Origin of the sequence: Sphingomonas liriopis (genome assembly GCF_024211255.1) — a bacterium.
GTDB classification, from domain to species: Bacteria; Pseudomonadota; Alphaproteobacteria; order Sphingomonadales; family Sphingomonadaceae; genus Sphingomonas; species Sphingomonas liriopis.
Window position 1 is genome coordinate 1 of the sequence record NZ_JAMLDY010000006.1, and the last position, 110,446, is coordinate 110,446.

Consider the following 110,446-nt stretch of genomic DNA (forward strand, 5'->3'; position numbering starts at 1 on the left):
AGGCGCCGGCAAAAATCACAAACAAGCCCTCACCGCCTGCGCACGGAAACTCCTCATCTACGCCAACACCGTCCTCGCCAGACAAGCCGAATGGATGCCCGCATCATAATGGTTGCTGAGCCTGTCGAAGGGCCTGAGTCTCATCTGTGCTTCGACAGTGAACAGGTGAAACATCCTCCGGATGTTTCAGCCGAGCCCGGGGGGCTCGGCGACCTGTTCACCAGCACGAACGGGTGGGGGACGATCGAACGGTCAATACAAAAAAGGGCGCGGGAGAAAGCCTCCCGCGCCCTTTCGTTCGGTTCACGACCGGCGGATCACTCCGCGGCGGCGGTGCCCTTGGGGGCACGCGTGTCGCGGCGCTCGGCGATACGCGCCGACTTGCCGGTGCGACCACGCAGATAGTACAGCTTCGCGCGACGCACGGCGCCCTTGCGGACGACGTCGATCGAATCGATGTTCGGCGAGTACAGCGGGAAGACGCGCTCAACGCCCTCGCCGAAGCTGATCTTGCGCACGGTGAACGACGAACCCATGCCCTTGTTCGACCGCGCGATGCACACGCCTTCGTAGTTCTGGACGCGGGTGCGCTCGCCTTCGACGACCTTCACGCCGACCTTCAGCGTATCGCCGGGGCGGAATTCGGGGATCGCGCGCTTGGCGGTCAGCTTTTCGATCTGCTCGGCTTCGAGCTGCTGGATGATGTTCATGACGTCGTATCCTTCGTTCGCCGCGCGCCAGAGGGAGAACAGACCCGAGCGCCCTCGTGACGCTCCCACAGGTCCGGCCTCCGTAGCCGTGTGTCGGTCTCGGACTGGTGTTGCCGCCAGGCCGCGATCCTCGCATGATCCCCCGATCGCAGCACTTCGGGGATCGTGCGCCCTTCCCATTCATATGGTCGGGTATATTGCGGATATTCGAGCAGCCCCGTTTCGAAGCTCTCGTCCACACCGCTTGAAGCCGCGCCCATTACGCCGGGCAGCAGCCGAATGCAAGCATCGAGCAGCACCAGCGCCCCCATCTCGCCGCCCGACAGGATATAGTCGCCGATCGACACTTCCTCGATCCGGCGGCCTTCGAAGATGCGTTCGTCGAACCCCTCGAACCGGCCGCACAGCACGACGACCCCGGGGCCGGCGGCGAGTTCGCGCACGCGCGCCTGTGAGAGCGGCCGACCGCGCGGTGTCATCGCGAGGATCGGGCGATCGTCGGCGACGCTGTCGACCGCCGCGGCGAGCACGTCGGCACGCAGCACCATCCCCGCGCCGCCGCCCGCGGGCGTGTCGTCGACCGAGCGGTGCCTGTCGGTGGCGAAGTCGCGGATCTGAACCGGCTCGCAAGCCCACCCCCCTTCCCGCAGCGCCCGCCCGGCGAGCGACACGCCGAGCGGGCCGGGGAACATCTCCGGGTAGAGCGTCAGGATCGTCGCGGTGAAGGTCCCGGTCATGCAGCGATCGTCCAGTTTTCCACGCGCAGGCCGGGAATGTCGGCGAAATGGCGGGTGTTGCCGGTCACGACGGCGAGACGGCGCGACAAAGCATGCGCGGCGATCAGTCGATCGAAGCCGCCGCGACGGAATGGCAATCCCGCATAGGCCAGCGCCGCCTTATAGTCGAAGTCCAGCACCGGCACCTCGGATACGAACAGTCGCAGCCGATCGGGCAGCGGTGCCTTGCCGTTCTCCGTTCCCAACGCGACCTCGGCCAAAGCGATCGCCGACGTCACCACGTCGCCTTCGTCGCACGCCGCCAGTCGGTGCAGCAGCGGTTCGCTGGCCCCGGACAATGCCAGGATGATGACGTTCGAATCGAGCAGGTACTTCATCGATCGCTGTCGTCGCGCGGCGCGAACAGGCGATCCTCGTCGGGAATCGGTGTCAGGTCCGGGAGCGTACCCCAGAATCGTGCGACATCGATCTTGCGCTTCGGTTTGTCGGGCAGGTCGAACGAGACGTGGGCATCATCCTCGATCTCCAACTCGATCTCGCTACCGGCCTGCAGCCCGAGGCTCGCCGGCAAGCGCAGGGCCATCGAATTGCCCGATTTGAAGACCTTGACGGACACCCGTTTGCGCTCGCGCGATTTCAGCCATGGCATCGAGCCATAAGCGTGATCGATGGCCTGAACCCGTTCATCCTGCGTCATGTCAGGCTTTGCCATGGCGAACCTCCGTATATACTTCTGCGTATATACATGCATGGCGTGATGCCGACAAGGGAACCGCAGCGGGCGTTCCGGCGTCCGGCGTGACTATGGACGATTGCATCATCATCGGCGCGGGGCCGGCGGGGCTGACCGCGGCGATCTATCTGGCGCGCTTTCACCTGTCGATCCGGCTGTTCGACAGCGGGTCGAGCCGCGCGGCGATGATCCCGCTCACCCGCAACCATGCGGGCTATCCCGAGGGGGTGGCGGGCAAAGAGCTGCTCCGCCTGATGCTGACGCAGGCCGAAACATACGGCGCGCATCGCGAGGAAAGGCGGGTCACCGCGATCCAGCCCGATGGCGAAAACTTTCGCGTCATCACCGATGACGGCGACTATCATGCCCGCACCGTCCTGCTCGCGACCGGGGTGGTGAACCACCGGCCCAACATCCTGCCCGAGGTGCACGATCCGGCGCTGGAACGCGGGTTGCTGCGCTATTGCCCGATCTGCGACGGCTATGAGGTGACCGACAAGCGCGTCGGCGTGATCGGTACCGGCGATCATGGCATGCGCGAGGCGCTGTTCCTGCGCGGCTATACGCGCGACGTCACGCTGATCGCGCCGGAGGCGGAGCATATGCTCGACGACGCCTGTGCGGCGAAGCTGGACGAGGCGGGGATCGTGCGGGTCGACGGGCCGTGCGGCGGCTGGGGAATCGAAGGCGACCGGCTGGCGCTCGATACCGCGCATGGGCGGATGGCGTTCGACAGCGTCTATCCGGCGCTGGGATCGCGCATCCGGTCGCGGCTGGCGGTGGCGGCGGGTGCGCGGGCCAATGACGAAGGCTGTCTTGAGGTGGACGACCACCAGCGTACCAGCATTCCCGGATTGTTCGCCGCGGGCGACGTTGTGAAGGGGCTCGACCAGATCAGCCATGCGATGGGCGAGGCCGGGGTGGCGGCGACGACGATCCGCAATCTGTTGAGCGAGCGGCAGCCGATCCGGCGATGAGGTGCATGGATTCGCGCGGAGGCGCGGAGGACGCAGAGGTGTTGCGGCGAGCTTCGAAGCAATCGCCACGAAACCTCCGTTCGTGCTGAGCCTGTCGAAGTACGATGAGTCTCACCTGCCCTTCGACAGGCTCAGGGCGAACGGTGGAAGGTGTGAGAGCTTAAGGCCTCATCGCCATCACTCGACGAAGTCGGCGTTCACCACCAATTGTACACCATCCCAGCCGAGAACGGCGTCGATGTTCATCGGGATCATGAAGCGCTTGCCGTCGGGGCGCTCGATCTCGAGCACGTCGCCGGCGCCGAAATTCTCGATCAGGACGACCGTGCCGAGCGGTTCGCCATCGCTAGACACCGCCGGCAGGCCCAGCAGGTCGGCATGATAATATTCGCCGTCCGCCAAGGGCGGCAGCGCCGAGCGCGGCACGGTGAGTTCCGTACCCCGCAATGCTTCCGCCGCATTGCGGTCGGCGATCTCGGCGAAGCGGACGATCAGGCCGTTGTTGCCGGCCTGCGCCGACTTCAGCGTCAGCGCGCCTTGGTTGAAGCTCTTGTAGCTGCCGAAATCCTCGGCGAAGACCTTCAGCCGCACCTGGCCGTTGACGCCGTGCGCGCCGATCACCACCGCCAGCGTGACGTTGCCGTCAGCCCGGCGATCCGTCGGTTCCTGTGGGGGCATCGTCGTCCCCTTCCGCGGGATCGGTGTTGGAGACGCCTTCGTTGGTGGCGTCGGGAGTGGCCGCGTCCGTGACGTCGTCATCGGGCGCGGTGCGGGGATCGGGTATGGTGGCCATGATGCGTCAACTCCCTCGTGCAGAGGGGGGACAACGCACCATGGCCCATTCCGATGCTTACGCCTCGGTCGTCTCTTCGGCGGTTTCGGCGGCCGGAGCCTCCTCTGCGGCGGGTGCAGCGGCGGCGGCGGCGGCGGCCTCTTCCTGCGCCTTCAGCTTCTCGGCACGCTCTTCGGCGCGCTCGGTCGCCTTTTCGCCCGGCTTGCCCTTGTTCGGGTTCGAACGGGCAGCGCGCTCGCGCACGCCGGCCTGATCGAGGAAGCGAGCGACGCGGTCGGTCGGCTGCGCGCCGTTGCCGAGCCAGTACTTGGCGCGCTCGGCGTCGAGCACGACGCGGTTCTCGGCATCCTTGGCGAGCAGCGGATTGTAGTTGCCGATCTTCTCGATGAACTTGCCGTCGCGGGGGCTGCGCGCGTCGGCGACGACGATGCGGTAGTAGGGACGCTTCTTGGAGCCACCGCGCGACAGGCGAATGCTGAGTGCCATTGTGTTTTCCTTGCCTTCTGAGTTCGTCACCCCAGCGAAGGCTGGGGTCTTTGGGTTGGTGTTTCGCTCCCTCTCCGAAAGATCCCAGCGTTCGCTGGGATGACGGATTGGGTGTCGGGCTATTTCTTCTTGAGAAGATTTTCGAAGCCGGGGGGCAGCTTGGGCATGCCGTCCTGACCGCCGCCTAGACCGGGCAGGCCCTTGGGCAATCCGCCGCCGGCCTTTTCCATCATGTCGCCGAGGCCGGCACCGCCGAGCGCGTTGCCGAGGCCTCCCATGCCGCCCTTGCCGAGCATCGCCATCATGCCCTTCAGCCCGCCCATCTTCTTGATCTTCTTCATCGCGGTCGACATTTCCTGATGCATCTTCAGGACCTTGTTGACCTCCTGCACCGTCGTGCCGGAGCCCTTGGCGATGCGGATCTTGCGCTTGGCGTTGATGAGTTCGGGCTTGGCGCGCTCTTTCAGCGTCATCGAGCCGATCATCGCCTCCATATGGATGAGCATCTTGTCGCCGCCGGCGGTGGCGAGCGCCCCTTGCGCCTTCTTCATCCCCGGCATCATGCCGGCGAGCGCGCCGAGGCCGCCCATGCGGCGCATCTGCTGGAGCTGGCCGCGCAGGTCGTTCATGTCGAACTGACCCTTGGCGAGCCGCGCGGTCATCCGCTCGGCGTCTTCCGCTTGAATCGATTCGGCGGCACGCTCGACGAGGCTGACGACATCGCCCATGCCGAGAATGCGGCCGGCGACGCGCGACGGGTGGAAGGCTTCGAGCGCGTCGAGCTTTTCGCCGGTGCCGGCGAATTTGATCGGCTTGCCGGTGACCGCGCGCATCGACAGCGCAGCGCCACCACGCGCGTCGCCGTCCATGCGGGTGAGCACGACGCCGGTCAGCGGCACCTGTTCGGAGAAATTCTGCGCGACGTTGACCGCGTCCTGACCGGTCAGCGAATCGACGACCAGCAGGATTTCCTGCGGCACCGCGATGTCGGCGACCGCCTTCATCTCGTCCATCAACGCCTGGTCGACGTGCAGGCGACCCGCGGTGTCGAGCATCAGGACGTCATAGCCCTGCAGCTTCGCGGCCTGCAGTGCGCGGCGGGCGATGTCGACCGGCTGCTGGCCCGGCACGATCGGCAGCGTCGCCACCTCGATCTGCGTGCCCAGCGTCGCCAGCTGTTCCTGCGCATTGGGGCGATTGACGTCGAGCGACGCCATCAGCACCTTCTTGCGGTCGCGACCCGACAGGCGCTTGGCGATCTTGGCGGTCGTCGTCGTCTTGCCCGAACCCTGCAGGCCGACCATCATCACGACCGCGGGCGGCGTGACCGACAGTTCGAGCTCCGACGCGTCGGCGCCCAGCATCTCGACCAGCGCATCGTTGACGATCTTGACGACCTGCTGCCCCGGCGTGACCGAGCGCAGGACGTTCTGGCCGACCGCCTGTTCGGTGACCTTGTCGACGAAGCTGCGCGCGACGGGCAGCGCGACGTCGGCCTCGAGCAGCGCGACGCGCACTTCGCGCATCGCGGTTCGCACGTCGGCCTCGGTCAGCGCGCCACGGCCACGCAGGCGGTCGAATACCCCGCCAAGCCGGTCGCTCAGACTGTCGAACATCGCCTCGAAACCCTCATCATACCGCGCAACGCAAAAGACGCCGGCGGGCGAAACCTCGCCGGCCAGCGCACCCGTAGGCGCTTCATCGATCGCATTCCGTGGAGGAACGTGTGGGGCCTGTAGGGGAAAGCGGCGCGGGACGCAAGGTTGGCTCTACCCCCGGTTTCGTCATCCCCGCGGAGGCGGGGATCCATAATCACTGGGGTTGCGGATGGAGCCGCACGGTCAGCCAGTATGGATTCCCGCCTTCGCGGGAATGACGAACGGAAGATGTTGGCGCAGGCAAACCTCTTCCCACTCCGGTCGTCACCCCGGACTTGTTCCGGGGTCACTCCGCGGCGAGGCGAACGGCAAGACCCTCGGGCGATACGCCTGCCGCCCGGTGGACCCCGGAACAAGTCCGGGGTGACGGAGGATGGGGGGCGGGCGCGTCGTGCGATTACCAACCAGCATCCGGTTGCGCGAGATACGCTTGCTCCGCCTTGGTCGACTCCCGGCCCAGCGCCGCATTGCGGCTGGGGAAACGCCCGTATTTCACGATCACGTCGCGATGATCGCGCGCGAAGGCGATGTTCTCCGCGATCCCCAACGCCTCGAACTTCGCCACCGACAGGTCCTGTTCCGCCAGGTCCTCCGCATGCATCAGCGGCATGTAGAGAAAGACGCGGCGTTCGGGCGGGTAATGCGACTCCCAACCCTGCCCGATCGCCGTGTGGGTCAGCTCGCGCGCGAGGCCATCCGCCGCGAACGCCTCCGCCGATCCACGATGCAGGTTGCGCGAGAATTGGTCGAGCAGGATGATCGCCGCCAGCAGCGTATCGGGATCGTCGCGCCATCCCTCCGCCCGCGCGCGCAGCACGCCGTCGCGCATCGCGCCGAACCGCTCGGCGATCGTCCGGTCGAGGGCGTCGTCCTTGGCGAATTGCTGTTCGCTCGTCAGTCCGAACCAGAAGTCGAGCACCGTGGCAGCCATGTCATGGACTTGACCGCCTTCGTTGACTAAATCGCCCGCCATGTCTGCTCCCGCGCCAGAGGTGATCTCCCTCGGCTGCCGCCTCAACATCGCCGAGAGCGAAACGATCCGGACGCTCATCGCCGGGCGGGATACCGTGGTCGTCAACTCCTGCGCGGTGACCAATGCCGCGGTCAAGGCGACGCGGGTGGCGATCCGTCGCGCCCGCCGCGCGCGGCCCGGCGCCGAGCTGGTCGTCACCGGCTGTGCGGCGCAGCTCGACCCGCAGGGTTTCGCGGCGATGCCGGAAGTCGACCGGGTGATCGGCAATGGCGAGAAACTGCTGCCCGCGGCGTGGGACAGCCTCGCGCCCGTCGTGGTCGGCGATATCATGCAGTTGCGCGAAACGGCGCCGCATCTCGCCGCGAGCTTCACCGGCCATGCCCGCGCGTTCGTCGAGGTGCAGAACGGCTGCGATCATCGCTGCACCTTTTGCGCGATTCCCTTCGGACGCGGCCCCAGCCGGTCGGTGCCGGCGGGCGCAGTGGTCGAGCGGATCGCCGGACTGGTCGATGCGGGCCATGCGGAGGTGGTGCTGACCGGGGTCGACCTGACCAGTTACGGCCACGACCTGCCCGGCGCGCCGACGCTGGGGATGCTGGTCGAGCGCATCCTGCGGCATGTGCCGAAGCTGGCGCGGCTGCGGCTGTCGTCGCTCGATTCGATCGAGATCGACGAACGCCTGTTCGAGCTCGTCACCGGCGAGGCGCGGGTGATGCCGCATCTCCATCTGTCCTTCCAGGCGGGCAACGACCTGATCCTCAAGCGGATGAAGCGGCGGCACAGCCGCGCGCAGGCGGTGGCGACGGTGGCGCGGCTGAAAGCGGCCCGGCCGGAGATCGCGATCGGTGCGGACCTGATCGCCGGTTTCCCGACCGAGGATGCGGGCATGTTCGCCGAGACGCTGGCGCTGATCGACGATGCCGATATCGTCCACGGCCATATCTTTCCCTATTCGCCGCGTGCCGGCACGCCGGCGGCGCGGATGCCGCAGGTCGATGCGGGCGCGATCCGGGCGCGCGCCGAGCGGTTGCGCGACGCGGCGGCGCGGCGCAAGGCGGCATGGCTGGCGGCGCAGGTGGGATCGGTGCAGCAGGTGCTGCTCGAGCGGCCGGGCGACCGCGGCCATGCGGGGAATTTCGCGGAGGTGCGGCTTACCCCCACCCCCGTTCGGGCTGAGCCTGTCGAAGCCCCGCTCTCCTCAGGCGCGGCGCTTGCGGATAGCAGCCCTTCGACAGTGAGCGGGTGGAACGTCCCCCGGACGTTCCAGTCGAGGCCGGGGGCCTCGACGACCCGCTCACCAGGGCGAACGGAAAATGAGATGGCTCGCACCGGAGACGTCGTCGCCGTCCGCATCACCCACGCCACCGACACCCACCTTCTAGGTACGATGATATGAGCACCACCCCGACCTGGCACGAGCGGCTGCTCGGCGGCTTCAGGAAGACCTCCGACCGGCTGGTCGGCAACCTCGCCGGCCTCGGCGGCGCGCGGCTCGACGAGGCGACGCTCGACGAGGTCGAGGAGGCGCTGATCGCCAGCGACCTCGGCCCCGATACCGCCGGCAAGATCCGCACGCGCCTCGCCGAGGGGACGTTCGAGCGCAACATGGAGGAGCTCGGCATCCGCCTCGTCGTCGCCGAGGAGGTGGAGAAGGCACTCGAACGCGTCGCGACGCCGCTGGAAGTGACCGCGTTTCCGCGGCCGCAGGTGATCCTCGTCATCGGCGTCAACGGATCGGGCAAGACGACGACGATCGCAAAGCTCGCGCATCTGCTGATGGAACAGGATTACGGCGTGATGCTCGCGGCGGGCGACACGTTCCGCGCCGCGGCGATCGGCCAGTTGCGCACCTGGGCGGATCGCGTCGGCGTGCCGATCGTCACCGGGCCGGAGGGCGGCGATGCCGCAGGCGTCGTCTGGGATGCCGTGAAGAAGGCGACCGAGACGGGCATCGACGTGCTGATCGTCGACACCGCGGGCCGCCTGCAGAACAAGCGCGAGCTGATGGACGAGCTCGCCAAGATCCGCCGCGTGCTCGGACGGATCAACCCGGCGAGCCCGCACGACGTCGTGCTCGTCCTCGATGCGACGACGGGACAGAACGCGCTCTCGCAGATCGAGGTGTTCAAGGAGGTCGCCGGGGTGACGGGCCTGGTGATGACCAAGCTCGACGGCACCGCGCGCGGCGGCGTGCTGGTCGCGGCAGCGGAGAAATACGGGCTGCCGATCCATGCGATCGGGGTGGGCGAAGGGATGACCGACCTGCGCCCGTTCGATGCCAACGAGGTGGCGCGGATCATTGCGGGCGTGGATCAGGGGGGACGGAAGTGACCTCGATCCAATCCTTCCGTCACCCCGGACGTGTTCCGGGGTCCACCGTTCCGCACATCCAAACGGCCGTGAAGCTTGCGGATGAGTGGACCCCGGAACACGTCCGGGGTGACGAAGTATGTGGGGAGACGGCGGCATGACCGAGCAGCAATCCCCCGGGCTGCGGATGGGCGTCGAATACGGCCCGCTGCTCGTCTTCTTCGCGGTCAATTTCCTGTTTCCCGCGAGCCTTGCGATGCAGCTGGTCGCATCGGGCACCGGCTTCCTCTCCGACCTCGACCGCGCCGGCGCGCTGGTGATCGCCAAGGTGATCGTCGCGACCACCGCCTTCGTCATCGCCACCATCGTCGCGATGGTCGTGTCGAAGACGAAGCTTGGCGCGATCTCGCCGATGCTGTGGATTTCGGGTGGGTTCGTCGTCGTGTTCGGCGGGCTGACCGTCTGGTTCCACGACCCCAAGTTCATCCAGATGAAGCCGAGCTTCGTCTACGGCATGTTCGCCGCGGTGCTGGCGTTCGGATTGGTAACTGGCCGGCCGCTGCTGCAGGGGCTGCTCGGCAGCGCCTATCCGGGGCTCGATGCCGAGGGGTGGCGCAAGCTGACGCGCAACTGGGCGCTGTTCTTCGTCGGCATGGCCGCGCTCAACGAGGCGGTGTGGCGGACGACCGACTGGGATTTCTGGGTCGGGTTCAAGCTGTGGGGGGCGATCCCGCTGACGCTGCTGTTCGCGTTCGCGAATATCCCGATGCTGCTGCGGCACGGGTTGAAGACGGAGGATGACCCGCAGGCAGGCATTCCGCCGGAGTGAGCATAACCCCTCTCCCACCGGGAGAGGGGTCGAGCAGCGTAGCTGCGAGGGGGTGAGGGTGACCGCGACGCACAAGCCACCCTCACCCCCTTCCGCGCCCTGCGGGCGCTCCCTCCCTCTCCCACCGGGAGAGGGAAATAGGGGTTACGCCGCGTCGAAGCGCTTGCCGGCTTCGTCCCAGTTCACCACGTCCCACCATGCCTTGAGATAGCCCGGCCGGTCGTTCTTGTAGGTCAGGTAGTAAGCGTGTTCCCACACGTCGTTGCCGAGGATCGGCGTGCCCTTGTCCTTGGCGTCGTCCATCAGCGGATTGTCCTGATTGGGCGTCGAGGTGACCTTGAGCGCGCCGCTCGAATCCTTGATGACCCAGGCCCAGCCCGACCCGAACTGGCCCGCACCCTTGGTGTTGAAGTCTTCCTTCAGCTTGTCGAGCCCACCGTAGGCGTCGATCGCGTCCTTGAGGGCGCCGGACGGCTGGGTCGAACCCTTCGGCCCCATGATCTTCCAGAAGAAGTCGTGGTTCCAGAACCCACCGCCATTGTTGCGCACCAGCGGCGGCAATGACGAGATGCGGCTGAGGATGTCCTCGATCGACAGGCCTTCCAGGCTCGGATCGGCGGCGACGCCCTCGTTGAGCTTGGCGGTATAGGCGGCGTGATGCTTGTCGTGGTGGAAGGTCATCGTTTCCTTGGAGATGACCGGCTCCAGCGCGTCATAATCGTACGGCAGCGGCGGCAGTTCGAATGCCATGGGAAAGGCTCCTCTTGGATAGGGACGATGTCGTCCCCGCGTTAACGCCGGACGTCGCCTAACGCTCCCATCCCGTTACGCAAGCGTCATGACCCCTGCGCGTTGATGAGATCGTGGCGGCGCAGCGCATGGCGCAGCTGGTCGTAGCTCAACCCCAGCGCCTCCGCGGTCGAACGCTGGTTGAAGCGGTGCTCGGCGAGCGCGCGCGCCAGCAGCTCGCGCTCGAAGCGCGCGACGCGCGACTTGAAGTCCGACGGGCCGGTGTCGCAGGCGACGACCGGGCTGTCCTCGCTCTCGACCGGCGCGGGCGCGGGCTGGTCGGCGGGTGCCTTGCTCGGGCCCCCGCCCGGGCCGCCGGTGGGGCGGTACGGCGAGGCGAAGGGGTCGATCTCGATCCCGTCGACCGGCCCGCCGCCCTCCCAGCGATAGACCGCGCGTTCGACGACGTTGCGCAGCTCGCGGACGTTGCCGGGCCAGCGGTGGGTCAGCAGCTGGTCGAGCGCGCGCGGGCCGAAGCCGGGCCAGCGTTCCCAGCCGATCTCCGACGCCATCCGCCGCCCGAAATGGTCGGCGAGCACCGCGATGTCGCCCGATCGCGCGCGCAACGGCGGCAGCGTCACCACTTCGAACGAGAGCCGGTCGAGCAGATCGGCGCGAAACTCGTGCGCGTCGACCTTGTCGGGCAGATGCTCGTTGGTCGCCGCGACGATGCGGACGTCGACGCGCAACGGTCGCGACGAGCCGATCCGCGTCACCTCGCCATATTCGACCGCGCGCAGCAGCCGGTCCTGCGCCGCCATCGACAGCGTGCCGAGTTCGTCGAGGAACAGGGTACCGCCGTCCGCCTCCTCGAACCGCCCGGTGCGCGCCTTGGTCGCGCCGGTGAAGGCGCCCGCCTCATGCCCGAACAATTCCGCCTCGATCAGCGACTCGGGCAGCGCCGCGCAGTTCATGATGACCAGCGGCTGGTCCCAGCGCGGGGAGAGGCGATGGAGGCGCTCGGCGACGAGCTCCTTGCCCGTGCCGCGTTCGCCGATGACCAGCACCGGCCGGTCGAGCGCGGCGGCGCGGCTGGCGCGTTCCAGCGCATCCAGAAAGGCCCCCGATTGGCCGATGACCTGTGTCGTCCGCTGCATCGCCAACTTGTGGCGTAAAATACCAACGTTACGCAAGCGTTCATCCGTGGTTCATAGGAATAATACACCTAGAAAGCGCGGAAAACCGCCGTTTTCGCAATTGGCACGGCCCCTGCAATGCACCCGGCATACCGCCAGCACGGCGGCCCAAGTTTCAAAAGTTTCAGGAGGTTACCATGTTCCATTCCGAGATCGGTCGTAAGCTTGCCGCCATCGTCTGCACCGTCCTGTTCAGCGCGACCTGCGTCGCCGGCGCAGTAGGTCCGGCGACCGGCAGCCACCAGACCGTCGAGAAGGCCGCCCGCCTTTCGGCGTAAGCGGTCCCAAACCGGGGCGGGTCGTTTCCCTCGCTCCGCCCCGGCCATGTTTCCAGGAGCACACACCACGATGGGCATCTTCTCCCGCACCCGCGACATCGTCGCCGCCAACTTCGCCGACCTGCTCGAAAAGGCGGAAGACCCGGCGAAGATGATCCGCATGATTATCCTCGAGATGGAGGAGACGCTGGTCGAGGTCCGCGCCAGCGCGGCGCGCACGATCGCCGACCAGAAGGAAATGCGCCGCCACATCAACAAGCTCGATCAGCTGCAGGCGAACTGGATGGAAAAGGCGGAGCTGGCGCTGAGCAAGAACCGTGAGGACCTTGCCAAGGCGGCGCTCGGCGAGAAGCAGAAGGCCGCCGACATGGCCGAGCAGCTGATGATCGAGGTGAAGGTGCTCGACGACGCGCTGCGCGCCTCCGAAGAGGATATCGCCAAGCTCCAGAAGAAGCTGAGCGAAGCCCGCGCCAAGCAGTCGAACGTCCAGACCCGGCTGGAAAGCGCCAACAACCGCTACCGCCTGCGCGAGATGTATGCGGGGCCGAAGACGCACGAGGCGTTCAGCCGCTTCGACGTCCTCGAACGCCGCGTCGACGATGCCGAGGGCCGCGCCGAGGCGCTGGGTCTGGGCGTGCCCAAGACGCTGGAGGAAGAGATCGCCGAGCTGCGCCAGGGCGACAAGGTCGATGCCGAGCTCGCCGCGCTGAAGGCGCGCCTGAGCGGCAACGCGGACAAGGAGGGTTGAGATGAACACCGTCCTGGTTTGCCTGACGCTCTTCGTCGGCCTGCCCTGGGTCATCCTCCACTATGTCACCAAGTGGAAGCAGGCGCCCAAGATCACCGACGAGGACGAGAAGCTGCTCGACGAGATGTTCAATCTCGCCCGCCGGCTCGAGGATCGCCTCAACACCGTCGAGCGGATCGTCGCCGCCGACAACCCCGACTTCAAGCCGAGCCTGACCGCTCAGCAGCCGCAATATCAGATCGATCGGAGGAACTGAGATGTCCGCCCGCACCCAATTCTACCTCGACAAGCCGAACGGCAAATGGGCCGGCGTGTGTTCGGGGATCGCCGATTACACCGGCTTCGACATCACGTTGGTCCGCGTCGCCATGGTCGTGCTGACCATCGCCACCTCGGGCTGGGTGCTGATCGGCTACCTCGCCGCCGCATGGCTGGCGCCCAAGAAGCCGAGCGGCCTCTACGAAACGCAGGAGGACGCCAAGTTCTGGCAGGGCGTGCGCTCGAACCCCAAGCGCTCGACCACCGAAGTCCGCAGCAAGCTGCGCGATATCGACCGCCGGCTCGCCGACATGGAGCTGCACTATACCAGTCGCAACAACCGGCTGGCCGAGGAAATCGACAGCCTGCGCTGAGACGGGCTTGACCGAAAGGGAAGAAGACGATGTCGGACCTTGCGCTGATGATCCCGATTACCGCGATTGCGATCGGGCCGGTGACCTGGATCGCGAACAACTGGTTACGCACCAAGCATGGCTATCCGCCGCTGGACTACCGCAGCCGCCGGCGCCGCGGCGCGGAGGCCGAAACGGACCTCGAGGCGGAGCGCAAGATCATGCTGCTCACCAACGAGAACGACAAGCTGACCGGGCAGGTCGGCCGCCTGGAGGAACGCATCGCCGTCCTCGAACGCATCGCCACCGATCCCGCCGAGCGCACCGCCCGCGAGATCGAGGCGCTGCGCGACCGCTAGAAGGAGCCCCCGCCATGGGACCCGATCACGTTTTTTTCATGTTCCTCGGCGCCGCGATCACGCTGGCCATCCAGTGGTACGGCCGTCGCAAGGTGCGCCAGGCGATCATCGCTCCCGATCTGGAGGCGCGCCAGAACATCGACCTGCTCGATGCCGAGAATGCCCGCCGTATCGGCCAGATCGACCGGCTGCAGGAGCGGCTGGCGACGGTCGAGAGCATCGTGACCGACCGCTCGCATCGGCTGGGCCATGAAATCGAACAGCTGCGTGTCGGCTAGAAGGAACGATCGATGAACGGCTTTACGATCTTCATGCTCGCCTTCGTCGTCATCGGCCTGCCGGTGATCCTCGGCATCGGCAGCGAGATGTTCAGGCGCTGGCTCAAGCACAAGGAAACGATGGCGAGCGCGCTCAATGCGCAGACGGCGGAGAAGGCGGCGCAATATGCCGCCCATACCGAACGGCTGGAGGAGCGCGTCCGCGTGCTCGAACGCATCGTCACCGACCGCGGCGTCGACCTGGCGCGCGAGATCGAGGACCTGCGCGATCCCCGCCCCGCCGCGCGCCTGCCGATCAACTGATCCCGAATACGAGGATTCGCACCCATGAACCCCGCAGAGATGATCGTCGCGATCGTGGCGCTGGTGATGATCGGTGGCGTGCTGCGCGCCCGCTTCGCCGCCCACGCCCGCAGCGACATGGCCGCACCGCCGGCGAGCGACGATACCCACCGCCTCGCCTACGAAGTGCAGCTGCTGAAGGAGCGCATCCAGGTGCTGGAGCGCGTCATCACCGACAATCGCAGTACCACCGATCTCAGTCATGAGATCGAACGGCTGCGCGACCGCTAGAAAGGAGGCGGACCATGTACGACCCCAACGTCTATCTGACCGTGTCGCTCTCGTCGCTGGCCGGCCTCGCGATGGTCACCACCGCCGGCCTGTCGGGCTGGCGCAGCTGGCTGGCGCTCAAGCACCAGCAGCTCGACGTCGCCCAGGACGCCGTCCCGCCGATGCCGTCCGCCGGATCGCGGATCGAGATCGCCGACCTGAAGGAGCGGATCAAGAAGCTCGAGGCGATCGCGGCGGGTGTCGATTTGTGATCCGCCCTTCCCTTCCGTCATCCCGGCGAACGCCGGGATGATGAAGGGGTGGAGTGGCGGGCGCCCCCCAGTGTCCCCTGCGTGGGATGACGAACCGGCAGGACGGCCAACACCGATTGCCCCCGCCCCGCCCCGCCTGTACCGCGGCGGCCATGACCAGCATCGCCGACGTCCGCGACGAATATCTTTTCTTGGAAGGCTTTGACCGCATCGAGCTTTTGATCGATCAGGGAAAGGCTCTTGAGCCCATGCCCGATGCGCTGAAGACCGATACGACGCTTGTAAAAGGGTGTACGGCCGAGGTTTGGACGTATCCCACGCGGAATGCTGACGGCACGCTTCACTTTCTAGCAGATTCGAAGTCTGGAGTTGTGAAAGGCATCATCGCTTTGGTCTTAATGACGGTACAGGACAAACAGCCAGCCGACATTTTGAACGTTGATGTTGAGGAGGAACTTAGGCCTTTCGAGGTCAGTAAGCACCTCTCATCAAAACGAACCTCCGGCATCCCCAACATGATCGCGCTGATCCGCGAGACGGCGCTGCGCTACGCCTGAATACCCCACCGTTCGTCATCCCCGCGCAGGCGGGGATCCATAATCACGAAGGGTTCTGAGCCTCACTGAGGTTAGCCAGTATGGATCCCCGCCTGCGCGGGGATGACGGAATGGCGGCAGGGATACCACGCATCATACCATAGCCCGCCACCCAAACCGTTCGCACTGAGCCTGTCGAAGTGCCTGAATCTCAGGATGCGTCGACAGGCCCCGCCCCACCGGATCGCTCCTGCTCCAGCCGCGCCGCCAGTTCCACCACATCCGCTCCGCGCGGTACCACCAGCCACGTCCCCGGCGCGCGGCCGTCGATCATCGCCACCGCATCGCGCGGGCACAGCCCCAGGCACCGCGTCTCGACCACGCCGAGCGTCGCCTTGCGGCCCTTCTTCAGCCCCATGATCTTGCGCAGCATCCTGGCGAGCGGGGCCCGCCCCTTCTTGCCGAAGCCGCCGTCCAGTTTCTTCGAACATTTGCCGCAGACCAGCACCGCGCCGGTCCAGGCGCTGGGGACCCGCTTCAGCTGGGGCGCCACTCGCGCCGCTCCTCCGCCGATCGCAGCACCTCGTAGGCCGCCTGCACCGTCTGGAAACGCACCGCGGCGTCGGCATCGCCGGGCCGCACGTCGGGATGATTGGCCTTGGCGAGGCGCCGCCACGCGGTCTTCACCGCCTCGAAATCGGCGTCGCCCTCCAGCCCCAGCGCTTCCAGCGCCCGCATCTCGTCGCGCGAGCGGCTGCCGTCGCCGGGGCCGCCCCAGGCGTAATGACCGGCATTGGCATAGCCCGATGCGGTGCGACTCTCCGATGCCTCGCGGCTCGCCGCTTCTTCGGCGGACAGGCCCTCGAAATAATTCCAGCCGCGATTGTATTCGGCGGCGTGCGTTTCGCAGAAATACCAGCGGTCGGGGCTGTTGGGCGATTTGGGCGCGGGACAATTGCCCGGCGCCTCGCAGCCGTGGCGGTCGCACAGCCGCACCGTCGTCGCCTCGCGGCTCGAGCCGTAGCCGCGCCAGCGGGGAAACCCCCAGTCGTTCGTTCGGGACGTGCTGCGCGCCATGGCGGCTCACATAAGCCCTTGGACGGGCGGCGCAACCGCAGCGAATGTCAGAGGGTCTGTAAGCCGGGTTCTGTCCACTCCCCTTGCGGGAAGATGGGCGACCATTCCTCTACGACGACGCTTGCGCGCCGCCTCCAGCAACCAACCCGGACGACGAGCTGAAACGAAGCCCATGGGGTTCCTCAAAAAGTAATACTTTTTGGGGCGGCCCCTCTGCCGTCCCTATTCGGTCTTGCTCCCGGTGGGGTTTGCCGTGCCGCCCCCGTTACCGGGCGCGCGGTGCGCTCTTACCGCACCCTTTCACCATGGCGTCGCCGAAGCGGTCGCCGTCTGCTCTCTGTGGCACTGTCCCTGGGGTCGCCCCCGCCGGGCGTTACCCGGCACCGTCGTTTCGCGGAGCCCGGACTTTCCTCGCGCGCCCGAAGGTGCCCGCGGCCGCCCGACCCTCTGACGTTCCCGCCCTAGCGCGCGAAAGCGCGCTAGGGAAGCGGCGCACGCTGCTCTACCGCAGCGTTCAGCACATATCATTCATCCCCCTGCGGTTTGGGAAGCAATAGCGCGAGCAGGATCATGCGGCATTCGGCGTCGATCTCGCCGTCGATCAGTTCGGGGCGGAAGCGGCGCTGGAACGCCATGATCGCCGCCATCGCGTTGCCGACGTCATAGCCGAAACGTTCGAGCGCGAGCAGGAAGCCGCCTTGCGTCCACATCGGGTCCATCAGCCCGCGCGTCGGCCGCGGCAGCGCGAGGCGCAGCCGGGCGAGGCGCGACCAGGGGAACAGCTCGCCGGGGTCGCGCTTGCGGGTCGGCGCGATGTCCGAATGGCCGACGACGTTGCCGCGTGTGATGCCGTAACGCTCCTTGATCGCGGCGACCAGCGGCAGCAGCGCGTCGATCTGTTCGTCGGCGAACGGGCGATAGCCGAATTCGTGACCCGGGTTGACGATCTCGATCCCGACGCTCGCCGAATTGACGTCGGTCACCCCGCGCCAGTGCGACTTGCCCGCGTGCCAGGCGCGCTTGTCCTCCGCCACCAGGCGACAGATCGTGCCGTCCTCCTCGACCAGATAGTGCGACGACACCTTCGCCGCGGGATCGCGCAGCCGCGCCAGCGCGGACGGGCCGTCCTGCATGCCGGTATAGTGAAGCACGATCATGCTGATCGGCAGCGTCCGCTCGTCGAAGTTCGGCGAGGGCGTGTCGAGGATGGTCATACCGCCACGTTAGCCCAGCGCGCGCCGCGACGTAAGGGGCGTCAGGCGACCCGGCGCTGGACCGCGGGCACCGCGACGCGATCGTAGAATCCGCGCAAGGTGCGGCTCGGCTCGAACAGGCGGGTCTGGCCGATCACCGTCTCGCCGGCGCCGAGCACCAGCGTGCCGCCCGGCCGGATCGCGGTCGCGAACCGCTCGAACACCTCCGCCTTCGCCTCGGTCGACAGATAGAGCAGGACGTTGCGGCACAGGACGAGGTCGAACGCGCCGGCGGGCGGGCGATCGGACACGAGGTTCTGCCGGCGCACGGCGACCGATCGCGTCAGCTCGGGCTTCGCCACCCAGTCGTCGCCATCGGCGTCGAACCAGCGCATCATCCGCCGGATCGGCAGGCCGCGCTGGATCTCGAACTGGTTGAAGCGCCCGGCGCGGGTGCGGGCGACCGCGGCGTCGGACACGTCGGTCGCGACGATCTCCGGCATCGTGCCGCCGGTGTCGACGCGCTCGGCGAACAGTATGGCGAGCGACAGCGGCTCCTGCCCGGTCGAACAGCCCGCGCACCAGATGCGCGGCCGCCGCCCCGCCGCCTCGACGCCCGCCACCGCCTCGACCACCAGGTCGAAGATCGGCGCGTCGCGGAAGAACGAGGTTTCCTGGTTGAGCAGCGCATCGACGATCTGGTCGCCGATCCGCGGATCGTTGCCGTCGAGCAGCAGCGTGACGAGCTGGTCGAGCGTATCGAGGCCATGCGTGCGCAGCAGCGGCTTCAGCGCGGTATCGATCCGCCACGAACGATAGCTGGCGATCCGCTGGCCGGTGCGTGCCTCGAGCAGCGCGCTGAACACGTTGAGCGCGACCTGCGAGACGGGAAGGGGCGCGGCGCTCACGGGCGGCGCCGTGCCGCGGCGAGCATGCCGATCGTGTCGGGTGGCAGGATCGCATCGGCGACGCCCGCGTCGGCGACCGCGCCGGGCATGCCCCAGATCACCGAGCTCGCCTGATCCTGTACCACCACGCATCCCCCCGCCTGATGCACCTGCCGCGCGCCGTCGACGCCGTCGCGGCCCATGCCGCTCAATACGATCGCCAGCATCCGCGATCCGAACACGCCGGCCATCGACGCGAACATCGGATCGACCGATGGCATGCAGCCGCTCTGGCTGGGTTCGCTGTTCAGCCGGATCGCCGCCGATCCGTCGGCCAGCGCGACGCAGCGGATATGCGCGTCGCCGGGGGCGACGAGGATGCGGCCGGGGCGCAGCCGCAGCCGGTCGGTCGCCACCTCGCACGGCCGGCCGGCGAGGACCGCGAGCTGCGCGGCGAAATAGGGCATGAACGATGCCGGCAGATGCTGGGTGATGAGGATCGGCAGGCGGAATTCGGGCGGGATCGCGCGCAACAGCTGGCTGAGCGCGTGGATGCCACCGGTCGAGGCGCCGATCGCGACGACGTCATATTCGTCGGTGACCGCCATCGGCACCGGCGCGGCGGCGGATGCGCTGGCGATGCCGGCGATCCGCGCAGGGTTGGCGAGGCGATCGAGCTTGTCGACCAGCGCGTCGCTGAACAGCGTCATCCGCTCGCCCGCGGCGGGTTTCAACAGCGTATCGGCGGCGCCCAATGTCAGCGCCTGGACGGTGACCGACGCGCCCGCGGTGGCGGAGCCCGAGACGATCAGGATCGCCGCCCCCTGCCCCGCGGCGATCAGATCGGGCAGCGCAGTGATGCCGTCGACGCCGGGCAGCTGGACGTCGAGCAGGATGAAGGCGACCGATTCGCGCGCCAGGAACGCCAGCGCCGCATCCACCGTGCTGACGCTGGCGGCGACGACATAGCGTTTTGTGCCCGCGACGATCCGCTCGATCACCGCGCGCGCGACCACCGAATCATCGACGATCAGGATGCGCGACGATGCCGGGTCGTTGGCCTCGGCCTCGACGGCAGGTTGCAGGGCGGGCGCCACGATCCGGCCTTTCCGTGCGGCTCAGGCCATGCCGACGATCTGGAGCTTCGATTCCAGCGTGTCGCGGTCGAACGGCTTCATGACATATTCGTCGGCCCCCGCCTCGATCGCGGCACGGATATAGGCCATGCCGTTCTCGGTCGTGCAGAACACCACCTTGGGCCGCGACGGGATCGCCGATTCGCGCAACGCGCGCAGGAAATCCATTCCGCTCATCACCGGCATGTTCCAGTCGAGCAGGATCACGTCGGGCGCCGATACCAGGCACGCCTCCAGCGCCTCGCGCCCATCGCACGCCTCGGTGACGGTGAAGTCCAGCGTCTCCAGGATGTGGCGGGCGACCTTTCGGATCACCTTCGAATCATCGACAACCAGGCAGGTCTTCATGAATGGGCCTCTATACGTGCGGTGATCGCTGGTGCGGGGGTATGACAGCGAACGGTAAGCGGCGCGTTAAGCCGCCAAGGCGTATTGCGGCACCAGCGCCGCGAGATCGACGACCAGCAAAGGTTCGCCATCGCGTTCGATCAGGCCGATGCCGACCCGGCCCCAGCCGTGGTCGAGCGCAAGGCCCGACGACAGCGGCTGGCGTTCGTACAGCGCGACATCCTCCAGCGCGTCGACGAGGATCGCATAGTCATGCCCGTCGATGCGGGTGATGACCGCGCGCCGCACGCTATCGGGGGTGGGGTCCAGACCCAGCGCGGTGCCGGTGTCGATCACCGTCACCACCCGGCTGCGCAGCGCGACCAGCCCGCGCACCCCGGCCTCGGTCCGCGGCACCGCCACGATCTCGGCGATGTCGACCACCGATCCGACCTGCGTCGTGTCGATAGCGACGCCGCGCCCGGCGATCTGCGCGATCAGGAACAGGTCCATCAGCGGCCTCCCACGGCATGCGCCAGCGCGTCGAGCAGCGCGGCGCGATCGTAGCGATAGATGCTGGTCGCCTGTGCCGACGGCGCAGCGACCTCGCGACGCAGCCGCACGACGTTGCGTGCCGCCTGCGGCGCGACCGGCGCATCGTCCATGACCAGCACGACGTCGGCCGGCCCGTCGCGCGGCGCCTGCGTGACGCAGCGATAGCCCGAGGCGTCGAGCATCGGGCGCAGGAACGTCTCCATCCAGCCGCTGCCGTCGGTCTGCAGCCAGCACAACCGCTCGGGCGGGCGCGGCGCGATCTCGCCGGCGAACAGCGCGTGGACGTCGAGCAGCTCGACCTGTTCGCCGCCGATCATCGCGACGCCGGCGATCGGCCCGCTGCCGCGCGCGGGCGCGATCTCGGTCGGCAGATGGACGATCTCGATCGGTTCGTGGATCGCATAGGCGATATCGCTGACCCCGTCGGTCAGGCGCAGCACCGGCACCTCCAGCCGCTCGCCGATCGGCGCGACGGTGTGGAGCGGCACCAGCGCACCGCCGATGGCGAGGCGCAGCTGCCCCGCGGTCATGCGGATGGCATCGGTCGAAACGGGCTCGACGCGGTCGATCGCCGCCAGCGGCATCACCCGACGCTGGCCGTCCAGATCCTCGAACAACAGCGCCGGCACGGCAGCGACGCGTTCCTCGGCGGCGCCCTCGTCCTCGGCGGCGAGCGCGCGCTGGAAGCGCAGCCCCGCCATCGCCGCGATCCCCGATCCGTCGAGCAGCAGCATCGGCAACCCCGAATCGGGCAGCGTCTGGCCGGCGTACACCCCGGTCGCCATCACCACCGGTGCGGCGGGCTTCACCACCAGTTCCTCGGTATCGATGACGCGGTCGATCGCGAGCGCGTAATCGCCGTCGCGGGTCGAGACGATCGCCAGCGTCTGCCCGCCGCCGCCTCCCTCGCTCTCGCTCTCGACGATGCCGAGCAGCCGCGCGAGCGACACCAGCGGCAGCCGCCGGCCGCGCACCGTCGCCACCTCGGCATCGCCGACCGTGTCGATCCGCACCGCCTCGCCGCGCACGCGCAGGATCTCGTCGACCGACTGGCGCGCGATCGCGAAGCGCTGGTCGCCGACGCCGACGACGATCGTCGACATGATCGACAGCGTCAGCGGCACGTAGATGACGATCGTCAGCCCCTTGCCGGGCTGGCTGGCGAGGTGGACGCGCCCGCCGATATGTTCGATGTTCGATCGCACCACGTCCATGCCGACGCCGCGGCCCGAAATGGCGGTCACCGTATCGCGGCTCGACAGGCCGGGGTGAAAGATCAGGTCGAGCTTCGCCGCGGCGTCCATCGCCGCCAGCTGCGCCGGGGTGAACAGCTTCTGCGCCTTCGCCTTCTCGACCAGCCGGTCGACGTCGATGCCGCGGCCGTCGTCGGCGATCTCGATCAGGATCTGGTTGCCCGACTGGCGCGCCAACACCGCCAGCCGGCCCGCCTCGCGCTTGCCCGCCGCCTTGCGGTCGGCGGGCGATTCGATGCCGTGATCGACCGCGTTGCGGATGATGTGGACCAAGGGATCGCGCATCAGCTCGATCATCTCGCGGTCCAGCTCGACGTCGGCGCCGTCGATGCCCAGCACCACCTGCTTGCCGAGCTCGCCCGCGGTATCACGCACCATCCGCGGCAGCGCGGAAAACAGCGCGTCGATCTTCTGCATCCGCGTGCGCGTGACGGTATCGCGCATCTCGGCGACGGTCAGCGACAGGCGCTCCAGCGCCGCCTCGACCAGCGGATCGACGGTCTCGTCGCGCAGGCGGCGGGCGAGCTCGTTGCGCGCCAGCACCATCTCCGACATGCCGCTCATCATCCGGTCGAGCAGGTCGACGTTGAGGCGTACCGAGCGGCTGTTGGCGCGGTGGACGTTGGCGGCCTGCGCCGGCGCGACGGGCTGCGCATCCTCGTCGAGCGCGGCGATCAGCAGGTCCTCGCTCGAATCGTCCAGCGCCGCGCCCGAATCGATCGCCTCGACCAGTTCGCCGATGCGATCGACGATCCCGAGCACGGCGTTGACCAGCGCGGTATCGGGCACGCGCTTGCCGTCGCGCACCGCGGCGAGCACGTCCTCGGCGGCATGGCTCAATCGCGCCAGCCGCGGCAGGTCGAGGAAGCCGCAGCTTCCCTTGACGGTATGGACGAAGCGGAAGATCGCATCCAGCCGCGCGCGGTCGGCGGGATCAGCTTCCCACGCGACGATCTCCCCCGACAGCGATTCCAGCGTCTCGCGGGTCTCGGCAATGAATTCCTGCAACAGGTCGTCCATGGGCCCCCGGCACGTTACGCGCCGGGTCTTGGCCGATCAGGGGTTAAGACGGCGTTTACTGGGACGGGGGTCGGGGTTGGGCTCGGCGAACCGCCCCACTTCCTGCGTCACCCCGGACTTGTTCCGGGGTCCACTCCGCGGCGAGGCGGACGGACTGTAACGAGAACGATACGCCCGCGGACCGGTGGCCCCCGGAACAAGTCCGGGGTGACAAAGGGTGGATGGCACCCTAGCCCGCGTTGAATACCGCGCCGAAGATCATCACGTTGTCCGCCGGTTCGCTGATCTGCACCGCGCCGCCCGCCTGCCCGGCGAGGGTATGAACCAGATAGGCCGCCGCCGCGCGCGGGGTGACGCCGCCGTCGCCCTCGCCGTTTACCAGCGTCGTACGCAATTCGGGGTCGAGGATGATCCGCGGCCCCTCGATCTTGACGACGATCTCCAGCTGGCCGCCATTCTCCTCGCCGCCGACGTCGAGTGTGCCGCCGCGGACCAGCGCCTCGCTGGCGATCAGCGCCAGGTTGAGCATCACCTTCAACGCCGTCTTGGGCAGCGTATCGGCCTCGACCCACCAGTTGAAGGTGGTGCGCTTGTTGTCGGCGAGCAGCCCCTCGATCGCGGTCTTCGCCTCGCGACTGTCGACCTGTTCGCCGAACCCGCCGGCGGCTCCGAAGGCGAGGCGGAAGAACTTGAGCTTGTTCGCCGAGGCACGCGCGCTCTCGCTCAGCAGCTGGAAGACGCGCGCGCGCATCTCCGGCTCGTTCTCGTCGCCGAGCAGTTCGAGCCCGTTGTTGAGCGCGCCGACCGGCGACAGGAGGTCATGGCACAGCCGCGAACACAGCAGGCTGGCGAAATCGACCGGGCTGACGGACATTCAAATCCCCTGAAATACCTGCAATGATGTGGCGGAGGCCGATCGCGCGTGCAAGAGAGTAGGCTTTGCCATCCTCTATTCCGTCGTCACCCCGGACTTGTTCCGGGGTCCATTTATCCCCGCGCGCATCGGCCTCTGGCTAGGCGGCACCGTGGACCCCGGAACAAGTCCGGGGTGACGAGGCATTTTGTAGCAGCGTTCGGTTTATGTCACCAATAGGGATACCGCCTCGAACCGCCCCTCAACTGCGCCATCCGCCACCGCACGCCACGCGCGGACCTCGCCCCCGGCGGCGATCAACCACAGCGAACCATCGGGCACGGCACTCGCCGCATCGCACGACGACGGCACCGCGATCCCGGTGGGGTGCGAATGATAATGGCCGACGATCGGCGGGCCTCCCGCCCGGATGGCGCGATGCGCCGCGAGCAGCGCGACGGGGTCGATCTCGAACCGGCGCACAGGCTCGGCTGCGACGTTGCGACATGGCTGAACGGCGCTGATCGCCCCATCCTCGCCGAACAGCAACCCGCACACCTCCGCGTCCGGCGACGCCGCCGCTGCGCGCAGGATTTGTCCGAGGAGGTCGCTTGCAATCATCACCATCGTGCCCACATCGCTACGACATGGACCGGGGGGTTTCCATCCTAGACGCGACGATCGCGACCACGGCCGACGGCTGGCGGCTCGATCGTGCGCTCGCCGATGCGGTGCCGACGCTGTCGCGCGAACGGCTGAAGGTGCTGATCGCCAGCGGTGCGGTGACCCGCGACGGGCAGATGGTCCGCGACGCCGCGAAGAAGGCGGCGGCGGGCGACCGTTTTGCCGTCGCGGTGCCGGTCCCGACGCTACCGCACAACGAGGCACAGGATATCCCGCTCGTCATCGCCTACGAGGACGAGCATCTGATCGTCATCGACAAGCCGGCGGGGCTTGTCGTCCATCCGGCGGCGGGCAATCTCGACGGGACATTGGTCAACGCGCTACTGCATCATTGCCAGGGCTCGCTATCGGGGATCGGCGGCGTCGCGCGGCCGGGGATCGTCCACCGCATCGACAAGGACACGAGCGGCCTGATGGTCGCCGCCAAGACCGATCGCGCGCACGAAGGGCTCGCGCGCCAGTTTCACGACCACAGCATCGACCGCCGTTATCGTGCGATCGTCGGCGGCGTGCCGCGCCCGGCGGAGGGCAAGGTCGACGCTCCCCTCGCCCGCTCGGCGACCAACCGCAAGAAGATCGCCATCGTCCAGGGCGGCAAGCGCGCGGTGACGCATTTCCGCACGATGGAGGTGCTGCGCGAGGCCGCGCTGGTCGAATGCCGACTGGAGACGGGACGGACACATCAGGTGCGCGTGCATATGGCATCGATCGGCCACGCCTTGCTGGGCGACCCGGTCTATGGTAGAACAAAGAGTGGCCACAAGGCGCTGCTCGAAACCCTGGGTTTCCGCCGTCAGGCCTTGCATGCGGCGCATCTGGGGTTCATCCATCCGGTGAAAAGCACCGCTTTGGCGTTCGAAAGCCCGATGCCTGCCGATATGCAGGAACTGTTCACCGAGCTTCACGTATAGGTTCGAGCCGTTCGTCGCCGCAGCGCGGCACGGATGCCTCCAAGAAAGGGAGTTCAGATCATGGCAGCCCGCAGCAACGTCCCGGCGACGATTCCTGCCCTCGGCGGGGAGCAGAGCCTCAACCGCTACCTGTCCGAGATCAAGAAATTCCCCATTCTGGCGCCCGAGCAGGAATTCATGCTCGCCAAGCGCTTCCAGGAGCATGGTGATACCGATGCGGCAGCGCAGCTCGTTACCTCGCACCTGCGGCTCGTCGCCAAGATCGCGATGGGCTATCGCGGCTACGGCCTGCCGACGTCGGAGCTGATCTCCGAGGGCAACATCGGCCTGATGCAGGGCGTGAAGAAGTTCGAGCCCGATCGCGGCTTCCGTCTCGCCACCTATGCGATGTGGTGGATCCGCGCGTCGATCCAGGAGTACATCCTGCGCTCGTGGAGCCTCGTGAAGATGGGCACCACCGCGGCGCAGAAGAAGCTGTTCTTCAACCTGCGCCGGATGAAGTCGAAGCTCGACGCGTTCGAGGACGGCGATCTCAAGCCCGAGCATATCACCAAGATCGCCACCGACCTCGGTGTCGCCGAGAGCGACGTGGTCAGCATGAACCGCCGCATGGCGATGGGCGGCGACACGTCGCTCAACGTCTCGATGCGCGAGGATGGCGAGGGCCAGTGGCAGGACTGGTTGCAGGACGATGCGCCGTTGCAGGACAGCGTCGTCGCCGAGGCGCAGGAGGCGGACGTCCGCCATGGCATGCTCGTGTCGGCGATGGACGACCTCAACGACCGCGAGAAGCATATTCTGACCGAACGGCGGCTGACAGACGACCCGAAGACGCTGGAAGAGCTGTCGCAGGTGTACGGCGTGTCGCGCGAGCGCGTGCGGCAGATCGAGGTGCGCGCGTTCGAGAAGCTGCAGAAGGCGATGATGCGCATCGCTGGCGAAAAGCGGCTGCTCGCGGCGGCGTAAGATGGTCGGCACCGTCGTCATCGGCGGCGGTGCGGCCGGCATCGCCGCGGCGCGGCGGTTGTATGACGCCGGCGAGGACGTGCTGCTGGTCGAGGCGGGGGATCGCCTCGGCGGGCGGGCGCGGAGTGTGTCTTTACACGGGCTGCCCCATGCCGGCCGTCACCCCGGACTTGTTCCGGGGTCCACTTTTCCGCAGGCGGAGTCGAAAGAGGCTCAGGCGATGCGCTCGCCGCCCGGTGGACCCCGGAACGAGTCCGGGGTGACGGAGTATGTTGGGCGGGCCGCGTCCGCCACCGCCGCCGCCGCCGCAGCCACCCCAGTTCCTGCCCCTGCCCCTGCCCCCGCCACCCCAGCTTTCGCTGGGGTGACGGACGGTGGGTGGAATGGCGGCAGCGCCACCGTCGACCTCGGCTGCGGCTGGCTCCACTCCGCCCGGCACAACCCATGGACCGCCATCGCCGAACACGCCGGCTTCGCAATCGACAAATCCTCCCCCAATTGGGGCGTGCAATGGCGCAATCTCGGCTTCCCGCCGGACGAGCAACAAGCGTTCCGCGCCGCCTACGACCGGTTTGAAACCGCCGCCCACGCCGCACTCGACGGCCCCGACCGCCCGCTGTCCGCCTTCGTCCTCGAAAGCGACCCATGGCGCCCGATGATCGACGCGATCTCGGGCTACGCCAACGGCGCGCCGCTGGATCGCGTGTCGCTGCACGACTGGGCAGCGTATGAAGACGCTGCGACGGAGGACAATTGGGCGCTGCCCGCCGGTTACGGCACGCTGGTCGTCCATCATGCCGGCGACGTCCCCGTCCGCCTGAACACCCCCGTCACCCGCATCGACCACGGCGGCCGTACGATCCGTCTCGAGACACCCGCCGGGACTATCGAAGCGGACCACGTCGTCCTCGCCATCCCGACCACCGCCTATGACGCGATCCGCTTCGATCCGCCGCTGCCGGCCAAGCACGACGCCGCCGCCGCGCTGCCGCTCGGGCTCGCCGACAAGGTGTTCCTCGCGGTCGATTCGCCGGAATGGCCGGCACACGCGCATCTCACCGGCAAGCCGCACAGCGCCTGCACCGCCAGCCATCGCCTGTCGCCGTTCGGCCTGCCGATCGTCGAGAGCTTCTTCGGCGGCGCGTGCGCGGAAGCCATGGCGGACGAAGCCGCCGCGACCGCCTTCGCGATCGACGAACTCGTCGGCCTGCTCGGCAGCGACTGGCGCCGCCGTCTCACCCCGCTCGGCGCCACGCACTGGCGCGCGGTGCCGCATATCCACGGCAGCTACAGCCACGCCCGCGTCGGCCATGCCGGCGCCCGCGCGATCCTCGCAGCCCCCGTCGACGACCGCCTGTTCTTCGCCGGCGAGGCCTGCTCGGCCCGCGATTTCTCCACCGCGCACGGCGCCTACGAAACCGGCATCACGGCGGCGGAGGCGATCCTGGGCTTGAAGGCGGCGGCCCCCGCCCCGTAAGAGGCGGCGATGTTCCGTTTCGCCCGTATCCTGGCCAAGGCCGCGCTGATCTTCGTCGTCGTCACCGTGGCGTGGGTCGGCCTCTATCGCTTCGTGCCGGTGCCGTTCACCTGGACGATGGCGGGCGACCTCTTGGGTGGCCGCAGCGTCACCAAGCAGTGGATGCCGCTGTCCGAGATGGACCCCGACATGCCGCGCGCGGCGATCGCCGGCGAGGACGCGCGTTTCTGCGAGCATCACGGCTTCGACTGGAAGGGGATCGCCAGCGCCGCCTATAGCAACGCGCGCGGCAAGCGGCTGCGCGGCGGCTCGACGATAAGCCAGCAGACCGCCAAGAACGTCTTCCTCTTTCAGCGCGGCGGCTATGTCCGCAAGGCGTTCGAGGCCTATTTCACCGTCCTGATCGAGACGCTGTGGGGCAAACGGCGGATCATGGAGGTCTATCTCAACGTCGCCGAGACGGGGATCGGGACCTATGGCGCGGATGCGGCGGCGATCCGCTATTTCAACCACGACGCCAGCCGCCTGTCGCCGACCGAGGCGGGCCGGATCGCGGCGGTGCTGCCGCTGCCCAAGAAGCGGGCGGCGACCGACCCGCATGGGTTCGTGCGGCGGCACGGCAACGCGCTGGCGCGCTACGTGGGTATGGTGCGGCGCGGCGGGCTGGATACCTGCCTGAAGTGATCGCGCGGACAGGCGACGCCACCTTTCCTCCGTCATTGCGAGCGTCGCGAAGCAATCAAGAGCCGGACCAGGACGCCCTAGATTGCTTCGCTACGCTAGCAATGACGGATTGGGAGGCAGGGCTGCCTCACCTCCCCCGTTCGCCCTGGTGAGCAGATCGTCGAGGCCCCCGGCCTCGACTGAAACGTTCGGGGGACGTTTCACCTGCTCACTGTCGAAGGGCATTGAGTCTCACCGTACTTCGACAGGCTCAGCACGAACGGTGGGGTGAGTTAGCGTTGGCGCCCAATCGCCCGCGCATAGGCGTCCACATCGACGTTGCCGCCCGACAGGATCACCAGCAGCCCCGGCTCTACCGCAACCTTGCCCGCGAGCACCGCCGCCAGCGCCACCGCGCCGCCGGGCTCCACCACCAGCCGTAGATGCTCCGCCGCCCAGCGCTGCGCCGCGGCCGTCTCCGCCTCGCTCACCGCCACGCCCGTGGCGTCACGCCGCGACAGCACGTCGAAGGTCAGCGGCGACACCCGCTGCGTCTGCAACGCGTCGCAGGCAGTCGGTGGCGGATTGTCGCCGACGGGCTCGATCCACGACGCCTCCAGCGACCGGCGCATGTCGTCCCAGCCCTCCGGCTCGACGACGGTGATCGCGGCGTCCTTCAGTCCCAGCGCGATCCCTGCGGCAAGGCCTCCGCCCCCGCACGGCACCACCACGCGCGCGACCGCGCCCAGACCGACCGCCGCCATCTGCGCCTCCGCCTCGATCCCCGCGCTTCCCTGCCCCTCGATCACCCAGGGATCGTCGAAGCTCGGCACCAGCGTCGCACCACGCGCCTCGGCGAGGCGGGCGGCAATCCCCTCGCGGCTTTCGGTCGCGCGGTCGTAGCGAACCACCTCCGCCCCCAGCGCCAACGTCCCCTCCAGCTTCGCTCTAGGAGCATCGCCGGGCATCACGATCGTCGCCGGCATGCCGAGCCGCTTCGCCGCCCAGGCGATTCCCTGCGCATGGTTGCCCGACGAGAAAGCGACCACCCCGCGCGCCCGCGCCGCATCGTCCAATGCGGTCAGCCGATGCCACGCGCCGCGGATCTTGAACGCGCCGATCGGCTGCAGCGATTCCGCCTTGAACGCGACCGGCATCCCCTTGATCTCGTGGACGTAAAGCGGCGTCGGCGGCAGGATGCGGGCGATCTTTTCGGCGGCGTCGCGGACCCCCGCACGTGTCGGCTGTCGCAGAATCGTCACTTTTCGTCCTTTCGTGGTCCAAGCCACTTTACATGAGGGTTCGACGACCATAGATCGCGCCTCCGCTGCCCCATGGGACTTCCAACCGCAAGGCAGCTTTTGTCACCGTATGCCGTAAGGCAATTGGAGGTCCCTTGAATTGGCCAAGCACGATAGCGCGCTGGGGCTAGCGCCCCTCTCGACCGCCCGTTCCGCTCACACCGGCGCAGGCATCGACATCGCCAGGAGCAAGCCGGTCGATCCGGTCACGCTCGTTCGCCCGCACGCCGCCGCGCGCGCGGCCCGGTTCTTCGTCGAGAAATTCCCGGGTCGTTCGATGTATGCGGTGAAGGCGAACCCGTCCCCCAATCTGCTGCAGATCCTGTGGGACAATGGCATCACGCATTACGATACCGCCTCGATCGCCGAAGTGCGCCTGGTCAAGGCGACGCTGCCGAATGCCACCTGCTGCTTCATGCACCCGGTCAAGTCGGAAGAGGCGATCGCCGAGGCGTATGACGTTCACGGCGTGCGCACCTTCTCGCTCGACAGCATGGAAGAGCTCCACAAGATCGTCCGTGCCACCCGTGGTGCGAGCGACCTGACGCTCTGCGTCCGGCTGCGCGTGTCGTCGGAATATGCCAAGCTGAGCCTCGGTTCGAAGTTCGGCGTCGGCCCCGGCGAGACGAAGGAGCTGCTGATGGCGACCCGCCAAGTGGCGGACGCGCTCGGCATCTGCTTCCACGTCGGCAGCCAGACGATGTCGCCCGACGCGTACACCAACGCGATGGAGCGCGTTCGCGCGGCGATCGTCGAGGCGGCGGTGACCGTGGACGTCATCGACGTCGGTGGCGGCTTCCCGTCGAGCTATCCCGGCATGACCCCGCCGCCGCTGGAGCGTTTCTTCGAGACGATCCACCGCGCGTTCGAGAGCCTGCCGGTCAGCTATTCGGCCGAATTGTGGGCCGAACCGGGCCGGTCGCTGTGCGCCGAATATGCCTCGGTCGTGGTGCGCGTCGAGCGGCGCCGCGGCAACGAGCTGTACATCAACGACGGCGCCTATGGCACGCTGTTCGATGCGGCGCATATCGGCTGGAAATATCCGGTGCAGCTGCTCCGCCAGCCCGACAGCGACGCACGCGACATGGACTTCGCCTTCTGGGGTCCGACCTGCGACGACCTCGATTACATGGCCGGCCCGTTCCCGCTGCCCGCGGACACGAACACCGGCGATTATTTCGAGATCGGTATGCTCGGCGCCTATGGCTCGGCGATGCGCACCGGCTTCAACGGCTTCGGCACCGGCGACACCGTCGTCGTCACCGACGAACCGATGCTGTCGGTCTATATCGAGGACCTGTCCGTCGCAGCACAGCGGACGACCAACGTCGTCAAGCTGTAACGTCCACCTGTCACTTTATCGTCATCCCAGCGAAAGCTGGGATCTCAAGCCGCATGAGATCCCAGCTTTCGCTGGGATGACGGCTTATTGCTTGAGGTTTTGCTTTTCATGACCGACACCCTCACCAAGACCGCCGGCGCCAACGCGCCGATCAACGACACCCGCAAGGCGGAGCTGCTGTCGAAGCAGGTCAAGCATATCGATATCACCAGCTTCGACGCGCGCCCGATCATCGATGCGATGGCGGACATGAGCTTCACCAGCCGCGACCTCGGCCGTGCGACCAACATCTATAACCAGATGCTGGCCGACAAGGACTGCTCGATCTTCCTCGTCATCGCCGGGTCGACCTCGGCGGGCGGCTGCATGGACCTGTATGCCGAGCTGGTGCGCAACAACATGGTCGACGGCATCGTCGCGACCGGCGCCACGATCGTCGACATGGATTTCTTCGAAGGCCTCGGCCACAAGCATTTCCAGGCGCTGGAAATTCCCGACGACGACACGCTGCGCTCGCTCTACATCGACCGCATCTACGACACGTACATCGACGAGGAAGCGCTCCAGAACGTCGACCACACGATCTTCGAGATCGCCGAAAGCCTCGAGCCGCGCGCCTATTCGAGCCGCGAGTTCATCCGCGAGATGGGCAAGTATCTCGTCGAGCACGGCAAGAAGGACAACAGCCTGGTCAAGCTCGCCTACGAGCATGACGTGCCGATCTTCTGCCCGGCGTTCGTCGACAGCTCGGCGGGCTTCGGCCTCGTCAAGCATCAGGTCGATGCCGCCAAGGCCGGCCGGCCCTACCTGATGATCGACGCGGTCGCCGACTTCCGCGAACTGACGCAGATCAAGATCGAGGCGGGCGTCACCGGTCTGCTGATGATCGGCGGCGGCGTGCCGAAGAACTTCATCCAGGACACCGTCGTCTGCGCCGAGATCCTCGGCCACGACGACGTGCAGGTCCACAAGTACGCGGTACAGATCACCGTCGCCGACGTCCGCGACGGCGCCTGCTCGTCCTCGACGCTGCAGGAAGCGGCGAGCTGGGGCAAGGTCAACACCGGTATCGAGCAGATGGTCTTCGCCGAAGCCGGCTCGGTGATGCCGCTGCTGGCATCCGACGCCTATCACCGCGGCCTGTGGAAGGACCGCCCGGTCCACCGCTGGGGCACGCTGTTCGACAAGTAAGTCGGCCTATCGCCTGACGAGAAACGGCGCCGCGGTCCCATTCGGGGCGCCGTTTTCGTTTCACCAAACGACGCCTACCTCCCGTTCGCCCTGGTGGACAGGTCGTCGAGGCCCCCGGCCTCGACTGGAACGTCCGGGGGACGTTCCACCTGTCCACTGTCGAAGCGCAGTTCTCCACACGCAATACCGTGCTTGCGGAAGCCAGTGCTTCGACAGGCTCAGCACGAACGGAGCCGGGCGTGCGTTACGCCTCAGCCTCCGCCCGCGCCTTCCGCGCGAAATCGTTGAGCTGCTGCATCGTCTCGGCGAACTTGCCGTCGCGCTCGGCGTTGCGGAACCCCCGCACGCGCTCGACCAGAATTTCGTCCGGCGTCGGCTGGGCGGCGAACAGGCGCATCACCTCGTCCGCGAAGTCGTCGAGCGGCTGGTACATCGATCGCTTCTCCTGCCCCGGCGTCAGCGTCGTCTGTACGCCCGGCGGCGCCAGTTCGATCACCTCGACCTTGCCCTGCAGCGCATCGCGCAACGACAGCGTGTAGCTGTGAATCGCCGCCTTGGTCGCGCAATAGGTCGGCGCATCGACCAGCGGCACGAACGCCAGCCCCGAGGTGACGTTGACGATGACCGCGTCGGGCTGCGCGGTCAGGTGATCGATCAGCGCGTTGGTCACCCGGATCGGGCCGAGCACGTTGGTGACGATCGTCGCCTCCGCATCCGACAGATCGCGGCGCGACGTCAGTGTCTCGAAACGCATGATCCCGGCGTTGTTGAAGAGGACGTTGAGCCCCGGATGCGCCGCGATCACGCGCGCGGCGAAATCCTCGACGTCCGCGGCGTTCTCGACGTCGAGCGTCATCGCATGAATGTTCGCCCGCCCCTCGGCGACCTTATCCAGCGCCTCCTGCCGCCGCCCGGCGACGATCACGGTATTGCCGGCATCGTGCAGGCGGTGCGCCAGCGCTGCGCCGATGCCGGAACCACCGCCGGTCATCAGAATGGTATTGCCGCTCGGCTTCATCGCATCGTTCCTTGGTCGTGAAGGCTCCCATGTATGGCGGCCGTCGCCGGATGAAAGGTTGCGAAGGCGCAGGCTTTACGGCAGCCTCCGCCGCCGAAGGGGAACAGCGACATGCACAGTGAAATCCTGCGGCCGATGGTCGTGCTCATCGCCTGGACGCTCGTCATGCTCGTCTGGATGCTGGCGACCCGGCTGCCGGCGATGAAGGCGGCGGGTGCCGACCTCGGCAAGCTCGTGGGGTCGAAGGCGTCGGATGCCGACCGGGCGCTGCCACCGGAGGTGCAGTGGAAGGCGCACAATTACAACCATTTGATGGAGCAGCCGACGCTGTTCTACGCGGTGTGCACCGTGATCGCGCTGACCGGCACCGGCGATGGCGTCAACGCCGCCTTTGCCTGGGTCTATGTGGCCCTGCGCATCGCACATTCGCTGGTGCAGGCGACGGTGAACAAGGTAGGGCCCCGCTTAATGCTGTTCCTCGCCTCCACCGTCATGCTTGCCGGGCTGACTCTCCACGCCTCGATGGCGGTCTTCTGATGGCCAAGGGAGAGGGCTTCGAACGCCACCGCCAGCCGTGGACGCAGGACGAGATCCAGAAGCTCCACACGCTCGCCAAGAAGGGCATGGCACTGAAGGCGATCGCCAAGGCGCTGACCCGCAGCGAAGAATCGACCAAGGATCGCGCCAAGGCCGACGGCCTGTCGATCGCCAAACTGCGCTGACTTAACAATCCCCCGTTCGTGCTGAGCCTGTCGAAGCACGGTGAGCCTCAGGCCCTTCGACAGTGGACAGGTGGAACGTCCCCCGGACGTTCCAGTCGAGGCCGGGGGCCTCGACGACCTGTCCACCAGGGCGAACGGGGAGAGTTGGCGAGCGTGAAGTGTCGCGCCCTAGACCGGCGCCGCCAGCGCGACGAAGGCGCCGGCGCGCGATCGCAGGCGGGCCGTCGATCCGGCGAGCGCGGCCGACACCGCCTCCAGTTCCGCCGCATCCGCGCCGAGCGCCACCGACTGGTCGTCGATCGCCCGCGCGCGGTCCTCGATCGCGGCGCCTGCCTCGACCGATTGCTCGACATGCGTCGCGATCCGCCGCGTCGTGCGGGTCTGCGCGGCGACCGCGATGTCGATCGATTGGCCGGTGTCGGCGATCCGCCGCATCGCGGCGTCGAGCAGGCGATGGCCGCCGACCACCTCCTCGAGCAGATGGTGCATCTCGGCGACGCGCACGGCGATGTCCCTGGCGGCGGTGCCGGTCTGCTGCGCCAGCGTCTTCACTTCGCTGGCGACGACCGTAAAGCCGCGCCCCGCCTCGCCGACCCGCGCCGCCTCGATCCCCGCGTTGAGCGCGAGCAGGTTGGTCTGCCCGGCGATGCGCTGGATCAGCCGCAGCATGTCATCGACCGCGGCGGCGCTGGCGACCAGCTCGCCGGCAAGCAGCGCGACATCCGCGGTGAAGGCCTGCCCCGCCGCATCGATCCGCGCCGCTCGCGCGCCGCGCACGTCGATCTCGCGGATCACGCCCACGGGCCGCATCTCGTCATCGACGATGGCGAGCAGGCGCAGGTCGTGGCGTTCGCGGAACCGGTCGATCGCCGCCGCCAGCGACGCGGTGTGCGGCAGGCACCGCCCCTTGCCGACGATCGACGGTGCGATCGACAAGGACGCATGGCGAAGCAGGTCGAGCGCGAAGGGCATGACGCGTGGGCTACCTGCCGACGGTAAACGGCGGGTTAGGGTTTGGTGACACGCCGATGACAGCGCCGGTTTTTGGTTCAGCCGAACAGGCGCCGGGCGCTGCGTTCGAGCATCAGCAGCTGCCACAGCGTCCGGCCATGATCGACACGCCCGCCGCGATGCTCCTCGACCAGCCGGCCGACGGTCGCCATGTCGAGCCAGCCGCTGTCGCCGAGCAGCCGCGACCGGGTCAGCGCCTCCGCCTCGTGTCCCAGCGCGCCGCGGAACCAGGCGCTGATCGGCGTCACGAACCCCATCTTGGGCCGGTACAATGTATCGCGCGGCAGATAGCGTTCGAGGCTGCGCTTCATCAGCCATTTGCCCGTCCCGCCGCGCAGTCGCATCGCCGCCGGCAGGGTCGCGGCGAATTCGACCAGCCGATGGTCGAGCAGTGGCTCACGCACCTCCAGCCCCACCGCCATGCTGGTGCGATCGACCTTGGTCAGGATATCGCCGGGCAGCCAGATCTTGATGTCGGCATATTGCGCGCGATCGATCGCGTCGCGCGCCGGCGCGTCGCGCATCGCGGCGATATAGCGATCCTCGGCGCGATGCCCCGCCAGCGCCCGCCGCGCCTCCCCGCTCAGCAATCGCGCGCGGAGTTCGGGCGACGTCACGCCCACCGCGCGGGCATAGGCCTCGTCGCCATCGCTTCCTAGCGCGAGCAGCGTCGCCTTCGCCCGCAATGGCCGCGGCGCCCAATCCGCCTTGGGATACCAGCGCCCGAGCGTCCCGAAGGTCGCCGCGCGCCAGCGATCGGGCAACAGCCCGCGCACGCGCTCTTCCGCGGCGTGGAATTTGTAGCGGCGATAGCCCGCCAGCGCCTCGTCGGCGCCATCGCCCGACAGCGCCACCGTCACCCGCTGCCGCGCCAATGCCGCGACCTGATAGGTCGCCAGCGCGCTGCCATCCCCGAACGGCTCGTCGAAATGATGGACCAGCGTGTCGATCAGCGAAAAATCGTCCGGCCGCACCACCTGCGCGTGATGGTCGGTGGCGAACCGCTGCGCGACCGCGGCGGCATGGGCCCGCTCGTCATGCCCCGCCTCGTCGAAGCCGATCGTGCAGGTGCGAACCGCGGCCTTGCTCGCCTCCGCCATCAGCGCGACGACCGCGGAGCTGTCGACCCCGCCCGACAGGAAGGCGCCGAGCGGCACGTCGGCGACCATCCGGCTGCGCACCCCGTCGCGCATCCGCGCGAGCAGTTCCTCGCCCAACGCTTTGGCCGATCCGCTGGCACGGTCGGCGAAGCTGACGTCCCACCATTGCCGCGGCCGCGGCACGCCCTGCCAGCGCTGCACCTGCAGGAAATGCCCGGCGGGCAATTTGCGCACCCCCGCGACCAGGCAGGCATCGTCGGGGACGTAGCCGAGGGCGAGGAAATCCTCGACCGCGGTCACGTCCGGCACCCGCCGCAGCAGCGGATGCGCGAGCAGGCCCTTCAGTTCGGAGGCGAAGGCGAGGCTGCCGTCGGACAGCTCGACATAATGGAGCGGCTTCACCCCCATCCGGTCGCGCGCAAGGAACAGCGTGCCGGTATCGGCATCGTGCAGGCCGAAGGCGAACATGCCGTTCAACCGGTCGAGCATCGCCGGCCCCCAGGCGCGCCAGCCGTGCAGCAACACCTCGGTATCGCCGCCGGTGACGAAGCGCGCGCCCTTCAGCTCGAGCTCGCCGCGCAGCTCGGCGAAATTGTAGATTTCGCCGTTGTAGGTGACGGTCAGCGCGCCGGCCTGCATCGGCTGCGGCGAGCCGGCGAGGTCGATGATCGACAGCCGGCGATGGCCGAGGCCGACGCCGGGCGCGGTCCATATCCCCTCGCCGTCCGGGCCGCGATGCGCCTGTACCGCGATCATCGCGGCGATCCGGGCGGGATCGACCGGCTTGGGGGTTCCGGGATGGAATATCCCTGCGATGCCGCACATCAGCGGATGCCGGCGACGGCGTCACCCACGGCGGCGATCGGCCCGAGCGCCGCGGCGAAGGCGGCGACGTCGGCGCGCGCGTCGCGACCGGGCACGACCTCCGCCGACAGATGGATCGCCACCGCGCGCTGCGTGCCACCGAGCAGCTTCGCCTTCATCGTCTCGATCTTCACCACGCGCTCGTCCGCCGTTACCGTATCGCCGACGACGTACCATGTCGCGACGACGCGCTCCACCGGGCGCCGGTCGTATCCGGGCGCGGTCATGCGCAGCGCCGATCCGCCCGCGATCGGGGGGAGGTCGGCGATCCGCACCCAGCGGTCCTCCTCGCGGATCACGCCGGTACCGAACGCGCCGATCTTGTGGCCTTCGCCCTGGCTCGCGAACACGGCGATGGCGAGATCGACCGCCGCGCCGCCGCGGGCATAGCGCCCGAACAGCGCATGGTCGGCGCCGGGATAATAAGGCTGCCACGGGCCGGTGCGGCTGAGCGGCGCGCGGGCCCAGCCCGCGACTTGCGGCAGCGCGATTCGGGCGGGCAGCGGCGTCGCACGCTGCGCGATGGCGACACTCCATACCGGCCAGAGGCCGGCGGTGGCGATCGTAAGCAGCACCGCCATCGGCAGTCCCATGCGCCCGCGCGTCACCGCGGGCAGCGCCGCGGGATCGAACGCCGGCGCATCGGGCGCGCGGTCGAACCAGCGCCAGCCGATCCCCAGCACCGCCGCCATCACCAGCCCGAAGAACACCCAGCCATAGACGATATGGTCGAACCCCGTCGCCGCCTCGACGCTGGTCAGGTTCGCGGCATAGATGGTGGCGAAGGCGCGCAAGCCATTGGCGATCACCGGCACGACCAGCGCCGCGACCATGAACCACGCCCGCCGGACCCGCGATACGAAGCAGACGTTGGCCACCAGCACGCCGAACGCCAGCATCGCGATGACGAACTTCGCGCCCGAACACGCCTCCGCCACCTCGAAATAATAGCGGCCGGCATGGATCAGCACGCCGTTCGATTCGGCCGGCACGCCGAAGAGGTGGAGCAGCGGCATGACGATCCGCACCGTCAGCGCCTGCAGCGGCGGTTCCAGTTCCTCACCGAACGGCACCAGGAACAGCGCGTAGCCAAGCGGGAACAGCAGCCCGCGCGCCACCTGCGCGCCGAGCAGGGTCACGACGGCCCCCTGCACCATCAGCACGAGACCCAATTGCCGCGCGAAGGTCACCGACCCGGCATCGCCCATCAGCCACCCGGCGCCGCCGAGCGCGACGAGCAGCAGGCCGGGCCACCACGCGACCGGCGTCAGCGCGGCCAGCTCCCGCCGGCGCTGCCACACCAGCCAGCCGATCACCGGCGCGATGAACAGGCAATGCCCGAAGGTCGTGCTCGTCCACCAGATCGTCACCAGCCGGATCAGATCGACGCGGAAGATCAGCAGGATGACCGCGACCGCCAGCCCCAGCGCGACGCCATGCCGCCGCCACGCGCCCGCGGGCCGGACGAGTTCGGACGGCAAGACCGCGACGCTCACGCCGCCAGCCCCAGCAGCGCATCGAGCGGGGCCAGCCGCGCCTCCCAATCGTACCGCGCCAGCACCCGCTTGCGCGCCTGCGCACCGAGCGTTGCCGCCGCCTCCGGATCGTCGAGCAGCGCCGTGATCTGCGCGGCATGATCGTCCGCCTTGCCGGCGACGCGCAGCGTCCCGCCGTGGTCGATCCCCTCCGCCGCCGCGACCGACGCCACCACCGGCCGCGCCATCGCCATCGCCTCGAGCACCTTGTTCTGGATCCCGCGCGCCAGCCGCAGCGGCGCAACGCATACGTCCGCGGCAGCGAGCCACGGCCGCACGTCATGAACCGCGCCGGTGACGACGACGTCGTCACCCGCCAGCGCCTGCACCGCCGCGGTCGGCGCGCGCCCGACGATGGCGAAGCCTGCGGTGGGATGGGCGGCCTGCACGAGCGGCAGGACCTCGCGCACGAACCACGTCACCGCCTCGACGTTCGGCCGGTAATCCATCTGCCCGGTGAAGACGATCAGTGGCGAAGCACGCCCTCCGCTCACATCTCCCGTCACCCCGGACGTGTTCCGGGGTCCACTCTGCGACGAGGCGAAAGGCACGTTACTCGAAGCCATGCGCCCGTGGCCCGGTGGACCCCGGAACACGTCCGGGGTGACGGACGGAATGTGGCAAGCCGGATCGAACACCGCCGCATCGATCCCGTTCTCCACCGCCTCGATCCGCCCCGTCGCGCCGCCGTCACGAAACAGCGCCGCCTCCGCCTCACTCACAAACACGCTCGCCCGCACGCCTGCCGCCACGTCCCGTTCGAACGCGCCGAGCAACCGCGCCTCGCGCCGCATCATCCAGCGCAGCGGCCATGCCCCCTGCCCGGCGAACCCGGCGAACTTCGCCGAATCCACGTCGACGAAATCCATCACCGCCGGCACGCCATCGGGCAGATATTGCGCCATCTGCCCGGAAAAACAGTAGACCACGTCCGCCCGCACCCGCGCCGCCGCTGCCCGCAGTTCGGCGGAGGCAAAGGCGGTCAGCGACACCGGCCGCCCCGTTGTTAGCGCCTGGATCGCCGCCAGCGGCTGCGACTTGCTCCGCCGCACGATCGCGACGCTCGCCAGTTGTTCGGCCAGTTCCGCCGGCACGTCGAAATCCGCCTCCTGCTCGCCGAACGCGACCAGATGCACCCGCGCGCGTTGGCTCAGATAGCGCAGGACATGATAGCTGCGGATCTTGTCTCCCCGATCGGGGGGGAACGGCGCACGATGCGCGAGGAACAGCAGATCCATCAGCCGAGGCCGCGCGAGATCCACGGCCCCAGCAGGTTGGCGACCGGCAGCGGCAGCTTCTGCCACGTCGCGACCATCGCCGCATATTTCGGGTTGAGCGGATTGACCTCGCGGGTCTCGCCCTCGCTGCGCTTGGCATAGCTGCGCGGCACCGGCGTGAAGCCCCAGTTCTTCTTGAACGCCGCCGCACCGGTACCGGTCTTCGACCGCCCGAAATCGAAGCGCACACAGCCGCGCCCGCGCGCATGGTTCATCAGCGCGAAGTACATCCGGTCGTTGGCGCGCAGGCCCCGCGCCGCTGCGGTCCCGCCGCCCCAATAAGGATAGACCGTCCCCTGGAAATACAGGCTCAGCACGCTCGCCACCGCATGGCCTTCATGCCGCACGGTCAGCACGTCGGTGTCCATCGCGCCCGCGACGCTGCGAAACAACTTGGCCGGAAACACCGGCGTGCCGAGGTTGCGCACCGATTCGGCGTAAACGCGGTAATGCTCCGGCAGCAACGCTTCGCCGCCAGTCACCACCTCCAGATCGAAGCCGAGCGCGCGCCGCACCTCGGCACGCTGCTTGCGCGGGATGGCGAGCATTTCGCCCTCCTCGGTCGCCGCCAGATCGCGCACGAAGCCGAGGTAGGACGTCTCGTCCGTCTCCCACCCGGTCGGCGCCGGGCCGCCGCGCAGCTCGACGCCGGGGCACCCCAGCCGCTGCGCCAGCTCCCACGCCCCCGCCGCCAGCGCATCGACGCCGCCGCCCAGCACGCCGCCATCGACGCCGAAGCCGGTCGATACCAAAGCCTTGCCGAACAGCGGCGAGCGCATCTCGGTCAGCGGCAGCACGCCGCCGATGCCGCCATCGGCGCGGTTCGCGACCAGATAGCGCGCCCGCTGCCCGCAACCGCGCTCGACCGCGCGGCTCCACGCGGTCAGATGAAACGGTGTCGCCCCCGGACAATTGCGCACGAAGGCATCGATCGCCCCGCTCTCGCGTACATCGGCGAGGTCCGCCTCGCGCACGCCGAGCGGCATCTCCAGCAGCGGCATCGTCACGCCATCACCGCCGCTTCGCGGGCCACGACTGCGTCGACCCGCCCCCAGTCGTGCCGCGCGATCAGCCCGCGCAGCTTGCCCGCCATCGCGCCCAGCCGGCTGTAATGCCGCACCCGCGACCGCAGCGGCGCATTCGCGACGCGCGGCTGGCCGGGATCGATCTCCCAGGGGTGGAAATAGAAGATGCCGGCATGCCCCTCGCCATTGACCTGCCGCACCGCGTAATCGGAGAGCGCCGCGGGCAGCATGCGGAAGAAGCCGCCGCCCGTCGCCAGATGCCGCCCCGCGACCTTCGCCACCGTCACCGGCAGCTCGATCAGGCCTGAATCCTTCAGCGGCCGAAACGCATAGCGCGGCGCATCATGCCAGCCATAATGGTCGTGGCGCACCGGCGCGACGCTCGACGAATAGGCATAGCCCGCCTCGGCGAGTTCATGGAACGCCCACAGGTTGCGCGTGTCGATCGAGAAGCTCGGCGCGCGATAGCCGGTGACCGCCTGCCCGCTCGCATCCTCCAGTGCCACGCGGGCGCGGGCGAGGTCGGCGCGGAACGCGGCGCGGTCCATCGTGAAGACGCGCTGGTGGTCCCAGCCGTGGCTCGCGATCTCATGCCCGGCGTCCGCGATCCGCCGGATCAGCCGCGGGTGCCGCTCCGCCACCCAGCCCAACGAGAAGAACGTCGCCACGACCCCGCTCTCGGCGAACAGGTCAAGCACTGCGCCGGTGTTGCCCTCGACCCGGCTGGGAATCGAATCCCAATCGTCCTTGGCGATCGTGCGTTCGAACGCGCCGACCTGAAACCATTCCTCGACATCGACCGACAGGCCGTTGAGCACGGGGCTACGCGGCATGGTCCCAGGCCGCCGGAGCGCGGATCGGCACATGATCCTGATTGAACTCGGCGACGCCCGCAACCACCGCGGAGGCTGCCGCCGCCGCCTCGCCGCGATCCGCCTCGACCCAGTCGACCAGCAGCGTCAGTACGCGCCGCAGCGCTTCCTCCTGCTCCGCCACCCGCGCCTCGAGCGCGACGATGCGGTCGTCTTCGGGCGGCGATGCGGCGGGCTCGTCGGGCAGCGGGTCGAGCCATTGCGTGGTGCGCGGGACGAAGCGGCGCACCGACGTTTCGTCGGGTTCGTCTGTTGCGTTAGCCACGTCCTCGATCCGTTCGTGCTGCGCTTGTCGAAGCACATCGGGACTCGCCTGCCCTTCGACAGGCTCAGGGCGAACGGTGGGGGCGGGTTCGGGTTCGGGTTCAGCTTCGGCTTCGGCTTCGGCTTCGGGCTGCGGCTCGGGCACCACCGCCGCCGCCGGCGCGTCCACCGCCAGCATCGGCAGATCGGCATGCAGGTCACGCAGCACGCCGCGCACGACGCGGCCGTCGATCAGCTCCAGCCCCTCGATCGCCGCCGCCAGCATCACCCGGCCGGCAAGCTGGTTGAGCCGCCGCGGCACGCCGCCCGACCCCTGATACAGCGCTTCGAACGCATCCTCAGCGAAATCCGGCCGCCCCTGCCAGTCGACCACCGACAGGCGGTGCGCGATATAATCGGCCACCTCGTGCGGCTCCATCGGGTCGAGATGATGGATGGCGATGACGCGCTGGCGGAGTTGCTCGAGCCGGTCGGAGCCATGCAGCCGCTCGCGGAACTCGGGCTGCCCGAGCAGCAGGATCTGCAGCAGCGCATGGCCGCCGGCCTGGAAGTTGGACAGCATGCGCAGCTCTTCGAGCGCATCGACGGGCAACGCCTGCGCCTCGTCGACGATGAGCAGCGTCCGCCGTCCCGACCGCGCTACCGCGTGCAAGCCCCGCTCGATCGCGGTCAGCAGCTGCGCCTTGGCGAGCCCCGCCGGATCGACGCCCAGCCCGGTCGCGACGATGCGCAACAGATCGTCCGCCGGAATCGCGGTCGACACGACCGTGATGACGTTGAGCGCCGCGCTGTCGAGCATGCCGGTCAGATGCCCGACCAGCGTCGTCTTGCCCGCGCCGATGTCGCCGGTGACGACGACGAAGCCCTCGCCCTGCGCCAGGCCATAGCCGAGGTACGCCATCGCCTTGCGATGCGTCGCCGTCTCGTACCAGAAGCGCGCGTCCGGCGTCAGCTGGAAGGGCCGCCCGGAGAGGCCAAAATGGTCTTCGTACATGTCCGACCCCTTAGAACGAATAGCGGGCGGCAAGGATCGCCTGCGCCGACCAGCTGGTATCCACATCGCCGGTATCGAACGCGTAAACGCCCGCGCTGGCCGAGGTGGTGACCCGCCCGAAGCTGTGGCCGTAGCTCGCGGTGCCGCCATAGGACCATACGCCCGCTGCCTGCGCCACGCCCGATTCGTAGTAATTGACGAAGGCGTTGAGATCGACCGTCGACGCCGGCGTCAGCGTGCGGTTCCAGAACAGCTGGCCATAGGCGCTCTGATCCTCGATCCCGTACAGCGTCACGCCCGGCACGGTGTCGCGGTTGAACAGCTTGCGGTTGGCATAGCCGATGCCGCCGCCATAGCTCGACCGCCCGCGGGTGATCGACAGCACCGCGTCCGCCCCACGCGCACGATAGCTGGCGGTCGAGATCGACTGGAACACGTCGTTGAGGCAGCCGCCCGGCGTCGATCCGCTGGTCGAGAAGACGCAGCCGTTGAACTGCTGCGTGAAGGCATCACGCGCCGCGATGAAGCTGGTCGGCAATTGCGACAGGCCGGTGCGCAGCTGCCGGCCGAAGGTCGTCACGCTGTCGTACACGTCCGCGGAGAAGCCGACATGCTCCGACGCCTGATAGGTGACCAGCCCGGTATAGCTGACCGTGCCGTAGCGCTTGCCGACATGCGCCTCGGCCGACACGCGCCGGTTGGGCCGCCACACCACGCCCGCGTCGTAATAGACGCCGTCGGTGCGATAGGCGATCTGCCGCGGCGAGGCCTCGTCGGTGACGAAACGGCCGTCGCCGTCGACCACCGGCGCGCCCGCCGCGGTCAGCAGCGCCGAGCGGCTGCTCGTCTCGACGCGTTCGTAGCCGACGCCTGCGGTGAGCGCGACGTTGGCGGAGACCGGCGCCAGCACGTCGCCGCGCGCACGCCACGCCTCGTAGCGCCCGTCGAGCTGGCCCGCATCCTCGCGCTCCCAGCCACCGCTCGCGGTCAGGCCGACGGGCAGCACCTGCCCCGGCTGCACGCCGAGGCTGAGCCCCGCGACCTGCCCGAACGAATCGTCGTAATAGTCGAGCCGCGGCTGCCCCGCCGCGACCCCGGTGAAGCTGGGCGTCTGGACCTTGGTATAGCCCGCCTGATAGCTCGCCGCGACCGCGACCGGCCCGGCATGCGTCGCATAGCTGGGGCCGCCATAGACCGCATAGACCTGGCTGATGTTGTCGACGTTGCCGACCAGCACGCCCGGCGCCGCGCCGCGGATATCGGAACGGGTCCGCGTCGCGATCCCGCCCGCCTCCAGCATCAGCCCGCGCGCGACCTGCGCAGAGACACGGGCGAGGCCGGTGTGGATATCCGAATCGCCGATATCGTCGTCCCACGCGATGCGGCGCTCGTAGCGATACGACAACTGGCCGTTGACCCGCGCGCTGCTCGCCGCGACGTCGATGCCGACCGCGACGTTGGAATAGGTCAGCACGTCGCCGCTGTTGAGATCGGCGTCGAGCACCTGCCCCAGTTCGATATAGGGCGTGGCGGTCAGCCGCCGGCTTTGCGCCTGCGCGGCGGTGCCGGCGGCGAGCGCGCCGAGCGCGACGCCGATGGAAAGAACCCGGATCACTTGCCTGCCTCCTGGCCGTAATAGGTGCCGTAGCGGTGCCCACCGGGCACGAACGAGACGGCGTTGAGTACCAGCGCGATCTCGTCGCACCCGTCGAGCCGCTGCACCGCCTCGCGCAATTCGCTTTCCGGCGTATGGTCCGCGCGCACGATCAGCATCACCTGCCCGACCAGCATCGCCAGCACCGCGGCGGGCGAGGCGGCGAGCGCGGGCGGCGAATCGAAGATCACGATGCGGCGCGGATTGGCCTCGAGCAGCCGCGCCAGCACCACGCGGGTGCGCGCGGACGCCAGCAATTCGGTATCGGTCGCGGTCTTGGTGCCCGCGGGCAGGATCGACAGGCCGCCGACGTCGGTGCGGATCACCAGACTTTCGACATCGATCCGGCTGTCGGCGAGCGCGTCGAGCAGCCCCGGCTGTTCGGCGAGGCCCAGCTGCACCAGCACGTCGGGCTTGGCGAAATCGGCATCGACCAGCAGCACCTCGGTATCGCGCTCGGCGGCGAGCGACAGCGCGAGGTTGACCGCGCAAAAGGTCTTGCCGTCGCCCGGCCGCGCCGAACACACCAAGGCGGTACGTGCCTTGTCGCGCTGCCCGGTCTGCGCGACACGCTCGCGGGTGATGAGCAGCTGGCGCTTGATGAGCCGGAACTCCTCGGCGAGCGGCCCAACGGGCGCACCCGGCACGATCATCCCCGCTTCGGCCAGCATGCCGCGGTCGATGCCGGCGATATCGGTCAGCTCGGGCGTGTCGTAGAAAGACTGTGGCAGCTCCTGCCCCACCGGCGCACGCAATTCGGGCGGGATGGCGAGGAAGGTGGGATCCGCTTCCGGCGCCGCGGCGATCCAGTCGTCCTCGACGACGGGCGAAGGTGCGGGTGCGGGTGCAGGGATCGGCGCGACCGCGATCGGCCGCGGCGCGGCGACGGCCGGCTCGGGCAGGTCGGGCACGGGCGCGCGCTGGCGCAGCGCCGCGCTGAAATCATAGGCCTGTGCCGCACGCTCGAGCAGCGAGTCGCGGCGGATGGGTTTGTGCATCATATCGTCCTCACCCGCGCTCACGCCGCCATGCCGCGCTGGAGCACCTCGACGCCGAGCAGCAGCACGTATGCCGCCGCCAGCCCCGCGGTGCCGCCCAGGAACAGCTTCAGTCGCTTGGCGCGGGTGTCGGCCTGCAGCCGCGTCACCACTTCGCCGATCGATCCGATCACCGGCATGCCGGTCGCCTTCTCCAGCCGCGGACCCGTCGCGAAGGTCGCGCGCAGCTGCCCCATCGCGAACGCCGCACCGACGCCGGCGCCCAGCCCCACGATCAGCACGCCGGTCAGCAGCAGCATCCGGTTGGGTGCGGTCGGCGCGCGCGGCGTCGTCGGCGGATCGATGACCGAGAATTTGACGTTGTCGGTCTGTGTCTGCGCCTGGCCCCGCAGCGCGATCTGCTGGCGCTGGGTCAGCAGCTGGTCGTACTGGTCCTTCAGCACCTGATAGTCGCGGTCGATCTGCCCCTGTTCGGCGGCGACCTCGGGATCGCCCGACAATTTGGCGTTCAGCTGGTCGAGATCGCCCTGCAGCTGCGCCTTGCGCATGCGCAGCGCGGCGACCGCGGATTGCTTGTCGGCGATCATCGATTGCAGCGACAGATACAGCGGGTTGGGCGTGCCGGCGGTGCCGCCGCCCAGCGGCTCGCCGCGCGCCGCGCCCTGCGCCGCGCTCAGCTGGCGCTTCAGCGCGATGACGTCGGGATGCTGGTCGGTATAGCCGCGCGCGCGCGCATCGGCGAGTTGGCCCTGAATGGCGTTCAACGCGGCGCGCGCAGGCCCCGCCGCCATGCCACCCATGCCGGGGATCGTCGCCGGCGTGCCGGCCATCTGGCCCTGCACCGCGGCAAGGCTCGACTGCGCGGCGGCGAGGTCGCCGTCGACCTGCGCCATCTGGCTGCGCGACGCGCCGATACGGTCGCTGACCGTGCCGGTGCCGGGCAGCGAGCCGAGATAGCGCGTCTGGAAATCGGAACGCTTGGCGTCGGCGTCGGCGAGTCGCTTCTGCAACTGCTCCAGATTCTTGTCGAGGAAGTCGAGGCTCTGGCTGGTCTGGTTGCGATCGCGACCCAGGTTCTGTTCGACGAAGATGTCGATCAATTTCTGCGTGATCGACCGCGCCAGCTTCGGCGAAGCCGCGGTGGTCGTGATCTGGAACAGATTGTCCTGCTGGCTTTCCACCTTGATCGCGGTGGCGAGGCCGGCGACGCGATCGGCGATGTCGCGATCGCTCGATACCGTCTGGGCAAGGTCGGTGCCGCGGACGACCTTTTCCAGGTTTACCGCGCTGACCAAGGTCTGGCGGATCGTATCGACGTCCTTCTGCTGGGTCTGCGCGGGCGCGTCCATCGACGCGGGCAGGATCGACTGCATCTGCACGAACACGCGCGCCTTCGATTCGTACTTGCTCGGCATCTGGCTCACCACGAACCAGCCGAGCACGCACACGCCCCAGGCGACGGCCAGCGCCAGCCAGCGCCGCGTCCAGATCGCGTGCAGCGCGAGCCGCGCCTCGTCGTAGATGCCGTTCATGCGTTCGGTCGCTCGCTAGACAAAGATACGCCCAGCCCCAGCCGTTCGTGCTGAGCTTGTCGAAGCACAATGAGACTCAGGCCCTTCGACAGGCTCAGGGCGAACGGGAGGTGATTGGACGGGATCACGCTCGTGTTCCTCAGAACATCGATTCGGGGATGATGATGACGTCGCCGGGCTGCAGGCTGACGTTGGCGCTCGAATCGCCCTTCTTCAGCAGATCGGCGATCTGCAGCTTGTACTCGTGCTGCTCACCCGTATCGCGATCGTGGCGGACCAGCTTCGCCTTGTTGCCCGCGGCATACTGATTGAGCCCGCCGACCGCGATCATCGCGTCGAGCAGCGTCATGTTGGCGCGATAGGCGATCGAGGCGGGCTTTTCGGTCGCGCCGATGATCCGCACCTGCTGGCTGTAGGTGCCGGAAAAATTCTCGACGATCACCGACACGCGCGGATCGGTGACGTACTGGCTCAGCGCCTTCTTGATGTCGGCCGCCAGGATCGACGGTGTCTTTCCGACCGCGGGCATGTCGTTGATGAGCGGGGTGGTGATGCGGCCGTCGGGGCGCACCTGCACCTTCGCGGTCAGCTCCGGATTGCGCCAGACGAAGACGTTCAGCTGGTCGAGCGGGCCGATGACATATTCCTCGCCCGGCTGTTCCTTCGACGCGACATAGGATGCGGGTGGCAATTCGGCGCGGCCACCACCGCTCGAACAGCCGCCGAGCGCCGACGCGGCGGCGCCGATGGCGAGCAGGACACGGACGGAAACACCGGAACGCATTGAGTCTTCTCCTGGCCGCCCATCACGCCGGGCGCAGTACGGGCTTCCAGACGGCTATGGCCCGGGAGAGGTGAAGATAGCGTTAGGAACGTATCGGCCGGATCGACGGCGCCCCCTCGCCGCGGGCCTCGCGGGACGCTAGGCTCGGCGCATGATCCGCGCTGTCCCGCTCGTCGCCCTCGTCGCCGCTCCGGCCCTCGCCCAGTCGGCACCGCCGCTGACCGACGTGCAGATCGCCGCGATTACCTCCGCCACGCAGGCCGAACGCATCGCCCCCGGCCAGACCGAAACGGCGCGCCGCCACACCGGCCCGATCACGCTCGTCGTGCGCGAAAAGGGCATCGGTCGCGCTCGCCTGCTGCGCATCGACGGCCGCGTGACCGCGCCACCCTCGACCACCCGCCCGCTCTGCGGCGCCGCCGTCACCGCCGGCGCCTGCAAACCCGGCGAGGCGACGACGGGGCTGGAGATCACCTGGCATCTCGGCCCGTTACCCGCCGGGACAACGGTGTCGGTGCAGGACAGTTCGGCAAACCTGCCGGCACAGACGCTGACCGCCGAAATCACGATCGGCTGATCGAAACGGCCTGTGAAAAGGCTTGCCCCAACCGCGGATACACCGTCACCCCGGACTTGTTCCGGGGTCCACGCGTCCCCGAATCGCGACGTCTAGGCTCGCGGGACGGTGGATGCCGGAACGAGTCCGGCATGACGGAGGGGACGTGCCCCTACCCTGCCACCACCTCCAACGCCGGCGGATGCCCCAGAAACCCCGCAGGGCTCGCCGAAGCGCCATACGCCCCCGCCAGAAACACCGCGATCACATCCCCCACCTCCGCCGGCGGCAACCCCACCCGGTCCCCCAACCGGTCGAGCGGCGTACACAAGGGCCCCACCACCGACACCGTCTCGCGCCCCTCGCCCGTCACGTCGCGCGCCAGCGCCAGCGGATAATTCCGCCGCACTACCGTCCCGAAATTCCCCGATGCCGCCAGCTGATGGTTGAGCCCGCCATCGGTCACGAGGAACGTCTCCCCCTGGCTCTCCTTGCGATCGACGACGCGCGTCAGATAGACACCCGCCTCCGCGACCAGCCACCGCCCCAGCTCGATTGCGAACCGCGCCTCCCGCAAGACCGCCGGCCGCTGCGCCAACGCCTCCCCCAGCGCCGCCCCCACCCGCTCGACGTCGAGGCTGGCGTCGCCGGCGAAATAGGGCACGCCGAACCCGCCCCCCAGATTGACCAGCGGCGGCGCCTCCCCCGCCTCGTCCGCCAGCCGCGCGGCAAGCGCCAGCGTCGCCGCCTGCGTCTCGACGATCGCGCCGGCGTCGAGCGCCTGGCTGCCGGCATAGATATGGAACCCCCGCCAGTCCGCTCCGTCCGCGACGACCCGCCGTACCAGCGCCGCCGCGCGCGCCGCATCGACCCCGAACGGCGACGGCCGCCCGCCCATCTTCATCCCCGACCCGCGCAGTTCGACATCGGGATTGACCCGCACCGCCAGCCGCGGCGCGACGCCCAGCTCCTCGCCCAGCCGCAACGCGCGCTCCGCCTCGCCCTCCGATTCGACGTTGAGCGTCGCGCCGCTGCGGATCGCGCCGATCAGCTCGCCATCGCGCTTGCCCGGCCCGGCAAAGCTGATCGCGCCCGCCGGCTTCACCGCCAGCGCCTTCTCCAGCTCGCCCCCCGACGCGACATCGAGCCCGTCGACCAGCGGCGCGATCCGCTCGAGCAGCGTCGGCAGCGGATTGGCCTTGATCGCATAATGCAGATCGACATCGGGAAATGCTGCGCGGAACCGGTTCGCCCGCGCGGCGACGATTCCCATGTCATAGACGAACACCGGTGTCTCCGCCGCCCACGCCTCGGCCGCCGTCCCGGCGATCGTCAGCATGCCGCTCTGCGCGGCGAATTCCGCCGGCAAGGCCCCCATCGGCTTCATGCCGTCACCTCCCCACGGATCGCCGCGCGATCCAGCTTGCCGTTGGCGTTGCGCGGCAGTTCGCTGCGCCATTCGTAGCGCATCGGCTGCATGAAACTCGGCAACAGCCCGCGCAACCGCGCCCGCAACGCCTCCTCGCTCGTCGCATCGCCCGCCAGCACCACGACGATCCCCTGCCCCAGCCGCGCATCGGGCACGCCGATCGCCACCGCCTCGCGCGCCTCGCCACCCGCCAGCACTGCCTCCTCGATCTCCAAGGGACTGATCCGGTTGCCCGCGCTCTTGATCATCTCGTCGTCGCGCCCGACGAAGCGGAACAGCCCGTCCGCCCCCTCGACAACCGTATCGCCCGACCAGACCGCCATGCCGCTGCTCGCCGCCCAATCGGGCGCCGGCCGGAAGCGCAGCGCGCTCCGCTCGGCATCGCGCCAATAGCCCTGCGCGACCAGCGGCCCGGCATGCACCAGCTCGCCCGGCTCGCCGACCGCCCGCGACCCGTCCGCCTTCACCGCCATCACCTCGGCAAAGGGGATCGCCCGCCCCATCGCATCCGGGTGCGTATCGATCAGCGCCGGATCGAGCCAGGTCGAACGGAACGCCTCGGTCAGCCCGTACATCGCCACCAGCTCCGCCTGCGGAAACCGCGCGCGCAGCCCGCGCACCAGCCGCTCGCTCAGCGCGCCGCCGGAATTGGTCAGCCGCCTGAGCCGCACCGCCGTCTCCGCCGGCCAGTCCGCGTCGAGCAACTGCACCCACAACGGCGGCACCCCGGCGAGCGTCGTCGCCGCCACGCGCTCCACCGCCTTCACCACGTCGCGCGCCGTCATATAGTCGAGCGGCGCCACCGCCGCCCCGGCATACCAGCTCGAAAACAGCTGATTCTGCCCATAATCGAACGACAGGGGCAGCACGCCGAGCACGCGATCGTCCGCCGCCAGCCGCAGGTAATGCGCCACCGACACCGCCCCCAGCCACAGATTGGCGTGGGACAGCATCACCCCCTTCGGCCGCCCCGTCGACCCGGAGGTATAGAGGATCGCCGCCAGCGCCTGCGGATCGCCCGCCGACCGCCCCGGCCCCGCGGCAGCGAGCGGCACCTCGCCATCCGCCACCACCCGGCACGCATCGGGCACGTCGCCCGCTTCGAACGTCGTCGCCCGCGCAGGCTGCGTCACCAGCATTGCCGCGCCGCTGTCGGCGAGGATATGCGCCACTTGCGCCCGCCGCAGCGCCGGATTGACCGGCACGTGCACCAGCCCCGCGCGCGCGACCGCCAGTGGCATGACGCAGGCGAGCGCGGTCTTCGGCAGCCACGTCGCCACCCGCTCCCCCGCCGCGAGCCCCAGCCCGCCGAGCCACCCGGCGACGCTCGCGACCGCACCCTCGACCTCGGCGAACGACCACGTCCTTGCCCGCTCGATCAGCGCCGGCGCGTCGGCTGCGCCGCGCAGCACATGGTCGATGGGACGGGGCGTTGGATCGGGAGCCATGGCCCCTCATAGCGCCACCCCGTTGCCGAATGCAGCCCCAGCCTCTACCGCGTGGCGATCCGCAACCGATCAGGGCCGCCGCATTGCTTCCCGAAGGCTATACGCAAGTCGAATCGACCGTCCGCGCCGTGCTCGCCGACGTGCTCGGCCTCTCCGCCGAACGGGTCGCCGGCTTCACCGCGACGACGCCGCTGTTCGGCGCGCTGCCCGAACTCGATTCGATGGCGGTCGCCGGCGTGCTGACCGAGATCGAGGACCGGCTCGGCATCCTGATCGAGGACGACGAGGTCGACGGCGACATGCTCGAAACGTTCGGCGCGCTCGTCGCATTTGCCGCAGGCAAGGCGCTGGTCTAGCGTCCGGCGGCATGGCGCCGCACATCGACCATTACGACTGGAGCGGCGGCCGCGAGGCGCTGCTGCGCTTCGGCCCCGACACCGGCCCGGTCGTCGTCGCCGCGCTGCCGCTGTTCGAAGAAGCCAACCGTACCCGCACCTTCACCGTCGGCCTGCTGCGCGCGCTGGCGGATCGCGGCATCGCCGGGCTGCTGCCCGACGTCCCCGGCCAGGGCGAAAGCCTGACGCCGCTCGCCGACCTCACCATCCTGCGCATGGCCGAAGCGCTCGAGGCGGTCACCGGCGCCTGCCACGAAGCAGGCCGCCGCACCTATGCGCTCGGCATCCGCAGCGGCACGCTGCTCGACTATTGCGCGCTGCACAGCGGCCGCTGGCATTTCGCCCCGCAGCGTGGCGACGACCTCCTCCGCGAATTGCACCGCATCTGGCGCGCCGCCGGCCATCACGGCGACCGCGACGCGATGATCTACGGCGACGCCGACCCGGTCGAGATCGCCGGCAACCTGCTGTCCACCGATCTGCTGTCGTCGCTGTCCGCCGCCACGCCGTTCGACCGGCCCGGCAGTCCTCGCCGCGTCGTCCGTCTCGCCAGCGACCCCGCCCCCGCCGATCGCAAGATCGATGTCGCCCCGCTCTGGCGACGCAGCGAACCGGGCGATGATATCACGTTGGCACAGATACTTGCAGACGACATCGCAGAGTGGATTGCAACATGCGAAGCCTGATCGCCTTTCCATGCGCGGGCGAAACGCTGATCGGCACGCTCGACGCGGCGCTCGGTGCGACCGGTCTGCTGATCGTCTCCGGCGGCAACGAGATCCGCTGCGGCGCGCACCGCGGCATGGCTTTGCTCGCCGCCGAGGTCGCCGCGAAAGGCCGCCCCGTCTTCCGCTACGACCGCCGCGGCATCGGCGATTCGACGGGCGCCAATGCCGGTTTCCTGTCCGCCCGCGACGACCTGATCGCCGCCGCCGCCGCGTTTCGCGCCCACGCACCGCACGTCACGACGATCGTCGGCTACGGCAATTGCGACGCGGCCACCACGCTCACGCTCTACGGCCACGACGCCGGCATCGACCGCCTGCTCCTCGCCAACCCCTGGACGATCGAGGACACCGACGACCTCCCCCCCGCCGCCGCGATCCGCGCCACCTACCGCCAGCGCCTGACCAGCCCCCGCGCCTGGGCGCGCCTGCTCGCCGGTCAAATAGATATGACAAAAGCTATCAAAGGCTTACGCAAAGCATCTGCCACCCGACCACAGACATTCGCCGCCCGCGTCGTCGCTACGATTGAACGATGGGGCAACGCCGCCACGGTTCTCCTCGCCACCGGCGACGCCACCGCACAAGCCTATCGCGCCGCCGCCCGCCACCTGCCCGCGCAGCTGATCGAAACCGCCTCCCACAGCTTCGCGCGGCCGCAGGATCAGCACCGCCTGCGCGCCGCGGTGTTCGACGCGCTCGATGCGAAAAGGATGTGATTCACGCGAAGACGCTAAGACGCGAAGAGGAAGAAGGTTGTTCACGCGGAGACGCGGAGGCGCGGAGGTGGTTCGGCAGAGTCAGCCGCGGAGCGGCCTTAAATCTGATCGGGTCATGATGACGGAAGCGCTTCGCGCCAAGCACAACACCTCCGCGTCTCCGCGCCTCCGCGCGAACAAACCTTCTTCTTTTTCTCTTCGCGTCTTCGCGCCTTCGCGTGAGTCACATCTTCTTCTTTTAGTGCCTGACGTGGAAACGTTACTCCGCCGCCTCGGCCAACTCGGCGAACTCCGCCGCCGCCAGAAACCGCTCCGCGTCCAAAGCCGCCATGCATCCCGTCCCCGCCGCGGTCACCGCCTGGCGGTACACCTTGTCCGCCACGTCGCCGCACGCGAACACGCCTGGCACGCTGGTCCGCGTCGATCCCGTTTCGACCGCGATATAGCCGTCGTCGTCCAGCGCCAGATGCCCGCGGAACAGCTCGGTTGCCGGATGATGCCCGATCGCGACGAAGCCGCCCTCGACATCCAGCCGCGACGTCTCGCCCGTGACCGTATCCTCCAGCGCCAGCGCGACCAGCCCGGCATTGCCGCCACCGTCGACGAACTCGCGCACTTCCTTGTTCCACAGCACGGTGATGTTGGGATGCGCGTGCAGCCGCTCCTGCAGGATCCGCTCGGCACGCAGGGTGTCGCGACGGTGGATCAGCGTCACGTCGTCCGAATGGTTGGTCAGGTACAGCGCCTCCTCGACCGCGGTATTGCCGCCGCCGATCACCGCGACCTTCTTGCCGCGGTAGAAGAATCCGTCGCAGGTCGCGCAGGCGCTGACGCCCTTGCCCTTCATCGGCTCCTCGCTGTCGATGCCCAGCCACTTGGCCTGCGCGCCGGTGGCGATCACCAGCACGTCACCCTCGTACACGTCGCCGCCGTCGCCGATCAGCCGGAACGGCCGTGTCGACAGGTCGACCTGTATGATCGTGTCCCACATCAGCCGCGTGCCGACATGCTCGGCCTGCTTCTGCATCTGCTCCATCAGCCACGGCCCCTGGATGACATCCGCAAAACCCGGATAATTCTCCACGTCGGTCGTCGTGGTCAGCTGTCCACCTGGCTGGATGCCCTGCACGACGATCGGCGCCATGCCGGCGCGCGCGCCGTAGATCGCCGCCGACAGCCCGGCGGGACCCGAACCGAGGATGAGCATACGCGTAGTGTGGGTCGTCATGGAAACGGCTGCCTGTCGGAAATGGAAGATTCGTGACGCTGATCTAGGGTATCGCGGATCGGATTTGAACCGCCCCGTCCGGCACGCGTTGCCGCCACATAGCGGAAGGGATTATCAGTGAGCGACGAGTCGATCAGCACGACCCCCTATACGGGCCCCTCCGGCGGCTGGGGTTCGATGAAATCCGTGGCCGAGATCAACATCCGCGAAAAGGTCGGCGTCGAGACCGCGCGAGAGCTCACCCGCCAGAACAAGCCCGGCGGTTTCATGTGCGTGTCGTGCGCCTGGGGAAAGCCCGCGCATCCGCATATCGCCGAATTTTGCGAAAACGGCGCGAAGGCGACCGCGTGGGAACTCACCAGCTTCCGCACCACGCCGGATTTCTTCACGCAGCACACCGTCACCGAGCTGCGCAACTGGAAGGATTACGACCTCGAACAGGCCGGCCGCCTCACCCACCCGCTCAAATATGATGCGAACAGCGACCGCTATGTCGCGGTAAGCTGGGCGGAAGCGTTCGCGGACATCGGCGCGCACCTCAAGACCTACGACCCCACCAAAGTCGTCTTCTACGCCTCCGGCCGCGCCAGTCTCGAGACGAGCTATATGTGGGCGCTGATGGCGCGGATGTACGGCAGCCAGAACCTGCCCGATTCGTCGAACATGTGCCACGAGACGACCTCGGTCGGGCTGAAATCGGCGATCGGATCGCCGGTCGGCACGATCCACCTGTCCGACTACGACCAGTGCGACGCGATCTTCTATTTCGGCCAGAACCCGGGCGTGAACAGCCCGCGCTTCCTCCACCCGTTGCGCGCCTGCGCCAAGCGCGGTGTCGAGATCGTCGTGTTCAATCCCCTGAAGGAACGCGGCCTCGAACGCTTCACCGATCCGCAGAACCCGATCGAAATGGCGACCGGCAAATCCACCCCGATCGCCACGCAATATCACCAGGTGAAGACCGGCGGCGACATCGCCGCGCTGATGGGCATCTGCAAATACGTCATCGCGGCGGACGACCAGTGCCAGCGGATCGGCGCGCCCGCGATCCTCGACCACGCCTTCATCGCCGAACACACCACGGGATTCGAGGCGTTCGCCGACAAGGTCCGCGCCACCGGCTGGGACGAGATCGAGCGCGAGAGTGGCCTCGCCCGCAACGATCTGGAGGCCGCCGGCGCGGTCTACGTCAAATCGAAGCGGGTGATCTGCGTCTACGGCATGGGGCTGACCCAGCACGTCCACGGCATCGACAACCTCCACACGCTGGTCAATCTGATGCTGCTGCGCGGCAACGTCGGCAAGCCCGGCGCGGGCTTCGGCCCCGTCCGCGGCCACAGCAACGTGCAGGGCCAGCGCACCGTCGGCATCACCGAAAAGCCCGAACTCGCGCCGCTCGACATCCTCAAGGACCTCTACGATTTCGAACCGCCGCGGGAAAAGGGCTGGGATACGGTCGCCGCCTGCGAGCATATCGTCGATGGCACCGCACGGGCGTTCATCGGCCTCGGCGGCAACCTCGCCCGCGCGGTGCCCGACACCGCGGCGATCGAGCCCGCGTGGCAGCAGCTCGACCTCACCGTCAGCATCGCGACCAAATTGAACCGCACGCATCTGCTGCCCGGCAGGACCTGTTATCTGCTCCCCTGCCTCGGCCGGATCGAGACCGACGAACAGGCGAGCGGGCCGCAGGCGGTCACGATGGAGGACAGTTTCAGCCGCATCTACGGTTCGCGCGGCCGCGCGACGCCGGCGGCGGAGACGCTGCTGTCCGAACCCGCGATCGTCGCCGGCATCGCCAAGGCGACGATCGATCCCAATCCGAAGGTCGACTGGGACGCCTGGGTCGGCAATTACGCACTCATCCGCGATGCGATCGAGGCGACCTATCCAGACAAGTTCGCGCGCTTCAACGAACGGATGTGGACCCCCGGCGGCTTCTGGAAGGGCGTGCCCGCCACGCATCGCCAGTGGCTGACGGAGAGCGGCCGGGCGGAATTCAACGTGCCGACCGCGATGAACGCCAGCGGCTTCGTGGACGCGCCGGGCCGGTTCCGGCTGATGACGCTGCGCTCGAACGACCAGTTCAACACGACGATCTACGGCTATCACGACCGTTTCCGCGGCATCAAGGGCACGCGCGACATCGTCTTCATGAACCGCGCCGACATGGCCGAACAGGGCCTCGCCGAGCACGATCTCGTCGACCTCGTCGGCGATGCCGGCGGCAACGAAAACCGGCGCGTCGCGAAGCTGCTCGTCGTCCCCTATGACGTGCCGCGCGGCTGCCTCGGCGCTTATTATCCGGAGTGCAACATTCTCATACCGGTTACGCACAAAGCCGAACAAAGCCATGTTCCGGCTGGAAAATCCGTGCCAGTGCGCGTGGAGAAATCGTCCTGATCCTCGGCGCGATCCTCGCCGGCGGCCGCTCCAGCCGCTTCGGCACCGACAAGGCTGCCGCCCCCTATCGGGGCCGCAGCCTGTTGGATCATGCGCGTGACCTTTGCGAACTTTGGACCGACGCGACGATCGTCGTCGGCCGCCCCGGCGGGGCGCCGGACCTGCCCGGTCCCCATCTGGGGCCGCTGGGCGGCATCGCCGGCGCGCTCGACCATGCGGTGCGCCATGGCTTCACGTCGGTCCTCACCATCGGCTGCGACATGCCCAATCTGCCTGCGGATTTGCTGAAGTCACTACTACGGCGGAGCCCGAGCTATTGCGTCGACGCGCCGGTCGTCGGCCACTGGCCCGCCGCCCTGGCCCCGGCGCTGCTCGATCATATCGCAACCAGCACACGCCGTTCGGTACAGGGCTGGGCGCGTGCCATCGGCGCGCTACCGATCGCCTCGCCTGCGCCGCTCGCCAACATCAACACGCCCGCGGATCTGATGGCGCTATGACGCCATCACGGCCTGAGCCGACTCGTATCCTTTATCCCGACGGCCGCACCGCCCCCGGCACGCGCGCGGTAGCGGTCGAGGCGCCCGTCGCGATCGAGGTCGATGGCCTCGGCTATGCAGTGATGATGATGACGCCGATGGATCTCGAGGCATTCGCCATCGGCTTCATGCTCACCGAACGGCTCGCGGATACGCCGGAGGATGTCGAGGACATCGACGTCTTTCACGCCCCCGCCGGCTGGATCGTCCGCGTCGCCCTGTCCGACCGCTGCCGCCCGCGCATCCACGACCGCGTCCGCCACCGCACCAGCGATACCAGCTGCGGGCTGTGCGGCATCGCCAGCCTGGAACAGCTCGCGCGCCCCATCGCCGCCCACCCGCCGCGCCCGACCGTCACGGCGGCGGCGATCTTCGCGGCACTGGCCGCGCTGCGTGACCATCAGCATCTCAACGCCGCCACCGGCGCCGTGCATGCCGCCGCCGCATGCACGGCGGAGGGCGCCATCCTCGCAGTATTCGAGGACGTCGGCCGCCACAATGCGCTCGACAAATTGATCGGCCAGCAAGCGCGCGGTACGCCGGCCGCGTTCACGCTGGTGACGTCGCGGATCAGCTTCGAGATGGTGGACAAGGCCTTGGTGGCAGAAACGCCGCTACTCGTCGGCATCTCGGCACCGACCAGCCTCGCGATCGACCATGCGCGCGTCCATGGCCTGACGCTGGTTGCGCTCGCGCGCGCCGATGCGATGCTGGCACTCAACGACCCCTATGGCGTGTTCGGCTAGGCGCGCCAGTCCCACACGTGCGCCGACCAGTCGCGCACCGTCTCCGCCGTGCGCGACAGTCCGTCGATCAGCATATGGCGATAGGCACCGCCGAGAAACGCACTATCGGCGACGACCAGCACCATCAGCACGGCGGCCCACAGCACGCCGCGATTCATCGGCTCGGCCTTGCGGACCAGCTTCACCTCGGTGGCGCGCCGCTCTCCACGGCGCCGTTCGGGTCCCGTATAGGCGCCCGCCGGCGCGACGCGTCGTTCGACGCGGCGCCGCTCGTTCGGGAAATGATAGGACATCGGCCAAGCCTCGACGCGAACCAACCCGCCGTATCGCACGGCGGCGGTTACCAAATCGTTCGCATCTGTCGTGCAACTCACACCGGCGGCGCTACCGAAATGGTAGCGGAGGAGGGACTTGAACCCCCGACCCCAGGATTATGATTCCCGTGCTCTAACCAGCTGAGCTACTCCGCCCCGCCGTGTGAGGGGGCGCCTATAGGTGCGGCATGCCGGCCCCGTCAAGCGAACATATGACGCGACAGTGCCTCCCACGGGCCGCCGCGATACCACCAGGTCGCAAGGCCGGCGATCTCGACCTCGCGCGGCCGGAAATCGCGGCTCAGCGCGGTCAGCAGCAGCTTGGCGATGTTGGGCTGCACCTTGTTCTGGATGGTGACGTGCGGGCGCCAGCCGCCGGCATCCTGCGGCGTCAGCAGACCGGAAAAGGCTTCGGCGAGATCGCGGCGGATCGCGACCAGATCGGGCGATTCGATGCGATAGGCGACGCCGCGGCCCAGCGACATCAGCTCGCCGACGCGGGCGACCGGCGCGCGGAGCCCACGCGTCTGTTCGACCAGCCGATGCTTGAGTTCGCCCTCCGCGGAGGGCGGCAAATGGTGGAACAGCGTCAGATGCGCCGACAGCTGGTCGCGCTCGGGCGGAAAATGCGCGGTGCGTTGCGCATCGAACCAGCCCTGATCCTGCCGTCCGAACAGCGCCGTCACGATGATGGGCGCGTTCAAATCTCCACCTGGCTGCCCAGTTCGACCACGCGGTTCGTCGGCAGGCGAAAAAACTCCATGGCGCTTTCGGCGTTGCGCAGCATCCAGGCGAACAGCTTCTCGCGCCACAGCATCATGCCGGGGCGTTCGGAGGGCAGCAGCGTCTGGCGCGAGAGGAAGAAGCTGGTGTCCATCATCTTGAAATCCGCGCCACAGGCGTGGACGCGCTTCAGCGCGGCGGGCACGTCGACCTCCTCCATGAAACCGTAGCGCAGGACGAGGCGGTAGAAGCCGTCGCCCATCTCGTCGCGCGTCGCGCGCTCCGCCTCGGGCCAATAGGGCTGCGCGACGATTTTCACGGTCAGCAGGATGACGCGCTCGTGCAGGACCTTGTTGTGCTTGAGGTTGTGGAGCAGCGCGTGCGGCACGCCGTCGGACGATGAGGTCATGAACACCGCCGTCCCCGGCACACGGCTCGCCGAGCTGGCCGCCGAGGTGATGAACACCTTGATCGGCATTGCCGCCTCGTGAAGGCGGTCCATCATCAGCTTCCTGCCCTTCGACCAGGTGGTGAGGAAGGTGAAGACGATGAAACCGACCATCAGCGGGAACCAGCCGCCGTCGGGCACCTTGGTGAGGTTCGCCGAGAAATAGGCGCCGTCGACCAGGAAGAAGAGCGCCAGCAGCGGCGCGGCGGCATAGAGCGGCCAGTTCCACAACCGCGTAAGCGCGACACCGAGCAGGCAGGTGTCGATGAACATCGCCCCCGTCACCGCGATACCATAGGCGGAGGTGAGGTTGGACGAGGTACGGAAGAACAGCACCAGCAGGATCACCATCGTCATCAGCATCCAGTTGACGAGCGGGATGTAGATCTGCCCGGCGGTCGAGGCGCTGGTGTGTTCGATGCGCAGCCGCGGCATGAAGCCCAATTGGATCGCCTGTTGCGTCACCGAGAAGGCGCCGGAGATCACCGCCTGGCTGGCGATGATCGCCGCCATCGTCGCGAGGATCACCAGCGGCAGCTGCAGGCTGTCGGGCGCCAGCATGTAGAAGGGGCTGCGCAGCGCCTCCTGCCCCTCGCGGAACAGCAGCGCCCCCTGCCCCATGTAGTTGCACATCAGCGCGGGCAGCACGAACACCAGCCACGACAGGCCGATCGGCTTGCGGCCGAAATGTCCCATGTCGGCGTACAGCGCCTCCGCGCCGGTCACCGCGAGCACCACCGATCCCAGCGCGAGGAAGGCGCGAACCGGATCGATCAGGAAGAATTCGACGGCATGGTGCGGCGAGAAGGCCCACAGCACCTCGGGCGTCTGCACGACGCTGATGAGGCCGAGCACCGCGATGACGCTGAAATAGACGAGCATGATCGGCCCGAAGACGAGGCCGATGCGCGCGGTGCCGCTCTTCTGTACCCAGAACAGCGCGATCAGGATGGCGATGACGATCGGCAGGACGAGGCCGCCGAACGCCGGCGCGGCAACGGCGAGGCCCTCTACGGCGCTAAGCACGGTGACCGCGGGCGTAATCATCGAATCGCCGTAGAAGAGCGAGGTCGCGAAGACGCCCAAGAGGATGATACCGGTCGACCACCGCCGGCTCTTGGTCCGCCCGGTGACCAGTGCGAGCAGCGCGAGGCTGCCACCCTCGCCCTTGTTGTCGGCACGCATGATGATCGCGACGTATTTGATCGTGACGACGATCATCATCGACCAGAACATCAGGCTGAGCACGCCCATGATGTGCAGCGGGTCGAGCGTCAGCTGGTGATGCCCCGCGAACGTCTCGCGGAAGGCGTAGAGCGGGCTGGTGCCGATATCGCCGAAGACGATGCCGATCGCGCCGACCGCGAGCTTGAGCATGCCATCGGCGTGATGGCCGTGGCCGTCATCCTCGCCGCGCGCATCGGGTGCGGCGGCCGCTACCGGCGTGCTCACGAGTGCCGCACCCGATCCGATATCATGCGAGCAGCCCTGTTCCCAACCTGTTCCATCACGCCGCTTTAGCATGGCGCCGATGGCGGGAGCAACGGCGGCCGGCGGCCCGGTCAGGGACGGCGGAACACCTCGCGGATGACGAAGTGCGACGCGAGCCGGGTGACGCCGGGCAGCCGGGACAGCGTCTCGCGGTGGATGCGTTCGAACGTATCGTCGCGGCGCACCTCGACGTGGAGCATATAGTCCGCCTCGCCGCTCATCAGGAAACAGTCGCGGATTTCGGGGACGTCGCCGATCTCGCGCTCGAACGCGGCCATCGTCTCCTCGCGCTGGTCACGCAGCGTGACGTTGACGAGGACGACGCTGGGATTGCCGCGCGCCGCCTTGCTGAGCACCGCCTGATAGCCGGTGATGAAGCCGCGCGTGCGTAGCGACCCGACGCGCCGGTGCGCGGCGCTCGGCGACAGGCCCACCGCCTCGCCGAGCTCGGCGCTGGTGAGGTCGGAGTTGGCGAGCAGTTGCGCGAGGATCTTGCGGTCAAGAGCGTCGGGAGGAGGTTGCGTCATCGGGAACCATGGCGGGATATCGTCCCACCCTGTGCGCCGACCTTCAATCAGGTTGCAAGCCTCTCCTGCGTCACTAGGCGTATATCCGGGGCAGGACAGAGGAGATTACCCATGCGAATCGGCGTGCCCAAGGAAATCAAGAACCACGAATATCGCGTCGGCCTGACCCCGCCGTCGGTCGCCGAGCTGGTCGCCGCCGGCCATGAGGTGGTGGTCGAGACCAGGGCCGGCTCGGGCATCGATTTCGAGGACCAGGACTATATCGACGCCGGGGCGACGATCCTGCCCGATCCCGCCGCGGTGTTCGCCGCCGCCGATATGATCGTGAAGGTCAAGGAGCCGCAGGCCAGCGAGATCGCGTTGCTCGAACCGCGCCACCTGCTATTCACCTATCTCCACCTCGCCGCCGACAAGCCGCAGGCGGAAGGCCTCGTCAAGTCCGGCGCGACCTGCATCGCGTACGAGACGGTCACCGCGGCGCGCGGCGGCCTGCCGCTGCTCAAGCCGATGAGCGAAGTCGCCGGCCGCATGTCGGTGCAGGTCGGCGCGCATTACCTCGAAAAGGAACAGGGCGGCCGCGGCGTGCTGCTCGGCGGCGTGCCGGGCGTGGCGCCGGCGAAGGTCGCGATCCTCGGCGGCGGCGTCTCGGGCGTCAACGCCGCGCAGATGGCGGTCGGCATGCGCGCCGACGTGACGATCTACGACATCTCGAACGATCGTCTCGCCGAACTCGACATGTTCTTCAGCAGCCAGATCAAGACCGCCTATGCCAGCAAGGCGGCGATCGCGGCGGCGGTGAAGAACGCCCACCTCGTCATCGGCGCGGTGCTGGTGCCCGGCGCGGCGGCGCCCAAGCTCGTCACGCGCGAGATGGTGAAGACGATGAAGCGCGGCGCGGTGCTGGTCGATATCGCGATCGACCAAGGCGGCTGTTTCGAGACGAGCCATGCGACGACGCACGAGGACCCGGTGTTCGAGGTCGACGGCGTGATCCATTATTGCGTCGCCAACATGCCCGGCGCGGTCGCGCGCACGTCGGCGTTCGCGCTCAACAATGCGACGCTCCCGTTCGCACTGAAGCTTGCCAATCTGGGAGCGGAAGCTGCGATGAAGGCCGATCCGCACCTCGCCAACGGCCTCAACGTCTCGGGCGGCAAAATCCGCCATCAGGCGGTGGCCGAGGCGCTCGACCTGCCGTTCGAGGCCTGGGCTGCCTGATCGGAACGAACACGGAACATGATGGTTGAAGCCTCCGAACGACGAGAGGCTTCAACCATGTCCGAACCCGAAAACCCCAAGACCCACCCGACCTCCAACGCCGAGAAGGACCCCGACGACTGGACGACGGGCGACGAGGCGATGACCGGCGCGCAGGCGAGCTATCTCAAGACGCTGAGCGAAGAGGCCGGCGAGGCGTTCGACGACACGCTCACCAAGGCGGATGCGTCGAAGCGGATCGATGCGCTGCAGGAAAAGACCGGGCGGGGGCAGTAAGTGAGGGCTCTCGAGCTCACCCTCACCCTCACCCTATCGGCGCTGCGCGCCTCTTCCCTCTCCCATCGGGAGAGGGAAGAGATGGCGTAGCCGGCGAAGGGTGAGGGTCAGCACGCCTTCAAAGCTGGGGGATTTCAACCAACCCGTTCGTGCTGAGCCTGTCGAAGCACAGGTGGGTCTCGAGGCCCTTCGACAGGTTCAGGGCGAACGGTGGGGGTTGGATAGTCGGGTCTGTGTTCGGTCGTCAGACCTAGCCGCCCTGTTCCGCCAGCAGACGGTCGAGTAGCGCGAGCCGCATCGCGATGTCGCGGCGATAGGATGCACCCTGTGGGCTTAGCGCCAGCGCCCGTGCCCATGCTTGACGCGCCGCGGGGAAATCGCCGGCGCGTACATAGGCCAGCCCTAGGAAGAACGACGGCGCCGGATGCGCGGGCGCGACGCGGATCGCCTGACGGAAGGCGAACAGCGCCGGGGGTGACACCACGTTGCCGTCGTGCGTCGCCAGCGCGGTGCCGAGACCGGTCCACAGCATGACGCTGCGCGGATAGCGGTTGAGCCCGCCGAGGATGGCGCGCACCGCCGACCGCCGGTCGCCCGCCCGGTTCATCGCATCGGCGGCGGTCAGATAGGCGGCATCGGCGGTGAACCGTCCCAGCATCCGTTCGCGCAGGTCGAACAGCGCCGGATCGTCGATGCCGAGCCCCGCATCGGGCCGCGCCGGACTCGCCCGCATCCCCGGCGACCCCTGCCACGCATAGCCCGCCGCGCCGAGCATCAGCGCCGCGCCGACCATCGACCACAGCAGCCGATCGACGCGCAGCAGGACGAGCGCGCCGCCCGTCGCCACCGCCAGCAAGGCAAGGGTCAGCCAGCCCATCAGCGGGCCCGCCGGCGGAAGCTGGATCGCGCCACCGCCGCCCCCACCGCCAGCAACGCGATCGGCGCCAGCCACAACGGCCAAGTCGCCGCACCGAACGGCGGGTCGTAGGTGACGTAATCGCCATAGCGCGCGACAAGCCAGGTGCGGATCGCCTCCGGCCGCTCGCCCGCGGCGATGCGGCTGCGGACCAGCGCGCGCATGTCGCCGGCCATGCTGGCGTCGCTGTCGGCGATCGACTGGCCCTGACACACGACGCAGCGCAGCGTCGCCATCAGCGCGCGCGCCTGCGCCTCCTGCGCGGGGTCGCGCAGCTGCGTATAGGCGAGCCGCGCCGGCGGCGTGACGGGATCGGCGAGCGCCGGCGTCGCCAGCAGCACGATCGCGAGCCATGGCCAGCGCCGCATCAGCGCGCGCTCCTGACGGCGGCGGCGATGCCTGCGACGTCGTCGGCGCGGATGTCGCCGACATGCTGGAGGACGATCCGCCCCTTGCCGTCGATCACGAAGCTCTCCGGCACGCCCGACGAGCCGAGCGCCAGTTGCACCGCGCTCTGGCGATCGTCGCCGATCCGGTCGTACGGGTCGCCGTTGCGGCGCAGGAAGGCGGTGAGCGCGGGCACCGTGTCGCGGATCGCGATCGCGTCGACCGGCACGCCCATCGCCTTCAGCCGCAACAGCTGCGGCGCTTCCGCGGCACAGGGGATGCACCAGCTGGCGAAGATGTTGAGCAGCCGCGGCCGCCCCTGACGGAAGGTCGCGGTCGACAGGCCGGGCTTGCCCGGCGCGATCGGCGGCAGCGCGAAATCGGGCAGCGGCTGGCCGACCAGCGCCGAACGGACGACGCGATCGGCGGGCTTGAACAACCCGCTCGCCACCACGGCCAGCAACGCGGCGAACAGCGCGAGCGGCACCCAGAGCAGCCAGCGCCTCATGCCAGAGCCTCCCGAACCGCGGCGCGGCGTTCACGCCGCCAGCGTCCGACCAGCGACAGCGCGCCGCCGAGCGCGATCAGCGCGCCGCCCAGCCAGATCAGCGTCACGAACGGCTTCCACCACAGGCGCAGCTGCCAGCGTCCCTGCGCATCGGACTGACCCAATACGGTGTAGAGCTGGCCGTCCCAGCGCGTCGCGATCGCGCTCTCGCTGGTCGTGGTGACGGGGTCGGAAAAATAGCGGGACTGCGGGCGCAGCACGATCGCCGCGTCGTCGCCGCGACGCGCGCTCAGCCGCGCCTCGAGCGCCGACCAATTGTCGCCGACCACCGGCTTGATGCCGTCGAGCCGGACGACATAGGGGCCGACGCGTACCGGCTCGGCGATCCGCGCGGCGACCAATGTCTCGGCGGTATAGGCGCTGTCGCACGCCATGCCTGCGAGGCTGACCGCGATGCCGAGGTGCGCGACGACCATGCCCCAGATGAACAGCGGCGTGCGCCACGGATTGCGACCGATCAGCGGCAGCACGCTGGCGACGGCAAGCCCGGCGGCGAGCGACAGGCCGAACAGGGGCAACAGGCCCGGCGGCGCGAGGACGATCAGCGCCGCACCGGTGAAGCCGGTCGCGGCGATCGGCCAGATCAGCCGGTCGAGCAGCGCGCCCGCGTCGTCGCGCCGCCAGCGCAGCAGCGGCCCGACCGCCATCGCCATCACCAGCGCCAGCGCGATCGGCCCCGCCGCCTTGTTGAAGAACGGCGGCCCGACCGACAGCTGCACGCCGAATCCCGCTGCGACGAGCGGATAGAGCGTGCCGATCAGCACGATGCCGAGGATCACCGACAACAGCAGATTGTTGAGCACGAGGCCGCCTTCGCGGCTGACCAGTTCGAACGTCGTGCCGGCGCGCACCGTGCCGATCCGCGCGGCGAACAGCGCGAGCGCGCCACCGATATAGATGACGAGCAGCGCGAGGATGAACGCGCCGCGCTCCGGGTCGACCGCGAAGGCGTGGACGCTGGTCAGGATGCCCGAACGGACGAGGAAGGTGCCGATCATCGACATCGAGAAGGCGACGACCGCCAGCATCACCGTCCAGGCTCGCAGGCCGTCGCGCGTCGCCAGCACCGTCACCGAATGGAGCAATGCGGTCGCGGCGAGCCACGGCATCAGCGAGGCGTTCTCGACCGGGTCCCAGAACCACCAGCCGCCCCAGCCGAGCTCGTAATAGGCCCAATAGGACCCCGCGGTGATGCCGAGCGTCAGGAAGATCCACGCGCCCAATACCCATGGCCGCATCGCCTTGGCGAAGGCGGGACCGACATCGCGCGTGACCAGCGCACCGACCGCGAACGAGAAGGCGACCGAGATGCCGACATAGCCGATGTAGAGCGTCGGCGGATGGAAGGCGAGACCGGGGTCCTGCAACAACGGGTTGAGGCCGAGGCCGTCGCGGGCCGCCGGCGACAGCCGCGCGAACGGGTTGGAGGCGAACAACAGGAAAGCGTAGAAACCGAGCGCGATCCCCGCCTGCGCGCCCAAGGTCGCGATCAGCGTGGCGGCGGGCAACCGCCGTTCGAGGATCGCCACCGCGCCACCAGCGAGGCCGAGGATCGTGACCCACAGCAGCATCGACCCTTCGTGATTGCCCCAGGCGCCGGCGAATTTGTAGATCCACGGCTTGGCCGAATGGCTGTTCTCGACGACCAGCTTGACCGACATGTCGCTGGCGAGGAACAGCGCGATCAGCGCCGCCATCGCCAGCGCCGCGAGCGCGCCCTGCACGATCGCGATCGGGCGCACCGCAGCGATGGGCGCGGCCTGCCCGCGCAGGAGCCCAAGCGCCGCCATCGCCAGCTGCAGCGCGGCGAGCGCCGCGGCGAGCCACAGCGCGGCGAGGCCGAACTCCGCGGTCATGGCTCCAGCGTCCTGGTTTCGTGCATCTTGCCCGCCATTTCGGGCGGCATGTACTTTTCGTCGTGCTTGGCGAGCAGGTTGGTCGCGGTGAAGCTGCCGTCGCGGTTGAACTGCCCTTCCGCGACCACGCCGGAGCGTTCGCGGAACAGGTCGGGGACGATACCGGCGAAGGTCACCGGCGTGGTCGCGATCCCGTCGCCGACGACGAAATGGACGGTGACGCCATCGGCCGCGCGGCGGATCGACCCCGCCTGCACCATGCCGCCCAGCCGCACCGCCCGGCCGAGCGGCAGTCCCTGTTTCGCGACGTCGGACGGCGCGTAGAAGAACGACGCCTGATCCTTCAGCGCCGACATGGCGAGCAGCGCCGCGGCGACGACCGCGGCGACCGCCAGCAATGCCAGCGTCAGGCGTTGGTGTTTGGCGGTCATTTCTCGGCGCGCTTCATTGCGATGTAGCTTGCCATCGTCAGCGCCGCCGCCGCAGCGAGCGTCACGCCATAAGCGGCAAGGATGAACGGCCAGTGGTTCATGCCCGCGCCATCCGCCGCAGCCGTGCCTCGGCCTTCGTGCGGGCGAGCGCGGTACGCATCCGCATCAGCACGATGGCGGCGAACAGCAAGGTGAAGCCCGCCATCGTGAAGCCGAGCGGCCACAGGATGCTGCCGGCGATGCTCGACCGGGTGAGGCCGATCGACGGGCCCTGATGGAGCGTGTTCCACCATACGACCGAATAACGGATGATCGGCAACAACGCCGTACCAGCGATGCCGTACAGCGCCGGTATGCGCCCGTCGCCGCCGCGTTCGCTATCGGCGCGAGCGAGGGCGATATAGCCGCCATAGACGAAGAACAGCAGCAGCATCGAGGTCAACCGCCCGTCCCACTGCCACCACGTACCCCACGTCGGCCGCCCCCAGATCGATCCGGTGACGAGGCACACCGCGGCGAACACCGCCCCCGGCAGCGCGATCGCGCGTGCGGCGATCTGGCTAAGCGGATGACGCCAGACGAGGAAGGCGATGCTGCTGATCGCGATGCCGCTCCACCCGCCCATGCCGAGCCACGCAGCGGGAACGTGGATGTAGAGGATGCGGACGCTGTCGCCCTGCAGGTAATCGGGCGGCGTCTGCGTCAGCCCGGCCCAGCAGCCGATCGCGAGCAACACGACGCCGCTCCACAGCAATGCCGGCGTACACACACGGGCGAGGCGGAGAAAGCGCGTCGGATTGGCAAGGGCATGGAGGGTCGGCACGGTTGGGGCTGCCATACGAAGCTTTGCGGGCGACGTCACCATGTCCTTGCGCATGATGCGACGTGGAAAGGATACCGATCGAGGATCGAAGTAGGACACCCCGCCCCACCTACTCCGTCACCCCGGACTTGTTCCGGGGCCCACTCTGCGGCTTGGCATACGTGTCATGACGGGGCGTAGCGCCCGCGGCGCGGTGGACCCCGGAACAAGTCCGGGGTGACGAACAGTGTGGGGCAGCGCTCCCCGGATCAGCCCCGCCCGATCAGGCGCTGCGCGATCGTGTCCGCCACTTCCGCCGCCGGGCGGCCGGTGCGCTCGCTCTCGTCCCACACCTCGTCGAGCCGCGCCGGGATCTTGGCGATGCGCGCCATTACCTCGGCCTCGTCGCCCTGCCCGAGATATTCGAGCCCGACGTTGATGATGCCGCCGGCGTTGATGACGTAATCGGGGGCGTAGAGGATGCCGCGGCCGTGCAGGCGATCGTAATCCTCGCGCGTCGCCAGCTGGTTGTTGGCGCCACCCGCGACGACCTTCGCGACCAGCGTCGGGATCGTCGCCTCGGTCAGGATCGCGCCCAGCGCGTTGGGGCTGAAGATGTCCGCCTCGACGCCGAGGATCGCGCCCGCCGCGACCGTCTCCGCGCCGAGTTCGGCGGCGAGCGCCTTCGCCCGCTCCGCATCGACGTCGGCAAGCGTCAGGCGGGCGCAGTCCTTTGCCAGCAGCTTCGCAAGGCCGCCGCCGACCGATCCGACACCCTGGATCGCGACGTGCACGCCCTGCATGTCGTCGGTGCCGAGACCGCGCTTCGCCGCCGCCTTGACGCCCAGATAGACGCCGTGCGCGGTATAAGGCCCGGGGTCGCCGCCCGCCGCGCCGCTTTCCACCGGCAGGCCGCTGACGTAGCGCGTCTCGCCGGCGATCACCTTCATGCGCGCTTCGGACATGCCGACGTCCTCGGCGGTCACATATTTGCCGCCGAGCGATTCGACCGCGCGGCCGAACGCCTTCAGCCGGTCCTCGGCGATCACCGCGCCGGGCTGGTCGGCGAGGATCACGCCCTTGCCGCCGCCCAGAGCGAGGCCGGCCATCGCATTCTTGAAGCTCATGCCGCGCGACAGGCGCAGCGCGTCGGTCACCGCCTGATCGCCCGAGGCGTAATGCCAGAAGCGCGCGCCGCCAGCGGCCGGCCCGAGATGCGTGGAATGGACCGCGATGATCGCGCGAAGCCCCGATGCCCGGTCGGTGAAGGCGTGGACGCCCTCGTGCGAATCGAAATCGGGAAGATCCCACACCGAGGTCATGGCCTGCTCCGCTGCTAATAAAGTTGCGATGAGCGGTAATAATCTTTCCCGCGCATTTTGCCTACCCCTGATGGACGGGACGGAGAACGTGGGGGAAAATGGGGCGACCGACGGGACTTGAACCCGCAACTTCCGGCATCACAAGCCGACGCTCTAACCAATTGAACTACGGTCGCCGCGAAGGCTGCGCCCCTAGCGGGGGGAGGCGCGTCGCGTCAAGGCCGTTGGGTGCGTTTTAACGATCAGGGCGAATCGTCATGCTTGAAGCCCCTCCCCTTCAGGGGAGGGGTTGGGGTGGGGGAGTCCGTCTTATCCGGTTCGGCGTTCGTGATTCCTCCACCCCAACCCCTCCTCTGAAGAGGAGGGGCTTTAGAAGAGACCCTCGATCGAAAGCCGGTATCCGCCCTGCCCCACGACGAAGCCGGCGGCGGCGAGCCGTTCCCCCGCGGCAGAATCGGCGGGGGCGATGCGCAGCGCGGCGGTGTAGCGGCCCTGCCCCGTCACGCGCAATTCGACGCTCTCCGTCCCGGCCTGGCTGGCGAGCGGCAGCAGCAGCGCACCGCGATCGCAGCGCGCGATGCCCGACAGTTCGGTCGGCAGCACGATTCCCGCCGCCTCACCGACCAGCCGCGCGCGGACGCGGCCCTCGGCCTTGTCGCAAGTGTCGTCGACGAAATGGATGGTGACATCCTCCAGCGTCAGCGCGGTGACGGGCAGCGGTGCGAAGGCGTTGCCGGTCGGCAGCGTCGCGGTCATGCCGTCGATCCCCTGCCCGTGGCGGCTGAGCGTGATCGCGCCGCGCAACGCGCCGCCCGCGCCATCGACGGCGACGCGGGCGTGGCCGATCAGCAGCGCGAAGGGCGACACGCTGGCGTCGAGCGACCCCAGCGACAGGGTGCCGAACCGCGCCTCTTCCAGTCGCCCGTCCCACACGCTGCCGCTGACAGTGCGTGCGCTGAACCCCTGATCGCCGAGGCCGAGCAGGCCGAGCACCAACCGCATCGGCAGGAAGACGAGCAGCACGACCAGCATCAGGCCGCCGAACAGTGCCGCTGGACCGGTCGCCAAGCGGATACGCCTCACGACGCGCGCGCCCGGACGGTGAAATCGACCGCGACGCTGCCGTCGGCATTGTCGCGCCACGCCGCCGCATCGACGAGGATGCCGTTCGCCTCCAGCCCCGCAAACCAGCGCGACAGCGCCGCGGGCCGTGCCGCCTGGATCGTCGCATGGACACGGCCGCCGCCGGGTTCGTCGACGGTCGCCAGCGCGAAGCCCGCCGCCTCGGCACGCTGGCGCAGCGTGTCGGCGAGGCTGCCGGTCAGCGGCACGCGCCGGCCGGCGGCGCGGATCAGGTCGACCTCGCTCTGCGTCGCCGCGAGCCGGACGACGGCATCGGCATGCCGCTCGCGCGCGCTCGACAGGCCGTCGCGCACCGGCAGGATGATCCCGCCCCAGACGATCGTCACCACGAGCAGCCCCAGCATGACGAGGATCAGCCGCCGCTCGCGCAGCGCGCGGCCGGCGAACCAGGTGCGTATGCCGCTCATGGCCGGCTCACCGTCATCTCGCCCGTCACCCTGCCGTTGGCCGATTGGAAGACGCCGGCGGTGACGGTAAAGCCCGCCGCCTCCAGCGCGCGCTTGAGATCGGTCGGCAGCGATTCGCGTGCCGCGCCGACGCCGATCCGCAAGCTCCCGTTGGGCTGGAAGTCGAGCGCGGTCAGCTCCGTCCCCGGCGTCGCGCGCACCGCGGCATAGACCGCGGCGACGGTGGTGCTGAAGCCGAGGCCGGGGCCGCGCACCGCGGACAATCGCTCGGCGAGCTGGCGATCGACATCGGTCACCGTCTCGCCGCGGGCCAACCCGGTGCGGCCGAGCGCCTCGGCGCGCGCCTCCAGCGCGTCGGCACCGAAACTATATTTGGCGATGCGGACCAGATCGATCGCCAGCGTGAGCGCGAGTATCCCTGCGCCGAGCAGCGCCAGCCGCCGGATCAACGCCCAGTCGATGCCGATCCGCCGACGCCGCGCGAACGGCCCCTGCCGCAGGTCGAGCGGCGGGGCCGCCACCGCGGCGGCCACGGTCGCGTCGAGAGCGTCCCGTTCGACGGTGGCGAGCGGCGCGTCGCCGACGACGAGATCGGTCAGCCGCGCCTCATCGGCGAAACCGGTCGTGCAACTGCGCACCAGCGCCGCGCCGCCGACGATGCCGCGGACATAGCCCTCTTCCGGGCGTGGCAGCAGCAGGGGCGCAGGGATCACGGCCAGCGGGTCGATGCCATGTACCGCGAGATCGGCCAGCCAGCCCGCCATCGCGCCCATCCCGACCACCGCGATCGGGCGCTCGCCCTCGCCCTCCGTGCCGACCGCGACGTGCAGTTCGGCGATCGGCGTCGCGCTCGCCTCGGCGACGAGCAGCCGCGCCGCCGCGGTGGCCTGCGCAGGCGACCGCGCCGGAAGGTCGGCCCAGTGCAGCGTCACCGACTCGGCCGGCGCGACGGCGACGACCGCCGTGTCGGCGAGTGCGGGCATGCCCTCGCCTTCGGTGATCGCACCGTCATCGGCGAGGGCCAGCCAGCGATAGCCGCGGTCGCCATAAGGAAGGAACAGGAGCGTCGTCATGATTCGTCGCCCCATTGCCGCGCCACGAGCCGCGCGGGAAGCCGGCTTGCGTCGATCAGCGCCCTTTCCTGCAATCGGGCGGCACCGTTGGTCACGTCGATGGCGAGCGAAAACCATTTCGAGGTGGTGGCGAGGCCCGCCCCGCCCTCGGGCGTCGCGCCGTTGCCAGCGACGTTGAGGAAAGCGCTCTGATCCTTGAACCCCTGCGGCGGGCGGCGCAGGATCAGGCTGCGCGCGGTCTCGACCGGCATGTTGGCGGCGAACAGCATCGCGACGAGCGGCGCCTGTTCGGGGGTCAGCGTGTTGATGTTGACGGGTACGCTCTCCGCTTTCGGCAGGGTGCAGATCCATGGGCGCAGCTGCGCGTAGATGTCGGGGGTGACGCCATCGATCGCGCGCAGCTCGCTGGGGTCGGCCATCAGCGTGCCCGCGGTGCGATAGGGAGTCGCGCGGGCGAGATAGACCGGGTCTTCGGCGCCACCGCCCTGCTGGTCGGCATCGGTGTCGATCCAGTCGGCGGTCGCCGGCGCGATGCGCTCGGCCGCCTGCGCGGGCACGCCGATCAGCCGCATCAGCCGGACGAATTGCAACCGCTGCGTAAAGCTCTGCGCCGAGGTGTAGACGCCCGGCGAGGTCATGCTGACGAGGCTGTTGAGATTGAAGCAATTGCCGCCGTCGCTGACCCGCGCGACCGCAAGGCCGCCGCCGGGAAGCGGCAGGCCGAACGGGCGGTTGCTCCAGCCGCCAGCCAGCGTCACGCGATCGGGGCTGGTGCCGAGCATGTCGGTGACCTTCGACGTCGCAAGCGCCTCGGCAGCGCGGGCGTAGCCGCGCGCCTGTTCGCCGGCGAGCGCATTGCCGGCGAGCCGCGTCGTCAGCCGCAGTCGTTCCAAGGCGGTGCCGGCGAGGACTGCGATCATCGCGACGAGCAGCAGAACGGTGAGCAGCGCCGCGCCGCGTTCGCGATCAGGAGGCATTGGGGGTCGCCGTGGGGGTGGGGCCGGGCGTACCGGGCAGCGGTGGGGCATAGCCCGAACCGACGAGCAGCATCAGGCGATAGGCGCTGCCGTCGGTGCGGCGGACGACGATCTCCGCGGCCTGCGGCAGCGGCGCGCCCTGCGTGCCGTCCCAGCGGTCGCTCCACGCGCCCTTGTAGCGATAGCGCGCGGCGATGCCGGCGACATGGTCGAGCAGCGCCACCGCGGGCAGCGGCGCGGCACCGTCGATCATCGGATAGGCGATACGCTGCAGCGTGCCGTCGGCGAGCGCATAGGCGACCTTCTGCGCACTTGCCCGCGGCGCGGCGTCGACGTTCGCCCAACCGGTGCGGACGAAGCGCAGCTGGCCGTCGGCGGTGCCGGTGAAGGCGGGCAGCATCGTCCCGCCCTCGTCGCGCGCAGGGCGGTCGATCGCCTGTCCAAGGTCACCGGCGATCAGCGCGGCGGTGCGGTTGAGCGCGGACAGATCGTCGAAGCGCTTGCCCGTCGCGGTCTGCGCACGGACGCTAAAGGTGAGGATCGCCACCCCCGCGGCGGCGATCAGGCCGAAGATCATCAGAGCGATCATCACCTCGACGAGGGTGAAGCCGGATTGGCTTGCCATGGGCTGCGACGCTTGCCGCCCCTCCTCCGTCACCCCGGACTTGTTCCGGGGTCCACGGTTCCGCGCACCAACCGGCCGCTGGGTACGCGGCCGGGTGGACCCCGGAACAAGTCCGGGGTGACGGTGTGCGTAGGGCAAGGTCCGGCGCGCCCTCACGACGGCTGATCCGGCGGGCGGATCGCAGTCGTGCGACCGACGATCTGGCCGGCGCGGTTGGTCACCGCAACGTCGATCCGCACGATGCTGGCGTTGCCGGTCGCGCGCACCTGTCGTACCCACGCCCAGCTGCGGCCGCCGTTGACCTCGCTGCCGGTGGTGCGGCCGGCGACGGGCGGCTGCGCATCGCTGATCGCATCGTTGGCCACGTTGCGCGCGACGAGCCCGGCGACGAGGCTCTCGTCGAGCGTCCGCGCACCTCGGATCGTCGCGGTCTCCAGCCGCAGCAGCGCGAGCACCGCGAGGCTGAACACCGCGAGCGCGACCATGATCTCGATGAGGGTGAAGCCCTGCTCGTCCTTCCCGCCGTCATCCCCGCGCAGGCGGGGATCCATAATCACGTCGGTCGCGGAAAGAGCCGTGACGTCAGCCAGTATGGATCCCCGCCCCCGCGGGGATGACGAGCGGCGCACGCGCATCAGCTCGCCACCCGCACCGAACCGTCGGCGGCCATGTCGATCACCGCGCGCGCGTCGCTGCGGGTCAGCGTGATCTGCGCCGGTCGGTCGGCGAGGCCGGTGGGGTCGAAGACGATGCGCAACCGGCCGTTCGCTTCGCCCGTTGCGGCGACGGTGCCGTCGGTCCAGCGTTCAACGCGCAATGGCTTTTCTGCCATCGCGACCCATTGGCCGGCGCCGCGCCGGTCGAAGCCATAGCCGCCCGCGGTGACCCAGATGCTGACCGGCCGCGCCTCGACGATCGCGGCGTCGTGCGCCGCCCTCGCCCGGAGCGCGAACCGTGCCGCCTCGTCCGCCACGCGACCGCGCGGATCGGGCATGTTCCACACCGCGACGGCCGCCGCGAGGCCGATGATGGTCACCACCACCATCAGCTCCACGAGCGTGAAGCCCTGTTGGGCGTAACGCCAACGCAGGCCAAAACCGTTGCGACGCGGGCCCATGGTTATTGCCAGCTGGTGATGTCGGCGTTGACGCCCTCGCCGCCGTCCTTGCCGTCGGCGCCGAGGCTCCACACGTCGGCCTCGCCGTGCTGGCCGGGCGAGGCGTAGAGATAGGGGCGGCCCCAGGGATCGGGCGGCAGCTTCTTGATATAGCCGCCGCGCTGATATTCGGCGGCGTTGACGCCCGCGGGCGCGGTGACCAGCGCCTGCAGGCCCTGCGACGTGGTCGGATAATTGTTCATCTGGAGCCGGTACATCTCCAGCGCGCCTTCGATGGTGCTGATGTCCGACTTGGCCTTGGTGATCTTGCCCTTGTCGCCCGCGGGCAGGACGTTGAACGTCACGATCGCGGCGAGCAGGCCGATGATGACGATGACGACCATCAGCTCGACGAGGGTGAAGCCTTCCTCTCGACGATGCGGTTTGTTTTCCGGTTTACGCATGACTTGCCTCATTGTCCGGCCAGCGTGTTGAGCTGGAGGATGGGGAGCAGGATCGATAGCACGATCGTCGCGACGACGCCGCCCATCACGACGATGATCGCGGGTTCGAGCAGCGACAGCGCCGTCGCGGTGAAGCGGTCGAACTCGCGTTCGAGATAGTCGGCGGCGCGTTCGAGCATCTCGTCCAGCCGCCCCGCCGCCTCGCCGCTCGCAGCCAGATACGTCAGCAGCGGCGGAAAGACGCCGGCGCGGCGCATCGCGGCGGACAGGCTGCCGCCGCCGCGGATCGCGTCGACGATCTCGTCGGACGCGGCGCGCAGGCGGCGGTTGTGGATCGTCGAGGCGGTGAGCGCGAGCCCTTCGAGCAGCGGCAGGCGGCTGGCGATCATCGTGCTGAGGGTGCGTGACATGCGCGCGGCGTGGAGATCGCGGAACAGCCGGCCGAGCAGCGGCAGGCGGAGCAGCGCGGTATCGAAGGCAAGGCGTAGCGCGGGATCGCGCAGCGCGTACCACGTCCCCAGCCCCGCCACGGCGATGACCAGTGCGATCAGCCACCAATAGCCGACGAGAAAGGCCGACAGGCCGATGACGACACGGGTAAGCAACGGCAGTTCCTGCCCCACCGTATCGAATTGCTCGACGACCTGCGGCACGACGAACATCATCAGCGCCGTGACGACACCCATCGCGACGACCGCGAGGATCGTCGGATAGGCGAGCGCGGTGATGAGCTTGCCGCGGATCTCCGCCTGGCGTTCGAGCAGCGCGGCGAGACGGTCGAGGATCGTCGGCAGGCTGCCCGAACTCTCGCCCGCCGAGACCATCGCGCGATAGAGCGGCGGGAAGCTCCTGCCCTCGCGCGCCATCGAATCGGCGAGGCGGCGGCCCTCGACCACGCCGGCATGGACGTGGGAGACGATCGTGCGGACGCTATCCTGCTCGGTCTGGCGGGTGATGGTGCGCAGCGATTCCTCAAGCGGTGAGACGCGGTTGAGCGTCGCGAGCTGGCGGGTGAAGAGGGTGAGCTGCTTGACGCTCATCTTCGCGCGGCCGAGCTTGATGCCGAACAGCGGGCGGCTGGTCGTTGCGGGCGGCGCGCCGGGTTCGAGGCGGACGACGTAGAGCTTGCGGCGGTCGAGCTGCGCGCGGGCGGCGTCGATGGAGGGCGCGGCGACATGGCCGCGCTGCTCCTGCCCGCGGGTGTCGATGGCGAGATAGTCGAAGTCAGCCATGACGGGTCGCTTTCACCCTCACCCTTCCCACGGCCTGCGGCCGCGGGCCCCTTCCCTCTCCCGTTGGGAGAGGGAGAGACGGCGAAGCCGGCGATGGGTGAGGTCGATCACGCGTTCACCTCGTCCACCACGTCGGTCGCATCCCTGCGCGACACGCGCACCGCTTCCTCCGGCGTGGTCAGCCCTTTCCGCACCAGCGCCTCGGCCGCCTGCGCGAGGCTCGGCGTGCGGGCGAAGGCGTGGGCGGCGATCGCGGTCTCGTCGGTGCCGTCGTTGATCATGCGGCGGATCGTATCGTCGACGCGCACCGCCTCGAACACGCCGATCCGGCCCTTGAAGCCGGTATGGTTGCACTCGGGGCAGCCGACCGATTCGTAGACGGTCGCGTCGGGCTCGATGCCCAGCAGCCCGGCGACACCACTCGATCCCGGCACCGCGTGGCGGCAGACCGGGCAGAGCCGGCGCACCAGCCGCTGCGCGATCACCGCGCGCAATGTCGAGGCGAGCAGGAACGGTTCGACCTTCATGTCGCGCATGCGGGTGATCGCGCCGATCGCGTCGTTGGTATGGACGGTCGAGAGCACGAGGTGGCCGGTCAGCGACGCCTGCACCGCGATTTCGGCGGTTTCGCGGTCGCGGATTTCACCGACCATGACGACGTCGGGGTCCTGGCGCAGGATCGCGCGCAGGCCGGCGGCGAAGGTCAGCCCGACCTTGGGGTTGACCTGCGTCTGGCCGACGCCCTCGACGGCATATTCGACCGGGTCCTCGACGGTGAGGATGTTGCGGCTGCCGTCGTTGAGCAGGCGCAGCGCGCCGTAGAGCGTCGTCGTCTTGCCCGAACCGGTCGGCCCGGTGACGAGGATGATGCCGTTGGGCTCGGCGAGCGCGCCGCGCAGCAGCGCGTACATCGCCGGGTCGAGGCCGAGCGCCTCGAGATCGATGCCGGCATTGTCCTTGTCGAGGATACGCAGCACGACGCGCTCGCCGGCGCGGCTCGGCAGCGTCGAGACGCGGACGTCGAGCAATTTACCGCCCAGGGTGAGACCCATGCGACCGTCCTGCGGCACGCGCCGCTCGGCGATGTCGAGGCGGGCCATGACCTTGATGCGGCTCACTACAACCGGGGCGACGTGCGGCGGCATGCGCAACGTCTCGCGCAGCACGCCGTCGATGCGCATGCGGACGATCAGGCCGGTTTCATAGGGCTCGATATGGATGTCGGAGACGCCGTTGCGCGCGGCGTCGGCGATGATGCCGTTGATGAGGCGGATCGCGGGCGCGTCGTCGGCGGTGTCGAGCAGGTCCTCGGCGGTCGGCAGCCCCTCGGCGAGGCTGTCGAGCTCGTCGCCCATGCCGACCGCGGCGAGCGCATTCGCCTGCCCGTCCATCGCGTAATTGTCGGAGAGCAGGCGGTCGAACGCAGGCGCCTCGACGATGGTGACGTCGAAGGGCCGGCCAAGATAGCGGCGGATTTCGAGCAGCGTCTTGGGGTCGGCGCCTGCGCGCAAGGCGACGGTGAGGTGCGTGTCTGTGTCGGTGTGCTGGACGACGACGCCGTGTTTTCGCGCGAAGGCGTAGGGGATGGCGAGCATCGGCAGCGGCTCGGCGGGCGCGGGCGGTTCGGGTGCGAGAGTGGCGGCCGCCAGTGCCTCGCCAGTGCGGATCATCATGCGCGCGCCTCCCGCCCATTCGTCATCCCCGCGAAGGCGGGGATCCATACTGGCTGGCGCTGCGATTCTTTCGCGAACCGCGTGATTATGGATCCCCGCCTACGCGGGGATGACGGGTTTTGGGAAATGGCATCCCCCTCCCCAATCGTCATCCCGGCGCACGCCGGAACCCATAGACGCGCGACGCCGATGGTCGGGCCCGACGACCACGCGACCGCATCCATGGGTCCCGGCGTGCGCCGGGATGACGGAGGGAGGATGGCTCTCACCGGTCCCTCGGCCGGATGACCTTGGTCGTATTGCGCTGAATCGGCACGGCGATGCGCGGATCCTCGATATTGCCCGGGATCGGCGCTGAGGGAATCGGCGGCGCGGCGCCCATGTAATCGCGGACCAGCTGGTCGATCGACGGTTCCTCGTTCGGCGATTGCAGCCCCTGTTGCAGGCGGATGTAGCCGTAGCGCTGTTCGGCGATCCGGCGGCTGTCGGCGGCGCTGCGGAGGATCGTCGGGCGGATGAAGATCATCAGATTGGTCTTGTTGCGCGACTTCGCCTTCGATTTGAAGAGGTTGCCGAGCACCGGGATGTCGCCGAGCAGCGGGATCTTCTCGATCGTGCGGCGCTCCTCGTCGCTGAGCAGCCCGCCCATCACCGCGATCTGGCCCTCGTCGACGGTCAGCGTCGTCTCGATCTCGCGCTTGTTGAGGATGAGGTCGCTGTTGTCGCTCGACACCGGCCCGGCGATCGAGCTGACTTCGAGGCGCAGGTTGAGCTTCACCGTCCCGCTCGAATTGACCTGCGGCCGTGCGGTCAGCTCGATGCCGACATTCTCGCGCTGCGTCGTGCGGAAGGTATTGTCGAAATTGTTCGACAGCGCCTGCCCCGTGGTGATCGGAATCTCCTGCCCGACGAGGCTGTGCGCCTCCTGATTGTCGACCGTCACCAGATGCGGAACCTGGAGCAGGTTCGACGTCGTGTCGCTCTTCACCGCGTTGATGATCGCGCCGAACAGCACGTCACCGATCTTGCCGCCGAACCCGCCGAAGCCACCGGTCGAGCTGAGGATCGAATTGAGCGCCGACTGGGTCAGCGTATCGGACGCGGTGTTGTTGGTGACCGTCGTCGTCACGCCGTTGGCGATCGTCGTCGTGGTGTTGGACGACAGTTCGCGCGCGCCGATCGCGCCGGCGATCTGCAGGATGTTGGGCGCGCTGTTCGAGAAGGTCGAGGCGGCGAACGCGCCGCCCGACGGATTGGCGAGGACGAACTGCGCGCCAAGCCGGTTGACGGTGGCGTCGGACACCTCGGCGACGATCCCTTCGATCAGCACCTGTTCGCGGCGCGTGTCGAGCTGGCGGACGACGTCGGAGAGCTGCCGCTGGATATCGGCGGGCGCGGCGATGACGATCGCGTTCGCGCCTTGGAAGCGGGTGACGACCGCGGCGGTGCGGCCCCCTTGCGTGGTGATCGCGGGCTGGCCGGTGCCGGACGTGCCACCGGTGCTCGCCTGCTGGACGGGCGCCTGCGTCACCTGCCGCTGCTGGTTGGCGTTCGATCCACCGGTGCTGCTGCCGAAGCCGGTCTGGGTGCGCGACAGCTGCGTCTCCTGCACCGCATCGGGCGTCTGGCCGACGAGCTGCTGGAGGACGGGGAGCAGTTGCGCGGCGTCGGCGTTCTCGAGGAACACGACGCGGATCTCGGTGCCGTTCTTCGCCTTCTGGTCGAGGTCCTGCGCGACCGCGACGAGCCGCGACACGCTCGCCGCATCGCCGCGGATGACGACCGAATTGCTGCTGTCGACCGCGGTCACGGTGGTGCCGACGCCGCCGGGGGTGCCACCCCCCTGCCCGCCGGCCGCGCCGCCAGCGAGACCCTGCAGCGCCGCGGCGATTTCCTTGGCGGAGGCGTTCTTGAGGCCGACGACGCGGGTCGAAGCGTTGTCCGAATCGACGCGGCGCAGCACCTCGCGGATCCGGCGGATATTGTCGCCGAAATCGACGATGACGAGGCTGTTCGAACCGCGATTGGCGCTGACCGAGCCTTGCGCGCTGACCAGCGGGCGCACCGTCTCGATCGCCTGCGTCGCGTCGATCGCGCGCAGGCGGACGATCTCGGTGACGAAGCTGTTGCGCGCCGCGCCCGCCGCCCCGACGCGGCTCGGCTGCGAGGCGGCATTGTCGATCGGCTGGATGCGGAACGCGCCGTTGCCGGTCGGCACCGCGACGAGGCCGTTGGCGCGCAGCGTCGACAGGAAGGTCTCGAAATATTCCGAACGGCTCAAGGGTCGGTCGGTGACCACCGTCACCTTCCCGTTGACGCGCGAATCGATGATGAAGGTGCGGCCCGTGACGCGCGCGGCATCGGCGATGAACGCGCGCATGTCGGCGTCGCGGACGTTGAGCGTGGTCTGGGCCGCCGCCGTGACCGGCAGCGTCAGCACCGCGGTCGAGAGCAGCAGAGCGGAAGCGAGCGTCTTCATCATTGGGGCGCGATCGTGAGGGCGAGCGCCAGGGTCTGCGACCCGCGCTCGACGGTGATGGGGATGTTGCCGCCGCCGGCGAAATCGGCGGTGACGCGGTCGAGGTCCTGCGGCCCGCTGACCGGCCGGCCGCCGATCGCGGTGACGACGTCGCCCTCGCGCAGGCCCGCGGTGCGGAACAGGGCGCCGCTGCCCTGCGGCCGGACGACGAGGCCCGAGATGCGGCCGCCGTCGATGCGCGGGATGAAGCCGATCTCGTTCCTGATCTGGCTGGCGCGGATCGCCGGGGCGCCGCCGGCTGGGGCGGCGGGCGCCACGAGGCTGCCCGGCGGCGGCGAACCCGGTGCGGGCGGCACGGCGCCGGCGGCGGGCGCATCGGACTGGACGAGGAACAGGTCCTCCGACGTGCCGCCGCGGTCGATCGTGACATGGTCAAACGCGACCGCCTTCAGCCGCACGCCGGGCTGGATCTCCTCGCCGACGCCGATGCTCTTCTGGACGTTGTCGGGCCCGGCGAGGATCGCCGAGCCGCGGCCCGAGGCTTCGTCGACGCGGATGCCGAACAGCGTCAGTTGCAGCGAGGTGACGGTGGCGGGCCCCTGCGCCTGGGCACCGAGGCGGAAGAAGGGATCGAAGCCGGTCAGCACGTCATAGGGCCGGCCGGGCACGCCGACCTCCGCCGGGCGCCAGTCGCCGAGCGGCGACACCGGCGTGACGAGCGCCCACACCAGCCGCGCGGCCTGCGTCGCCAGCCCGGCGATCAGCACCAGCTCGACGGCCGAATAGACGTTCACGACCGGCAGGCGGCGCAGCAGGCGCCGCGTGCGCGCGTCGAGTTTCAAGCGCATGTTCTGGTCCCGTCCCGCGTACTGCGCCTACGCATGCCATGTTACGCTTTTGCGTCAAAGGGGTGAGATGCGCCGCCGACGCAAAACGCCTCCCCGGCGGGCGGGCGGGATGATATGCGGCGGCGATGACCGACCTTCCCATCCTCGGCAGCGGACTGGACGCCGCCCCGATCGTCGCCCGCATGCTGTCGCAACCCGGCGTGCAGAAGGTGCCGAGCCCGAAGCTCGACCTGTTCCTGAAGCGCGGGTTCCTCGATGCCGATCTGTGCGCGGGGCTGATCGAGCGGATCGACGCGGTGCGGCGCCCCTCGACGATCGCCGATCCCAACGGCGACGCCGCGTTCCGGACGAGCGAGACGGGCGACCTGTTCGCGGGCGATGCCATCGTTCAGCGCGTCGAGGCGCTGTTGGCGGCGTTCACCGGCCTCGACCCCGCGCATGGCGAGCCGTTGCAGGGGCAGCGCTATGCGGTGGGCCAGGAGTTCAAGGGCCATACCGACTATTTCGAGCCCAAGGGGGTCGATTACGAGCGCTATTGCTCGGTCGCGGGCAACCGGACGTGGACGGTGATGGTCTATCTCAACGAACCCGAGGCCGGCGGTGCGACACGGTTCAAGGCGGTCGACAAGATCGTCCAGCCGGAGACGGGCAAGCTGGTCGCGTGGAACAACCGGCGCGCCGACGGCTCGCCCAACCCGGCGACGCTGCATCAGGGGATGAAGGTGCGCGCGGGGACGAAGTACGTGATCACCAAATGGTATCGCGAGCGGCCGTGGGGGTGAGCGCCTGATCGGCGGCGATGCTTACCGAGCGGTTCCTTCAATCCCCGCGTCACCCCGGACTTGTTCCGGGGTCCACCGTTCCGCAGGCGTGGGGCTCGAGCCTCTAATCCCGCGCCTCGCCTCAAAGTGGACCCCGGAACAAGTCCGGGGTGACGAAGGATGGGGGGCGGGTTTCGCCCCCGCCCCTGTCCCACGCGTCAGAACGTCGCGCTGACCCCCAGGCTGAACACGCGCCCAAGCGCGTAGCGGTTGATGAACACTTCCTTGCCGCTCGCGAACGTCTGGCTCTCGCGATATTGCGTGCGCGTCAGGTTGCGCGCCTCGGCCTTGATCTCGAACTTGCCGCCCATCAGCTCGACGCCCTGTCGCGCGACGAGGTCGAGGCGGATACCGGGATGCTCGACGATGTCGGGCTGGAAGCCGCTGCCCGACAGGTTCGACGGGCCGCGGTTCGTCACGCGGTCGCTGGCATAGTTGAACAGCAAGGTGATCTGCGACAGCGACGCGCTGTCCTCCAGCCCGATCTGGACGTTGACCAGATGGTCCGACTGGCCGGTCAGCGGCGCACCGTCGCGGAACAGCAGGTTGGCGGGACCGAAGCGGGGGCCGCAGCCGGCGAGGCCCGGCGCGGTCGAGCGGAAATCGACCGCCGGGTTCGGCACGCACTCGCCGTTCGCGACGATCTTCGACTTGGTATAGGTATAGTTGGCGACGAACAGCGCGCGGCGGGTGGCGAAGAAATCGCCGCCGAAGAGATCGGCGAGCGCGAAATACTTCTGCAACTCGACCTCGCCGCCGTACAGCGTCGCCTTGGGCAGGTAGGTGAAGCCGGTCTGCAGGCGATCGTCGGCGCCGGTGTAGAAGCCGACCTGCTCGATCGGATTGTCGATCCGCTTGTAGAAGCCCGCGAGCGTGAAGCGCTGGTCGCGCCTGAAGAACCATTCGTAGCGCGCCTCGAGATTGTACAGCTCGCTGTCGCGGAGCAGCGGGTTGCCGAAGAACAGGCGATCCGAATCGGGATCGCGGAACTGCTGCGGGGCGAGCTCGCGGAACTGCGGGCGCGAGATCGTCTTGGCGGCGCTGGCGCGCAGCTGCATGTCCTCGGCGAAATTCCAGGTGATCGTCGAGGCGGGAAGGAAGTAGTCGTTCTTCAGCCGCGTGCCGCCGGTGACGCCGAACGGCGTGACCCGCTCGTCGCCCTTTTCGTAGCGCACGCCGATCACCGCGCGCAGGCCGTCCATCGCCTCCGCCTCCGCCTGGACGTAGCCGGCGTGGACGTTGAGCCTGGCGTCGTAGCGATAGGCACCGGCGACGGTGTTGAACTGCAGCTGGATCGTGCACGGCGCGGTGTTCGCGGTCAGCGGACAGGCGTTGTTGAGCACGTCGGGGCTCAGCAGATAGTCGGGGCGCAGCAGGTTATAGGGATAGCCCGGCGCGGTGCCGCCGCCGTTCGACGTCTGATAGTTGAAGACGAGGCGCGACGAAGTGCGGTCGGTGCCCTGATAGAAATAGCCCGCCGACAGCGTGATCGGCCGGTCGCCGTCGATCTTGTAGGACGCGTCCGCCTGGCCGGTCCACAGATCCTCGTTCAGCTCCGAAAAGATGATCGAGGCGAAGGGGGTGAAGCGCTGCGACACCTGATAGGCGCCGTTGCACTGGAAACCGCTCGCCTGCTGGATGCCGTCGGTGGTGACCGGATAGCCGTTGGTCGTCGTGGCCGAGCACAGATAGTCGAACTGGCGCTCGTACGGCGCGTTGCGCTTCGAATTGGCGTAGGCGCCGCGCGCGTCGACCTTGAACGCGTCGCTGAGCTTGAACTCGCCGACCAGCTGCGTCTCGATCAGCTGGCGTTCGAACCAGTTGGTGTTCTGCTGGAAACGCAGGCCGCTGGCGTTGTTGTAGAGCGTCGCCGCGCTGCCCCGCGCCTGCTTCAGCGTGTCGTGGATATAGACGTTGGTCCAGCGGATGGTGTTCTCGCCGAATTCCAGGCCGACGCCGACCAGCGCGTTGGCGACGATGCGGTTGTCGGTCAGCAAGGTCCTGAAATCGTTGCGCAGCGTGCCGTCCGCCGAGACGCTGTCCTGCTGCGTCGCGAACCGGGTGCGGAAGGTGTTGCTGGCGCTCAGCGATGCGATGACGCCGAGGCGCGAGCCGCCGATGTCGTAGACCGACCCGCCGCTGATCTCGCCCGACCAGTTGGCCGGCAGCTGGTTGTTGCGCTGGAGCAAGGTGGTCGAGGCGTTGGACAGCTGCGCGACCTGCGCCGCCGGGATGATGCCGCTGCCGTTCGGCGCGTCGCGGATGAAAGCGGGCACCTTGCGCGTGCCGTCGTCGAAGCCGATCCAGTCGGCACCGCCGCCGTAATAGGTATAGCCGAGCTCGCTGGTGGTCGAATCGTCCGCGGAGATCGTCGCACCGGCGGACACGAAATTCTTGTCCGGAATCGCCTTGGTCGTCAGGTTGATGACGCCGCCGCCGAATTCGCCCGGATAGTTCACCGAATAGGTCTTCTGGACCAGCGCCGACCCGACGATCGTCGTCGGGAAGATGTCGAGCGGCACCGAACGGCGCAGCGGCTCCGGCGAGGGCAAGGGCGAGCCGTTGAGCAGCGACGAGGAATAGCGATCGCCAAGCCCGCGGACGTAGACGAAGCCGCCGCCGACCACCGACAGGCCGGTGACGCGGGTCAGCGCGCCGGCGATGTCGCCCTCGCCCGTGCGGGCGATGTCTGCGCTCGACAGGACCGAGACGATCTGCGGGGTCGAGCGGACGACGTTGGGGATGTTGCGGCCGACGACGACGATGTCCTCGACGTCGCCGTTCATGCCGGGTGCGGAGACCTCGACAGGTGCATCCTGCTGGTCGGCGGAGGTCGGCACGGCGGCCTGCGGATCGGTCGCGCCGCCCGGGATGGAGGTCGCGGGGGTCGAGGTCTGCGCCGGCGGCGGCGTCGGCGCGGCGGTGCCGCCCGCGGTCTGGGCGAGGGTCGCCGGCGCCACGAGGGTGGAGGAAATGAGAAGAAGCGTGGCGAATGCGAGCCGCTGCGGCATGACCGTCAATCCCGGATCAGGAGGCTGTAGACAGGTGTCCGGGAGGGGACGCGTTCGCCCCCTCCCGGCACCGATGCTGTCGAACGGGGGCGTGGCGCCCCCATCCTCAGCGGCCCTGGCAGGCGAAGTAGATCGAGTTGAACGTCGGCGGGCCGAAGTCCTGCAGCGCCGAGTCGGCCGGACGAACGGTCGAGCGACCGCCGCTGGTCTGTTCGCCGGCGATCAGGTTGACGCAGGCGACGTTGCTCACCGTCTTCACCACGCCGTTGACGAAGCGCATGTCGGCACCGCCACGCTGGCGGATCGCGGCGGGCGCGAGCGCGGTCTGGATGAAGGTGAAGTTGGCGTAGGTCGAGAAGGTGCGCGGCAGCAGGTCCTCGGCGTTGTTCGAGTCGATCTCGGTCGAGAAGCTGTCGACGGTCGCGCCGCCGACGCGTTGCGCCGCGATCATGAACTGCATGAAGCCGCGATAGCCGTTGTCGATGTCGAAGCCGTCGTCGTCCGCGCCGGTCACCGCGATGTACTTGATGTTGGTGTTGCCGCCGAAGATCTCGATGCCGTCGTCGGCCGAATTGTGGCTCTGGATATGGTCGATGACCGTGCCCGAACCGGTGCCGCCCAGCGTCAGGCCCTGCAGCTCGTTGCCGTCGCTGATCGCGATGCCCGAATAGCGGATCTGGACATAGGACATCTGGCCCGACGAATCGGTCGCGGTCGGCCCGCCGTAGAAGCGCCCCGTCACGCCCTCGATCGCCTGCTGGCAGGTGGTCGACGACCCGGCGGCGTTGTTCGGGCCGGTGCCCGCGGCGCACACGCCGGTCGGCGCGCGGCCGAGCAGGATGATGCCACCCCAATGGCCCTGGCTGGTTTCCGATTCGCCGGTCGCCGAGGTGACGTTCTGCTGCGAGGTGAAGATGATCGGCGCATCGCGCGTGCCGATCGCGACCAGCTTCGAGCCCCTGTTGACCAGCAGCAGGTCGTTGGTCGCTTCGTTGGCGTTGGCGAAGACGGTGACGCCCGCCTCGACCGTCAGCGTCACGCCGGCGGCGCCGGTGCTGCCGAGATCGGTGCCGACCTCGGTCTGGCCGGTGAAGCGATAGGCGATGCCGGCGATGCGCGGCAGCGTCAGGCTGGTGGTGATCGCCTGCGGAATGTCGCAGACCTTGAAGCCGCCGATCGTCGCCGCGGTCGCGGTGCCGCTGCCGCCGGTCGCGGTCGTCGTGCCGGTCGGGCAGGCCGCGCCGCTCGCGAGCGTGCCGATCGCGGGAACCGCGGTGCAGCGCGCGCCGGAACCGCCGAATTCGGCCGCGGTCGAGTTGCAGGTCCAGCCCTGGAAGCTCGTATCGCTCGGTCCGTTGAGCGCGCCGACGTAGTTGGTGCTGGTGAAGAAGCCGTTGATCGCCGACGGATCGGTCGCGGTGGTCAGCGACGTCGCCGACACCGGGTAAACGCCGTTGATCGTGCTGCCGGTGCCGCTGATATTGTTGTTGGTGCCGGCGTTGACGATCGCCAGCTGCTCGTCGGCGGTGATCGAGATGCCGTTGACCGCTGTGACGGCGGCGAACTGCGCGGCGGTGATCGCGGTCGGCGTCGGGGTGGGCGCGGTCGGCGTCGGCGTCGGTGCCGGCTGGACGATCGTCACGCTGCCCGCGCCCGGCGAGGCGACGTTGTCGGCGCCACCGCAACCCGCCAGCATGAGGCAGGCGGTCGAGGCCATGAGGAAATTGCCGTAGCGAAGGTTGCGCGCCATGATCGATGAGCTCCCGGTCGATTGGTCGTTGTGTCGACGGTCGGCCAAGGCTCCCCCTCTGCCGATCCCTGGAACCGGCGGTTAGGGACCTCGCATGACGCCTGCGTGAGGATTCGGTGACGGGATCGTTACGGCGGCGAGACTTTTTTGTGACATCGATCGGGGTTGGGGACCGTCGTTTGCCTGATATCCCCCGTCACCTCGGACTCGTTCCGGGGTCCACTCCGCGGCCAGGCCAACGGCCAGAGCCTCATGCCGCCCACTCGCCGCTCGGTGGACCCCGGAACACGTCGGCGTTCCTGCCCTTCGAACATGTAACCGTCATCCCCGCGAAGGCGGGGATCCATAATCACTGGCGTCACAGATAGAGCCGAAAGGTCAGCCAGTATGGATTCCCGCCTGCGCGGGAATGACGAAAGAATACATGGCAGAGCGGTATAACTGCCGAACAAGTCCGGGGTGACGAGGTATTTCCGGCTACCGGAACGCGAAGGGGCGTGGGACGGCATCCCCAGCCGCCCACGAAAAAGGGCGTCCTTCCTGCGAAGGACGCCCTTTCGGCTTGCCGATCGGCGCGCTTACTTCTCGCCGTTGTCCTTGACGCCGACGGCGGGGACCGAGATCGTTTCCTTCTCGGTCTTCACCTTGGGCACCTCGACGGTCTTTTCGGTGGTGCCGACGACGACTTCCTTCGAATCGAGGTCGACCTTGGGCAGCGAACCGCCCTTGGCGCTGATATCGACCGAGGGCAGCGATCCCGTCTTGGTCACGTCGGCCTTCCAGAAGCCGGTGAGGAACAGCAGGCCGACGATGACGATCGCGATCACGGCGACGATCGCCAGCACGCGGCCCGCGCCGCCGCGACGCTCAACCACCACCCGGTCGCCGTTACGGTCCGTCGTATAATCCACCATCGTCTCTCTCCCTATGTGTGGGAGGTTGAAATCCGAACGCGGGCGATTGTTCCCAAGCCGGAACGACCAATGCGGACAGAGTGAGGTGGGCGGTGGGCGGGTGTTCGTTGGGGGCGCCTCATGAACGTACTGTACCTGCCGTCGTCCATGACCGCGTGTAAGCGGCCTCCCTTTCCGCACTCCCGTCGTCACCCCGGACATGTTCCGGGGTCCACTCCGCGGCGAGGCGCAGGGCTGGAGAGAAAAGCATACGCCCGCGGCCCGGTGGACCCCGGAACAAGTCCGGGGTGACGGGGGTGGCTGGGCGTGGGCAATTGAGTCCCACCAGCCAGCATCACGAGTCCTACGAACCGGCATCGCGAGCAGCAGCTGGCCGACCGCAACATCGCCCAACCCACCCCAGAAAACCAAAAAGCCCGCCGGTCTTGCGACCTGGCGGGCTGATATGGTGGGCGCGACAGGGATTGAACCTGTGACCCCACCCGTGTGAAGGGTGTGCTCTACCGCTGAGCTACGCGCCCGAAACCGTTTAGCGAAACCGTTCGGAGGCGGGCCTTTACGAAGCGCCGCCGCCTGTGTCCAGTGGTCAGTTGACCGAATCCTTCAGGCCCTTGCCCGCCTTGAACTTCGGCTGGCTCGACGCCTTGATCGTCATCGGTTCGCCGGTGCGCGGGTTGCGGCCGGTCGACGCCTTGCGCTTCGAGACGGAGAAGGTACCGAAGCCCACGAGGCGCACTTCGTCGCCCTTCTTCAGGCTGGCGGAAATCGCGTCGAACACCGCCTCGACCGCCTTGACCGCATCGCCCTTGGCGAGGCCGGAGGTGTCCGCAACCGTCGCGATCAATTCCTGCTTGTTCATCGAATTACTGCCCCCTTGGTACGCTTTGAGAGAATCGTTGCCGAGCCAGAACGCCGAATAAGGCCGTCCCGCGCGACAGAGTCAATGGACACCGCCGGGCCTTGCCAGCCGCGGCGGTTCCAAAACGTTAATCGCCGGACCTGAAAGCCCCGTGGGCTCAGTGATGCAATTCCCCGCCCGCAGGCGCAACCCCCGTCGGCGGCAATGCGGCGAGTTCGTCGGCATCGGTCCACTCGATCGCGGCAAGCGGTTCGGTGAGCGCGAGTTTGAGCACCTCGTCGACATGGCTGACCGGCACGATGGTCAGGCCGTCCTTGATGTTCTGCGGAATGTCGGCGAGGTCCTTCTCGTTCTCCTGCGGGATCAGCACCGTCTCGATCCCGCCGCGCAGCGCCGCGAGCAGCTTTTCCTTGAGCCCGCCGATCGGCAGCACGCGACCACGCAGCGTCACCTCGCCGGTCATCGCGATCTCCTTGCGCACCGGCACCCCGGTCAGCGTCGAGACGATCGAGACGACCAGGCCGATGCCCGCCGACGGCCCGTCCTTGGGCACCGCTCCCTCGGGCAGGTGGATATGGATGTCCTTGCGATGGAACAGCGACGGCTTGATCCCGTACGAGGGACTGCGCGCCTGGACGAAGCTGAAGGCGGCCTGCACCGATTCCTTCATCACGTCGCCGAGCGTTCCCGTCGTCTTGACCGCGCCCTTGCCCGGCACGGTGACGCTCTCGATCGTCAGCAACTCGCCGCCGACCTCGGTCCAGGCGAGGCCGGTGACCGCGCCGATCTGGTGCTCCGTCTCCGACAGGCCGTGGCGGTACTTCTGCACGCCCGCGAACTCGCCCAGATTGTCGGGCGTCACCGTGACGCTGGTCGTCTTGCCTTCGAGAATCTGGCGTAGCGCCTTGCGCGCCAGCCTGGCGATCTCGCGTTCCAGCGTGCGCACGCCCGCCTCGCGCGTGTACTTCTGGATCAGCGCGCGCAGGCCCTCGTCGGTCAGCGTGAACTCGCCGGCCTTCAGCCCGTGCGCCTCGATCTGCTTCTCGATCAGATGGCCCCTGGCGATCTCGACCTTCTCGTCCTCGGTATAGCCCTCCAGCCGGATGATCTCCATCCGGTCGAGCAGCGGCTGCGGCAGGTTGAGCGTGTTGGCGGTGCAGACGAACATCACGTCGCTGAGATCGATGTCGATCTCGAGATAATGGTCGTTGAACTTGCCGTTCTGCTCGGGGTCGAGCACTTCGAGCAGCGCCGACGCCGGATCGCCGCGGAAATCCTGGCCGAGCTTGTCGATCTCGTCGAGCAGGAACAGCGGGTTGGACGTGCCCGCCTTCTTGAGGTTGGTGACGATCTTGCCCGGCAGCGAACCGATATAGGTACGACGGTGGCCGCGGATCTCGGCCTCGTCGCGCACGCCGCCCAGCGACTGGCGGATGAACTCGCGGCCCGTCGCCTTGGCGATCGACTTGCCGAGGCTCGTCTTGCCGACGCCGGGAGGACCGACGAGGCACAGGATCGGACCTTTAAGCTTGTTGGTGCGCGCCTGCACGCCGAGGTACTCGACGATCCGGTCCTTCACCTTCTCCAGCGCGTAATGGTCCTCGTCGAGGACCGCCTGCGCCGCGGCGATATCCTTCTTGATCTTGCTCTTCTTGCCCCACGGGAGCCCCAACAGCACGTCGAGGTAATTGCGCACCACCGTCGCCTCGGCGCTCATCGGTGCCATGGTCTTCAGCTTCTTGAGCTCCGACGTCGCCTTGGTGCGCGCCTCCTTGCTGAGCTTGAGCGTCGCGATCTTCTGCGTCAGCTCGGCGATCTCGTCGCCGTCGCCCTCGTCGTCGCTGTTGCCCAGCTCGCGCTGGATCGCCTTCAGCTGTTCGTTCAGATAATATTCGCGCTGCGTCTTCTCCATCTGGCGCTTGACGCGGCTCTTGATCTTCTTCTCGACGTGCAGGACGCCGAGTTCGCCTTCCATCAGCGCGTACGCCATCTCGAGCCGCTTGACCGGATCGAGCTCGACCAGCAGCGCCTGCTTGTCGGCGACCTTGACCTGTACGTTGGCCATGATCGCGTCGGACAGCTTCGCCGCCTCGACCAGCTCGCCCAATTGCTGCGCGGTTTCGGCGGGCAGCTTCTTGTTGAGCTTGGCGTAGGTTTCGAACTGCTCGACCGCCGAGCGCATCAGCGCCTCGACCTCGATCCCCTCCGCTTCGCGCTCCTCGAGCATCTCGACGGTCGATTGCAGATAGCCGTCGCCTTCCGACAGCTCGCCGAGGCGCCCGCGCGCCTTGCCCTCGACCAGCACGCGCACGGTGCCGTCAGGGAGTTTTAGCAGCTGCAGCACGGTCGCGGTGACGCCGACCTCGTACAGGTCTTCGCGCGACGGATCGTCCTCGGCCGGGTCGAGCTGCGCGACGAGGAAGATCTCCTTGTCGGCACCCATCGCCGCCTCCAGCGCGGCGACCGATTTGTCGCGACCGACGAACAGCGGCACGATCATGTGCGGGAAGACGACGATATCGCGCAGCGGCAGTACGGGGAAAATGGTCATGGATACTCCGGGGCCGCTTCGAACGGGGCGGCTTTGGGCCACTATATGGGGCTGTTGCGGCATCCATCAATCGTTACGGTGGGGCGGGACCGCGTCGGGGCTTGTCACGGCCCGGGCGAGCGTCGAAACCGGGGACGATCACGCCGGAGAATATGATGTCGCCACGCCTGCCCTTCGCCGCCCTGCTGCTGTTGTCGACCGCAGGATATGCCGCGGAAAAGGGCCAGCCGCCGATCACGCCGCAGACCGCGCTGTCGGGCGGTCCGCTCGACCCGGCGCAGAAGAAGGTGACGTTCGATACCGCCGACCTGGCGATCGAGGTCGATCCGGTGCGCGAGGTCATCAACGCCACCGCGACGCTCGGCTTCACCGCGCTGGAAAAGACCAACAAGCTGGTGATCGACCTCGACAAGAACTTCACCGTCACCGCGGTGCAGGTCGACGGGGTGGACGCGGGCTTCGCCAACCCCGAGGGGCGGATGACGATCACGCTCGCCAAGAAGGTCGCCAAGGACGCCAAGCTGTCGGTCAAGATCGTCTACGGCGGGCGTCCCCATACCGCGGTGCGCGCGCCGTGGGACGGCGGCTTCGTCTGGGCGAAGACGCCGGCCGGCGATCCATGGATCGCGACCGCGGTGCAGATGGAAGGGTGCGACCTGTTCTGGCCGTGCATCGACTATCCGACCTACGAGCCGCAGAAGGTGACGCTGCACATCACCGTGCCCAAGGGCCTGTCGGCACCGTCGAACGGCAAATTGCTCGGCGTCGACCGGATGGACGACGGCCGGTCGACGTGGAACTGGGAGGTAAAGCGCCCCAACCTCTACGGCATCGCGCTCAACGTCGGGCCATATGAGGAACTGAAAGGCACGTACAAGAGCAGGTTCGGCAACGAGATCCCGCTCTTCTACTGGTATCTGCCCGGCGAGAAGGACAAGGCGGAAAAGCTGTTCGCCGAATTCACGCCGACGCTCGATTTCTACGAGGCGACGGTAGGACCGTATCCGTGGGCGGACGAGAAGGTCGGCGTGGTCGAGACGCCGCACAAGGGCATGGAGCACCAGACGATCAACGCCTATGGCAACGAATACGCCAAGGCGCCGGAAGGGTTCGACTGGCTGTTCCAGCACGAATTCGGCCACGAATGGTTCGCCAACCAGATGACCGCGAGCAACTGGGACGATTTCTGGCTGCACGAGGGGTTCACCGCCTATATGCAGCCGCTCTACGGCCGCTGGCGCGAGGGCGACGGGCGCTACACCGCGATGATGCTGGCGAGCCGGACGGGGATCACCAACCAGTCGCCGCTGGTCACCGGCAAGCCGCAGAGCGCCGAGGACGTCTACGAACGCTCGCCCGGCCGCGGTGGCGACATCTACACCAAGGGATCGTGGATCCTCCACACGCTGCGGGGTGCGATCGGCGACAAGGCGTTTGGCGAGATCCTGCGCCGACAGGTCTATGGCCGTCCCGATCCGGCACCGGGCAATTTCACGCCGCAGTTCCGCACGACGCCCGAGTTCATCGCGATCGTCAACCAGGTGACCGGGCAGGACTGGCAGTGGTTCTTCGACACCTACCTCTATCACGCGGCGCTGCCCAGGCTGGTGGTGACGCGCGGCGCGACGCAGTTGACGCTGAAATGGGTCGCGCCGACGGCCAAGCCCTTCCCGCTGCCGGTCGAGGTCGCGGTGGACGACGTCGTACAGAAGGTCGCCATGACCGGCGGGGTCGCGACGATCACCGTGCCCGAAGGCGCGCATGTCGTCGTCGATCCGATGAGCCGGCTGCTGAAGCAGGACGATGCGGTGGATGCCTTCCAGGCGTGGAAGGCGGAGCAGAAGAAGAAATAGCCAGCCGCCGGCACAACAGGGCTACCGCCTATGATCGCATAACCGACCGACTACCCAGAATCTTTCGTCACCCCGGACTTGTTCCGGGGTCCACTGTTCAGCAAGCGTGAAGCCAGAGCCTCTTTTTCCTGCGCGTGCGGCCCGGTGGACCCCGGAACAAGTCCGGGGTGACGGGGGAGTAAGCCGTGAGGCCGTCCCATCAGCCATATGCGATAGCGCTGCCGAGCCGGGGAGGATCTGAAGAAGGGACCATCGATGAAGACCCTGTTGACCGTGTCCGCTCTCGCCCTGCTCGCGGCGGCACCGTTGCCGAAGAAGGGCGAACCGGCGATCACGCCGCTGACGCAGACCTCGGGCGGCGTGCGTCCGGCGGAACAACTGGCGCTGCGCTTCGACAGCGCCGACCTGACGTTCGAGGTGCTGCCCGATAGCGAGACGCTGAACGGCATCGCGGTCCTCGGCTTCACCGCCAAGAGCCCGGTCGACCGGCTGCTGATCGATCTCGACAAGAACCTGCCGGTCACCGCCATCGCGATCGACGGGGTCGCGCTCACGCCCGCCGCATGGTCGAATCCCGAAGGAAGGCTGACGATCCGCCTGCCGCGCACGCTCGCCGCCGGCGCCAAGGTCAGCGCGCGCATCACCTATGGCGGCACCCCGCACGTCGCGGTGCGTGCGCCGTGGGACGATGGCATGGTCTGGTCGAAGACGCCGGACGGGCGGACGTGGTTCGCGACCACGTCCGAAGGCTATGGCTGCGACCTGTTCTGGCCGTGCCTCGATTTCCCGACCGGTGAGCCCGGCGTCGTCGAGCTGCACATCGTCATCCCAAAGGGGCTGAAGGCGCCTTCCAACGGCACGCTCATCGGCATCGACACGCTGCCCGACGGCCGCACCCGCTGGAACTGGCGCACCCGCCATCCCAACACCTATGCGATCGCGCTCAACGTCGGGCCGTATGAGGAGATCAGCGGCCGCTACAACAGTCGCTACGGCAACAACATCCCGATGTTCTACTGGTATCTGCCCGGCGAAAAGGCGCAGGCCGAGAAGCTGTTCGCCGAATTCGCGCCGACGCTCGATTTCTTCGAGGCGAACGTCGGGCCCTACCCGTTCGGCGACGAGAAGGTCGGCGTGGTCGAGACGCCGCACAAGGGCATGGAGCATCAGACGATCAACGCCTACGGCAACGACTATGCCAAGGCGATCGAGGGGTTCGACTGGCTGTTCCAGCATGAATTCACCCACGAATGGTTCGCCAACCAGCTGACGGCCGCGAACTGGGACGATTACTGGCTGCACGAAGGCTATGGCAGTTACATGCAGCCCGCCTATGGCCTGTGGCGCGAAGGCCGCGCGCGCTATGCCGCGATGATGCAGACGCAGCGCGCGACGATCGTCAACAAGGCGCCCATCGTCCAGGGCCGCGTGCTCACCGAAGAAGAGGTGTACGAAGCCGACAAGGGCGGCGCGGGGCAGGACATCTACGTCAAGGGATCGTGGATGCTGCACACGTTGCGCGGCCTGATCGGCGACGACGCCTTCTGGAAGGTCACCCGCCTCGCCGTCTATGGCCGTCCCGATCCGAAACCGGGCAACTTCGTGCCGCGCTTCGGATCGAGCGCGGAATATGAGGGCTTCGTGCGGCAGGTGACCGGCAAGGATTACGGCTGGTTCTTCGACGTCTATCTGCGGCAGGCGGCCTTGCCCGACCTGATCGAGACGCGGCGTGGCGACCGGCTGACGCTGGCATGGAAGGTACCGGGTGGCGGCCGTTTCCCGATGCCGGTCGAGGTGTCGGTCGGTGGCGCCACGCAGGTCGTGCCGATGACCGACGGCCGGGCCACGCTGACCATCCCCGCAGCCACGCATTACGTCGTCGATCCCGACGCCAGGATCCTGCGCCGCAGCGTCGCGATCGAGGACATGCAGGCATGGCGCGCCGCGCAGGCCGCCAAGCGGGCGACGCCATGACCCGCGCGCGCTGGGGAGGCCGGGCCGCGGAGATGGCGGCGATCTTCATGGTCGGCGACGGGCTGGTCGGACTCGTCCAGCCGCGCCGCCACGTCGATCTATGGAAGGAGGATGCGCTCGGCGCGGAGGCCGCCGTCGCCCCGTTCGTCGACCGGCCCGGCCGGCGGCGGCTCTATGCGCTGGCGCAGATCGCCGGCGGGCTGTGGCTCGCCAGCCGGCAGCGGCCGCGATGACCACCGCGGCGGGACTGCCCGGCATCGCCGCGCTGGCGCTCGGGATAACCCTGTTCTGGGCGGCGCTGATCGCGGCGCGCTGGCGGCGCGAGCCGGAGGCGGGCGGGCGGCGGAACCGCGCGTCGCTGGCGGGGATCGTGGTGCAGGGGCTGGCGTTCGTCATCGCCGCGAGCGGCCCGGTACGGGTGACGCTCGATCCGCTGGGGACGGCAGCGCTGGTGCAGGCGGGCGTCGTCGCGCTGCTGATGGCGACGACGCTGACGCTGTTCGTCTGGGCCGCCGCGACGATGGGGCGCAACTGGAGCCTCGTCGCGCGGACGCGGGCGGACCATGCGCTGGTGACGGCGGGACCGTTCGCATGGGTGCGGCATCCGATCTATACCGCGCTGGCGCTGATGCTGGTCGCCGTGGCGGTAGCGCTGGGGCATGGGCCGCGGCTGGTCGTCGCAGTGCCGGTCTATGCGGTCGGCACATGGCTGCGGGTGCGGATCGAGGAACGGCTGCTGCGCGTGATGTTCGGTGGTGCCTACGACGCTTATGCCGCGCGGGTGAAACGGTTCGTGCCGGGCCTGTTCTGACGCCTCACCCCGGCGGGCGGAGCATCGACCACATCCGCGGCCCATCGCGGCCGATCCGCCATTCGCCAGTCACCGCGAAGCCCGCGCTGGCGTAGAAGCCGAGGTTCCGTTCGGTCGCGGTCTCCAGATAACAGGGCAACCGCCCGGCGACCCGCTCCAGCCCCGCCGTCAGCGCCTTGCGCCCCAGCCCCCTGCCCTGCGCCGCCGGATCGCAGCCGGCGATGTGCAGATACCAAAAGTCCCCCGCCGGCATATGCGCGTCGATCGCAGCGCTCACCGCCAGCGCACGGCGCAGATTGGGGCCGAGCGCATGGAGGAGCGGCAGCGCATGGCGCAGCATCTCGCCCCAGCCGACATGCGCGCGGCCGGGACCACGCCACAACGTCGCCGCCTCGCCACCGTCGCTGACCAGCCGCATGCCGGCGCGGCCGTCGCTGTCGTAGAGCAATGCGAACAACCGCGGCAGCCGCCGGGCGCGCTCGACAGGGTCGGGGAAGATGTAGCCGAACGCCGGATCGTCCTGAAACGCCCGCGCCAGCATCGCCGCGACCGATCCGCGATTCGCGGCGGTCGCCAGCCGCATCGGTGATCGCTCGATCAGGGGATCACCGTCGTGAACAGGTAGGCGGCGAAGATGACGAGATGGACGACGCCCTGCAGGATCGTCGTGCGCCCGGTGCCGAGCGAGATCGTCGTCACGAACAACGACAGCGCGAGCAGCGTCATCGCCTTCGCGCCGATGCCGAGCGCCAGCGGCAGGCCGAGCACGAGGCTGACGATCGCGACCGCCGGAATGGTCAGCCCGATCGTCGCCAGCGCCGACCCCAAAGCCAGGTTGAGGCTGGTCTGCAGCCGGTCGCGGCGCGCGGCATTGTAAGCCGCGAGGCTCTCGGGCGCGAGCACCAGCGCCGCGATCACCACGCCGACGATGGCGAGCGGCAGGCCGGCAGCGAGGATCGCTTCCTCGACGGTGACCGACAGCCCCTTGGCGAGCATCACGACGACGACCAGCGCGAGCAGCAATACGCCGAACGCATTCCACGCGGTACGGTCGGTCGGCGGTGCGGCGTGCTCCTCCGGCTCGACATCGCCGGCGGGCAGGAAATAGTCGCGATGGCGCACCGTCTGCACCAGCACGAACGTGCCGTAGAGGACGAGGCTGACGATCGCGACGAAGATCAGCTGCGACGGCGCATAGGTCGGGCCGGCAGCGCTGGTCGTGTAATTGGGCAGGATCAGCGACAGTACGACCAAAGCGGCAAGCGTCGCCAGCGCGGCGCTGATGCCGCGCAGCGTGAAGCGTTGCTCGCCGTGGCGGATACCACCGGTCAGCAGGCAGAGCCCGATGATGAAGTTGAGGATAATCATGATCGCCGCGAACACGGTGTCGCGCGCCAGCGCGGCGACGTCGCCCGACCCGGACAGCATCAGCGACACGATCAGCGACACTTCGATCACCGTCACCGCGACCGCGAGCACCAGCGTCCCGAACGGCTCGCCGACACGGTGCGCGACGACCTCTGCCTGATGGACCGCGGCGACCACCGAGCCGATCAGGACGATCGTCGCGACGATCGTGCCGATCGTCCCCATCGTATAGACCGACGCCAGCACGGTGGGCACGCCGATCACCGGAAACAGGATCGACCATAAGGGCAGCCCCATCCAGCCCTTTGCCGCATGGGGGGTGTTTCCTTCGTCGGTCACTACAGTCACGCCGGCTCCCCGAAAGTCGTTACGCCCACGCCAATGCTTCGCCGCGACGAAAGGTCCGTCGCGGCGGCGAAGCATTGGCCCGTGACGATCAGCAGCGCGGGGAACAGGTTCGGCGCGTCACCGAGCCTGGGCGGCCTTGGCATGAGCCGGGCGATCGAACGCATGCTCGCGATAGCGACCGTCCTTCTCGACCCAGTGCAAGAACAGATGCGCCGACCAGCTGTTCGGATTGGCATCGAGCCGGCCATGCCGATGATGCGTGCCCTGGTACAGCACGCCGTCGCCCGGCTGCATCGCGATCGAGGCGTAGCGCTGCGTGCCGAAATCGTCCGCGACGACCGGCTGCGGTATCTCCGTGCGCTCGGTCGCCACCGACAGCGCCCACGGTCGTCCGTCACCATAGGCGATCGTCAGCGACAGGCTGTGCTCGCACGCCTGCCGATCGGAATGGACGCGGCAGACGTCGCCCTGCTGATAGGCGCGGAAATAGGCATAGGTCGGCAGCAGCTCACGCCCGACGACCTCCGCCACCCGCGGCGTCAGGCCCCACAGGAACGTCAGCATGGGCGCATATTGAAAGGCATAGACTTCGATCGCCGGTTGCCGCAGCAACGGCCCGCGCGCGGTGAAGCTTTGCAGCGGTCGACCCGCGGCCTGCAGGTCGGCCTGCATCATCTGGTAGAAGGCGAGCAGCACCTCGGGCACGAATAATCCGGGCAACCCGACATGCCCGTCACGGTAATAGGCATCCGATAAGGTCATGGTCCGGCTCGCATATCGTCGAAACCACCCGCTCTATCCCGCCGGCCGCACCTGCGCCAGATGCGGATCGGATCAATGGCCGGTGACGATCAGCAGCGCGGGGAACAGGTTCTGGAGGATGTGGACCAATGCGACGACTACGACCGCCGGCCAGAAGCCGCGCGGGCGCCAGGTGACGTAGAGCGTCGAGAAGATCAGGAAGGGCCACCAGATCACCGCGCCCCATAATGGCGTCGCGAGGCTGTGCAGCACGCCCCAGATCGCGGCGCTGGCGATGACCGCCTGCCAGCCGGCAACGAAACGCAGCAGCACCGCGAGGATCGCCGCCATCAGCAGCGTTTCGACGATGGGACTGAACAGCGCGACGAGCACCAGCTTTACCGGTGCGGAGACGTCGCCGAGGTCGGGCCCGGGCGCCGCGGGCGCGAGATGCGCGAGGACGAAGCCGAGGAGCGTGCTGCCGGTGATCGTCAGCAGCCAGCCGACGACGATCGCCAGCCATGCTTGGCGGTCGCGGAACAGCAGGTCGGGCAGGATCGCGAGCGGTCCCCTGCCCGCACGCCAGCCAAGGCTGGCGTCACCGGATGCATGGTCGGGCGATCGCAAGCGGCGGTCACGGTTCACGATAATGACGCCTTAATGCGGTGAAATGTTCGAGCGTGCGCGGGTTCTTAGCCTGAAGGTCCAGGATATAGAGCGCCGTCGTGTCGTAGACATAGGTGATATTACCCCGCAGCGTCTGGGCGACGATGCGTTCGTCGAGTTCGCCTTCGGTCACGCCGACCGCGATGAATTCGAAATAGTTGAGCAGATAGCGCAAGCCCTGCAACGCCTTGCGATCGTTTTCGTCAGGCGACGCGGCAAGGTGATCGACCAGCGCGCTGGTAACATGATGATGCTCGCGGCGGATGGTGTTGAAAGCGGTCAGCGCATCGTTGAACGCCGGCTGCGCAAAGCGCGCCGCGACGACGTCCATTGTCAATTTCGACCGGGCAGTGCGATGCGTGATCCAGCCCGATACGCCCCAGCCGATCGCGGCGACGCCGATCGCGCAAAACCCCGCCATCGCGCCGACGATCGGATAGGTCTGGGCGTTCGCCAGATCGATCCAGCGCGCCAGCACGACCGCTGCCGCGAATGCCAGCGCTCCGAACGTCGTCGCGAAGGCGATGCCGATCCAGATCGGATTCTTGATCCTGATACGGAAATAGCGCTTGGCCGCCGACCGTCGTCGGATGACGACGGTCAGCGCATCGTCGGCCATGCGACGATAGGCGCTCTGATCGATCGCATCGACCGTATAGGTCGAAAAGACCGCCTCCGCCCGTCCCTGCAGGATACCGTGGCAGATCGATCGTTGGACCGCCCATTCGTGATACATCGCCCCGCCCCTTCACGAAAAAGGGGCGGCCATGACGACCGCCCCTATCTGCTTTTCGTGATCCAGAGATCAGCCGCCGGGAACGTCTTCCTTGCGGGGCTTCGTCGCGATCCGGTTCGCTATCGACACCATTGATCTCCTCTAAAACGTCGCAGACTTACACCACGACAACCCCTAACGGTCAATGAATATCCCGGTAACAGCTTCATCAGGCGGCAGCGCCGGCGCCGTCCTTCTTCTTTTCGGCATAGACGCGGATCGGTTCCTTGCGACCCTCGATCACGTCCTTGTCGATCATCACCTCGTCGACGCCGTCCATGCCGGGCAGGTCGAACATCGTGTCGAGCAGGATGCCCTCCAGGATCGAGCGCAGGCCGCGTGCACCGGTCTTGCGTTCGATGCCCTTCTTGGCGACCGCGACCAGCGCGTCGTCGGTGAAGCCGAGGTCGACCTCCTCCATCTCGAACAGCTTCTGGTATTGCTTGACCAGCGCGTTCTTCGGCTCTTTCAGGATTTTGACCAAAGCATCGACGTCGAGGTCCTCGAGCGTCGCGATCACCGGCAGGCGGCCGACGAATTCGGGGATCAGGCCGAACTTGAGCAGGTCCTCCGGCTCGGTCTGGCGCAGCATCTCGCCGGTTCGACGCTCTTCCGGCGCGGCGACATAGGCGCCGAAGCCGATCGACTTGCCCTGCAGGCGGTCGCCGATGATCTTCTCGAGGCCACTGAACGCGCCGCCGCAGATGAACAGGATGTTGGTCGTGTCGACCTGCAGGAATTCCTGCTGGGGATGCTTGCGCCCGCCCTGCGGCGGCACGCTGGCGGTGGTGCCTTCCATCAGCTTGAGCAGCGCCTGCTGGACGCCCTCGCCCGATACGTCGCGCGTGATCGACGGATTTTCCGCCTTGCGGCTGATCTTGTCGATCTCGTCGATGTAGACGATGCCGCGCTGCGCACGCTCGACGTTATAGTCGGACGCCTGGAGCAGCTTGAGGATGATGTTCTCGACATCCTCGCCGACGTAACCCGCCTCGGTCAGCGTCGTCGCGTCGGCCATGGTGAACGGCACGTCGAGGATGCGCGCCAGCGTCTGCGCGAGCAGCGTCTTGCCGCAGCCGGTCGGGCCGACGAGCAGGATGTTCGACTTGCTGAGTTCGACGTCGGCACCCTTGGCGCCGTGGTTCAGGCGCTTGTAATGGTTGTGCACCGCGACCGACAGGACGCGCTTGGCGCGCTTCTGACCGATGACGTAATCGTCGAGGACGTCGCAGATCTCCTGCGGCGTGGGCACGCCGCCGTCCTTCTTGCTGACCAGCGCCGACTTCGTCTCCTCGCGGATGATGTCGTTGCACAGCTCGACGCATTCGTCGCAGATGAACACGGTCGGCCCTGCGATGAGCTTGCGGACCTCGTGCTGCGACTTGCCGCAGAACGAGCAGTAGAGGGTGCTCTTCGAGTCGCCACCGCTCAGTTTCGTCATTCAAACTTCCTTGTCGCGGAGGTCATCCCCGCTGGTGAGGCCGGGCATCGTAACCCGGCCAGTACACAAACCACAACGGCCAAACGTCCCTAACGAAGAACGGCTTAACGCGGTGCGGCTTCCGCCGTTGTCTCGTCCAACGTCACACGCCAGACGGATCCGGTTTCCCGATATACATCCTTTACCGCCATGACTTTCATCTCAAGAGCGGCACCGTTGACGTTGACTTCGACGAGGTCACCCTTGCTGGGCATGTCACCCCGTCGGCGGGAATGCACCCGCCTTTCGCCTTCAGCATTTTGGATCAGCAACTCGTAATCCATGATCCGTCTCCTTACGCCGCTTTGGCCATGTCCTCGGTCGGCGCCGGACGCTTGTCGAACACCTCGTCGACCAGGCCGAAGTCCTTGGCTTCGTTGGCTTCCAGGAACGTGTCGCGATCCATGCGGCGCTCGATCTCCTCGATCGGCTGGCCGGTGTACTGCGCGTAGAGCTGGTTCATCCGTGCGCGGATGCGCAGGATTTCCTTCGCCTGGATCTCGATGTCGGATGCCATGCCCTGCGCGCCGCCCGACGGCTGGTGGATCATGATCCGCGCGTTGGTGAGCGCGACGCGCATGCCCGGCTCGCCCGATGCCAGCAGGAAGCTGCCCATCGACGCCGCCTGACCGATGCACACCGTGCCGACGCGCGGACGGATGTACTGCATCGTGTCGTGGATCGCCATGCCCGCCGTGACGACGCCGCCCGGCGAGTTGATGTACATGAAGATGTCCTTCTTCGGGTTCTCGGACTCGAGGAAGAGCAGCTGCGCGGTGATGAGGCTGGCCATGCCGTCCTCGACGCCGCCGGTGACGAAGATGATCCGCTCGCGCAGCAGGCGGCTGAAGATGTCGAACGAGCGCTCGCCGCGGTTCGACTGTTCGATGACGATCGGCACTAGACCGGCCTGCGTCTGGGTCAGGCCAAGGCCGGCATGCGCGATCGGGCTCATGAAGTCGCCGGTCTCGAACGGATTGTGCATGAAAATCTCTCTATATGCCCCGAAGAGCGCCAACATCGGCGCTAAGGCGGGGGAGTTCAAGCCCCGGCGGACGGGGCGGGATGTGCCAGATAGGCAAGCCTGCGCACCTCGCGCCGGCCGCGCACCACCGTGTCGAGGATCAGCCCGGCGAAGACGCACAGCGCGGCGATAATCATCAGCCCGGTGATGAGCACCGCGGTCGGGAAGCGCGGCACCAGATGCGTGTGCATATAGGTGATGGCCAGCGGCACGCTGAGTGCGACGCCGATGGCGGCGAACAGCGCACCGATGAGGCCGAAGAACAGCAGCGGCCGTTCGATCCGGTACAGCGTCAGGATCGTGCTGAGGATGCGCCAGCCGTCGCCATAGGTGCTGAGCTTCGACGCCGATCCTTCGGGCCGCGCATAATAAGGTGTTTCGACCTCGGCGCAGGGCATCTTGAGTTCGAGCGCGTGGACGCTGATCTCGGTCTCGATCTCGAACCCCGAGGACAGCGACGGGAAGCTCTTGACGAAGCGGCGCGAGAAGACGCGATAGCCCGACAGGATATCCGTGAAGCTGCGCCCGAACAGGCGCGCGAGCATGCCGGTGAGCAGCGCATTGCCGAAACGATGCCCGCGACGGTAGCTTTCCTGCGCCTGGCTGACGCGGGCGCCGACGATCATGTCGCATTGTTCGCCGAGCAGGCGGGCGACCAGCGCGGGGGCGGAAGCGGCGTCATAGGTCGCATCGCCATCCGCCATCACATAGACGTCGGCGTCGATGTCGGCGAACATCCGGCGGACGACGTTGCCCTTGCCCTGGATCCGCTCGCTGCGGACGACGGCGCCGGCTTCGCGCGCGACCGCGATCGTCGCGTCGGTGGAATTGTTGTCGTAGACGTAGATCGTCGCATCCGGCAGCGCGGCGCGGAAACCGGCGACGGTCTGCGCGATCGCCGCGGCTTCGTTGTAGCAGGGCAGCAGGACTGCGATCGTCGGTTGCGTCACGCCTCGTCCCTTATGCGCCGGCTCGATGCCCCAGATACCCCCACCCCGGACTCGTTCCGGGGTCCACTCGTCCGCAAGCGCGACGCTCGTGCCTCATGTCCCGGGGGTGCCGCACGGTGGACCCCGGAACAAGTCCGGGGTGACGAAAGGGGGGAGGAGGCCCCAGCCTCCTCCCCCCGATCGGATCAACCCTCGGTCTTTACCGGTGCCTTCTTCGCGCGCGGCTTCTTGGCGGGCGCGTCGGCGGCTTCGGTGCCCTCCGCCGCCTCGGCCGCGACCGGCGACGATTCGGTCACCGCGGTTTCGGCCTCGACCGGAGCGGCGGCCTTTTTGGCGCGCGGCTTCTTGGCGGGCGCCTCGGCACCGGCGTCCTCGGCCGGCGTCTCGGTCGCGGCATTGTCGCCCTCGGCGACCGGCTTCTTGGCGGCTGCCTTCTTCGGCTTGGCCTCGCCCGAAGCCTTCTTGCCCTTCGGCTTGTGGTTGTCGTGATCGTGGGTGTGCGTGCCGGTCGCGAAGCCGTCCTCGCTCTCGATCGCGGCTTCCAGCTCCTCGCGGGTCGCGTCGCGGTCGGTCACGTCGGCCTTGTCGAACAGGAAGTCGACGACCTTGTCCTCGTATAGCGGCGCGCGCAGCTGGGCGGCGGCCATCGGCTCCTGCTGGATGTACTGGATGAAGCGCTGCTGGTCCTCGCCGCGATACTGCTGCGCGGCCTGCGCGATCAGGCGGTTCATCTCCTGCTGGCTGACTTCGACGCCGTTCGCCTGGCCGATCTCCGACAGCAACAGGCCCAGGCGCACGCGGCGCTCGGCGATCTTGCGGTAATCGTCGCGCTCGGCTTCCATCTCGGCGAGCGCCGCGGCGGGGTCTTCCTCGTGCGTCGCTTCATGCTCCAGCTGCTGCCAGATCTGCGCGAATTCGGCCTCGACCATCGACGGCGGCACTTCGAAATCGTGACCCTCGGCGAGCTGGTCGAGCAGCTTGCGCTTCATGTGCGTGCGGGTGAGTCCGTTATGCTCCTGCTCGATCTGCCCCTTGATGAGGCCGCGCAGCTGCTCGAGGCTCTCGAGGCCGAGGTTCTTGGCGAGATCCTCGTCGATCTTGCTCTCGCCGGCGACCTGGATCTTCTTGACGGTGATGTCGAACGTCGCGGCCTGGCCGGCGAGTTCCTTGGCGCCGTAATCCTCGGGGAAGGTGACGTTGAGCGTCTTTTCCTCGCCCAGCTTCACGCCGACCAGCTGGTCCTCGAAGCCCGGGATCAGGCGACCCGAGCCGAGCTCGACCGCCATGTCGCTGCCGGTGCCGCCGTCGAACGCGACGCCGTCACTGGTCTTGCCGACGAAGTCGACGGTGACGAGGTCGCCCATCTCCGCCGTCTTGTCGTCGGCGTCGTCCCACTTCTTCGACTGGTCGGCGAACTTCTGCAGCTGTTCGTCGACCGCCTCGTCGGCGACCGGCACGGTCAGCCGCTCGAGCTTCAGCGCGTCGATCGCGGGCGCCGGCACGGTCGGGAGCACTTCGAGCTCGACGGTGACCGCGGCGTCCTTGCCGGGCGCGTAATCGTCGTTGAGCGCGACCGAGGGCTGCATCGCCGGGCGCAGGCCCTGGTCGGCGAGCAGCTGCTGCACGCCCTGCTGGATCGCGCTGTTGAGTGCGTCGGCGGCGAGCGCCTCGCCATGCATCTTGCGGACGAGGTTCACCGGCACCTTGCCGGGGCGGAAGCCGGGCATCTTCACCTGCGGCGCGACGCGCTTCACTTCGGCATCGACCTTGGCGTCGATGTCTTTTGCCGTGATGGTCAGCGTGTAGGCGCGCTTCAGGCCCTCGTTCAACGTCTCGACAGTCTGCATATCCGGCCTTCAATCTTGAGAAATTCGACGAAAATTCTTTAAGGCTGCCGCCCCGCGCTTCGAGCGGCGGGACTGGTGCGGGCGAAGGGACTCGAACCCCCACATCTTGCGATGGCAGGACCTAAACCTGCTGCGTCTACCAATTCCGCCACGCCCGCATGAGACCCGCCGTTGGGCGCGCGTCTATACCAGCGTGGCGCGCGCAGGCAAGCGTCGAGGCAACCCGCCGGCATCCGGGACGTTGGAGGCCATGAAGGAGAGACCGATCATGGCGACCCAGCCCCCAGCCGAAACCCCCGCCCCAGACCCCCAGCCGGTGCAGCCCGACAGCCCGCCGCCCGAGGTGACGACGCCCGCGCCCGACGTCGACGTCCCCTCGCCCGGCATCCCGGCGAGTGATCCCGGCACCGCGCAACCGGCGGAGATCTGACATGGCCGATCCCGAGACGACGATCGACGCCGAGCGCGAGGACGAGCGCAGCGACATCGAACAGGCGGTCGAGGCGCGCTCCGACGCCGTCGCCCGCGGCGAGGGTGGGAAGGAGCCGTCGCGCTTCACCGACACGGGCCAGTTCGACGGCAACAGCGGCACCGGCGGCGAGGTGAAGAACCAAGATCTCGACCAGCAATGACGGTTTGATCCGTTGCGTTTTGAATGGGCGGTCCTTTCGGGGGCCGCCTTTTTTGTTCGCGCGGAGGCGCGGAGAACGCAGAGGCGCCTTTGACGGGCACCGCCGGCCGTTCCCGTTCGTGCTGAGCCTGCCGAAGCACAGGTGAAAGGGAGGACGCCGAGGCGCCTTAGACGGGCCCCGCCCTCTCCCCGTTCGTGCTGAGCCTGTCGAAGCACAGGTGAGTCTCAGGCCCTTCGACAGGCTCAGGGCGAACGGAGGGGGTTGGGTCGAGGCTCGCAAGCATGACCGGTATCCCTGCGGCTACCCCCTTCGCCTTCGCCGGGGTGGGAAAGGACCTACTTAACCCGCCGTGCCGTCAGGATCGTCACCCGGTTCACCGGCACCTCGCCCTTGAACGACCCACGCAGCGTCGCGGTCGGCGACACCGGCGCGTCGAAGACCTTCAGGATCGTGTCCTGCCCCTCGACGACATGGCCGAACGCGGCGTAGCCCAGATTGTCGCCCGGCTTGCTCGGGTCCGCGTCCAGCGCGGGCTGGTCGCCGACGCTGATCGTGAATTCGCCGCGCGCGGTGCCCGGCGCGAAGCGCGCGGTCGAGACGGTGAAGTCGGTATGGCGGATGCCGGTCTGCGTCGTCGGCTCATGCTTGATCGGTGGCAGGATCCGCTTGGCCTCGCCATCGGGCCCGAACTGCACGAAGCCGAAATGGTCGGCGACCTTTACCGCGCGATAGAAGGTGACGCCGTCGAGCCGCTTGCCGTCGACGTATTTGAGGAAATTGCCCGCGCTGATCGGGGCGCGTTTGGTGTCCGCCTCGATCACGAACCGCCCCGCGGTCGTCTCGAACGCAACGCGCGGCAAAGGTGCCGGTGCACCCGCCTGCTGCGCGATTACCGGCGCGGCAACGAGGAAGGCGGTCGTCAGACCCAGCATCAATCGCGTCACCGGCACTCTCCCGTCATCCGAGCTATGGGCAGGTCGTAGCCCCCAATACCCCGTCACCCCGGACTTGTTCCGGGGTCCACCGTTCCGCGAGACCAACGCTCTCGGCGCATGCGGCACTGTGGATGCCGGAACGAGTCCGGCATGACGAAGCGAGTGGGGCGAATGTCGCGCCCCAAGCGAGCGGATCAGGCCAGCGCCTTCTTGAGCAGTTCGTTCACCACCGCGGGATTGGCCTTGCCGCCCATCGCCTTCATCGTCTGGCCGACGAAATAGCCGAACAGCGTTTCCTTGCCGCCGCGATATTGCGCCAGCTGGTTGGGGCTCCGGGCGATCACCTCGGCGATCACCGCCAGAATCGCGCCGGTGTCGCTGGTCTGCTTCAAACCCCGATCCTCGACGATCCTGGCGGGCGCGTCGCCCGTCTCCAGCATCACCTCGAACACCTGCTTGGCGAGGCTGCCCGACAGCGTGCCGTCCGCGACCAGCGCGAGCAGTTCCGCCGCCTGCGATGGCGACACCGGCGACGTGGCGATATCGCGCCCGGTGCGGTTGAGCGCGCCGAACAGCTCCGACGTCGTCCAGTTCGCTGCCGCGACCGGCTTGGCGCCCGCCTCCAGCAGCGCGTCGAACCAGCGCGCTGCCTCGACCTCGGCGGTCAGCACGTCCGCCTGATAGGCCGAGATGCCGAGCCCCTCGTACCGCTTGCGCTTGGCATCGGGCAGTTCGGGCAGGCTCGCGCGGCAGTCGGCGAGGAACGCCTCCTCCAGTTCGAGCGGCAGCAGGTCGGGATCGGGGAAATAGCGGTAATCGTGCGCGTCTTCCTTGGAGCGCATCGAGCGGGTGGTGCCGCTCTCGACGTTGAACAGCCGCGTCTCCTGGACGATGCGGCCGCCGTCCTCGATCACCTCGACCTGGCGCTTCGCCTCATATTCGATCGCGGCCATGACGAAACGCACCGAATTGACGTTCTTCGTCTCGGTGCGCGTGCCGAGTTCGTCGCCGACCTTGCGCACGCTGACGTTGACGTCGGCGCGCATCGAGCCCTCTTCCATATTGCCGTCGCACGAGCCGACATACCTCAGGATCGCGCGCAGCTTCCTCAGATAAGCTCCTGCTTCGGCGGGGGAACGCATGTCGGGCCGGCTGACGATCTCCATCAGCGCGACGCCCGACCGGTTGAGGTCGACATAGGAGCGCGTCGGATGCTGGTCGTGCATCAGCTTGCCGGCGTCCTGCTCGACGTGGATGCGCTCGACGCCGATCGTCTTGGTCGCATCGGGGTTCCTGTCGTCGGGACTGATCTCGATCGCGCCCTCGCCGACCAGCGGATGGTACAGCTGGCTGATCTGATAGCCCTGCGGCAGATCGGCGTAGAAATAATTCTTGCGATCGAACCGCGACCAGCGGTTGATCGTGGCGTCGATCGCCATGCCGGTGCGCACCGCCTGGCGGATACACTCCATGTTGGGCACCGGCAGCATGCCCGGCATCGCCGCGTCGACGAGGCTGACCTGCGTGTTCGGCTCCGCCCCGAACGCGGTCGCCGCGCCCGAGAAGAGCTTGGCGTTCGAGGTGACCTGCGCATGGACCTCGAGGCCGATCACGACCTCCCACTCGCCGGTGGCGCCCTGGATACGATAGTCGCTCATCTTACCACCACGCCTGCGGGCGGGCGACGAAGCCGGCGCGCTGTTCGATTGCCAATCCGGCGTTCAGCACGCCTTGTTCGTCCAATGGCTTGCCGATGATCTGCAGGCCCAGCGGCAGCCCCTGCTTGTCGAGCCCGCCCGGTACGCTCATCGCCGGAAGACCGGCCAGCGAAGACGGCACGGTGAAGACGTCGTTGAGATACATGGCGATCGGATCGGCCGACTTCTCGCCGAGCGCGAACGCCGCGGACGGCGCGGTCGGGGTCAGCAGCACGTCGCACGTCTCCCACGCGCGCTCGAAGTCCCGCGCGATCAGCGTCCGCACCTTCTGCGCCTGCGTGTAATAAGCGTCGTAGAAGCCCGCCGACAGCACATAGGTGCCGATCATGATGCGCCGCTTCACCTCCGGGCCGAAGCCCGCGGCGCGGGTCGCGGCGTACATGTCCTGCAATCCCGCCCCCTCGGGCAGGTCGCGCAGGCCGTAGCGCACGCCGTCGTAGCGCGCGAGGTTGGACGACGCCTCCGCCGGCGCGATGATGTAATAGGCGGGCAGCGCATATTTCGTATGCGGCAGCGAGACCTCGACGATCTCCGCGCCCGCGTCGCGCAGCCAGTCGATACCGGCCTTCCACGTCGCACCGATACTCGCCAGGCCTTCAAGATCGTAATTGAGCCCGTCTCCACTACCCTCGAACCGATACTCGCGAGGAATACCGACCCGAACCCCACGCAGATCGCCCGACAGGCCCTGTTCCCAGCGCGGTACGTCGAGCTGGAGCGAGGTCGCATCCTTGGCGTCGAACCCGGCCATCGCCTCGAGCAGGATCGCGCAGTCGCGCACGTCGCGCGCCATCGGCCCCGCCTGGTCGAGCGACGATGCGAAGGCGATCGTCCCCCAGCGCGAGCAGCGGCCATAGGTCGGCTTGATGCCGCTGATCCCGGTGAACGCCGCCGGCTGGCGGATCGAGCCGCCGGTGTCGGTGCCGGTCGCGCCCGGGCACAGCCCCGCCGCCACCGCCGACGAACTGCCGCCCGACGAGCCGCCCGGCGCCAGCGGCGCGTCGCTGCCCGGCCGCCGCCACGGCGAGATCACGTTGCCGAACGCGCTGGTCTCGTTCGACGAGCCCATCGCGAACTGGTCCATGTTGAGCTTGCCGAGCATGCCCGCACCGGCGTCCCACAGCTTCTGCGAGATCGTCGATTCGTAGGTCGGCACGAACCCTTCGAGGATATGGCTCGCCGCGGTGGTCGCGACGCCCTTCGTGCAGAACAGGTCCTTCATCCCGATCGGCACGCCGGCGAGCGGCTTCAGCGTCTGGCCGCCCGCGCGCGCGGCATCGGCGGCACGCGCCGCGGCGAGCGCGTGATCGGGCGTCTCCACCAGAAATGCGTTCAGGTGCTTCGCCTTAGCCACTTTCACCACGAAGGCGTCGGCGACCTCGACCGCGGAGAAGGCACCGCTGCGCACGCCGTCGCGGATCGCGGCGACGCCCAGTTCGGTCAGGTCGGTCATTATTCGATCACCTTGGGAACGGTAAAGAAGCCATGCTCGGCCTGCGGGGCATTGGCCATCAGCGCATCGCGGATGCCGCCACCGGTCAGCGGATCGGCGTCGATGACATCGTCGCGCAGGCGAAGCTGGTTGGGGATGACCGCGGTCATCGGCTCGACGCCGGCGGTATTCACCCCTTCCAGTTGCTCGATCCAGCCGAGGATGTTGCTGAGTTCGGGGGCGAGGCGCGC

Annotated in this window: 118 protein-coding genes, 4 tRNA genes and 1 other RNA gene (1 of these 123 cut by a window edge); 38 read left to right on the forward strand and 85 right to left on the reverse strand. The window is 68.2% G+C overall.

Annotated elements, in window-relative coordinates:
• Positions 1-317: 317 nt before the first annotated feature.
• From rplS to M9979_RS05880, 4 genes are read right to left on the reverse strand one after another with little or no spacing between them, the layout of a single operon-like run.
• Positions 318-710 (reverse strand): 50S ribosomal protein L19, encoded by a 393-nt coding sequence (gene rplS / locus M9979_RS05865; RefSeq protein ID WP_254288411.1) that lies wholly within the window; start codon positions 708-710, stop codon positions 318-320.
• A complete protein-coding gene (gene trmD, locus M9979_RS05870; protein ID WP_254288412.1) occupies positions 707-1,447 on the reverse strand; it encodes a tRNA (guanosine(37)-N1)-methyltransferase TrmD in 741 nt (246 codons plus the stop codon). The genes rplS and trmD overlap by 4 nt, the downstream gene beginning before the upstream one ends.
• Positions 1,444-1,824 (reverse strand): type II toxin-antitoxin system VapC family toxin, encoded by a 381-nt coding sequence (locus tag M9979_RS05875; protein WP_254288413.1) that lies wholly within the window; start codon positions 1,822-1,824, stop codon positions 1,444-1,446. The genes trmD and M9979_RS05875 overlap by 4 nt, the downstream gene beginning before the upstream one ends.
• Complete coding sequence (locus tag M9979_RS05880; RefSeq protein WP_254288414.1) at positions 1,821-2,198, reverse strand: AbrB/MazE/SpoVT family DNA-binding domain-containing protein; 378 nt, start codon at positions 2,196-2,198, stop codon at positions 1,821-1,823. The genes M9979_RS05875 and M9979_RS05880 overlap by 4 nt, the downstream gene beginning before the upstream one ends.
• A gap of 53 nt (positions 2,199-2,251) precedes the next feature.
• Between M9979_RS05880 and M9979_RS05885 the strand changes: the two genes are divergently transcribed.
• The gene (locus M9979_RS05885) at positions 2,252-3,157 is read left to right on the forward strand and encodes an NAD(P)/FAD-dependent oxidoreductase (RefSeq protein ID WP_254288612.1); all 906 of its coding nucleotides are present in this window, start codon (positions 2,252-2,254) and stop codon (positions 3,155-3,157) included.
• Positions 3,158-3,334: 177 nt separating this feature from the next.
• On the opposite strand, the gene rimM is transcribed toward M9979_RS05885, so the two are convergent.
• From rimM to M9979_RS05910, 5 genes are all read right to left on the reverse strand, one after another.
• On the reverse strand, positions 3,335-3,835 hold the full coding sequence (rimM, locus tag M9979_RS05890; protein WP_254288415.1) for a ribosome maturation factor RimM: 501 nt from the start codon (positions 3,833-3,835) through the stop codon (positions 3,335-3,337).
• Positions 3,801-3,950, reverse strand: coding sequence for a hypothetical protein (locus tag M9979_RS05895; RefSeq protein ID WP_254288416.1), 150 nt, complete (start codon positions 3,948-3,950; stop codon positions 3,801-3,803). The genes rimM and M9979_RS05895 overlap by 35 nt, the downstream gene beginning before the upstream one ends.
• 57 nt (positions 3,951-4,007) lie before the next feature.
• Positions 4,008-4,436 (reverse strand): 30S ribosomal protein S16, encoded by a 429-nt coding sequence (gene rpsP, locus M9979_RS05900; RefSeq protein ID WP_254288417.1) that lies wholly within the window; start codon positions 4,434-4,436, stop codon positions 4,008-4,010.
• A 119-nt stretch (positions 4,437-4,555) separates the two neighbouring features.
• Positions 4,556-6,052 (reverse strand): signal recognition particle protein, encoded by a 1,497-nt coding sequence (gene ffh, locus M9979_RS05905; protein ID WP_254288418.1) that lies wholly within the window; start codon positions 6,050-6,052, stop codon positions 4,556-4,558.
• A gap of 439 nt (positions 6,053-6,491) precedes the next feature.
• A complete protein-coding gene (locus tag M9979_RS05910) occupies positions 6,492-7,025 on the reverse strand; it encodes a DUF924 family protein (RefSeq protein WP_254288419.1) in 534 nt (177 codons plus the stop codon).
• Between the two features lie 40 nt (positions 7,026-7,065).
• Between M9979_RS05910 and mtaB the strand changes: the two genes are divergently transcribed.
• The 3 genes from mtaB (at position 7,066) to M9979_RS05925 (ending at position 10,206) form a co-directional block, all read left to right on the forward strand.
• Positions 7,066-8,463 carry a tRNA (N(6)-L-threonylcarbamoyladenosine(37)-C(2))-methylthiotransferase MtaB gene (gene mtaB, locus M9979_RS05915; protein WP_254288420.1) on the forward strand — a complete coding sequence of 466 codons (1,398 nt, stop codon included), beginning with the start codon at positions 7,066-7,068 and terminating at the stop codon, positions 8,461-8,463.
• Positions 8,460-9,398, forward strand: coding sequence for a signal recognition particle-docking protein FtsY (gene ftsY / locus M9979_RS05920; protein ID WP_254288421.1), 939 nt, complete (start codon positions 8,460-8,462; stop codon positions 9,396-9,398). The genes mtaB and ftsY overlap by 4 nt, the downstream gene beginning before the upstream one ends.
• A gap of 136 nt (positions 9,399-9,534) precedes the next feature.
• On the forward strand, positions 9,535-10,206 hold the full coding sequence (locus tag M9979_RS05925) for an inner membrane-spanning protein YciB (RefSeq protein ID WP_254288422.1): 672 nt from the start codon (positions 9,535-9,537) through the stop codon (positions 10,204-10,206).
• A 144-nt stretch (positions 10,207-10,350) separates the two neighbouring features.
• Here the strand turns inward: M9979_RS05925 and M9979_RS05930 are convergent, their stop codons facing one another.
• Positions 10,351-10,956, reverse strand: a complete 606-nt coding sequence (locus tag M9979_RS05930; RefSeq protein ID WP_254288423.1) for a superoxide dismutase — start codon at positions 10,954-10,956, stop codon at positions 10,351-10,353.
• An 86-nt stretch (positions 10,957-11,042) separates the two neighbouring features.
• A complete protein-coding gene (pspF, locus tag M9979_RS05935) occupies positions 11,043-12,092 on the reverse strand; it encodes a phage shock protein operon transcriptional activator (RefSeq protein WP_254288424.1) in 1,050 nt (349 codons plus the stop codon).
• Positions 12,093-12,268: 176 nt separating this feature from the next.
• On the opposite strand from pspF, the gene M9979_RS05940 reads away from it, so the two are divergent.
• The 10 genes from M9979_RS05940 to M9979_RS05985 all read left to right on the forward strand — a co-directional run bounded on the left by M9979_RS05940 (position 12,269) and on the right by M9979_RS05985 (position 15,786).
• A complete protein-coding gene (locus tag M9979_RS05940) occupies positions 12,269-12,409 on the forward strand; it encodes a hypothetical protein (protein WP_254288425.1) in 141 nt (46 codons plus the stop codon).
• 70 nt (positions 12,410-12,479) lie between these two features.
• Entirely contained in the window at positions 12,480-13,157 is a 678-nt protein-coding gene (pspA, locus tag M9979_RS05945) for a phage shock protein PspA (RefSeq protein WP_254288426.1), read from the forward strand.
• Between the two features lies 1 nt (position 13,158).
• Positions 13,159-13,413 (forward strand): envelope stress response membrane protein PspB, encoded by a 255-nt coding sequence (gene pspB, locus M9979_RS05950; RefSeq protein WP_254288427.1) that lies wholly within the window; start codon positions 13,159-13,161, stop codon positions 13,411-13,413.
• A 1-nt stretch (position 13,414) separates the two neighbouring features.
• A complete protein-coding gene (gene pspC, locus M9979_RS05955) occupies positions 13,415-13,789 on the forward strand; it encodes an envelope stress response membrane protein PspC (protein WP_254288428.1) in 375 nt (124 codons plus the stop codon).
• A gap of 29 nt (positions 13,790-13,818) precedes the next feature.
• On the forward strand, positions 13,819-14,127 hold the full coding sequence (locus tag M9979_RS05960) for a hypothetical protein (protein ID WP_254288429.1): 309 nt from the start codon (positions 13,819-13,821) through the stop codon (positions 14,125-14,127).
• 14 nt (positions 14,128-14,141) lie between these two features.
• Positions 14,142-14,405: a hypothetical protein gene (locus M9979_RS05965; protein WP_254288430.1), complete on the forward strand. Its 264-nt coding sequence runs from the start codon at positions 14,142-14,144 to the stop codon at positions 14,403-14,405.
• 12 nt (positions 14,406-14,417) lie between these two features.
• Positions 14,418-14,708, forward strand: coding sequence for a hypothetical protein (locus M9979_RS05970; protein ID WP_254288431.1), 291 nt, complete (start codon positions 14,418-14,420; stop codon positions 14,706-14,708).
• A gap of 24 nt (positions 14,709-14,732) precedes the next feature.
• Positions 14,733-14,978 carry a hypothetical protein gene (locus tag M9979_RS05975; protein ID WP_254288432.1) on the forward strand — a complete coding sequence of 82 codons (246 nt, stop codon included), beginning with the start codon at positions 14,733-14,735 and terminating at the stop codon, positions 14,976-14,978.
• A gap of 14 nt (positions 14,979-14,992) precedes the next feature.
• A complete protein-coding gene (locus M9979_RS05980) occupies positions 14,993-15,229 on the forward strand; it encodes a hypothetical protein (RefSeq protein ID WP_254288433.1) in 237 nt (78 codons plus the stop codon).
• Between the two features lie 152 nt (positions 15,230-15,381).
• Positions 15,382-15,786 (forward strand): SufE family protein, encoded by a 405-nt coding sequence (locus M9979_RS05985; protein WP_254288434.1) that lies wholly within the window; start codon positions 15,382-15,384, stop codon positions 15,784-15,786.
• A gap of 190 nt (positions 15,787-15,976) precedes the next feature.
• Here M9979_RS05985 and M9979_RS05990 read toward each other — a convergent pair whose 3' ends face one another.
• The 11 genes from M9979_RS05990 to M9979_RS06040 all read right to left on the reverse strand — a co-directional run bounded on the left by M9979_RS05990 (position 15,977) and on the right by M9979_RS06040 (position 24,693).
• Entirely contained in the window at positions 15,977-16,318 is a 342-nt protein-coding gene (locus M9979_RS05990; RefSeq protein WP_254288435.1) for a (2Fe-2S) ferredoxin domain-containing protein, read from the reverse strand.
• Positions 16,303-16,842 (reverse strand): J domain-containing protein, encoded by a 540-nt coding sequence (locus M9979_RS05995; protein ID WP_254288436.1) that lies wholly within the window; start codon positions 16,840-16,842, stop codon positions 16,303-16,305. Before M9979_RS05995 ends, M9979_RS05990 begins: the two co-directional genes overlap by 16 nt.
• 43 nt (positions 16,843-16,885) lie before the next feature.
• An RNA gene (gene rnpB, locus M9979_RS06000) (RNase P RNA component class A) lies at positions 16,886-17,293 on the reverse strand.
• A 73-nt stretch (positions 17,294-17,366) separates the two neighbouring features.
• Positions 17,367-18,056 (reverse strand): N-acetylmuramoyl-L-alanine amidase, encoded by a 690-nt coding sequence (locus M9979_RS06005; protein WP_254288437.1) that lies wholly within the window; start codon positions 18,054-18,056, stop codon positions 17,367-17,369.
• Positions 18,057-18,097: 41 nt separating this feature from the next.
• Complete coding sequence (locus M9979_RS06010; protein ID WP_254288438.1) at positions 18,098-18,943, reverse strand: CheR family methyltransferase; 846 nt, start codon at positions 18,941-18,943, stop codon at positions 18,098-18,100.
• On the reverse strand, positions 18,940-20,019 hold the full coding sequence (locus M9979_RS06015) for a chemotaxis protein CheB (protein ID WP_254288439.1): 1,080 nt from the start codon (positions 20,017-20,019) through the stop codon (positions 18,940-18,942). The genes M9979_RS06010 and M9979_RS06015 overlap by 4 nt, the downstream gene beginning before the upstream one ends.
• Positions 20,020-20,040: 21 nt before the next feature.
• Positions 20,041-20,406, reverse strand: a complete 366-nt coding sequence (locus M9979_RS06020) for a response regulator (protein WP_254288440.1) — start codon at positions 20,404-20,406, stop codon at positions 20,041-20,043.
• A gap of 66 nt (positions 20,407-20,472) precedes the next feature.
• Positions 20,473-20,898, reverse strand: coding sequence for a chemotaxis protein CheW (locus M9979_RS06025; protein WP_254288441.1), 426 nt, complete (start codon positions 20,896-20,898; stop codon positions 20,473-20,475).
• Entirely contained in the window at positions 20,898-23,213 is a 2,316-nt protein-coding gene (locus tag M9979_RS06030) for a chemotaxis protein CheA (RefSeq protein WP_254288442.1), read from the reverse strand. Before M9979_RS06030 ends, M9979_RS06025 begins: the two co-directional genes overlap by 1 nt.
• Positions 23,214-23,442: 229 nt before the next feature.
• Positions 23,443-24,087, reverse strand: a complete 645-nt coding sequence (locus M9979_RS06035) for a histidine phosphotransferase family protein (RefSeq protein ID WP_254288443.1) — start codon at positions 24,085-24,087, stop codon at positions 23,443-23,445.
• 204 nt (positions 24,088-24,291) lie between these two features.
• Positions 24,292-24,693: a M67 family metallopeptidase gene (locus tag M9979_RS06040; RefSeq protein ID WP_254288444.1), complete on the reverse strand. Its 402-nt coding sequence runs from the start codon at positions 24,691-24,693 to the stop codon at positions 24,292-24,294.
• Positions 24,694-24,713: 20 nt separating this feature from the next.
• Here M9979_RS06040 and M9979_RS06045 point away from each other — a divergent pair, with 20 nt between their 5' ends.
• Genes M9979_RS06045 through mtgA form a run of 4 tightly spaced genes read left to right on the forward strand, consistent with a single transcriptional unit; the run spans position 24,714 to position 28,788 of the window.
• Complete coding sequence (locus tag M9979_RS06045; protein ID WP_254288445.1) at positions 24,714-25,661, forward strand: RluA family pseudouridine synthase; 948 nt, start codon at positions 24,714-24,716, stop codon at positions 25,659-25,661.
• A 60-nt stretch (positions 25,662-25,721) separates the two neighbouring features.
• Positions 25,722-26,627 (forward strand): RNA polymerase sigma factor RpoH, encoded by a 906-nt coding sequence (rpoH, locus tag M9979_RS06050; protein WP_254288446.1) that lies wholly within the window; start codon positions 25,722-25,724, stop codon positions 26,625-26,627.
• A gap of 1 nt (position 26,628) precedes the next feature.
• Entirely contained in the window at positions 26,629-28,104 is a 1,476-nt protein-coding gene (locus tag M9979_RS06055) for a flavin monoamine oxidase family protein (RefSeq protein WP_254288447.1), read from the forward strand.
• Between the two features lie 9 nt (positions 28,105-28,113).
• Positions 28,114-28,788: a monofunctional biosynthetic peptidoglycan transglycosylase gene (mtgA, locus tag M9979_RS06060; protein ID WP_254288448.1), complete on the forward strand. Its 675-nt coding sequence runs from the start codon at positions 28,114-28,116 to the stop codon at positions 28,786-28,788.
• Positions 28,789-29,060: 272 nt separating this feature from the next.
• Here mtgA and M9979_RS06065 read toward each other — a convergent pair whose 3' ends face one another.
• Positions 29,061-30,029, reverse strand: a complete 969-nt coding sequence (locus tag M9979_RS06065) for a threonine ammonia-lyase (RefSeq protein WP_254288449.1) — start codon at positions 30,027-30,029, stop codon at positions 29,061-29,063.
• Positions 30,030-30,168: 139 nt separating this feature from the next.
• Between M9979_RS06065 and M9979_RS06070 the strand changes: the two genes are divergently transcribed.
• Positions 30,169-31,410, forward strand: a complete 1,242-nt coding sequence (locus tag M9979_RS06070; RefSeq protein ID WP_277998422.1) for a type III PLP-dependent enzyme — start codon at positions 30,169-30,171, stop codon at positions 31,408-31,410.
• Positions 31,411-31,518: 108 nt separating this feature from the next.
• A complete protein-coding gene (locus tag M9979_RS06075) occupies positions 31,519-32,601 on the forward strand; it encodes a 1,9-bis(guanidino)-5-aza-nonane synthase (RefSeq protein ID WP_254288450.1) in 1,083 nt (360 codons plus the stop codon).
• A 244-nt stretch (positions 32,602-32,845) separates the two neighbouring features.
• Here M9979_RS06075 and M9979_RS06080 read toward each other — a convergent pair whose 3' ends face one another.
• Positions 32,846-33,619: an SDR family oxidoreductase gene (locus tag M9979_RS06080; RefSeq protein ID WP_254288451.1), complete on the reverse strand. Its 774-nt coding sequence runs from the start codon at positions 33,617-33,619 to the stop codon at positions 32,846-32,848.
• A 111-nt stretch (positions 33,620-33,730) separates the two neighbouring features.
• On the opposite strand from M9979_RS06080, the gene M9979_RS06085 reads away from it, so the two are divergent.
• Positions 33,731-34,156: an MAPEG family protein gene (locus M9979_RS06085; protein ID WP_254288452.1), complete on the forward strand. Its 426-nt coding sequence runs from the start codon at positions 33,731-33,733 to the stop codon at positions 34,154-34,156.
• On the forward strand, positions 34,156-34,341 hold the full coding sequence (locus M9979_RS06090) for a hypothetical protein (RefSeq protein WP_230630108.1): 186 nt from the start codon (positions 34,156-34,158) through the stop codon (positions 34,339-34,341). The genes M9979_RS06085 and M9979_RS06090 overlap by 1 nt, the downstream gene beginning before the upstream one ends.
• A 168-nt stretch (positions 34,342-34,509) precedes the next feature.
• Here the strand turns inward: M9979_RS06090 and M9979_RS06095 are convergent, their stop codons facing one another.
• The 11 genes from M9979_RS06095 to M9979_RS06145 form a co-directional block, all read right to left on the reverse strand.
• Positions 34,510-35,313 (reverse strand): methyl-accepting chemotaxis protein, encoded by an 804-nt coding sequence (locus tag M9979_RS06095; RefSeq protein ID WP_277998423.1) that lies wholly within the window; start codon positions 35,311-35,313, stop codon positions 34,510-34,512.
• Between the two features lie 77 nt (positions 35,314-35,390).
• Entirely contained in the window at positions 35,391-37,277 is a 1,887-nt protein-coding gene (locus tag M9979_RS06100; protein ID WP_254288453.1) for an XrtA/PEP-CTERM system amidotransferase, read from the reverse strand.
• Positions 37,277-38,812, reverse strand: coding sequence for an exosortase A (gene xrtA, locus M9979_RS06105; protein ID WP_254288454.1), 1,536 nt, complete (start codon positions 38,810-38,812; stop codon positions 37,277-37,279). Before xrtA ends, M9979_RS06100 begins: the two co-directional genes overlap by 1 nt.
• The gene (locus tag M9979_RS06110; protein WP_254288455.1) at positions 38,809-40,089 is read right to left on the reverse strand and encodes a glycosyltransferase; all 1,281 of its coding nucleotides are present in this window, start codon (positions 40,087-40,089) and stop codon (positions 38,809-38,811) included. Before M9979_RS06110 ends, xrtA begins: the two co-directional genes overlap by 4 nt.
• Positions 40,089-41,129 carry a FemAB family XrtA/PEP-CTERM system-associated protein gene (locus M9979_RS06115; protein WP_277998435.1) on the reverse strand — a complete coding sequence of 347 codons (1,041 nt, stop codon included), beginning with the start codon at positions 41,127-41,129 and terminating at the stop codon, positions 40,089-40,091. The genes M9979_RS06110 and M9979_RS06115 overlap by 1 nt, the downstream gene beginning before the upstream one ends.
• A 2-nt stretch (positions 41,130-41,131) precedes the next feature.
• Complete coding sequence (locus M9979_RS06120; protein WP_254288457.1) at positions 41,132-41,986, reverse strand: XrtA system polysaccharide deacetylase; 855 nt, start codon at positions 41,984-41,986, stop codon at positions 41,132-41,134.
• A complete protein-coding gene (locus tag M9979_RS06125) occupies positions 41,976-43,283 on the reverse strand; it encodes an ExeA family protein (RefSeq protein WP_254288458.1) in 1,308 nt (435 codons plus the stop codon). The genes M9979_RS06120 and M9979_RS06125 overlap by 11 nt, the downstream gene beginning before the upstream one ends.
• Positions 43,284-43,293: 10 nt before the next feature.
• The gene (locus tag M9979_RS06130) at positions 43,294-44,898 is read right to left on the reverse strand and encodes a hypothetical protein (protein ID WP_254288459.1); all 1,605 of its coding nucleotides are present in this window, start codon (positions 44,896-44,898) and stop codon (positions 43,294-43,296) included.
• Entirely contained in the window at positions 44,895-45,938 is a 1,044-nt protein-coding gene (locus tag M9979_RS06135) for an AAA family ATPase (RefSeq protein ID WP_254288460.1), read from the reverse strand. The genes M9979_RS06130 and M9979_RS06135 overlap by 4 nt, the downstream gene beginning before the upstream one ends.
• Positions 45,939-45,955: 17 nt before the next feature.
• On the reverse strand, positions 45,956-47,467 hold the full coding sequence (locus M9979_RS06140; protein ID WP_254288461.1) for an XrtA system polysaccharide chain length determinant: 1,512 nt from the start codon (positions 47,465-47,467) through the stop codon (positions 45,956-45,958).
• A gap of 139 nt (positions 47,468-47,606) precedes the next feature.
• Positions 47,607-48,251, reverse strand: a complete 645-nt coding sequence (locus M9979_RS06145; RefSeq protein WP_254288462.1) for an XrtA/PEP-CTERM system exopolysaccharide export protein — start codon at positions 48,249-48,251, stop codon at positions 47,607-47,609.
• Positions 48,252-48,402: 151 nt separating this feature from the next.
• Between M9979_RS06145 and M9979_RS06150 the strand changes: the two genes are divergently transcribed.
• Positions 48,403-48,828 (forward strand): DUF4879 domain-containing protein, encoded by a 426-nt coding sequence (locus tag M9979_RS06150; RefSeq protein WP_254288463.1) that lies wholly within the window; start codon positions 48,403-48,405, stop codon positions 48,826-48,828.
• Between the two features lie 151 nt (positions 48,829-48,979).
• Here M9979_RS06150 and M9979_RS06155 read toward each other — a convergent pair whose 3' ends face one another.
• A complete protein-coding gene (locus M9979_RS06155) occupies positions 48,980-50,194 on the reverse strand; it encodes a pyridoxal-dependent decarboxylase, exosortase A system-associated (protein ID WP_254288464.1) in 1,215 nt (404 codons plus the stop codon).
• Positions 50,191-51,684: an AMP-binding protein gene (locus M9979_RS06160; RefSeq protein ID WP_254288465.1), complete on the reverse strand. Its 1,494-nt coding sequence runs from the start codon at positions 51,682-51,684 to the stop codon at positions 50,191-50,193. Before M9979_RS06160 ends, M9979_RS06155 begins: the two co-directional genes overlap by 4 nt.
• An 83-nt stretch (positions 51,685-51,767) precedes the next feature.
• Here M9979_RS06160 and M9979_RS06165 point away from each other — a divergent pair, with 83 nt between their 5' ends.
• Genes M9979_RS06165 through M9979_RS06175 form a run of 3 tightly spaced genes read left to right on the forward strand, consistent with a single transcriptional unit; the run spans position 51,768 to position 53,523 of the window.
• Complete coding sequence (locus M9979_RS06165) at positions 51,768-52,040, forward strand: acyl carrier protein (protein WP_254288614.1); 273 nt, start codon at positions 51,768-51,770, stop codon at positions 52,038-52,040.
• Positions 52,041-52,051: 11 nt separating this feature from the next.
• Complete coding sequence (locus tag M9979_RS06170) at positions 52,052-52,765, forward strand: hypothetical protein (protein WP_254288466.1); 714 nt, start codon at positions 52,052-52,054, stop codon at positions 52,763-52,765.
• A complete protein-coding gene (locus M9979_RS06175; RefSeq protein ID WP_254288467.1) occupies positions 52,753-53,523 on the forward strand; it encodes a hydrolase 1, exosortase A system-associated in 771 nt (256 codons plus the stop codon). The genes M9979_RS06170 and M9979_RS06175 overlap by 13 nt, the downstream gene beginning before the upstream one ends.
• A 259-nt stretch (positions 53,524-53,782) precedes the next feature.
• Here M9979_RS06175 and trxB read toward each other — a convergent pair whose 3' ends face one another.
• The gene (trxB, locus tag M9979_RS06180; protein ID WP_254288468.1) at positions 53,783-54,751 is read right to left on the reverse strand and encodes a thioredoxin-disulfide reductase; all 969 of its coding nucleotides are present in this window, start codon (positions 54,749-54,751) and stop codon (positions 53,783-53,785) included.
• Between the two features lie 117 nt (positions 54,752-54,868).
• On the opposite strand from trxB, the gene M9979_RS06185 reads away from it, so the two are divergent.
• From M9979_RS06185 to fdhD, 3 genes are read left to right on the forward strand one after another with little or no spacing between them, the layout of a single operon-like run.
• Entirely contained in the window at positions 54,869-57,154 is a 2,286-nt protein-coding gene (locus tag M9979_RS06185) for an FdhF/YdeP family oxidoreductase (RefSeq protein WP_340689050.1), read from the forward strand.
• A gap of 11 nt (positions 57,155-57,165) precedes the next feature.
• Positions 57,166-57,654: a molybdenum cofactor guanylyltransferase gene (gene mobA, locus M9979_RS06190; protein WP_254288616.1), complete on the forward strand. Its 489-nt coding sequence runs from the start codon at positions 57,166-57,168 to the stop codon at positions 57,652-57,654.
• Positions 57,651-58,439, forward strand: a complete 789-nt coding sequence (gene fdhD / locus M9979_RS06195) for a formate dehydrogenase accessory sulfurtransferase FdhD (protein WP_254288469.1) — start codon at positions 57,651-57,653, stop codon at positions 58,437-58,439. The genes mobA and fdhD overlap by 4 nt, the downstream gene beginning before the upstream one ends.
• On the opposite strand, the gene M9979_RS06200 is transcribed toward fdhD, so the two are convergent.
• The 5 genes from M9979_RS06200 to M9979_RS06220 form a co-directional block, all read right to left on the reverse strand.
• On the reverse strand, positions 58,436-58,732 hold the full coding sequence (locus M9979_RS06200; RefSeq protein ID WP_254288470.1) for a hypothetical protein: 297 nt from the start codon (positions 58,730-58,732) through the stop codon (positions 58,436-58,438). The two genes, fdhD and M9979_RS06200, sit on opposite strands and share 4 nt — an antisense overlap.
• Positions 58,733-58,832: 100 nt before the next feature.
• Positions 58,833-58,909, reverse strand: a tRNA-Met gene (locus M9979_RS06205).
• Positions 58,910-58,953: 44 nt separating this feature from the next.
• Entirely contained in the window at positions 58,954-59,457 is a 504-nt protein-coding gene (locus M9979_RS06210) for a 2'-5' RNA ligase family protein (RefSeq protein ID WP_254288471.1), read from the reverse strand.
• On the reverse strand, positions 59,454-61,376 hold the full coding sequence (locus tag M9979_RS06215; protein WP_254288472.1) for a potassium transporter Kup: 1,923 nt from the start codon (positions 61,374-61,376) through the stop codon (positions 59,454-59,456). The genes M9979_RS06210 and M9979_RS06215 overlap by 4 nt, the downstream gene beginning before the upstream one ends.
• 110 nt (positions 61,377-61,486) lie before the next feature.
• On the reverse strand, positions 61,487-61,942 hold the full coding sequence (locus tag M9979_RS06220) for an Lrp/AsnC family transcriptional regulator (RefSeq protein ID WP_254288473.1): 456 nt from the start codon (positions 61,940-61,942) through the stop codon (positions 61,487-61,489).
• Between the two features lie 111 nt (positions 61,943-62,053).
• Between M9979_RS06220 and ald the strand changes: the two genes are divergently transcribed.
• The gene (gene ald, locus M9979_RS06225; RefSeq protein ID WP_254288474.1) at positions 62,054-63,160 is read left to right on the forward strand and encodes an alanine dehydrogenase; all 1,107 of its coding nucleotides are present in this window, start codon (positions 62,054-62,056) and stop codon (positions 63,158-63,160) included.
• Between the two features lie 57 nt (positions 63,161-63,217).
• Positions 63,218-63,436, forward strand: a complete 219-nt coding sequence (locus M9979_RS06230) for a DUF3072 domain-containing protein (RefSeq protein ID WP_254288475.1) — start codon at positions 63,218-63,220, stop codon at positions 63,434-63,436.
• A 250-nt stretch (positions 63,437-63,686) separates the two neighbouring features.
• Here M9979_RS06230 and M9979_RS06235 read toward each other — a convergent pair whose 3' ends face one another.
• The 21 genes from M9979_RS06235 to M9979_RS06335 form a co-directional block, all read right to left on the reverse strand.
• Positions 63,687-64,313, reverse strand: coding sequence for a tetratricopeptide repeat protein (locus M9979_RS06235; RefSeq protein WP_254288476.1), 627 nt, complete (start codon positions 64,311-64,313; stop codon positions 63,687-63,689).
• Complete coding sequence (locus tag M9979_RS06240; protein WP_254288477.1) at positions 64,313-64,720, reverse strand: cytochrome c-type biogenesis protein; 408 nt, start codon at positions 64,718-64,720, stop codon at positions 64,313-64,315. The genes M9979_RS06235 and M9979_RS06240 overlap by 1 nt, the downstream gene beginning before the upstream one ends.
• Positions 64,720-65,247 (reverse strand): redoxin family protein, encoded by a 528-nt coding sequence (locus tag M9979_RS06245; protein ID WP_254288478.1) that lies wholly within the window; start codon positions 65,245-65,247, stop codon positions 64,720-64,722. The genes M9979_RS06240 and M9979_RS06245 overlap by 1 nt, the downstream gene beginning before the upstream one ends.
• Positions 65,244-67,163 carry a heme lyase CcmF/NrfE family subunit gene (locus M9979_RS06250; RefSeq protein WP_254288479.1) on the reverse strand — a complete coding sequence of 640 codons (1,920 nt, stop codon included), beginning with the start codon at positions 67,161-67,163 and terminating at the stop codon, positions 65,244-65,246. The genes M9979_RS06245 and M9979_RS06250 overlap by 4 nt, the downstream gene beginning before the upstream one ends.
• A complete protein-coding gene (gene ccmE, locus M9979_RS06255; RefSeq protein WP_254288480.1) occupies positions 67,160-67,594 on the reverse strand; it encodes a cytochrome c maturation protein CcmE in 435 nt (144 codons plus the stop codon). The genes M9979_RS06250 and ccmE overlap by 4 nt, the downstream gene beginning before the upstream one ends.
• The gene (gene ccmD / locus M9979_RS06260; protein ID WP_254288481.1) at positions 67,591-67,695 is read right to left on the reverse strand and encodes a heme exporter protein CcmD; all 105 of its coding nucleotides are present in this window, start codon (positions 67,693-67,695) and stop codon (positions 67,591-67,593) included. The genes ccmE and ccmD overlap by 4 nt, the downstream gene beginning before the upstream one ends.
• A complete protein-coding gene (ccmC, locus tag M9979_RS06265; protein ID WP_254288482.1) occupies positions 67,692-68,417 on the reverse strand; it encodes a heme ABC transporter permease CcmC in 726 nt (241 codons plus the stop codon). The genes ccmD and ccmC overlap by 4 nt, the downstream gene beginning before the upstream one ends.
• 248 nt (positions 68,418-68,665) lie before the next feature.
• Complete coding sequence (locus M9979_RS06270; protein WP_254288483.1) at positions 68,666-69,718, reverse strand: Glu/Leu/Phe/Val dehydrogenase family protein; 1,053 nt, start codon at positions 69,716-69,718, stop codon at positions 68,666-68,668.
• 99 nt (positions 69,719-69,817) lie between these two features.
• A tRNA-His gene (locus M9979_RS06275) sits at positions 69,818-69,894 on the reverse strand.
• A 193-nt stretch (positions 69,895-70,087) separates the two neighbouring features.
• Positions 70,088-70,786, reverse strand: coding sequence for a type II secretion system protein N (gspN, locus tag M9979_RS06280; RefSeq protein ID WP_340689051.1), 699 nt, complete (start codon positions 70,784-70,786; stop codon positions 70,088-70,090).
• Positions 70,787-70,797: 11 nt separating this feature from the next.
• Entirely contained in the window at positions 70,798-71,268 is a 471-nt protein-coding gene (gene gspM, locus M9979_RS06285; protein WP_254288485.1) for a type II secretion system protein GspM, read from the reverse strand.
• Positions 71,265-72,341 (reverse strand): type II secretion system protein GspL, encoded by a 1,077-nt coding sequence (gene gspL, locus M9979_RS06290; protein ID WP_254288486.1) that lies wholly within the window; start codon positions 72,339-72,341, stop codon positions 71,265-71,267. The genes gspM and gspL overlap by 4 nt, the downstream gene beginning before the upstream one ends.
• The gene (gene gspK / locus M9979_RS06295; RefSeq protein ID WP_254288487.1) at positions 72,338-73,318 is read right to left on the reverse strand and encodes a type II secretion system minor pseudopilin GspK; all 981 of its coding nucleotides are present in this window, start codon (positions 73,316-73,318) and stop codon (positions 72,338-72,340) included. The genes gspL and gspK overlap by 4 nt, the downstream gene beginning before the upstream one ends.
• Entirely contained in the window at positions 73,308-73,943 is a 636-nt protein-coding gene (gene gspJ, locus M9979_RS06300) for a type II secretion system minor pseudopilin GspJ (protein WP_254288488.1), read from the reverse strand. Before gspJ ends, gspK begins: the two co-directional genes overlap by 11 nt.
• A 152-nt stretch (positions 73,944-74,095) precedes the next feature.
• On the reverse strand, positions 74,096-74,494 hold the full coding sequence (gene gspI / locus M9979_RS06305; protein WP_254288617.1) for a type II secretion system minor pseudopilin GspI: 399 nt from the start codon (positions 74,492-74,494) through the stop codon (positions 74,096-74,098).
• Positions 74,495-74,577: 83 nt separating this feature from the next.
• On the reverse strand, positions 74,578-75,060 hold the full coding sequence (locus M9979_RS06310; RefSeq protein WP_422921641.1) for a GspH/FimT family pseudopilin: 483 nt from the start codon (positions 75,058-75,060) through the stop codon (positions 74,578-74,580).
• A gap of 2 nt (positions 75,061-75,062) precedes the next feature.
• Complete coding sequence (gene gspG, locus M9979_RS06315) at positions 75,063-75,503, reverse strand: type II secretion system major pseudopilin GspG (protein WP_254288490.1); 441 nt, start codon at positions 75,501-75,503, stop codon at positions 75,063-75,065.
• Positions 75,504-75,511: 8 nt separating this feature from the next.
• Positions 75,512-76,735 (reverse strand): type II secretion system inner membrane protein GspF, encoded by a 1,224-nt coding sequence (gene gspF / locus M9979_RS06320; protein ID WP_254288491.1) that lies wholly within the window; start codon positions 76,733-76,735, stop codon positions 75,512-75,514.
• A gap of 107 nt (positions 76,736-76,842) precedes the next feature.
• Positions 76,843-78,330 carry a GspE/PulE family protein gene (locus M9979_RS06325; RefSeq protein ID WP_254288618.1) on the reverse strand — a complete coding sequence of 496 codons (1,488 nt, stop codon included), beginning with the start codon at positions 78,328-78,330 and terminating at the stop codon, positions 76,843-76,845.
• 343 nt (positions 78,331-78,673) lie between these two features.
• Positions 78,674-80,890 carry a type II secretion system secretin GspD gene (gspD, locus tag M9979_RS06330; protein WP_422921644.1) on the reverse strand — a complete coding sequence of 739 codons (2,217 nt, stop codon included), beginning with the start codon at positions 80,888-80,890 and terminating at the stop codon, positions 78,674-78,676.
• The gene (locus M9979_RS06335) at positions 80,887-81,735 is read right to left on the reverse strand and encodes a type II secretion system protein N (RefSeq protein WP_254288492.1); all 849 of its coding nucleotides are present in this window, start codon (positions 81,733-81,735) and stop codon (positions 80,887-80,889) included. The genes gspD and M9979_RS06335 overlap by 4 nt, the downstream gene beginning before the upstream one ends.
• A gap of 125 nt (positions 81,736-81,860) precedes the next feature.
• Between M9979_RS06335 and M9979_RS06340 the strand changes: the two genes are divergently transcribed.
• Positions 81,861-82,517, forward strand: coding sequence for a prolyl hydroxylase family protein (locus M9979_RS06340; protein ID WP_254288493.1), 657 nt, complete (start codon positions 81,861-81,863; stop codon positions 82,515-82,517).
• 197 nt (positions 82,518-82,714) lie between these two features.
• Here the strand turns inward: M9979_RS06340 and M9979_RS06345 are convergent, their stop codons facing one another.
• The 6 genes from M9979_RS06345 to lon all read right to left on the reverse strand — a co-directional run bounded on the left by M9979_RS06345 (position 82,715) and on the right by lon (position 91,641).
• The gene (locus M9979_RS06345) at positions 82,715-85,567 is read right to left on the reverse strand and encodes a TonB-dependent receptor domain-containing protein (RefSeq protein ID WP_254288494.1); all 2,853 of its coding nucleotides are present in this window, start codon (positions 85,565-85,567) and stop codon (positions 82,715-82,717) included.
• A gap of 106 nt (positions 85,568-85,673) precedes the next feature.
• Positions 85,674-87,317 (reverse strand): hypothetical protein, encoded by a 1,644-nt coding sequence (locus tag M9979_RS06350; protein ID WP_254288495.1) that lies wholly within the window; start codon positions 87,315-87,317, stop codon positions 85,674-85,676.
• Between the two features lie 578 nt (positions 87,318-87,895).
• Positions 87,896-88,231, reverse strand: a complete 336-nt coding sequence (locus M9979_RS06355; RefSeq protein WP_254288496.1) for a hypothetical protein — start codon at positions 88,229-88,231, stop codon at positions 87,896-87,898.
• 446 nt (positions 88,232-88,677) lie between these two features.
• Positions 88,678-88,752 (reverse strand) — tRNA-Val (locus M9979_RS06360).
• 65 nt (positions 88,753-88,817) lie between these two features.
• Positions 88,818-89,090, reverse strand: coding sequence for an HU family DNA-binding protein (locus M9979_RS06365; RefSeq protein WP_254288497.1), 273 nt, complete (start codon positions 89,088-89,090; stop codon positions 88,818-88,820).
• 157 nt (positions 89,091-89,247) lie between these two features.
• Positions 89,248-91,641: an endopeptidase La gene (gene lon / locus M9979_RS06370; protein WP_254288498.1), complete on the reverse strand. Its 2,394-nt coding sequence runs from the start codon at positions 91,639-91,641 to the stop codon at positions 89,248-89,250.
• A 155-nt stretch (positions 91,642-91,796) separates the two neighbouring features.
• Here lon and M9979_RS06375 point away from each other — a divergent pair, with 155 nt between their 5' ends.
• The 4 genes from M9979_RS06375 to M9979_RS06390 all read left to right on the forward strand — a co-directional run bounded on the left by M9979_RS06375 (position 91,797) and on the right by M9979_RS06390 (position 96,279).
• A complete protein-coding gene (locus M9979_RS06375; RefSeq protein WP_254288620.1) occupies positions 91,797-93,494 on the forward strand; it encodes a M1 family metallopeptidase in 1,698 nt (565 codons plus the stop codon).
• A gap of 255 nt (positions 93,495-93,749) precedes the next feature.
• Complete coding sequence (locus tag M9979_RS06380) at positions 93,750-95,468, forward strand: M1 family metallopeptidase (RefSeq protein ID WP_254288499.1); 1,719 nt, start codon at positions 93,750-93,752, stop codon at positions 95,466-95,468.
• A complete protein-coding gene (locus M9979_RS06385; RefSeq protein WP_254288500.1) occupies positions 95,429-95,701 on the forward strand; it encodes a hypothetical protein in 273 nt (90 codons plus the stop codon). The genes M9979_RS06380 and M9979_RS06385 overlap by 40 nt, the downstream gene beginning before the upstream one ends.
• Complete coding sequence (locus M9979_RS06390; protein WP_254288501.1) at positions 95,698-96,279, forward strand: methyltransferase family protein; 582 nt, start codon at positions 95,698-95,700, stop codon at positions 96,277-96,279. Before M9979_RS06385 ends, M9979_RS06390 begins: the two co-directional genes overlap by 4 nt.
• 4 nt (positions 96,280-96,283) lie before the next feature.
• Here M9979_RS06390 and M9979_RS06395 read toward each other — a convergent pair whose 3' ends face one another.
• The 11 genes from M9979_RS06395 to M9979_RS06445 form a co-directional block, all read right to left on the reverse strand.
• Positions 96,284-96,862: a GNAT family N-acetyltransferase gene (locus tag M9979_RS06395; RefSeq protein WP_254288502.1), complete on the reverse strand. Its 579-nt coding sequence runs from the start codon at positions 96,860-96,862 to the stop codon at positions 96,284-96,286.
• A 14-nt stretch (positions 96,863-96,876) separates the two neighbouring features.
• Positions 96,877-97,995 (reverse strand): calcium:cation antiporter, encoded by a 1,119-nt coding sequence (locus M9979_RS06400; protein WP_254288503.1) that lies wholly within the window; start codon positions 97,993-97,995, stop codon positions 96,877-96,879.
• Positions 97,996-98,112: 117 nt separating this feature from the next.
• Positions 98,113-98,757 (reverse strand): hypothetical protein, encoded by a 645-nt coding sequence (locus M9979_RS06405; RefSeq protein ID WP_254288504.1) that lies wholly within the window; start codon positions 98,755-98,757, stop codon positions 98,113-98,115.
• A 72-nt stretch (positions 98,758-98,829) separates the two neighbouring features.
• Positions 98,830-99,381 (reverse strand): CPBP family intramembrane glutamic endopeptidase, encoded by a 552-nt coding sequence (locus M9979_RS06410; protein WP_254288505.1) that lies wholly within the window; start codon positions 99,379-99,381, stop codon positions 98,830-98,832.
• The gene (locus M9979_RS06415) at positions 99,371-100,138 is read right to left on the reverse strand and encodes a DUF4760 domain-containing protein (protein WP_254288506.1); all 768 of its coding nucleotides are present in this window, start codon (positions 100,136-100,138) and stop codon (positions 99,371-99,373) included. The genes M9979_RS06410 and M9979_RS06415 overlap by 11 nt, the downstream gene beginning before the upstream one ends.
• A 208-nt stretch (positions 100,139-100,346) precedes the next feature.
• The gene (gene clpX, locus M9979_RS06420) at positions 100,347-101,618 is read right to left on the reverse strand and encodes an ATP-dependent Clp protease ATP-binding subunit ClpX (protein WP_254288507.1); all 1,272 of its coding nucleotides are present in this window, start codon (positions 101,616-101,618) and stop codon (positions 100,347-100,349) included.
• A gap of 104 nt (positions 101,619-101,722) precedes the next feature.
• Entirely contained in the window at positions 101,723-101,941 is a 219-nt protein-coding gene (locus M9979_RS06425) for a hypothetical protein (protein WP_254288508.1), read from the reverse strand.
• An 11-nt stretch (positions 101,942-101,952) separates the two neighbouring features.
• Positions 101,953-102,642, reverse strand: coding sequence for an ATP-dependent Clp protease proteolytic subunit (locus M9979_RS06430; protein ID WP_277998426.1), 690 nt, complete (start codon positions 102,640-102,642; stop codon positions 101,953-101,955).
• A gap of 56 nt (positions 102,643-102,698) precedes the next feature.
• The gene (locus tag M9979_RS06435) at positions 102,699-103,631 is read right to left on the reverse strand and encodes a glycosyltransferase family 2 protein (protein WP_254288509.1); all 933 of its coding nucleotides are present in this window, start codon (positions 103,629-103,631) and stop codon (positions 102,699-102,701) included.
• A gap of 185 nt (positions 103,632-103,816) precedes the next feature.
• Complete coding sequence (gene tig, locus M9979_RS06440) at positions 103,817-105,478, reverse strand: trigger factor (RefSeq protein ID WP_254288510.1); 1,662 nt, start codon at positions 105,476-105,478, stop codon at positions 103,817-103,819.
• A 73-nt stretch (positions 105,479-105,551) separates the two neighbouring features.
• Positions 105,552-105,636 (reverse strand) — tRNA-Leu (locus M9979_RS06445).
• 110 nt (positions 105,637-105,746) lie between these two features.
• Here M9979_RS06445 and M9979_RS06450 point away from each other — a divergent pair.
• Both M9979_RS06450 and M9979_RS06455 read left to right on the forward strand, forming a co-directional pair.
• Positions 105,747-105,908, forward strand: coding sequence for a hypothetical protein (locus M9979_RS06450; RefSeq protein ID WP_254288511.1), 162 nt, complete (start codon positions 105,747-105,749; stop codon positions 105,906-105,908).
• A 1-nt stretch (position 105,909) separates the two neighbouring features.
• Positions 105,910-106,110, forward strand: a complete 201-nt coding sequence (locus M9979_RS06455; protein ID WP_254288512.1) for a hypothetical protein — start codon at positions 105,910-105,912, stop codon at positions 106,108-106,110.
• Between the two features lie 335 nt (positions 106,111-106,445).
• On the opposite strand, the gene M9979_RS06460 is transcribed toward M9979_RS06455, so the two are convergent.
• The 4 genes from M9979_RS06460 to gatC form a co-directional block, all read right to left on the reverse strand.
• Positions 106,446-107,042, reverse strand: coding sequence for a peptidylprolyl isomerase (locus tag M9979_RS06460; protein ID WP_422921688.1), 597 nt, complete (start codon positions 107,040-107,042; stop codon positions 106,446-106,448).
• Positions 107,043-107,239: 197 nt separating this feature from the next.
• A complete protein-coding gene (gene gatB, locus M9979_RS06465) occupies positions 107,240-108,703 on the reverse strand; it encodes an Asp-tRNA(Asn)/Glu-tRNA(Gln) amidotransferase subunit GatB (protein WP_254288514.1) in 1,464 nt (487 codons plus the stop codon).
• 1 nt (position 108,704) lies between these two features.
• Entirely contained in the window at positions 108,705-110,216 is a 1,512-nt protein-coding gene (gene gatA / locus M9979_RS06470; RefSeq protein ID WP_254288515.1) for an Asp-tRNA(Asn)/Glu-tRNA(Gln) amidotransferase subunit GatA, read from the reverse strand.
• Positions 110,216-110,446 carry the 3' portion of an Asp-tRNA(Asn)/Glu-tRNA(Gln) amidotransferase subunit GatC gene (gene gatC / locus M9979_RS06475; protein WP_254288516.1) on the reverse strand. The gene runs 72 nt beyond the window's last position, so the window shows 231 of its 303 coding nt (coding positions 73-303); its start codon lies off the right edge, out of view; its stop codon occupies positions 110,216-110,218. The genes gatA and gatC overlap by 1 nt, the downstream gene beginning before the upstream one ends.

What these genes read in the sequence shown, in the direction of transcription:
- pspF (WP_254288424.1), bottom strand. Translation starts at nt 12,092, where the DNA reads ATGCAGCGGACGACACAGGTCATCGGCCAATCGGGGGCCTTTCTGGAT.
- M9979_RS06250 (WP_254288479.1), bottom strand. Translation starts at nt 67,163, where the DNA reads ATGACCGCGGAGTTCGGCCTCGCCGCGCTGTGGCTCGCCGCGGCGCTC.
- ftsY (WP_254288421.1), top strand. Translation starts at nt 8,460, where the DNA reads ATGAGCACCACCCCGACCTGGCACGAGCGGCTGCTCGGCGGCTTCAGG.
- gspG (WP_254288490.1), bottom strand. Translation starts at nt 75,503, where the DNA reads ATGCGTAAACCGGAAAACAAACCGCATCGTCGAGAGGAAGGCTTCACC.
- mtaB (WP_254288420.1), top strand. Translation starts at nt 7,066, where the DNA reads ATGTCTGCTCCCGCGCCAGAGGTGATCTCCCTCGGCTGCCGCCTCAAC.
- fdhD (WP_254288469.1), top strand. Translation starts at nt 57,651, where the DNA reads ATGACGCCATCACGGCCTGAGCCGACTCGTATCCTTTATCCCGACGGC.
- M9979_RS06100 (WP_254288453.1), bottom strand. Translation starts at nt 37,277, where the DNA reads ATGTGCGGCATCGCAGGGATATTCCATCCCGGAACCCCCAAGCCGGTC.
- M9979_RS06110 (WP_254288455.1), bottom strand. Translation starts at nt 40,089, where the DNA reads ATGGATCTGCTGTTCCTCGCGCATCGTGCGCCGTTCCCCCCCGATCGG.
- M9979_RS06270 (WP_254288483.1), bottom strand. Translation starts at nt 69,718, where the DNA reads ATGACCTCGGTGTGGGATCTTCCCGATTTCGATTCGCACGAGGGCGTC.
- gspD (WP_422921644.1), bottom strand. Translation starts at nt 80,890, where the DNA reads ATGATGAAGACGCTCGCTTCCGCTCTGCTGCTCTCGACCGCGGTGCTG.
- lon (WP_254288498.1), bottom strand. Translation starts at nt 91,641, where the DNA reads ATGACCATTTTCCCCGTACTGCCGCTGCGCGATATCGTCGTCTTCCCG.
- M9979_RS06235 (WP_254288476.1), bottom strand. Translation starts at nt 64,313, where the DNA reads ATGGGCTGGCTGACCCTTGCCTTGCTGGCGGTGGCGACGGGCGGCGCG.
- gspI (WP_254288617.1), bottom strand. Translation starts at nt 74,494, where the DNA reads ATGGATCCCCGCCTGCGCGGGGATGACGGCGGGAAGGACGAGCAGGGC.
- M9979_RS06380 (WP_254288499.1), top strand. Translation starts at nt 93,750, where the DNA reads ATGAAGACCCTGTTGACCGTGTCCGCTCTCGCCCTGCTCGCGGCGGCA.
- M9979_RS06085 (WP_254288452.1), top strand. Translation starts at nt 33,731, where the DNA reads ATGCACAGTGAAATCCTGCGGCCGATGGTCGTGCTCATCGCCTGGACG.
- gspF (WP_254288491.1), bottom strand. Translation starts at nt 76,735, where the DNA reads ATGGCTGACTTCGACTATCTCGCCATCGACACCCGCGGGCAGGAGCAG.
- pspA (WP_254288426.1), top strand. Translation starts at nt 12,480, where the DNA reads ATGGGCATCTTCTCCCGCACCCGCGACATCGTCGCCGCCAACTTCGCC.
- M9979_RS06230 (WP_254288475.1), top strand. Translation starts at nt 63,218, where the DNA reads ATGTCCGAACCCGAAAACCCCAAGACCCACCCGACCTCCAACGCCGAG.
- M9979_RS06325 (WP_254288618.1), bottom strand. Translation starts at nt 78,330, where the DNA reads ATGCTCGCCATCCCCTACGCCTTCGCGCGAAAACACGGCGTCGTCGTC.
- M9979_RS05895 (WP_254288416.1), bottom strand. Translation starts at nt 3,950, where the DNA reads ATGGCCACCATACCCGATCCCCGCACCGCGCCCGATGACGACGTCACG.
- M9979_RS06415 (WP_254288506.1), bottom strand. Translation starts at nt 100,138, where the DNA reads ATGTATCACGAATGGGCGGTCCAACGATCGATCTGCCACGGTATCCTG.
- M9979_RS06455 (WP_254288512.1), top strand. Translation starts at nt 105,910, where the DNA reads ATGGCCGATCCCGAGACGACGATCGACGCCGAGCGCGAGGACGAGCGC.
- M9979_RS06350 (WP_254288495.1), bottom strand. Translation starts at nt 87,317, where the DNA reads ATGGCGCGCAACCTTCGCTACGGCAATTTCCTCATGGCCTCGACCGCC.
- M9979_RS06220 (WP_254288473.1), bottom strand. Translation starts at nt 61,942, where the DNA reads ATGACGCAACCTCCTCCCGACGCTCTTGACCGCAAGATCCTCGCGCAA.
- gatA (WP_254288515.1), bottom strand. Translation starts at nt 110,216, where the DNA reads ATGACCGACCTGACCGAACTGGGCGTCGCCGCGATCCGCGACGGCGTG.
- rpsP (WP_254288417.1), bottom strand. Translation starts at nt 4,436, where the DNA reads ATGGCACTCAGCATTCGCCTGTCGCGCGGTGGCTCCAAGAAGCGTCCC.
- clpX (WP_254288507.1), bottom strand. Translation starts at nt 101,618, where the DNA reads ATGACGAAACTGAGCGGTGGCGACTCGAAGAGCACCCTCTACTGCTCG.
- M9979_RS06150 (WP_254288463.1), top strand. Translation starts at nt 48,403, where the DNA reads ATGATCCGCGCTGTCCCGCTCGTCGCCCTCGTCGCCGCTCCGGCCCTC.
- gspK (WP_254288487.1), bottom strand. Translation starts at nt 73,318, where the DNA reads ATGCCTCCTGATCGCGAACGCGGCGCGGCGCTGCTCACCGTTCTGCTG.
- M9979_RS05885 (WP_254288612.1), top strand. Translation starts at nt 2,252, where the DNA reads ATGGACGATTGCATCATCATCGGCGCGGGGCCGGCGGGGCTGACCGCG.
- M9979_RS06030 (WP_254288442.1), bottom strand. Translation starts at nt 23,213, where the DNA reads ATGGACGACCTGTTGCAGGAATTCATTGCCGAGACCCGCGAGACGCTG.
- rpoH (WP_254288446.1), top strand. Translation starts at nt 25,722, where the DNA reads ATGGCAGCCCGCAGCAACGTCCCGGCGACGATTCCTGCCCTCGGCGGG.
- M9979_RS06460 (WP_422921688.1), bottom strand. Translation starts at nt 107,042, where the DNA reads ATGCTGGGTCTGACGACCGCCTTCCTCGTTGCCGCGCCGGTAATCGCG.
- ald (WP_254288474.1), top strand. Translation starts at nt 62,054, where the DNA reads ATGCGAATCGGCGTGCCCAAGGAAATCAAGAACCACGAATATCGCGTC.
- M9979_RS06125 (WP_254288458.1), bottom strand. Translation starts at nt 43,283, where the DNA reads ATGTACGAAGACCATTTTGGCCTCTCCGGGCGGCCCTTCCAGCTGACG.
- ccmE (WP_254288480.1), bottom strand. Translation starts at nt 67,594, where the DNA reads ATGACCGCCAAACACCAACGCCTGACGCTGGCATTGCTGGCGGTCGCC.
- M9979_RS06245 (WP_254288478.1), bottom strand. Translation starts at nt 65,247, where the DNA reads ATGAGGCGCTGGCTGCTCTGGGTGCCGCTCGCGCTGTTCGCCGCGTTG.
- gspJ (WP_254288488.1), bottom strand. Translation starts at nt 73,943, where the DNA reads ATGGCAAGCCAATCCGGCTTCACCCTCGTCGAGGTGATGATCGCTCTG.
- M9979_RS06090 (WP_230630108.1), top strand. Translation starts at nt 34,156, where the DNA reads ATGGCCAAGGGAGAGGGCTTCGAACGCCACCGCCAGCCGTGGACGCAG.
- gspM (WP_254288485.1), bottom strand. Translation starts at nt 71,268, where the DNA reads ATGAGCGGCATACGCACCTGGTTCGCCGGCCGCGCGCTGCGCGAGCGG.
- M9979_RS06365 (WP_254288497.1), bottom strand. Translation starts at nt 89,090, where the DNA reads ATGAACAAGCAGGAATTGATCGCGACGGTTGCGGACACCTCCGGCCTC.
- pspC (WP_254288428.1), top strand. Translation starts at nt 13,415, where the DNA reads ATGTCCGCCCGCACCCAATTCTACCTCGACAAGCCGAACGGCAAATGG.
- M9979_RS06375 (WP_254288620.1), top strand. Translation starts at nt 91,797, where the DNA reads ATGTCGCCACGCCTGCCCTTCGCCGCCCTGCTGCTGTTGTCGACCGCA.
- M9979_RS06310 (WP_422921641.1), bottom strand. Translation starts at nt 75,060, where the DNA reads ATGGGCCCGCGTCGCAACGGTTTTGGCCTGCGTTGGCGTTACGCCCAA.
- gspL (WP_254288486.1), bottom strand. Translation starts at nt 72,341, where the DNA reads ATGACGACGCTCCTGTTCCTTCCTTATGGCGACCGCGGCTATCGCTGG.
- M9979_RS06140 (WP_254288461.1), bottom strand. Translation starts at nt 47,467, where the DNA reads ATGAACGGCATCTACGACGAGGCGCGGCTCGCGCTGCACGCGATCTGG.
- rimM (WP_254288415.1), bottom strand. Translation starts at nt 3,835, where the DNA reads ATGCCCCCACAGGAACCGACGGATCGCCGGGCTGACGGCAACGTCACG.
- M9979_RS06045 (WP_254288445.1), top strand. Translation starts at nt 24,714, where the DNA reads ATGGACCGGGGGGTTTCCATCCTAGACGCGACGATCGCGACCACGGCC.
- M9979_RS06115 (WP_277998435.1), bottom strand. Translation starts at nt 41,129, where the DNA reads ATGCCGCTGCTGGAGATGCCGCTCGGCGTGCGCGAGGCGGACCTCGCC.
- M9979_RS06175 (WP_254288467.1), top strand. Translation starts at nt 52,753, where the DNA reads ATGCGAAGCCTGATCGCCTTTCCATGCGCGGGCGAAACGCTGATCGGC.
- pspB (WP_254288427.1), top strand. Translation starts at nt 13,159, where the DNA reads ATGAACACCGTCCTGGTTTGCCTGACGCTCTTCGTCGGCCTGCCCTGG.
- M9979_RS06055 (WP_254288447.1), top strand. Translation starts at nt 26,629, where the DNA reads ATGGTCGGCACCGTCGTCATCGGCGGCGGTGCGGCCGGCATCGCCGCG.
- M9979_RS06080 (WP_254288451.1), bottom strand. Translation starts at nt 33,619, where the DNA reads ATGAAGCCGAGCGGCAATACCATTCTGATGACCGGCGGTGGTTCCGGC.
- gatB (WP_254288514.1), bottom strand. Translation starts at nt 108,703, where the DNA reads ATGAGCGACTATCGTATCCAGGGCGCCACCGGCGAGTGGGAGGTCGTG.
- M9979_RS06450 (WP_254288511.1), top strand. Translation starts at nt 105,747, where the DNA reads ATGGCGACCCAGCCCCCAGCCGAAACCCCCGCCCCAGACCCCCAGCCG.
- M9979_RS05880 (WP_254288414.1), bottom strand. Translation starts at nt 2,198, where the DNA reads ATGCATGTATATACGCAGAAGTATATACGGAGGTTCGCCATGGCAAAG.
- M9979_RS06395 (WP_254288502.1), bottom strand. Translation starts at nt 96,862, where the DNA reads ATGCGGCTGGCGACCGCCGCGAATCGCGGATCGGTCGCGGCGATGCTG.
- M9979_RS05985 (WP_254288434.1), top strand. Translation starts at nt 15,382, where the DNA reads ATGACCAGCATCGCCGACGTCCGCGACGAATATCTTTTCTTGGAAGGC.
- M9979_RS05975 (WP_254288432.1), top strand. Translation starts at nt 14,733, where the DNA reads ATGAACCCCGCAGAGATGATCGTCGCGATCGTGGCGCTGGTGATGATC.
- M9979_RS05910 (WP_254288419.1), bottom strand. Translation starts at nt 7,025, where the DNA reads ATGGCTGCCACGGTGCTCGACTTCTGGTTCGGACTGACGAGCGAACAG.
- M9979_RS05925 (WP_254288422.1), top strand. Translation starts at nt 9,535, where the DNA reads ATGACCGAGCAGCAATCCCCCGGGCTGCGGATGGGCGTCGAATACGGC.
- M9979_RS05960 (WP_254288429.1), top strand. Translation starts at nt 13,819, where the DNA reads ATGTCGGACCTTGCGCTGATGATCCCGATTACCGCGATTGCGATCGGG.
- M9979_RS06005 (WP_254288437.1), bottom strand. Translation starts at nt 18,056, where the DNA reads ATGACCATCCTCGACACGCCCTCGCCGAACTTCGACGAGCGGACGCTG.
- M9979_RS06345 (WP_254288494.1), bottom strand. Translation starts at nt 85,567, where the DNA reads ATGCCGCAGCGGCTCGCATTCGCCACGCTTCTTCTCATTTCCTCCACC.
- M9979_RS06390 (WP_254288501.1), top strand. Translation starts at nt 95,698, where the DNA reads ATGACCACCGCGGCGGGACTGCCCGGCATCGCCGCGCTGGCGCTCGGG.
- M9979_RS05995 (WP_254288436.1), bottom strand. Translation starts at nt 16,842, where the DNA reads ATGGCGCGCAGCACGTCCCGAACGAACGACTGGGGGTTTCCCCGCTGG.
- M9979_RS05970 (WP_254288431.1), top strand. Translation starts at nt 14,418, where the DNA reads ATGAACGGCTTTACGATCTTCATGCTCGCCTTCGTCGTCATCGGCCTG.
- M9979_RS06385 (WP_254288500.1), top strand. Translation starts at nt 95,429, where the DNA reads ATGGCGCGCCGCGCAGGCCGCCAAGCGGGCGACGCCATGACCCGCGCG.
- M9979_RS06120 (WP_254288457.1), bottom strand. Translation starts at nt 41,986, where the DNA reads ATGCCGCGTAGCCCCGTGCTCAACGGCCTGTCGGTCGATGTCGAGGAA.
- M9979_RS06430 (WP_277998426.1), bottom strand. Translation starts at nt 102,642, where the DNA reads ATGCACAATCCGTTCGAGACCGGCGACTTCATGAGCCCGATCGCGCAT.
- M9979_RS06240 (WP_254288477.1), bottom strand. Translation starts at nt 64,720, where the DNA reads ATGCGGCGCTGGCCATGGCTCGCGATCGTGCTGCTGGCGACGCCGGCG.
- M9979_RS05980 (WP_254288433.1), top strand. Translation starts at nt 14,993, where the DNA reads ATGTACGACCCCAACGTCTATCTGACCGTGTCGCTCTCGTCGCTGGCC.
- M9979_RS06335 (WP_254288492.1), bottom strand. Translation starts at nt 81,735, where the DNA reads ATGCGCTTGAAACTCGACGCGCGCACGCGGCGCCTGCTGCGCCGCCTG.
- mtgA (WP_254288448.1), top strand. Translation starts at nt 28,114, where the DNA reads ATGTTCCGTTTCGCCCGTATCCTGGCCAAGGCCGCGCTGATCTTCGTC.
- M9979_RS06040 (WP_254288444.1), bottom strand. Translation starts at nt 24,693, where the DNA reads ATGGTGATGATTGCAAGCGACCTCCTCGGACAAATCCTGCGCGCAGCG.
- M9979_RS06425 (WP_254288508.1), bottom strand. Translation starts at nt 101,941, where the DNA reads ATGGATTACGAGTTGCTGATCCAAAATGCTGAAGGCGAAAGGCGGGTG.
- M9979_RS06020 (WP_254288440.1), bottom strand. Translation starts at nt 20,406, where the DNA reads ATGAAGACCTGCCTGGTTGTCGATGATTCGAAGGTGATCCGAAAGGTC.
- M9979_RS06340 (WP_254288493.1), top strand. Translation starts at nt 81,861, where the DNA reads ATGACCGACCTTCCCATCCTCGGCAGCGGACTGGACGCCGCCCCGATC.
- M9979_RS06170 (WP_254288466.1), top strand. Translation starts at nt 52,052, where the DNA reads ATGGCGCCGCACATCGACCATTACGACTGGAGCGGCGGCCGCGAGGCG.
- ccmD (WP_254288481.1), bottom strand. Translation starts at nt 67,695, where the DNA reads ATGAACCACTGGCCGTTCATCCTTGCCGCTTATGGCGTGACGCTCGCT.
- M9979_RS05875 (WP_254288413.1), bottom strand. Translation starts at nt 1,824, where the DNA reads ATGAAGTACCTGCTCGATTCGAACGTCATCATCCTGGCATTGTCCGGG.
- M9979_RS06160 (WP_254288465.1), bottom strand. Translation starts at nt 51,684, where the DNA reads ATGGCTCCCGATCCAACGCCCCGTCCCATCGACCATGTGCTGCGCGGC.
- M9979_RS06095 (WP_277998423.1), bottom strand. Translation starts at nt 35,313, where the DNA reads ATGCCCTTCGCGCTCGACCTGCTTCGCCATGCGTCCTTGTCGATCGCA.
- trxB (WP_254288468.1), bottom strand. Translation starts at nt 54,751, where the DNA reads ATGACGACCCACACTACGCGTATGCTCATCCTCGGTTCGGGTCCCGCC.
- M9979_RS06155 (WP_254288464.1), bottom strand. Translation starts at nt 50,194, where the DNA reads ATGAAGCCGATGGGGGCCTTGCCGGCGGAATTCGCCGCGCAGAGCGGC.
- M9979_RS05930 (WP_254288423.1), bottom strand. Translation starts at nt 10,956, where the DNA reads ATGGCATTCGAACTGCCGCCGCTGCCGTACGATTATGACGCGCTGGAG.
- M9979_RS06135 (WP_254288460.1), bottom strand. Translation starts at nt 45,938, where the DNA reads ATGATGCACAAACCCATCCGCCGCGACTCGCTGCTCGAGCGTGCGGCA.
- M9979_RS06145 (WP_254288462.1), bottom strand. Translation starts at nt 48,251, where the DNA reads ATGCGTTCCGGTGTTTCCGTCCGTGTCCTGCTCGCCATCGGCGCCGCC.
- M9979_RS05965 (WP_254288430.1), top strand. Translation starts at nt 14,142, where the DNA reads ATGGGACCCGATCACGTTTTTTTCATGTTCCTCGGCGCCGCGATCACG.
- M9979_RS06355 (WP_254288496.1), bottom strand. Translation starts at nt 88,231, where the DNA reads ATGGTGGATTATACGACGGACCGTAACGGCGACCGGGTGGTGGTTGAG.
- M9979_RS06200 (WP_254288470.1), bottom strand. Translation starts at nt 58,732, where the DNA reads ATGTCCTATCATTTCCCGAACGAGCGGCGCCGCGTCGAACGACGCGTC.
- trmD (WP_254288412.1), bottom strand. Translation starts at nt 1,447, where the DNA reads ATGACCGGGACCTTCACCGCGACGATCCTGACGCTCTACCCGGAGATG.
- M9979_RS05940 (WP_254288425.1), top strand. Translation starts at nt 12,269, where the DNA reads ATGTTCCATTCCGAGATCGGTCGTAAGCTTGCCGCCATCGTCTGCACC.
- M9979_RS06405 (WP_254288504.1), bottom strand. Translation starts at nt 98,757, where the DNA reads ATGACCTTATCGGATGCCTATTACCGTGACGGGCATGTCGGGTTGCCC.
- M9979_RS06075 (WP_254288450.1), top strand. Translation starts at nt 31,519, where the DNA reads ATGACCGACACCCTCACCAAGACCGCCGGCGCCAACGCGCCGATCAAC.
- rplS (WP_254288411.1), bottom strand. Translation starts at nt 710, where the DNA reads ATGAACATCATCCAGCAGCTCGAAGCCGAGCAGATCGAAAAGCTGACC.
- M9979_RS06035 (WP_254288443.1), bottom strand. Translation starts at nt 24,087, where the DNA reads ATGTCCGTCAGCCCGGTCGATTTCGCCAGCCTGCTGTGTTCGCGGCTG.
- ffh (WP_254288418.1), bottom strand. Translation starts at nt 6,052, where the DNA reads ATGTTCGACAGTCTGAGCGACCGGCTTGGCGGGGTATTCGACCGCCTG.
- tig (WP_254288510.1), bottom strand. Translation starts at nt 105,478, where the DNA reads ATGCAGACTGTCGAGACGTTGAACGAGGGCCTGAAGCGCGCCTACACG.
- M9979_RS06025 (WP_254288441.1), bottom strand. Translation starts at nt 20,898, where the DNA reads ATGGACCTGTTCCTGATCGCGCAGATCGCCGGGCGCGGCGTCGCTATC.